Genomic DNA, 110,048 nt, shown 5'->3' with positions numbered 1-110,048 from the left:
GGCCTTGCGCGGCGAGGATATCGCGCCATTGCGCGAACTGCTCCATCAGCCCGCGCAGCGTGGCGCCGAGCTTGCCGCGCAGCCCGTTCTCTTCGATCAGCTTCAGGGTCGCGTCATGCAGCGACAGCCCGTGCGTGCGCGCCGCTTCGTGCAGGTTGCGCAGCGCGCCATCGCCGACGCCGCGCTTCGGGGTATTGACGATGCGTTCGAAGGCCAGATCATCCGAAGGCTGGCCCAGCACCCGCAGATAGGCGATGGCGTCGCGGATTTCGGCGCGCTCATAGAAGCGCAAGCCGCCGACGATGCGGTAGGGGACGCCGAGGGTCAGCAGTCGTTCCTCGAAGGCGCGGGTCTGGAAGCCGGCACGGACCAGGATGGCGATTTCATTGAGGGATTCACCGGACCGCCACAGGCTCTCGATGCGGCTGCCCACGGTGCGGGCTTCCTCCTCGGAATCCCACAAGGAGATCACCTCAACCTTCTCGCCCTCGGCATTTTCCTTGCCAGAATGCAGGGTTTTGCCCAGCCGCCCCTCGTTATGGGCGATCAGATACGAGGCGGCGGCGAGGATGGGGGCGGTGGAGCGGTAATTGGATTCCAGCCGGATGATTTTCGCCCCCGGAAAATCCCGTTCAAATTTCAGGATGTTCTCGATCTCGGCACCGCGCCAGCTATAAATGCTCTGATCGTCGTCGCCGACACAGCAGATATTCTTATGGCCCTGGGCGAGCAGCCGCAGCCAATAATATTGCACCAGATTAGTGTCCTGGTACTCATCCACGAGAATATAGCGGAAGGCGCGATGATAATGCGCCAGCACTTCCGCGTCGGTCTTCAGCAGATGCACCATCAGCAGCAGCAGGTCGCCGAAATCCACGGCATTGAGCTGGCGCATCCGGGACTGGTAGGCGGCATAGAACTCGTCGGCGCGGCCATTGGCGTAGTCGGAGGCATCGGCCACCGGCACCTGGCCTGGCATATAGCCCTTGTCTTTCCAGCTCTGGATCTGCGCCATTAGCGAATTTGGCGGCCAGCGTTTGAAATCCACCTTCGCCGCGTCCAGGATCTGCTTGAGCACGCGCAGCTGGTCGTCCGTGTCGAGAATGGAAAAGCTGCTGGTCAGGCCGACGCGATCCGCGAAGCGGCGCAGCATCCGGGCGCAGAGCGCGTGGAAGGTGCCGAGCCACAGCCCCTCGACCGGGCCGCCCATGATCTTGGCGACGCGCTCGCGCATCTCCCGCGCCGCCTTGTTGGTGAAGGTGACGCTGAGGATCTGGTTGGGGAAGGCGCGGCGGCTGAGCAATATATGCGCGAAGCGGGTGGTGAGCACCCGGGTTTTGCCCGTGCCCGCCCCCGCCAGCACCAGCACCGGGCCCTCGGTGCTCTCCACCGCCTCGCGCTGGGCGGCGTTCAGCCCCTCCAGATAGGCGCTCAAGCCGCCGGGGCCTCCGGCTTCACACCGAGGATGCGCGCGATGGCGTAGGTCAGGTCCGGCCGGTTCAGCGTGTAAAAATGAAACTCGTCGATGCCGTTGGCCTGCAGCAGGCGCACCTGCTCGGCGGCCATGGCGGCGGAGACCATGCGGCGGGTCTCGATGTCATCATCCAGACCGTCGAACATATCGGCCATCCAGGCGGGCACCGAGGTGCCGCAGGCCTCGGCGAAGCTCTTCGCCTGCTTGAAATTGGTCACCGGCAGAATGCCAGGGACGATCGGCGCCTTGATCCCGGCGGCCAGGGCCTTGTCCAGGAAGCGCAGGAAGATGGAATTGTCGAAGAATACCTGGGTGATGGCGCGGGTCGCCCCGGCATCGAGCTTGCGCTTGAGATTATCCAGATCCGCCTCGGGGCTGGCCGCCTGCGGGTGGGTTTCCGGATAGGCGGCGACCGAGATTTCGAAATCCGCGACCTTTCTCAGCCCCTCGACCAGATCCGCCGCGAAAGCATAGCCGCCCGGATGCGGCGCGTAGGCGGCCCCACCCGGCATGTCCCCGCGCAGCGCGACGATATGCTTGACCCCGGCCTCCCAATAACGCTGAGCGACCTCGTTCACCGCCTCTTTGGTGGCGCCCACACAGGTGAGATGGGCGGCGGGGGTGAGGTCGGTCTCCTTGACCAGGCGCAGCACGGTGGCATGGGTGCGCTCCTGGGTGGAGCCGCCGGCGCCGTAGGTCACGGAGACGAAATCCGGCCGCAGCCTGGCCAGGCGTTCGATGCAGGCCCAGAGCTGGGCCTCCAGCGCCTCGGTCTTGGGCGGGAAGAATTCGAAGGAGATGGCGGGCGGGGCGGCGCCGTCGCGCGCCGGCAGCGGGGCGATGCGCTCGCCTTGCGCCCAGCGTTCCAGAGTGTGTCGGACAGGGGAATGGGTCATGGTCATCGTTCCGTAGAGGGGGTTGCTGTTACCATGCAAGTGGCGCGCAAGCCACAGCTGGCGGGGAAGCGATGGCGCGGTGCTTGACCCTGCTGTAATCTGCCTCACATGTGAGGGTGCCGCCGTATTTGCGGCCCGCAGCCAGGAAAGAGGTTAAGGATGAAGACGTCTTTGAAACGCCGGCTTACGCAAGGGCTGGCCATCACCCTCCCGGGCCTGGTTCTGGCCGGGGCGCTCACCGGCTGCGCCACCCCGCCGCCGAAATCCGACACGGCCGATTATCAGGCCTATCAGCAGCTGAACGACCCGCTGGAGCCGACCAACCGCGTCTTCTTCAAGGTCAATAACAAGCTCGATACCTATGTGATGAAGCCGGTGGCCAAGGGCTATGTGGCGATCACCACCCAGGGTATCCGCAACCATGTGGGGGATTTCGCCAGCAATATCGGCGAGCCGGCGCGGATGCTGAATTTCATGGCCGAGGGCCACCCCACCGATGCCGGCAGCGCCATGGTGCGCTTCCTGGTCAACTCCACCATCGGCATTGGCGGTATTTTCGACCCGGCCAGCGCCATGGGCTATCCCGAGACCGATACGGATTTCGGCATCACTCTGGCGACCTGGGGCGTGCCGCCCGGCCCGTATCTCTATCTGCCCGCTTTCGGCCCCTCCGGCGTGCGCGATGCGATGAATTATCCGGTTTCCTGGTTCGCCACCCCGATGGAGGCCGCCCCGGCGAGCGGCGCCCTGACCGATTTCGGCTATTCCGAGACCGGTATCCATCTGATCAATACCCGCGCCGCGTATCTGCAGCCGATCGACCAGATCAACGCCACCGCCCTGGACCCCTATGCCACATTCCGGAGCCTTTATCGCCAATCTCGTGCCTCAGAGCAGAAGCAGGTTGAGCAGCGCGACAAACGTACCTGGCCGAACTGGTACCACCAGTAAGCCTTATCATATCGAGGATTTCATAAACGCATGATGTTCCGTCGTTTCATTCTGGGGGCCGTGGCCTCCGCGCCGATGCTCGCCGCGATGGCGGGTGCCGCCCATGCCCAGGCGATGTCCCCGGACGCCGCCAAGAGCTTCATCACCCAGTCCGGCGACAAGCTGGTCGCCATCGTCAACGGGCCAGGTTCGCAGAGCCAGAAGGCGAGCCAGCTGCGCGACCTGGTCAACCAGATCGTCGATGTCGATCAGGTCGGCGATTATGTGCTGGGGCGCTATATCAATGTCGCCACCCCGGCGCAGAAGCAGCAATTCCAGAGCCTGTTTCACCAGCTGCTGAGCTATAACATCACCTACCAGATCAAGGCCTATCAGGGGGTGAGCTTCACCGTGAACAGCGCCGCCCCGCAGGGCAATAACGTGCTGGTGGACACCACCGTGACCGCGCCGGGCAAGGCGCCGGCGGATGTGGGCTGGGTGGTGCAGGATGAGAGCGGCCAGCCGAAGATCATCGACGTGATCGTCGCCGGGACCAGCCTGCGCATCACCACCCGCAATGATTATGCCGGGGTGATCACGGATAATGGCGGCCAGGTTTCGGCGCTGTTGAAGGCGATGCAGGGGCAGATCAACAAGATCGGCAACCAGTAACGGCGCCCGGTTTACGAAAAAGGGGCCTTTCGGCCCCTTTTTTTATGGCGACGCGGCGCCGGAGCCATCGCCCGGGGCGGTGGCCGGGGGCGGCGCGGGCGGCGGCGGGTTGAGCAGCTTGTCCCAATCCAGCGGCGGCATGTCCCCGGTGCGGGTGCCGTTGATGAACACGCCATCCTTGCCAAAACGCGTCTGCACCGCGAGCATCTGCCCATCCTGGGCGTTGCTGGAGATATAGGGCGAGAAGCGGGCCTGGGCCTGCGCCACCCAGCCTTGCAGGAAGGGGTAGGATTTGGTCAGCGCCGCGCTCAGCGCGTCTAGATGGTCGGCCTTCAGGCTGGAGGCGCCGGAGGGCTGGCCGTTCGCGTCGAAAACCGTATGGCCGGCGGCGTCCAGCTGGCTGGGGCCCAGCGCCAGATGCACCTTGCCGGTGGCGCTGCCGCCCGCCATTGCCCATTGATGCAGCGCCTGCAGGATGAATTTATGCCGCGCCGTCTCATCCGGCAGCGCGGCCTCCTGGCGGGCCAGGCTTTGCCAGTCCAGCGGGCCGGAGAGCTGCACGGAGAGATCCAGCCCGGCTAGCTTGCCGTCGAAGGGCAAATTGATCAGCCGGGCGAGGATCGGCGAGAGCGCGAAGCCGCGCATCTGGAGGGTCGCCGCCAGGGCGGTCTGGCCCTTGCCGGCGGTGGCGTCCAGCGCCTGGTGCAGCACCAGGCTGTCGATGCTGGCCACCTGCAGGCTGCCATTGCTAGCCAGCAGATTAATGCCGGCGAAACGCGCATCCCCGGCGCGCACCGGATTGTCGGTATGGCCGAGCCAGACGCCGGGATTCAGTCGCTCGGTCATCTGCGCCACGGCGAAGGTCAGCGCGCCCGAAGCGCGGGGGGTGGAGATGTCGAGGCTGTGCGGCACGTCGATATGCAGGGTCAGCGGGCGCAGCAGGTCGATATGCGCGCCGAAGCTGGCGGCGTGGAGCGAGAGCGGGCCGGCGCCGGGGGCGGGGGTTTCGCTCCAGCGCGGATTGACCAGGGTGACGCTGGCCACCAGCGGCGAGCGGCTGCTGGTCAGGCGGTCATAGCTGATTTGCACCGTGCCGCTGGCATTGATCTGGTCGATCTGCGCCGTCACCAGCTGTTTCAGCCGCATTTCCGCATAGAGCCACAGCCCCAGCCACAGCAGCGCCAGCACGATGACCAGCCCGATCAGCCCCTTGAGTATCCGGCGCATGTGCGATCCTTCCCGCATTTGTTCGCGTCCATCTTCTGCAATACCCTTGACCCGCGGCCAAGGGTGGGGGCTTTAGCACGGGCATGAAGATTTATTCGGATTGGCGGACAGTGCCGGTGGCAGCGCGCGGGGCCAGCGTGGCGCTGGGCAATTTCGACGGTGTGCATATCGGCCATGCGGCGGTGCTGCGCGCCGCCCATGCCGCCCGGCCGGACGCGCCGCGCGCGGTGCTGACCTTCGAGCCGCACCCGCGCGAGTTCTTCCGCCCGCAGGATGCGCCCTTCCGGCTGACCCTGGCCGCCGAGCGCGCGGCGGCTTTGCAGGCGCTGGGGGTGGACATCCTCTATCAGCTGCCGTTCGACGCGGAATTCTCCCACCTCACCGCCGAGGCCTTCGTGCAGGAGATATTGTTCAAGAGCATCGGCGCGGTGCATCTCTCCTGCGGGGCGGATTTCGCCTTTGGTCACCGGCGCGGCGGGGATGTGGCGTTTCTGGCGGACCGGGCGGAAAATCTCGGCATCGGCCTGTCCATCGTCCCGGCGGTGGCTGACGCGCAGGGGCCGATCTCCTCCAGCCGCATCCGCCGGCTGCTGCAGGATGGCTATCCGGAGCGCGCCGCCGCCTTGCTGGGCCGGCCTTATTCCATTCGCGGCCCGGTGCTGCATGGTGATGCGCGCGGGCGCACCATCGGCTTTCCCACCGCCAATATCGAGCTGGGCCGGCATCTGGAGCCGCAGCGCGGGGTTTATGCCGTCACCACCCGCATCGCGGGCAAGCTGGTGAAGGGGGTGGCCAATCTCGGCCTGCGCCCGACCGTGGGCGGCACCCAGTCCCGGCTGGAGGCGCATTTCTTCGATTTCGACGGCGATCTCTACGGCCAGGAACTGGCCGTGCAGCTGCGCCATTTCATCCGCGATGAGCAGAAATTCCCCTCTTTCGACGCGCTGAAGGCGCAAATCGGCCGCGATGCGAACGCCGCCCGGCACGCGCTTGACGCTCTGCCCGGCGGGGGCACATAAGATGCGCATGACCGGCCAAATCGCCCGAATTATACCGCCTGCCCGGGCCTGAAACGGGTTTTTCCGCGCAAAGCTGCTTCCGCCGAGTCATTCTTACGCCGCCAGGTGATCTTTTCCCATGACCGAACCGACCGATTATAAAGCCACCGTGTTCCTGCCGCGCACGGATTTCCCGATGCGCGGGGAGCTGCCCAAGCGCGAGCCGGAAATGCTCAACCGCTGGGCGGAGATGCAGCTCTGGACCAGGCTGCGCGAGGCAGCCCAGGGCAAGACCCCGTTCGTGCTGCATGACGGCCCGCCTTACGCCAATGGCAATCTGCATATCGGCCACGCGCTGAACAAGATTCACAAGGACGTCATCAACCGCGCCCAATCCATGGCCGGGCGGGATGTGGATTACATCCCCGGCTGGGACTGCCACGGCCTGCCGATCGAATGGAAGGTTGAGGAAAAATACCGCGCCAAGAAGCTGGATAAGGATCAGGTGCCGGTGCTGGAATTCCGCAAGGAATGCCGGGAGTACGCGGCGCATTGGCTGGATGTGCAGTCGGCCGAGTTCCAGCGTTTGGGCGTGATGGGCGATTGGGCGGCGCGCTACGCCACCATGGATTTCGCCTCCGAGGCGGCAATTGCCGGCGAGATCGGCAAGTTCCTGCTCAATGGCGCGCTCTATCGCGGCCTGCGCCCGGTGATGTGGAGCCCGGTGGAAAAGACCGCTTTGGCGGAAGCCGAGGTCGAGTATCACGACAAGAAGGATACCGCGATTTATGTGCGGTTCCATTTTATTCCAGGTTTGGTGGAAGCGCCTCAGAGTGAAGCTCGAAAGACTCTGGCAAACACTTCAATTGTAATTTGGACTACTACCCCCTGGACAATCCCCGGGAATAAAGCGGTTGCCTGCAATCCGGAAGCTAAATACGTCAACATCCTTGTCCAGGAGGTCTCAGCCGGCAGCTTGGCTGTTGTAGGAGAAAAGCTTCTAGTCGCCTCCGATTTGGTGGAAGATTTTTGTAAAACAGTCGGCATAATTAACTACAGTGTTGTAGCTGAATTTGTTGGGGCCGAATTCGAAAATTGTAGTTGCGTGCATCCGCTATTTGAGAGCGGCTTTCCGCTTGAAGGTTTGTTTGACGGCCAACAGAGGACGCTCACGGCTGAAGGTACAGCCAAAGGCGCTGTAAGAGTGCTTTTCGGCGATTTCGTTACCACAGATACCGGCACGGGATTTGTGCACATGGCCCCCGGCCATGGCGAGGATGATTTCCAGCTCTGCAAGGCCAATGGCATTTCCGTGCCGGATACGGTGGCCGATGACGGCACCTATTACCAGAATGTGCCGCTTTTCGCCGGGGTGCATGTGTACAAGGCGGCGGACCCGGTTTGCGCGGCGCTCACCCAGGCGGGCAATCTCGTGCATCGCAACGAGTTCATGCACTCCTACCCGCATAGCTGGCGCTCCAAGGCGCCGCTGATCTATCGCGCCACCGCGCAATGGTTCATCTCGATGGATGGCTATAACCACTCCATCGGAGCGACGATCCGCGAGAAAGCCCTGGACGCCATCGACGAGACCAAATTCGTGCCCGAGATCGGCCGCAACCGCATCCGCGCCATGGTGGAGAGCCGGCCGGATTGGTGCATCTCGCGCCAGCGCGCCTGGGGCGTGCCGATTGCCATTTTCGTCGATAAGCGCAGCCATGAGCCGCTGCGCGACGAGGCGGTGGTGAACCGCGTGGTGGAGATTTTCACCACCGAAGGCGCGGATGCCTGGTATGCCCGCCCGGCGTCCGACTTCCTCGGGCCGGACTATGATCCGGACCATTACGAGCAGATTTTCGACGTGGTCGATGTCTGGTTCGAATCCGGTTCCACCCATGCTTTCGTGCTGGAAGCGCGGGGGATGAAATGGCCGGCGGATGTGTACCTGGAAGGCTCGGACCAGCATCGCGGCTGGTTCCAGTCCTCGCTGCTGGAAGCGGTGGGCACGCGCGGCGTGGCGCCGTTCAAGGCGATCGTCACCGATGGCTTCGTGCTCGATGAGCAGGGCCGGAAAATGTCGAAATCGCTCGGCAATGTCACCGCCCCGCAAGAGGTGAATGACAAATACGGCGCCGATATTCTGCGCCTCTGGGTGCTGAACTCGGATATTTCCGAGGATCTGCGCATCGGGCCGGAGATTCTGAAGCAGCAGGCGGAGCTGTATCGGCGGCTGCGCAACAGCTTGCGCTGGATTCTGGGCTCGCTGGACGGGTTCTCGGAGGATGAGCGCGTGCCGGTGGCGGATTTCCCGGATCTGGAGAAATTCCTGCTGCACCGGCTTTCGGAGCTGTATGCGAAGCTGCAGGCGGCGGTGGAGGGGCATGACTGGACCGGCGTCTATCCCGCCATCCATCATTTCTGCGCGACCGATCTCTCCGCCTTCTATTTCGATATCCGCAAGGACAGCCTGTATTGCGACGCGCCCTCCGCGGCCACGCGCCGGGCCTGCCGCTCCTTCCTGGATATTTTGTTCCGCTGCCTGACCACCTGGCTGGCGCCGGCACTGCCCTTCACCGCCGAGGAGGCCTGGATGGCGCGTTATGGCGCTGAGGCCTCGGTGCATCTTGAGGCGTTCGAGGAAGCGCCGGGCGCCTGGCGCAATGAGGCGCTGGCCGAGGGCTTCGCGCAGATCCGCGCCGTGCGCGGCGAGGTCACCGGGGCGATTGAGAAGATGCGCGCGGCCAAGGAGGTCGGTTCCTCACTGCAGACGGTGGCGTTGCTGCCGACCCCGGCGAGCGCGCTGGGCAGCGAGGCCTTCTGGGCGGAAATCTGCATCACCTCCGGGGCGATGTTCGGCGATGAAGCCGGGGCCGCCGTGGCGCCGGGGCAGAAATGCGAGCGCTGCTGGAAAGTGTTGCCGGAGGTGGGCGCCAGCGCGCCCCATCCCACGCTCTGCAAGCGCTGCTGCGAGGCGGTCGAGGAACTGCGCTGATGCGGTTCCTCAGCGGGCTGATCGTCGCGATCCTGGTTTTTGCCGCCGATCAGGCGAGCAAATATGCGGTGCTGCATGTTTGGCATTTGCAGAACGGCCAGGTGCTCTCGCCGCTGCCGGTGCTGGACCTCGTGCTGGTCTGGAATCACGGCATCACCTTCGGGCTGTTCGCCGGGTTCAGCGCGAAGATTTTGCTGGCGGTGCTGGCCAGCCTGGTCGTCATCGCGCTGCTGGTCTGGATGGCGCGCACCACGGATTGGGTGGTGACCATCGCGGTCGGCGCCATCGCCGGCGGGGCGGTGGGCAATGTGCTGGACCGGCTGCGCTACGGCGCGGTGGTGGATTTCATCCATGTGCATATCGGCGCGCTGGCCTACCCTTGGGTGTTCAATGTCGGGGATTCGGCCATCGTCTGCGGGGTCATCGCGCTGATGATCGAGCAATTGCGCCGCAAGCCGCCTGTTGCGGCGGATCAGCGGGAAGGATAGGAAGACAGCCATGATCACACGCAGCGCCCTTGCCGTTCCGTCGACCATCCTGCTCGCTCTGGCGCTGGCCGGGTGCAGCGACAACATGAAGAAGAGCTTCGGGCTGGAAGCCAATCCGCCCGATGCCTATCAGGTAGGCACGCTGCCGCCGCTCTCGCTGCCGCCGGAGCTGGGCCAGCTGCAGACCCCGAATCCGGGCCAGCCGCCGACGCAGCAGGTGAATGCCGCCGAGCAGGGGGCGAACATCATCTCCGCTTCCAACGCGCTGCCCTCCGGGCCCCAGCAGATCTCGCCGGCCGGTGAAGCTTTCCTGAACCAGGCCGGGCCGACGCCGCAGGGCAATATCCGCGCCGAAGTGAACCAGAACGCCGCCGTCGCCAGCAAGTCGGGCAATTTCGTCGACAAGCTGATGGGCAGCAACCCGAACGCGCCGGCCGTGGTGAATGCCGATGCCGAGCAGCGCCGCCTGCAGGAAAACGCCGCCCTCGGCGAGCCCGCCACGAAAGGCAGCACCCCGCAGGAAAGCACCGCGCATCCGGGGCTGTTCCAGCGCGTCCTGAACATGTTCTGATCGCGCCGTGGGAGGCGACGCCTCCCACGCATTTTTAAGTCGGGTTGGGACGCGAAGCTTCCCACGTGTGAGGCTTTGCTCTAGAGACGAGGTCATCTCGTCTCGGAGGATATCATGCGCCTGTCTCTGTTCGCCGCCGCCGCCAGCCTGATGCTGGCCGCCGCCCCGGCCGCTTTTGCCCATGCCCATCTGAAAGCCTCCACCCCCGCCGCCGGGGCCAAGGTGGCGCCCAGCACCTCCGCCTTGCTGCTGACCTTCACCGAAGCCGTGCAGCCGAAATTCTGCACCGTGACCGTGCTGGACAGCATGGGCATGCATGCCGAGCAAGGCGCGCCGCAAACCGTGCCGGGCCACCCGAACGAGCTGAGCGTGAAGCTGCATTTGCAGATGGCCGGCAAATATACCGTCGATTGGCACGCGCTCTCGGTCGATACCCATAAAACCCACGGCAAATTCAGCTTCACCGTCACCAATTGATGGATGACAGCGCCTGGCTGGTCCTGCGCGGGCTCTGCCGGGGGCTGCATCTGGCCGGGTATTTCGGGGCGTTCGGCACGGCTTTTTTCGCCGCCCTGTTCGGGCCGCTGCCGGGGCTGAAACGCCTGGCCTGGGCCGGATTCGTCCTGGCGCTGGCCGGCGGAGCGGCCTGGTTCTGGCTGCAAACCGCCTATTTCGCCAGCGCCAATGCTCCCGCCAGCGTGTTTGCCGCATTGCCGCTGGTGGCGGGCTATACGCGCTTTGGCTGGCTCACCTTGGCACGGATGGGCGTGCTGCTGCTGGCCATGCTCTGCGCCCAGGCCGGGCGCTGGCGGGTCGCCGCCCTGCTGGCCGGGCTGGGCGTGTTGGCGCAATCCTGGCTCGGCCATGGCGCCGCCATGGGTGGTCCCGAAGGCAATGCCCTGCTCGCCTTCTCGCTGCTGCATATCGGCGCCGCCGCCTGCTGGCTCGGCACCCTGCCGGCATTGGCGCTGGCGGTTGCCCGCTCAGATACCCCGCAAGCCCTGGCGCAAGCCTATTCCCGCCTCGGCCTCATCTGTGTCGCCCTCATCCTGGCCAGCGCCTTCCTGCAATATTGGCTGCTGATCGGTCATCTTAGCGCCTTTCTCACCACCGGCTACGGCGCCACCGCCCTGCTCAAAACCGTCCTCTTCGCTGGCCTGCTGGCCCTGGCCGCCCGCAACCGCTTCCACCTCACCCCAACCCTGCCCACCAGCCGCAAAGCCCTGCGCCGCGCCATCGCCTGGGAAATCGCCCTCGGCCTCATCCTCCTCGCCGCCGCCGGCGTGGTGATGCAACTGCCACCGCCGGCGATGGCGGGTATGGAGATGGGGTAGGGGGCAGACTAGGGGGACGCTGTCCCCCTAGAACCCCCAGCAAAGGGCCGAGAGGCCCTTTGATCCCATCAATTCGGGTCTGGAAAAGGGAGGGCCGGCAAGGTGCTGTGACGAGCGCTGGCGGAGGGATGGCCCTCCCTTTTCCAGACCCGGGTGGGTTCCAAGGGCCTTCCGGCCCTTGGCGGGGGTCCAGGGGGCGGCGCCCCCTGGGTTGCCCCGTCCCCCGTCTTCAGACCAGCCGTTGGATCCGTGCGCCGCAGGCGGCGAGTTTGGCTTCGACGGCTTCGTAGCCGCGGTCGAGGTGATAGACGCGGGAGATGGTGGTTTCGCCTTGTGCGGCCAGGGCGGCGAGGACGAGGGAGAAGGAGGCGCGCAGATCGGTGGCCATGACCGGGGCGCCGGTGAGATGCTTGACGCCGCGGACGATGGCGGAGGAGCCTTGGATGTTGATTTTGGCGCCCATGCGGCTGAGCTCCTGCACGTGCATGAAGCGGTTTTCGAAGATGTTTTCGGTGATCAGCGAGGCGCCGTCGGCGACCGTCATCAGCGCCATGAACTGGGCCTGCATGTCGGTGGGGAAGCCGGGGAAGGGCTCGGTGGTGACATCGACTCCGTGCAGCCCGTTGGCGCGGGTGACGCGGAAGCCGTTTTCGGCTTCGGTGATGATGACACCGGCTTCGTTGAGCGCGGTGAGCACGGCGCCGAGGTCGGAGGCGCGGGCGTTTTCCAGGAACACATCGCCGCCGGTGATGGCGGCGGCACAGGCATAGGTGCCGGTCTCGATGCGGTCGGGCAGGATGTCATGGTGGGCGCCGTGCAGGCTGGTGACACCGTGGATGGTCAGGGTGTCGGTCTCCAGCCCCTCGATTTTGGCGCCCATGGCGATCAGGCATTTCGCGAGATCGGTGATTTCCGGCTCGCGGGCGGCGTTTTTCAGCACCGTGATGCCATCGGCCAGGGAGGCGGCCATCAGCAGGTTCTCGGTGGCGCCGACGGAGACGAAGGGGAAGACGATTTCCGCCCCCTTCAACCCCTTGGGCGCGCGCGCTTCGACGTAACCGCCATCGAGCTCGATGGAAGCGCCCATCGCCTCCAGCCCTTTCAGGTGGAGATCGACCGGGCGGGTGCCGATGCCGCAGCCGCCGGGCAGCGAGACGCGGGCCTGGCCGAGGCGGGCCAGCAGCGGGCCCAGCACCAGGAAGGAGGCGCGCATCTTGCGCACGATCTCGTAGGGCGCCTCGGTATTGGTGATCTTGCCGCCGAGGGTGACATCGCGCCCGGCGTGCGTCACTTCGATGCCGTGCTGGGCCAGCAGCTCGGACATCGTGGCGATGTCGGCCAGTTTGGCGACATTGGAGAGCACCAGCCGCTCATCGGTGAGCAGGCCGCAGGTCATCAGCGGCAGGGCGGCGTTCTTGGCGCCGGAAATGGCGATGGTGCCGGAGAGCGGCACGCCGCCGGTTATACGAATCGAATCCATGGTCTGAACTTACATCCTCGGCAGCGACACGCCGCGCTGGCCCATATATTTGCCCGCCTTGTCGGCGTAGGAGATCTCACAGGGGCTGTCGCCCTTGAGGAAGAGGAACTGGCAGATGCCCTCGCCAGCGTAGATTTTCGCCGGCAGCGGGGTGGTGTTGGAGATCTCGATGGTCACCTGGCCTTCCCATTCCGGCTCCAGCGGGGTGACATTCACGATGATGCCGCAGCGCGCATAGGTGGATTTGCCGAGGCAGATCACCAGCACATCCCGCGGGATGCGGAAATATTCCACCGTGTTGGTCAGCGCGAAGCTGTTGGGCGGGATGATGCAGACCGGGCCGGTGCGGTCGACAAAGCTGGCCGGGCTGAAGGCTTTCGGGTCGACGATGGCCGAATCGACATTGGTGAAGACCTTGAAATTCTCCGAGCAGCGCGCGTCATAGCCATAGGAGGAGAGGCCGTAGGAGACGACGCCGTCGCGCTTCTGGCTTTCCACGAAAGGCTCGATCATGCCCTTCTCCATCGCCTGTTGGCGGATCCAATGGTCGGGCATCACGGGCATGCGGGTTCGTCCTTCTTGTCGTCGGCGGGTTTGGCGCGGGCCTGGGCCTTGCGGCGGGCGAGATTGGCGCGCAGCGCGGCTGCCTTGGCCTCCGCGCGGGCGCGGTGTGCGGCTTCGGTTTTCTCGGTCCGGGCGGGAGGGGTGGGCGCCTTCATGGCACGTAGAAGCCGTTTCGTCCCGTTTTCGTCAAGGGCGTGGCGATGGGTCTTGCGAAAATGTAGGAATAATCGGATCTGGAGCGGGCGAAGGGATTCGAACCCTCGACCCCAACCTTGGCAAGGTTGTGCTCTACCCCTGAGCTACGCCCGCGCGCTACAGACACCGGTTTAATTGGAGCGGGCGAAGGGATTCGAACCCTCGACCCCAACCTTGGCAAGGTTGTGCTCTACCCCTGAGCTACGCCCGCTCGCGGCGTGGGAGGCTCTTTATAGGCAGGCGCGGGGGATTGCAAGCGGGCGAAAACGGGTTTCGCCGGGTGTCGCGCTTTGGGGTGGGAGGCCGCCGACGCATCCTATATATATGAGCCAGGAAACATTGAGACGGAAGCAGATCATGAGCACGCTGTTCAACGACGCGCCCAGCGCGCAGCCGGCCGGGGCCGCGCCTTTCATCATCGATGGCGACCAGGCGAATTTCATGGCCGATGTCATCGAGGCGTCGCGTGAGCTGCCGGTGCTGGTGGATTTCTGGGCGACTTGGTGCGGCCCGTGCAAGACTCTGACCCCGGCGCTGGAGCGGGTGGTCACCGCGCAGGCCGGGCGGGTGCGGCTGGTGAAGATCGATGTCGATCAGAACCAGGCCCTGGTCGGCCAGCTCACCCGCATGGGGCTGCCGCTGCAATCGGTGCCGACGGTGGTGGCGTTCTGGCAGGGGCAGATCGCCGACACGTTCTCGGGTGCTGTGCCGGAGAGCGAGCTGAAGCGCTTCGTCGAGGGGTTGCTGAAGCTGGCAGGCAGCGCGGCGCCGGGTGAGGAACTGATCGCCGAGGGCAAGGCGCTGCTGGAGCAGGGCCAGGCCGAGGCGGCGGCGCAATATTTCGGGGCTGCTCTGCAGGAAACGCAGGACAAGCCAGAGGCCTGGGGCGGGCTGGTGCGCGCGTTGCTGGCGATGGGCGAGGAAGCACAGGCGCAGGAGCTGCTGGGCCAAGTGCCGCCAGCCTTGGCCAATCATGCCGAGATCACCGGCGCGCGCGCCGCTTTGACCCTGGCGCAGGAAGGCCGGCAGGCGCAGTCCGCCATGGCCGGGCTGGAGCAGCGTCTGGCCGCGAACCCGGACGATCATGAGGCGCGTTACGAGCTGGCGACGGCGCTGAACGCCAGTGACGCCCGCGCCGAGGCGGCCTCGGCGCTGCTGGAGATCATCAGGCGCGACCGCGCCTGGCACGAGGACGGGGCGCGGCTGCAGCTGCTGAAATTCTTCGAGGCCTGGGGCATGGACGACCCGGCGACGATGGCGGCCCGGCGCAAGCTCTCTGCGCTGTTGTTCAGCTGAATGGCGATCATCATGCCCCGCCTTGAGGATCTGCCGGAGGAGTTCCCGGTGTTTCCCCTGCCCGGGGCGCTGCTGCTGCCCGGCGGGCAGTTGCCGCTGAATATTTTCGAGCCGCGCTATCTGGCGATGGTCGAGGATGCGCTGGGGCAGGGGCGCTATTTCGGCATGGTGCAGCCGGATCGGCGGCTGGCGCAGGGCGAGACCGGCCCCGGCCTGTACCGCACCGGCTGCCTGGGGCGGATTTCCAGTTTCGAGGAAACCGATGACGGGCGCTATCTGATCGCGTTGACCGGTGTGATCCGCTTCACCATCGTTGAGGAGACCGGCCTGCGCCGGGGCTATCGGCGGGTGCAGGCGGGGCTGGCCGGCTATGCGGCGGATCTCTCGCCCGAGCCGCTCCCGCTGCCATTCCCCCGGCAGATTTTGCTGGATGCGCTGGGCCGTTATTTCGCCGCGGCGCAGGTGGAGGCGAACTGGGAGGCGATCGGCCAGATGAGCGACGCGGCCCTGGTCACCTCGCTCTGCATGGCTTGCCCGTTTTCGCCTGAGGAAAAGCAGGCTTTACTGGAAGCCCGTGACGCGGCGCAGCGCGCGGAGGCCTTGCGCGCCTTGCTGGAGATCGACGCCTTCGATGGCGGGCCGGGACAGGATCAAACGCCGAAAGCGAGTTGAGGTGGGATGAGTGTTGAAGCGGATGAGCCGGGGATCGACCCGCGCCTGTTGGAAATGCTGGTCTGCCCGGTGACGCGCGGGCCGCTGACCTATGACCGGGCCCGCCAGGAGCTGGTGAGCGAAAAAGCCCGGCTGGCCTACCCGATTCGCGATGGCATTCCGGTGATGCTGGCGGAGGAGGCGAGGCCGCTCGATCCATGAGCAGCGAGATCGAGCAGGAGGCCGAGCCGGAGGTTCCCACCAAACGCATGCGGACCACGGCGATCATCATCGCCGTGGCCTTGTTCATGCAAAATCTGGATTCGACCGTGGTCACCACGGCGCTGCCGGCGATGGCGAAAAGCTTTCACATCGATCCGCTTTATATGAGCGTCTCGGTCACCTCCTATCTCATCGCGCTTTCGGTGTTCGTGCCGGCCTCGGGCTGGGTGGCGGACCGGTTCGGGGCGCGGCAGGTGTTTCGCGCGGCGGTGATCATCTTCACCCTCGGCTCGGTATTTTGCGGCATCGCGCCGAGTTTGCTGGTGCTGGTGGCGGCGCGGGTGGTGCAGGGGCTGGGCGGGGCGATGATGCTGCCGGTGGGGCGGCTATTGCTGCTGCGCTCGGTCAGCCGCAGCCAGATGGTGGCGGCGATGGCCTGGTTGACCGTGCCGGCGCTGCTCGGCCCGGTGCTGGGGCCGCCCTTGGGCGGGCTGATCGTCTCCGTCGCCTCCTGGCGCTGGGTGTTCGACATCAATGTGCCGATCGGCATTGCCGGCGCCATCGCGGTGTCGATGTTCATTCCCGATGTGCGCGAGGAGGGGCGAGGCGGGCAGCTCGATCGTCTGGGGCTGCTGTTCTCCGGTGCGGCGATGGCCTTCCTGATGATCGGCATGGAGACGATCGGGCGCGGGCTGATCCCGCTGCCCTGGACGCTGCTTGCCTTCCTGCTCGGTATCCTGGCCTGCCTTGGCTATTGGCGCCACGCCCGCAACGCCGCCAATCCGATCCTGGATTTCTCGCTGTTCCGGGTGCCGACCTTCTCGATTTCGCTGACCGCCGGCACCTTCTTCCGGGTGGCGGTAGGGGCGGTGCCGTTTCTGCTGCCGCTGATGCTGCAGCTGGGCTTCGGCAAAACCCCCTTGCAGAGCGGCATGATCACCTTCGCCTCCGCCGCCGGGGCGATTGCGATGAAGCCGGCCGCGACGCCGCTGCTGACCCGCTTCGGCTTCCGTTCGGTGCTGATCTGGAACGGGGTGGCGGCGACGCTGATGCTGGCGGCAAGCGCCCTGTTCTCGCCGGCCTGGCCGGCCTGGCTGATGGCGCTGGTGCTGCTGGTGGCCGGTATTTTCCGCTCGCTGGAATTCACCGCCTATAACGTGATCGCCTATGGCGATATTCCGCGCCCGCGCATGTCCGCCGCGACCACGCTCTACACCACCGTGCAGCAGCTCTCCTTGACGATGGGGGTGGTGGTGGGGGCGGCGAGCCTGGAGATTTCCAGCTTCCTGACCGGGCACGCCACACCCAGCCTCAGCGATTACGATATCGCTTTCATCGTGGTCAGCCTGGTGGCGCTGCTGGCCTCGCCGCTTTGCGCGCGGCTGCCGCGCGATGCCGGAGATGCGCTGACCGGGCATCGGGCAGGGTGAAATGAAAGTCGGGGGCCGCGGCGCGGATGCCCCCGAAACCTTCGTTATGCCAGGTCCTTGGCCAGCAGGAAGCGTTTGAGGCTGGATGTGCCGGGGCCGAGCTGGCGCCAGCTGCTGGTGACCAGGAATTCCGAGAGGCTGGCGGTGGGGTAGCCGGCATCGATCCGCGCCAGCGTGGCATCCGCCCGGCTCTCCCCTGCCAGGCTCAGCGCCAGCTCGTGCAGGCCGGGATTATGGCCGATGACGATGGCGCTGCGCACCGTCTCTGGCAGGTCGCGCAGCGTGTTCAAAATCTGCGGCGGGGTGGCCATATAGAGCTGCGGCAGTTGGTCGATATTCGGCCATTCATCCCAGACCGTCGCATCCTCCAGCCCTTCCAGCGTCTGCTGGGTGCGGGTGGCGGTGGAGACCAGCACCACCTCTGGCGCCAGCCCGGCGCGGCGCATGGCGGCACCGACACGCCGCGCCGCCTCGCGCCCGGTCTCGGTAAGGGCGCGGTCATGGTCGGACTGGCCCTCGGCCTGCGGTGCGGCCTTGGCGTGGCGAAGGAGAATCAGCTGGTGCATGGGGCGATTGTGCCATGGTAAAAGGGCGCTGTCGCCCCTATCTCAGGCGGCAAATGAACCGGACGGAGTGCAGACGCGCATGATGCAAGGCAGGCTGGAGCGGCGTGGATTTCTGGCGGGGGCAGCGGCGTTGACGGCGGCCCCATGGGCGCCGGCGCAAGCCGCCTCCGCCCTGCCGGTGCCGCCCAGCGGGCAGATGCGGTTTCAGATTCTGCGCAATGGTTCGCCGATCGGTGAACAATTGATGACATTCACCCATGATGGCGATGGGCTGAAGGTGGATATCCAGGCGGATATGGTGGTGACCATCGCCGGGATTCCGGTGTTTCGCTATCGCGGCCATGCCGTGGAGCAATGGCGGGGTAATGCGTTTGTCGGGCTGCAGAGCCAGGTGAACCATAACGGCACGCTGCTTTCGGTGCAGGCGAGCCCGATTCCCGGCGGCTTCGCGGTGCAGGCGACCAAGGCAGGGGATTATCAATATACCGGCACACCGCCGATGCTGCCGCTCACCTACTGGAACCGCGCCATGCTGCAGGCGATGATTCTGAACGTGGAAACCGGGCGGCACTACCCGGCCATCGTGAATTCGCCGGGCTGGAACAAGCTACCGGACGCGAATGGCGGCACCATTCTCGCACAGCGTTTCGACGTTACCGGGAAGCTGCATCTCAGCATCTGGTACGACCAGCGGAACCAATGGTCCGGCCTGGCCTTTCACGTCGATGGCTACGAGATGTTCCGCAAATACGTCGCCTGAGCGGGCGGCCGGTCAGGCGACGGCTTCGTCCGGATGGCGCAGATGCCAGAGGCGCTCATGCGCCGCCACCAGGCTCTCGATGCTCTTGCGGCGGTTGGAATCCGGCGGAACCGTGCGTCGGGTCAGCATCGATTCAAGAATCCGCAGCAGCTGCTCGGCGATTTCGTAATCGCCTTGATCGCAGGCATGACGGAAGGCGAGCAGAATCTTGTCCGACAGGCGGCGGCTATAGCGCGGCGTGCCACCCGAAGCGCGGGCGCCACCAGCTTCAAACTCTTCATCGGGGCCTTGAAAACCTGACATGGTGCGTTTCGATCCGAGTTTACAACGTTTCGTTAACTTAACGGCTTAAAAGATGGCAGGGCGCTGCCGTAATGATGTAGGTCAAGCGTCCTGCGAAGTCTGCCAAGTCCGGGCTCTCAATATTCACCTCCCTTTCATAGGAGGTGTGGGTTGAACTCTCCACGGCGTGATTCTTAAGAGAAATTTAGACTTCGCGCTACAGAAAAAACAAGCCCCTGGAAAAGAACGAAAAAATTCGTTCCATCCAGAGGTTGACGTTAAATGAAATTTAAGTACGATATCGTAAAATTTATCTCAACCTCCCGTAGTGGGCGTGTCGAAATCGGCGAAGGCGTCTTCCCAGCTGCCCGAGGTCGCCGCCTTGCTGTACTCGGTCGAGCGGTTCTCGAAGAAGTTCGTGTGCTCGACGGCGTTGAGCATTTCATCCAGCCAGGGCAGCGGGTTCTTCTCGACGTGGAAGAGCGCGTTGAGCCCCAGACCGGCCAGTCGCCGGTCCGCGATATAGCGGATATAACGCTTGACCTCGGCGGCGGTGAGCCCTTCCACGGCCCCGAACTCGAAGGCGAGATCGATGAAGGAGTCCTCATGGTCGACGATGGTGGCACAGGTCTGGTACAGCTCCTGGCGCAATTGTTCGGACCACACCTCGGGGTTTTCCGAGATGAAGGTGAGGAACAATTTCGTGATCGAATCGCAATGAAGTGATTCATCGCGCACCGACCAGGTGATGATCTGCCCCATGCCCTTCATCTTGTTGAAGCGCGGGAAGTTCAGCAGGATGGCGAAGGTCGCGAAGAGCTGCAGCCCCTCGGTAAAGGCGCCGAAGGCGGCAAGGGTTTTGGCGATTTCATGCTTGCTCTCCATCGAGAAGCTGTGCATGTAATCGTACTTGTCCTTCATCTCCTTGTATTTGAGGAAGGCCTGATATTCGAGTTCGGGCATGCCCACCGTATCCAGCAGATGCGAATAGGCGGCGATATGCACGGTCTCGATATTGGAGAAGGCCGAGAGCATCATCAGCACTTCGGTGGGTTTGAAGACCTGTGAATATTGCTTCATGTAGCAATTATTCACCTCGACATCCGCCTGGGTGAAGAAGCGGAAAATCTGGGTCAGCAAATTGCGCTCGCCTTCGGTGAGCTTCTTGTGCCAGTCGCGCACATCCTCCGCCAGCGGCACTTCCTCGGGCAGCCAGTGCACGCGCTGCTGGGTCAGCCAGGCCTCATAGGCCCAGGGATAGCGGAAGGGCTTATAGACCGGGTTTTCGGTCAGCAGGTCCATCTTCGGGGCGTGGTCGGTCATGTCGCGGCTTTCCGTCAATCGGCGTCGGTTTTTCGCCGCTTTTTGAGAAAAGCGGCACCAAAACTTTTATAACAAGTCTTGCCTTACTGGCAGGCGAGGCATTCTTCGTAATTTGCCGTGGGCTCGGCGGGCTTCAGGGCGGCGGTGGGTTTCTTCTCGGACACCGTATCGGCGCGCTGGATGGAGAGTGAGCGGCAATAATAGAGCGATTTCACCCCCCGTTTCCAGGCCTGATAATGAATCTGGTGCAGATCGCGCTTATTCACATTCGCCGGCAGGAACAGGTTGATCGACTGGCTCTGGCAGATAAAGGGGGTGCGGTCGGCGGCATGCTCGATCACCCAGCGCTGGTCCAGCTCGAAGGCGGTTTTGAACACGTCTTTCTCATGCGGGCTCAGGAAGTCCAGATGCTGGACCGAGCCCTTGTTCACGGTGATCGAGGACCAGGTCTCCTCGTCGTCGAAGCCATGCGCCGCGAGCACCTTCTTCAGCGCCCGGTTGCGCACCGAGAAGCTGCCCGAGAGCGTCTTCTGCAGGAACACATTGGCGCTGATCGGCTCGATCCCCGGCGAGGCATTGCCGGCGATGATCGAGATCGAGGCGGTGGGGGCGATGGCGATCTTGTGGGAGAAACGCTCCTGGATGCCGTAATCCGCCGCATCCGGGCAGGCGCCGCGCTCGGCCGCCAGGGTTTTCGAGGCCGCATCCGCCTGGGCGCGGATATGCTTGAACATGCGGGTGTTCCACACCTTCGCCATCACGCTCTCGAAGGGGATGGAGTTGTCCTGCAGGAAGGAATGGAAACCCATCACCCCCATGCCGACGGAGCGCTCGCGCATCGCCGCATATTTGGCCCGCTCCATCGAATCCGGCGCCTTCTGGATGAAATCCTCCAGCACGTTATCGAGAAAGCGCATCACATCCTCGATGAAGCGCTCATCCTGGTGCCATTCGAACCAGGTTTCCAGGTTGAGCGAGGAGAGGCAGCACACCGCGGTGCGCTGCTTGCCATATTGGTCGATGCCGGTGGGCAAGGTGATCTCGGCGCAGAGATTGGAGGTTTTCACCTCCAGCCCGGCCAGCTTGTGCTGCTGCGGGCGGGCATCGTTCACATGGTCGGAATAGATGATGTAGGGCTCGCCCTGCTCGATGCGGGTGGTGAGGATGCGGATCCAGAGCGCGCGCGCCGAGATCGACCGCACCACGCTATGATCCTTCGGGGAGCGCAGCCCCCACATCTCGTCCTGCTCCACGGCGCGCATGAAATCATCCGAGATCAGGATGCCGTGATGCAGATTGAGCGCCTTGCGGTTCGGATCGCCGCCAGTGGGGCGGCGCATATCGACGAATTCCTCGATTTCGGGATGCCAGACCGGCAGATACACCGCCGCCGAGCCGCGCCGCAGCGAGCCCTGGGAGATGGCCAGGGTGAGAGAATCCATCACCCGGATGAAGGGGATGATGCCGGAGGTTTTGCCGTTCTGCCCGACCTTCTCGCCGATCGAGCGCAAATTGCCCCAATAGGAGCCGATGCCGCCGCCCTTGGAGGCGAGCCAGACATTCTCGTTCCAAAGCCCGACAATGCCATCCAGGCTGTCGGTGGCTTCGTTGAGGAAGCAGGAGATCGGCAGGCCGCGATCCGTGCCGCCATTGGAGAGCACCGGGGTGGCGGGCATGAACCACATTTTGGAGATGTAGTCGTAAAGCCGCTGGGCGTGGGCCTGGTCGTCGCCATAATAGGAGGCGACACGGGCGAAGAGATCCTGATAGCCCTCGCCGGGGAGGAGATAGCGGTCGTCCAGCGTGGCGCGGCCGAAATCGGTCAGCAGCGAATCGCGGCTGCGATCGACATTGACCCGGAAGCGGCCCGGCATCTGCACGCCGTCATCGAGCAGCGGGGCTTCCGGCTTGGTCATCATGTTCATCGCTGCCGATACTCCAGAGGGTCAAAAACGGAAGCGCATAACAACATATAGTGGGCGGGCGTGCAATCCAGACTAGATCAAGTCTGGGAAGATTTTCTGAGCCGGGTTTGGGGCCAGGGCGCGGGCCTGTGCTCAGGCGCGCCGGCGGCGGCGTTGCAAGGGTTGGTCGATGAAAAAGGCGGCGGCGGCGCTGAGCGCGTAAATGGCCAGCATTGCCCCGAGCAGCAGCCCATATTGCCCGCTTGGCCCGAGATGCAGGCGCGATGGCGCGGCCAAGGCGGTGAAGAGCGCCAGAAAACTGCCATGCAGGATATAAAGCGGGTAGGAGATGGCCCCCAGCCGCGTCGCCAGTGCCGTCGGCCGGATCGCCCCAGCCGTCTCCAGCGCCGCCAGCCCCAGCACCACCGCGCCGAAGCCCAGTGACAGCACCGGGGCGAGGGCCGGTGTGTAATAGGCGTTGCCCCAGTGCAGGAAGGGTAGGCAGAGGAGCAGCGCGGCCGCGCCGGTCGCGAGCACGCCCCAGGCCAGGCGCGGGCCCGGGGGGCGGGTTTGATAGAGCCAGCCCGCCAGCATGCCGCCGAAGAATTGCAGGTGAAAGCAGGTGAAATTGGTTCCGAACAGGAACAGCACGGCATGCGCGCGCAGCGCCTGCGGCACGAGGTCCGCCTGCAGATGCGGCCAATAGGTAAGAGCCACCGCGCCCGCCACCCAGAGGACCAGCAGCGCGCGGCCGATTCGCGGCAGCAGGCAGAGCCCGAAAAGCAGATAAAACGCGATCTCCAGCCGCAGCGACCAGGCGGGGGGTACGATATCCGGGGTGAAATACGGGGCGAGCGTGACCAGCCCGAGCACCCGCCCGGCTCCCGGCGGCGCCGGCAGGGTGCAGAGCGCCAGGAGCAGGGAGAGCCAGTACATCGGATAGATCCGCCGCGCCCGGCGCCACCAGAAGCGCGCGCTGGCGCCGTGCTGTCCAAACTCCGGGCCATGCGCGCAGACCATCACAAAGCCGCTCAGCGTGAAAAAGAACTGCACGGCGAAGGGCGCGGGCGGCACGAAGCCGCCCAGCAGTGCCGCCTGCCCCGCCAGCCCATAGGCCCTGGCGAACCAGATGAGATGCGTTGCCATCACCAGGCTGGCGGCGATGAAGCGGCCAATTTCCAGCGTGCGCAGCTTCGCCGGACCGGGGCGGTGGGGAGCGTTCATCCTGCCCGGGGTTTTCGGCAAAGGCCGTGGGAGCGTCAAGCCGCCGCGGCGCCGGCGCGATTGTACGCGCTGGCCGGTTTGCCGTACTGTCCCCGCATGAATGCGATGACCCCGCTTTATCAAGGTTATGTCGATGAACGCAGCATCGCGCATGTGAAAGGCTGGCTGCGCGATGTGAACGATGCCAAGGCGCGTCTCGCCTACGAGGTGGTGCTGCCGGGCGATGAAGGGGAGCGCGTGCTGGCCACCGGCCGCGCCGACGGGTTCAGCGAAATCCTGGTGCAGGTCGGTGTCGGCGATGGCGGCTACGCCTTCGAGGCGCATTTCAACCCGCCGCTGATCGAGGCTGAGCGCGAGCTGGTTTACGTGCGCCCGCAAGGGGCGGCGCACCGGCTGGAGCTGGCGCCGAATCTGCGCACCGACCCGCCGGGGCAGGGGCCGTATCAGGGCTTTGTCGATGCCTGCAGCACGCGGCATGTTGCCGGTTGGGTGCGGGATCTGGCGGATGGGGCGCGCCGGGTGGTCATCGATTTGCTGCTGCCGGGGGCGGGCGGTGAGGTGCTGCTGCAACGCCATGTCGCGGCGCAGACCAACGACATGTTGCGCAAGGCCGGGCTGGGCGATGGGCAGAATGCCTTCTTCGTGCTGTTCGACCGCGAACTGAGCGAGGTGGAGCGCGAGGCGCTGATCGTGCGGGTGCATGGCTCGGCGCATGTGGTGGAGCGCTCGCCCCGGCTGAACCGGAAATTTCACCCGCTGCAATGCGTGCGGCTGGATATCGTCAATAATTGCAATCTGCGCTGCCCGTTCTGCGTTTATGATTACACTGAGACGTTCCGCACCAATGTGATGGAGGAGGCGACCTTCCAGGCGGCGTTGCGGCTGATCCCCTACGTGCCGGACGGGAATTTCTGGCTCTCCTGCCTGCATGAGGCGACCTTGCATCCCAGGTTGATGGAGTTCATCGCCCTGGTGCCGCGTGAGTACCGGCGCAAGCTGTTCTTTACCACTAATCTGGCCAAGCGGCAGAAGCGGGAGTTCTTCGAGGCGCTGGCCGGCTCCGGGCTGGACCATATCAATATCTCGCTGGAGAGCTTCGACAAGGATGTCTATGAGCGCATGCGCAAGGGCGCGCGCCAGGGGATTTTCCTGGAGAATCTGGCGCTGCTGCTGGAGGTGTTCGGGCAGACGTCGGGGGCGCCGCGTATTCGCTATAATCTGATGGCCTATCGCGCCAATCTGCAGGAGTTGCCCGGGCTGGCGCGCATCCTGCTCGAGGAGAAGCAGGCCTGGCAGGTGGAAATTCGCTATACGTTCGACGGGCCGCAGATCCCGCAGGATTTCCGCCAGGCGGAGTTTCTCTCGACCGATGAATGGGCCTGGCTGGCGCGGGAATTGAGCGCCTTCCCGGCTGAGCGGGTGCTGCTGTTTCAGCCGCCGGGCGGACGCGGCTATGACCGCAACGCCCCGCCGCCGCCGCCCGCGCCGTCGAGCCAGCCGCCGGAGCGCCGCGGCTGGGTGCAGGTGCAGGCCCCGGTCTCGCGGCCGCTGAATGTGCGGATTTTGTGGGATGGAACGCTGAGCGTCTCGTCCGATCTGCTGGGCGATGAGGATGAGCATCCGGAGCGGGCGATCCATCTGCTCTCCAACATCAACGCGCTGGAAGACCCGCTGGCAGCCTGTCTGGCGCTGGAATAGCGGGTTAGACCACCCGGCGGGCGAGGCGCTGCAAGGGCTTGTCGATTAGAAAAGCGAGCAGGGCGGCGGCGGTGAGTGAGAGTGCCATTTCCAAAAGGAACAGCTCCGGCACCGGCAGGAGATGCGCCAGCCCGGCCGCTTGCAGCGTTTTGATCACCAGCGCGCCGCAATCGGCATGGATCAGATAGAGCGGATAGGACATCGTGCCCAGCCCGGCACCCCAGCGCGGCGGGGTGAGGCGGTGGCTTTGCTCCAGCCCGGTCAGCGCCAGGATAAGCCCCGCAAAGCCAATGCCGGTGAAGAGTTCCAGCGTGCGGTCGGGATAGTCGAACCCCCAATGCTGGCGGGAGAGTAGGACCAGTACCGCGATCGCCGAAGCCCCGAGCAGCGCCCATAACCCCCAGCCGGGCAAAGGGCGGCGGGCGAGGAGCGTCGCGGCCTCCACCCCGCAGAGAAACAGCAGATCGTGGATGCCGAAGAAATACCAGGCGAAGCCGGCCGGCAAGGCTTGGAAATAGGGCCGCACCACGACATGAAACAGATGCGGGAACCAGTAGAGCAGCAGCAGCGCCAGCCAGATGCCCAGCACCCAGCGGCCCAGGCGCGGCAGTAAGGTGAGGGCGAAGATGATATAAAAGGCCAGCTCGAAGCGCAGCGTCCAGGCCGGGGGATTGGCCTCGGGCATAGAGAAGGAAGAGATTGGCGCCAGGCTGATGGTCTGCGCCAGATAGGCTAGGCTGCTGCTGTGCCAGAGAAACCAGAGCGGCATGATCAGCGACAGCCAGTAGAGCGGATAGATGCGCCAGATCCGGCGCCAGAGATAGCGCGGCAGGGCGTCGATCTGGCCGAGGTCGCGCGCATGGGCGCTCTGGATGACGAAGCCGGAGAGCACGAAGAAGAACAGCACCGCGGCGATCGGCGGCAGGGAAAAGCCGAAGGGCATGGCGCTGGTGCCGTTGCGGGTGGCGAGCCCGGCCAGATGGTCGGTGGCGACGCAGAAGGCGGCGATGAACCGGGCGATTTCCAGGGTGAGAAAACGGTTCGCGGCGCGCTGCATGGATCTGGCGTTAGGGGCGGTGGTCAGGTCGCGTCAAGCGCGGCGCCGTCGCGCAGCACGGCTTGCGCGGCGGCGGTGATGCCGGCTTCATCGTGCAGCGCCAGGCCGGGCAGGATCACATCCGGGCCGCGGCTGGCCTTGCGGGCCCGCAGCAGGATCAGCTTCGCGGCCTCCCCGGCGCGCGGCCAGAGCGGCAGCAAGGTGATGCCGCCGCAGGCCGGGCGCAGCAGGCTGGCGGCCTGGGCGAAGCTGGCGGCGGGCAAGGCCAGGGTCAGGCTGCCCTGGTCGCGCAGCAGCCGCAGCGCCTCGCCGATCCAGCCGGCGAGCAGCTCCGCGGTGGCGTGATGGGCCAGGGCGCGGGTAGAATCGGGGGAGTGTGTGCCATCCGGCGCGAACCAGGGCGGATTGGCCATCACGTGCTGGAATGTCTGGCTTGCGAAGGGCAGGCGGGTGGCATCCGCCTGCAAGCCAGCGAGATCGTGAAAGCCATTGCCGGTGAAATTCGCCTGGGCCAGGCCAGCGAGAGCAGGGTGACGCTCAACCCCGATACCGGTGATACCGCCCAGCCGGGCGCGCAGGCACAGCAGCGCCGCCCCCGCGCCGGTGCCCAGCTCCAGCACGCGCGCACCGGGGCGGGCGGGGCAGAAGGCGGCCATCAGCACCGGCTCGAAGCCGCTGCGATGCCCGGCGCGCAGCTGCCGGTAGGCCAGCCGCCCGCCCAGCAGCGTGCCCGCACTCGTCTCATCCTCGACCACCCGCTTGACCCTTCCGACAACCCGCCTGATATGGTGCTAACGCAATTTGCTTGGATAGGTTAGGGCGCTGATTTTGGACAATGCGACCCCTTTGACGACAGAGCCGACCACCGACGCGCTGGCCCGCCTGACGGCGCTGCTGGAGGCAGAGCTGCAGGCGACGAACGAGGCCATCGTGGCGCGGATGGACAGCCCGGTGGCGCTGATCCCGCAGCTGGCGGCGCATATCGTCGCGGCGGGGGGCAAGCGCATGCGCCCGCTGCTCACCCTCGCGGCGGCCAAGCTCTGCGGCTACACCGGCGGGCGGCAGGTCAATCTCGCCGCCTGTGTGGAGTTCATCCATACCGCGACGCTGCTGCATGACGATGTGGTGGATGAATCGCTGCTGCGCCGGGGCTTTGCCTCCGCCAATGCGGTGTTCGGCAACAAGGCCTCGGTGCTGGTCGGGGATTTCCTGTTCTCCCGCGCCTTCGAGCTGATGGTCGAGGATGGCTCGCTGGAGGTGCTGCGCATCCTCTCCTCCGCCTCCGCCACCATCGCCGAGGGCGAGGTGTTGCAGCTGACCACCCAGAACGATATTTCCACCACGCCGGAGACCTATTTCGAGGTGATTCGCGGCAAGACCGCAGCTTTGTTCGCGGCGGCCTCGGAAGTGGGCGGGGTGATTGCCGGGGCGAGTTCGCAGGATTGCGCGGCCTTGCGCGATTTCGGCATGGATCTCGGCATGGCCTTCCAGCTGGTGGATGACGCGCTGGATTACGCCGCCAACCAGGCGCAGCTCGGCAAGACCGTGGGCGATGATTTCCGCGAGGGCAAGCTGACCTATCCGGTGATCCTGGCGCTGCAGGATGCCGATGCGGACGAGCGCGGCTTCTGGCAGCGCACGCTGGAAGCTAGCGAGCAGACCGAGGAAGATCTGGCCACCGCGCTGAAGCTGATCGAGAAACATGATTGCACGGCGCGCACCATCGCCCGCGCGGATGCGTTCATCGACAGCGCCGTGAACCGCCTTGCCGCCTTCCCCGAGAGCGAGGTTCGCGCCGCCCTGGCCGGGGTCGCGCGTTACACCACCGCCCGCAGCCACTGATTTTAGAGCCCCCCTATTGCCATGCGGGGCTTTCCAGCGCACAAACATAGCAAGTTATATGTCTTGTTATGTTTATGGTGCGGGAATGAGCGGCGATATTCTGAAGGAGCGTCCGGCTTTGTTTCTGGCCAGCCGGTTGAAGCGGCTGGCGGAGCGGATGCAGGGCGATGTGGCGGCACTCGGCGGCGCGGTGGGGCTGGAGATCCAGCCCGCACAATATTCGCTGTTGGCGACGCTGGAGGCGTATGGGCCGCAGACCATCGGGGAATTATCCCAGGCGATGGGGCTGAGCCAGCCGGCGATCACCCGCAACGCGGCGAAGCTGGCACAGATGGGGCTGGTGGCGATTGACCGGCTGCATAAGGACCAGCGGCACAAGACGGTTTCGCTCACCGCGCGGGGCGAGGCGGATATGGCCTGCTCGAAGGCGCTGGTCTGGCCGCAGGTGGAGGCGGCGGTGAGGGATCTGCTGGCCGGGATGGAGACGCAGTTTCTGGCGCAGATCGATGCGATCGAGACGGCGTTGGCGCAAAAGCCGCTGCACCAGCGTTTTGCCCCGGCCGGGCTGCGGCTGCTGCCCTTCAGCGATGAGCGGGCGGCGTTGTTCGGCGCCATCAACCGGGAATGGATCGAGACGATGTACCGGCTGGAGCCCGCGGATCTCGACGTGCTGGATCATCCGCGGGCGCGGATCATCGAAAAGGGCGGGGAGATCTGGTTTGTCGAGGCGCAGGGGCTCGGGGTGGTCGGCACTTGCGCGCTGCTGAAGACTGGCGAGGGCCAGTATGAGCTGGGCAAGATGGGGGTGCTGGAGGCGGCAAGGGGCCGCAAGGCGGGTGAGTTTCTGCTGCGCGAGATGATCGCCAGGGTGCGGGCGCTGGGGGCGAGGCGGCTCTATCTGCTGTCCAACAGCAAATCCGCCGCCGCCGTGCATCTATATGAGAAGCTGGGCTTTCGGCATGACGAGGGCATCATGCGGGAATTCGGGGCGCGCTATGAGCGCTGCAATGTCGCCATGCTGTTCCCCTTGAGCGCGACCGGCGCCAAGGCAGCGGCCTAAAGTCGCAAAAGTTTTTGGGGGCGGAGGCGGCGAAGGTTCCGCCGCCGCGATGCGGCGGTGGAAGGCCGCCGGAGGGTTGGGGGCTTTTTTCAAAAAGCCCCCAAGTTCCGTCTTACTTCTTCACCGAGTCATTGGCCGGCGCGGCCGGCGCCAGCACGGTGGTGATGGTCGAGCGCACGATGCTCACCGTCACGTTCGGGGCGATCTCGACCTCGATCTCGTTGGAGCCCTCGGCGGTCTTCTTCACCAGTCCGACGATGCCGCCGGCGGTGACGACCTTGTCGCCGCGCTTGAGCCCGCCGAGCTTCGCTTTCAGCTCTTTCTGCTGCTTCTGCTGCGGTCGGATGAGCAGGAAATAGAAGACGATGACGATGAGGACGATCGGCGCGTACTGCATCAGCGCGGCGATTCCGGCGGGGCCGGAGGCGGCGGCGCCGGAAGCGGTTTGCGCATAAGCGGCGGACATGAACATGGGCACTCCTGGTTGCCGTGAAGTTGCGCGGACCATAGGGTGCGCGCCGATGCAGTCAACAGGAGGAGACGAGAATGGATGATGACCTGTTGCGCCGGATCGCCGAGGCGCTGGAGCGCCTGGCGCCGCCGCCGCCGCGCACCCCGGATTTGATGCAGGCGGATGCCTTCGTCTGGCATCCGCACTCTGGCGGGCTGAGCCCGGTGAAGCAGGTCTCGCGGGTGGCGATTTCGCTGCTGCAGGGGGTGGAGAGCCAGAAGGCGCTGATTCTGGAGAACACGCTGCGCTTCGCCAAGGGGCTGCCGGCGAATAACGCCATGCTCTGGGGCGCGCGGGGGATGGGCAAATCCTCGCTGGTGAAGGCGGCCCATGCCGAAGCCAACCGGCAGCTGAAGGATTCGCTGGCGCTGATCGAGATCCACCGCGAGGATATCGGCTCGCTGCCGGCACTGCTGAATGTGCTGCGCGACGCCCGGCGGCGCAGCCTGATCCTGTGCGACGATCTCTCCTTCGAGAAGGGCGATGCCGATTACAAGGCGCTGAAATCCGTGCTGGATGGCGGCATCGAGGGGCGGCCGGACAATGTGCTGTTCTATGCCACCTCCAACCGCCGGCATCTGATGCCGCGCGACATGATCGATAATGAGCGCTCGACCGCGATCAATCCCGGTGAGGCGGTGGAGGAGGCGGTGTCGCTCTCCGACCGGTTCGGGCTGTGGATCGGCTTTCACAATGGCGACCAGCAGCAGTTTTTCGCGATGGTCGAGGGCTATGCGGCGGCCTACGGGCTGCCGATCGAGACGGCTGAGCTGCGCGCGGCGGCGGTGGAATGGAGCATGACGCGGGGCAGCCGCTCCGGGCGGGTGGCCTGGCAGTTCATCCAGGATCTGGCCGGGCGGCTCGGGGTGCGCTTGACCTTGGAGGCCTGACGCGGGAAAGGATGGCCGCCGGGTGTATATAAACGCCCGGCGGCGCTGGAAGGGTGGCCGAGTGGTTTAAGGCAGCGGTCTTGAAAACCGCCGTGCGTGCAAGCGTACCGTGGGTTCGAATCCCACCTCTTCCGCCAGCGCATCACCGAAATACCGCAGAAAACCGACGTTTTTCGTTTCTGATTTTTCCCAGGTAGTCACCATGATATACACTTGATACGCCGGTTGCCGGTGTATTGAGATGAATGGAGGCGGACATGTCGGCTGGCGTACTGACTTCCGGGCAGCTATCGCTGCGGCCTGGCTATCCCTCCGAATGGACGCTCAGCCGGTGGCGGAAGGAAAATATCGGGCCAGCATACATGCGCATCGGCGGCCGGGTCTTCTATGCGATCTCAGACGTTGAGGCATGGGAGCGTTCTCACCGTGGCGGTGGTGGCGAAATGCCATTTCACCAGAAGAAGAGGCGCAAGCCGAAGGTTCTGACCGGCACGGCAGACGATATGGCACAGGCTGCGGCCTGAGGCGCGTTGTGATCCGGGGGCAACCCGAAGCCGGCTCAGCAGCCGCCAAGCAGGCGGCCAGCCGGCAAAAAGTTGGCGGGTCCTTCCCCGGGTGGCACCCGTCGCGGGTAACGCGCGACCGCGTTTGTGCGCCAGCGCGGGAGGTTTTTTTAGTTTCAAGGGTTTCAAAAAGCGCCATGCAATTTGCGCATGGCTTGCGGGGCTTTCGCCAATTCCTTTGGTGTGGCCTTGGGGATTTTGATCCTGGGATGACGCTGAAACGGCCCCCGCGGCGGGGATTTTCGGTTTCAAGCGCCTTGGATCGGTTTCAAGGCCGTCCCGCAGCGTTCCGTGGGCTTCGGTAGCAGCCCCCAAATTTGGGGGCTTCTACGTCGCCAGAGCGCGGAATTGCCCAGGCTGGAGATGCGCGGGCGGGTGGCAGCAGCAGCACCGCCAGCCCTTCGGGGCCTCGGCCTCGATCCACCACACCGCGCCGGCGCAGCAGCCGCAGAAGTCGCCCGGCTGCGGTTGGCCTGTCCCCGCCGCGCGGGCGCGAAGGCGGCGCACCGGCATGGCCTCGGCCTCTATGGCGGCGCGCTCGATAGGGTCAGGGTCGAAGCGTTGATTTTCGATTTTTCCCCTCATGTCGATAGTGTCGATAGTGCCGATAGCTCCCCCGCCTTGGGGAAGCTCTTGCGGGGCAATGTCGATAAACCCCCCGTTGTCGATAGTGCCGATAGTGCCGATAGGTCTGTTTTTGGGGCTATCGACGCTATCGACGCTATCGACATTCGACAGATTCACCCTTGGCATGGCGGCCAATCGCGCCGCCCAGATCACGGCAAGGCATCCCGGATGCCTGGATTTACCGCCCAGTCTTTTCGCTGCCTGCCTTTCCCGCCCGCCCGGCTGGGGGCTTCCCTTACCCATTGCGCCGCCTCCAGTTCGCGCAATGCTGCTTCCATGCGCTCGGCATCCGGGATGGCTGGGCCTTGTGCCATCCGACGCAACTCTTTGGCGTTGACGATCTCCGGCATCGTGGGCTGCCGCACGAGCCAGCGGGCAAGCCGGCGCGCGTCCCGCTCAGCTTCGGGCAGAGCAGCCGCGCCAAAGGTGCGCCGCGCCATCGGCAGAGCGAAGCCCTCCAGGAAGGTGACAGCCGCCACAAGGCTGCGCTCTGATATGGCCTCCGGCTCCGCCGTGCCGCCCTCGGCCTCGCTCCAAGCCAGCAACTCCAGGATCAGCGCCAGGCGCAACGCCATGCCCGGCAACTTCCCCAGCCAAGAGAGCATCAGCCCGGCTATGCTATCTTCCATCTCGGCCACCTGAAGCCGCCACTCTTGCAGCGCATCAACCGCACGCTCAGTCAGGGGCATCACCTTGGGTTCCGGCGCGTCATCCCAGGCCAAGGCGCGGAGGCGGGCAAGGCGGTGAAACGCGGCTTCGTTGTCGGCGTGACGCGCAGGGCGGCGGGGCGGCAAAGGCTCGGGCCAGCAATAGAGGAAGCGGGCGGTTAAACCGTCATCGTCGCCGGCCATCATCAGGGTTGAAACGCGGTCGGGCTGAATTGTGCCCAGGACGGACCAAAGCAGATGCGACACGAAGATCGGATTTTCGTCCTTGATGCGGTCCGGCGCCCAAGGTCTGCCGCCATAGGCTTGCAGCCAGAATGGACGGTCGCCACCTGCGCCGCCTGAATAGCGGTCCATTGATGCAATCCAGCCCGCCATCTCATCACGCTGGAGCAGCAGCCCACGAGGATTCGCCTCGGCCAGCCGCGCCGCTTTTTCGGTAGTGGACTCGGTGGAATAGATGCGGCGACGTTGCGGGGGCTTTGCGGCGTCGTCACCGAGGGGCGGAAAGGGCGGCGGAGTGCCGCGGCTAACCGCCTCTTTCACCTCTTGGTCATAAAGGCGCATTTTCTCGGCGTATTCCTTACCGGTGCGCACGGCTTCCTGGCGCCGGTCCTGAAAGTCCTCGTTCAGATCAGCCTCCAGACGGGTCAGCAGAGCCACCACCTGGTCAAGCGCGGGGGATTTTCCCGATGAAGGCTTGCCGATAAGCGCGACGTTCAGCGCCGGGGGTTCACGCCATGACGGCCAAGGCGATGCCCACCGGCTGTTGCCGATGACCGCACCGGCAGCGGAGAGCATGGCGCACGCAATGAAAGCGGGCGGCGCTCCAGCGCCTTCGGCTGCATCTTTCACCCACTCGGCCCAGCGCACAGGCAGCACGCCGGCAGGGAGTGGCGGGGCGGAAACGGCTTCCTGCCGGATCAGGGAAAGGTCAGGCGCGGCCCAAACCTCGCCGGCCGGCTGGTGCTCGGTGAAGCCCAGCGCTTCGGGCTTGCTCATCATCTCGTTCATTAGGCCATCGCCTTTCCGGCCTCGCGGGCCATCAGAATGTCATTGAAGTCCTGGCCGCTGGTGTTCGGCTTGATGATCCGCACCGCCCGGCCCTCGGCCTGCCACCGCCGCGCGGCAGCTTCGGCGGCATCAAGGCCGGGGTTCTTGCCTTGCGCGTTCCGCCCATCATCATCGGCGGCGATGGTCACGCGCTCCACCTCGGGCGGCAGGATCAGGCCGGACGCGAGATTGCCGGCGCTGATAGCGGCCCAGGCGGGCAGATTCAGCAACAGCCCCGCGCTGGCGCTGGTCTCGATACCCTCGCCTAGGACGATATGCGCGGCAGCAGGGGCCAGGCGGATCGCGCCGCCCCATATCGGCCCCAAGCTGGCCTTCACCGGCTCCAGGCGCGCTTTGGTGCCGTCCTGGGCCAAATAGCTGCGATGCACCGCCGCAGGTGCGCCGGCCGCGTCCTGCACCAGCGCCAGCATGGCCGGATGGCGGCTTGCGCCCGGCTGCGCGGCGGGGTGCGGCACGTCTGCCCGATACCGAAGCGCGGCGCAGCCAATCAGATTCGCCAGCGCACGGCGGGCGAGATACCGGCCGGCCGGGTCATCGGCAGTCACCGGCCCGGCCCCGCTCCAGATGATGCGGGCGCGTTCCTGGGCTTTGCGGCGCGCTTCCTCAGCCTTTATCGTGTCGCTGGGGGCGATAGCCGCCGCATAAGCGCCAGGCCCATCAGCGCGCAGCAGGTCGGCGATGGCATCCCGGTTCTGGCAGGACGCGCACCACCCCACCGCTTGGCCATTCCGGCCAGCCGAGAGGGTGAAGGCATCCGCGCCATACCCGCACGCGGGGCAGGTGCCGCGCCAGTCGCGACCGGCCCGGCGCAGGCCAAGCCGCCGCGCGAGTTCAGCCGCGCCCTGCATTGCGCAACCCCGCATCCACGATTTCTTCAAGGCTAGCGGTCGCGGCGCATATGGGGTGGCTGGCCATCGCCAGCGAGTCCGCAAGCTGCGCCGCCGCCTCCAGCACCTCAGGCGGAAAATATGCGCCATCAATCTCAATCGCAGCGCGATGCGCCGCACCCATGGCGGCCAGAAGGTCATCGCTGCGGCGCATCAGTTCCGCGAGTTTTGCCGCCGCGCGGCGGGCGCATTGTTGCTTGCGGATTTCGACCGGAAAGGGTATGACAGGCATGCCTGTTTTCTCCAAAATTGCAGGTTAATGCAGAGAGTTTAAGGCGGCGGGTTGCTCAGGCCCGCCGCCTTTATTTTGCCGTGCGGGGGATTGGCGGCAGGCCGTCGACGAACCGGCGCAAGCTCTCGGCCGGCACCACGGTAGCGCCGCCCATCTTCTTGGCCTCCAGATGCCCGGCCTTGACCAGAGCCCAAAATTTCGTGCCCTTGATTCCAAGGGTTTCTTGCACCTCGCGCGGGCGATAGACCAGTTTTGTTTCAGACAAGGATGTTCTCCAGTGCGATTACCAACGCGTGAATATGAAGCTATGCGAAGCACTCAGGGAAGCCTGTAAAAACCCGAAAACCAATGAAAAGACGCGACGGCTCAGCGCCGCGTTTTCCTAGGTCGGCCGCGATTTTTCTTCGGCTCTGGCGCTGGGTTGTTTTGGAATGCTTCGGACTTCTTTAGAAGTTTCCTTCGGCCTTTCTCGTCAAAGTCCCAAACCCCCGCGCACCACTGGTCAAAGTCTCGCGTCGGACCGTCCCCCGCGTTCATGAGCCACGCCGCTGGCGCTGGCCGGCTTGCCAGCGTTTTGGCTAGAGCGGCGGATGTGACTTTTTTGCCGGCCACCTCCAGCAGCGCTTTAACTGCCTTGGTTGCTTTGCCGCCCTCGCCGATTCCAAACTGAGGAACACCCCCGCGAAAGAAACCGGCACCGCCCTCGATCCAGCACTGGATCGCGAGTTCATAGAAAATTTCCGCGTAGACCTTCCACGCGCGCGGCTCTGGCGGCGGCAAGTTTTCCCGCTCATGAGCGGCAAGTTGCGCCAACGCCCGCACCGGCTTGCGCGCCTCAAGAATGGCAGTCCCCAGCCCTGGCGAGTCTCCTGCGCCATCCTCATCAAGGGCCGCGAGTAAAGCCGTAGCGGCTCTTTCAAGCCTTTCCCGCCGCGCGCGTGCGGCGGGAAAGCCAGCTTCAACATTCTCCCAGCCAGGCCACGGGGCATCCTTGAGCCACTTGGCGAGTTCATTCAGCGGCCCTTCGCCAAGCGCGAAATGCGGCGCGGATTTTTTGAGGATGCGCGCCACTTTCTCCCGCGCTGCCGACAGGCGCTCGGCCTCGGTGGGATTGGCTGAATTTTCAGCCGCTGCGCCCCCGTTCATCGGCCTGCCGCTTCGATCCGTGAGAGTGCCGCCAGCAGCCGCGCCGATGCCTGCCGCAGCCGCTTGGCGTTCGCCTCAAGGTCTGCCGCCAGCCCGTCAAACCAATCGACCAAATCGAGATGCACAGCCGGTTCAGCGGCCGCCGTCGTAGCAAGCCGCTTGTCATCCCGCGCCAGCACCGCGCGCAGCAGCCGCAGAGCCTGATACTGGTGCGCAGCCTCGGCCATAAAGTCGGCTTCGCTCGGGATCGTGAATTTCACGGCCTCGAAAGCCTGCCCGGCCCAGTCGGCGTCCCCGCTCATGCCCCGGGGCTCCAGGTCACGGGGTCCAGCAGGGACAATGCGGCCTCGGCCTGCTCGGAAAGGCGCTTCACGGCCCACTTGATGCTCCCGGCTTCAAGCTCAGCCTCATCATCCAACGCCGCCAGCAGGTTCAGCCCGCGTTGCATTTCACAGATTATGCTTTCCACAGCCTCCCGCCGTTCATCTGGAAGCCTTGAAATCGGCAAAGGCTTTGCTTGTGCCGCCGCGCGCGTGGTAGGTGTTGGCTCGATCTCGGGCATTTGGTCTCTTTCCTGCTTGAGGATCATCCGGGCCGGGCAGCGGTGCACGCTGTTCGGCCCAACTTGTTTGCGCGGTGCCGCCGCGCGCGGGTCTCAGCCCCTACCTATCGGCACTATCGGCACTATCGACATGGGGTAGATTTGGCGGATTGGTGGGGAGCCGGGAGCTATCGACACTATCGACGCTATCGGCAGAGGGGTGTTTTCTCGAAAAGCGCCAATCTTCATGCTCTCGCCCGGCCTATCTTCACCACCTCGCCCCGCGCGGCGGCTGGCGTGGTGGCGTAGGCGGCCCATTCATCCATGAGCCTGCGGCGCTTCTCAAAAAGGTCGGACCGCTGATAGGCGGCCTCAACCTTGTCGGCATTGGTATGGGCAAGGGCGGCTTCGCCCACTTCGCCAGGGTACGCGGTTTGTTCTGCAACCCACTGCCGGAAGCTGGAGCGCATCCCGTGAACCGTGAAGCCATCACCACCCGCCGCGCGCAAAGCCTTACTCACCGCAACATCGGAGAGCGGACGGCCCCGCCTGCCACCCTCGAACACAAGCCGGTCCATACCGCTGCCAAGCGCGGCCATCTCCCGCAAGATTGCCAACGCTGGGGCGGAAAGCGGCACGCGATGTTCACGCCCTGCTTTCATCCGCTCACCAGGCACGGTCCAGATGCCCGCATCCATGTCGATCTCGCGCCACGTGGCACCCCTGGCCTCACCGGATCGGGCAGCGGTCAGGATGGCGAAGCGCAGGCATAGGGCGGCAGTGCCGTTGCTCTCCGCCAGCTTCACCATGAGCCCGGCAATGCCGGTGTAGGGGGCGGCGGCGTGATGCTTCACCCGCGCCACCTTGCTCCGCCTGGGCAACAGGTGATCCAGATTGCCGCGCCAGCGGGCGGGGTTCTCCCCGGATCGCAGCTTGCGGGCGGTGGCGTAATCAAGCACCGCCTCGATGCGGCCACGGACGCGGGAGGCGGTTTCCGGCTTCTCAATCCAGATCGGCTCAAGCGCTGCCAGGACATGGCTCACGGCCACGCTCTGCACCGGCCTGGAGCCGAAATGCGGGTATGTGTAGAGGGTCAGCGTGCTTTCCCATTGTGCGGCGTGCTTGGCATTGCGCCATTCCGCCTTGTGGGCGGCAATGTAGCGCTCCGCCACGCTCTGGAATGTCTGCCCGCTGGCCTCCTTGGCGGCTTCCTGGGCCTCGCGGCGCTGGTCGATGGGATTCAGGCCCTCGGCCACCATGCGCCGGCAGGTGCGGGCCTTCTCGCGGGCTTCGGCAAGGGTGTAATCCGCCACGCTGCCAAGCCCCATCCAAGTGGCCTTGCCGTGCAGCTTGAAGCGGAACAGCCAGGACTTCCCGCCCTCGCTAACCTTCAGATACAGCCCGCCGCCGTCGCCATAGGTGCCCGGCTTGGTCTGCTTGTTCACGGCTATCGCGGTGAGTTTTCCTGCCGCCATCGGTGCGCGCCTTTTGTGTTGGACGCTGGTTTATACACTTGTGACGCGCATTTATACAATCTAAAACGAACGAGAATGAACGGTTTTGGATGAAAACGTAATGTAAATGCTAGGTTTTTTGTATCTAATCGGACTGTTTTGAAGTCTGGTTAGGCGGACACCTCTTCCGCCATCTCACGGCCTCCTAAAACTGCCTCTGTGCTGAGCCATGCGCAAGCGTGAACGCAAGGTGGGGCGATCCGTCCCACCCTGGACGCCCATTGCTCGCTAAAACAAAACCTGGAGCCTCAAGCTAAAAGCTTGAGGCTCCAGGCGGCCTCGGCCGTCAGCTGCTGCCGCAGGGAAGCGGGCAATTGACGGGCAGACTTCACCCGCGGCATGTCCATCTCGGCGATCGGCGCCATGGGCGCGGTGCGCTCATCCCAGTTGTGGAAACTCCGACGCGCGGCATTATCGACAAAACTTTCCGCTTCCAGGCCCTCAGCCAGAAGCAGCTCATGGCTGCTCAGCTCCACATGATAATAGGTGAAGCATTCCGGCACGTTCGCGTCCCGCAGGATGGTTGTGCCGTTCACCAGGGCGCTCGCTTGCACCAATATATTATCCAGGCAAATCGCGTGGTCCGGCGAGAGCAGCAAGTCGCGCTTCGGCAGGCCGGCCCCCAGCGCTCCGGCGGTGATGCGAATCGGCAGCGTGCGAAGCGGATCAGCGAAGCGGGTGGAGACGTGGCTCTGGCCAAGCCAGCGCACCTTCATCGGCCCATTGCGTGTCAGCACGAGGTCGCCCGGCTGGAGTGACTCTACCGGCACGTCGCCGGTCGGGGTGGCCAGGCGGACGCCGGCATAGAAGCAGAGGGTGGTCACGGTGCTGACCTCGGTGCCGCTCGAGGTCAGGGTCAGCGCGTTGTAGCCTTGCATCAAGGCCGAATATTGCGCGTTCCCGCTGGTCGTGTTGGTTTCCTGGCCCAGGAAGAAGACCGGGTTGGTGGCCGAATTCCAGTCCAGATGCAGATCCGTAAAGGTCGGTCCGGTTCCGGAGGACGAGGCCTCGGGAATGAAAATCTCGTACCCCGAGTTCGTGCCGTTCGAGGTGTTGTAATTAATCCCGCTGCCGCTGGATTGATTGCCGACAAGTGTCCCCGCGTTGTTCAGGGTGAAGGTCTCGGTGGTGACGCCGCCGGCGGTCAGCGTTTCCGTCAGGGAGATGGTGCCTGTCTCGCTGATCAAGGTCCCGGCGCTGTTATAGGTCGCGAAAAGATGGCCCGAAATCGTCTCGCCACCGGAAACGCCGGAAGCAGGGCTGAACACCGCGTTGGAGAAGGTGGTTGAAACAAGTGTATTGGCCATAAAACGCTCCGGATCAAAAATTTTTCACTGCGGCGAAAAGCAGGAAACATTGCGAAAGCGCGGCTTTTATTCACGGTGTCTGTATAAAAGTAAATAAATTAGAAACAAATTTTCTCGTTATTAGAGACAATTATCTGTGATAAATATAAAATTGTCTCATTTTTGATTAAAAATCAGTGTGGGGCCAGTGCTGGGTCGCCATATCAGGCGCAGCGGATGGCGCGGCTCGCGCAATACCCGAAAACCAGATCCCCGCCGCGCCAGCGGGCGCCGCGGGCTGAACTCAAGCGACACGAGCGCGAGCGCTGGCGCCGGGCGAAGACGCGGGCCGATTTCACGGATTGATGGCCATTCCCGCCGCGCGGCGGCGGAAAAAAGATATTCTTTTTTCGGCTGGTCCGCATAAGGTCCGTGATTTCGAAGCGTCTCCCGCGTCATGCGCAGGTTCGACTGAAATCTTTGTTTTCCTGGAAAACCTGGTGCCGTCCGCCGGAATCGAACCGGCGACCTACTGATTACGAATCAGTTGCTCTACCAACTGAGCTAGGACGGCATGAGCCTGTGCGGCCGGTTGGGCGTATGGCACAGGGAAATCCAAAAATCCAGCCTCAAGCGGGCATGGCGGGGCGGGAATTTCCGTCCCGCTTTGCACCTTTGGCGGGCGCCGCTAGTCCATCCGGCGTTTGTATTTTGGCTTCACCCGCTCAGTGGCCAGGCCGCCATGCAGGGCGGAGCCGCGGCCGGAGAGAGAGGGGTTGGTCATGAAGTAGTCATGCGCGGAGGCCGGCGGGTCGCCGGCGGTGACGCGGACCCAGCTGCCATCGGCGCGCAACTCGGAGCTCTGCGCGTCGTCTCGCAGATTGACGACCATGATCTGGTCCAGGATCTGCGCATGCACGGTGGGGTTATGGATCGGCACCAGCGTTTCCACGCGGAAATCCATGTTGCGCTCCATCCAGTCGGCGCTGGAGATGAACAGCTTGTTCTCGCGCGAGGGCATGGCCTGGCCATTGGCGAAAATATAGATCCGTGAATGCTCCAGGAAGCGCCCGACGATGGATTTCACCTTGATCGTCTCGGAGAGGCCCGGCACGCCGGGGCGCAGGCAGCAAATGCCGCGCACCACCGCCTGGATGGGCACACCCGCCCGGCTGGCCTCGTAGAGATGGTCGATCAGCTTGGCATCCACCAGCGAGTTCATCTTCAGCCAGATGCCTGACGGCTTGCCGGCCTTGGCGTTGGCGATTTCGTGGTCGATCTGCTGTTCCAGCGTCTTGCGGGTGGTCAGGGGCGAGAAGGCGAGCTGCTCCATGGCCTCCGGCTTGGCGTAGCCGGTCATGTAGTTGAACAGCCGCGCCGCGTCGCGGGTCATCGCCGGATCGCAGGTGAAGAAGCTGAGATCAGTATAAATACGCGCGGTGATCGGGTGGTAATTGCCGGTGCCGAAATGCGCATAGGCGCGCAAGCTGCCGGCCTCGCGCCGCACCACGTAGGACAGCTTGGCGTGGGTCTTCAGCCCCACGAAGCCGAACACCACCTGCACCCCGGCAGCTTCCAGCGCGCGGGAGAGGCGGATATTCGCCTCCTCATCGAAGCGGGCCTTCAGCTCCACCATGGCGGTGACGGATTTGCCGGCCTCGGCGGCTTCGATCAGCGCCTTGACGATGGGGCTGTCGCGGCTGGTGCGATAGAGCGTCTGTTTGATCGCGACGACATTCGGATCGATGGCCGCCTGGCGGAGGAACTGCACCACCACATCGAAACTCTCGAACGGGTGATGGACCAGAATATCCTTGGCCCGGATGGCGGCAAAACAATCCCCCGCGAAATCGCGGATACGCTCGGGAAATCGAGGCGTGTAGGGGGCGAAGAGCAGGTCGGGCCGGTCATCGACGATCAGCTGCTTCACATCGACCAGCCCGATGATGCCGGATTCGGTGTAGACCTCCTCGGGCGGGGCCTCGACCGCGTCGATCACCAGCTCGCGCAGATCATCGGGCATGTCGGCCTGGATGGTGAGCTGGATGGCGACACCGCGGCGGCGGCGCTTCAGCGCGCTTTCGTAAGAGCGGACCAGATCCTCGGCCTCCTCCTCGAACTCCACGTCCGTATCGCGGATCAGCCGGAACAGGCCGGAGCCCTGGACCGAGAAGCCGGGAAACAGGCACTGCATGTTCATCGCCACCAGCTCTTCGAGCATGATGAAGCGGATCGGGCCGGTGCCGGAGGGCAGGCGGATGAAGCGCTCGATCTGGCTGGGCAGCGGGATCAGCGCCGACATCTGGCCGCGATCATCGTCGCGCGCCAGGGAGAGCGCCATCACCAGCCCCATATTCGGGATGAAGGGGAAGGGGTGCGCCGGGTCCACCGCCAGCGGGGTGAGCACCGGGAAGACGCGTTCCATGAAATAGGAATCGAGGAAGCTGGCATCGTCCGTGGTCAGCTCGGCGGCCGCCAGAACCACCAGCCCGGCCTTGGCCAGCAGGCCCCGCACCTCATCAAACGCCGATTGCTGGGCGTTGATCAGCTCGCGCGAGCGGATTTTGATCGCCTGCAGCTGCTGGGCGGGGGTGAGGCCGTCGGCGGAATGTTCCAGCACCCCGGCGCGAGCCTGGCCGATCAGCCCGGCGACGCGGACGGAGCAGAACTCATCCAGGTTGGAGGCGCTGATGGAGACGAAGCGCAGCCGCTCAAGCAGCGGGTGCCGGGCGTTGCGCGCCTCCGAGACCACCCGGAAATTGAAATCCAGCCAGGAGAGTTCCCGGTTGATGAAGCGGGCGGGGTCATGCAGCCCGATCGCATGGTCGGGCGCGGTTTCAACGACAGGCGGGGGATTCTGCTGGTCCATGACCGATTTATACCAAGGTCATCAAAGATGACATGTTATGATTGAGTAAAAACTTTACGCGTCGGAGGCGATCTCCGCCAGGATTTCCATGGCCATCGGGCGGGTGATGCGCGCCCCGCGATCCATCGCCAGCCGATCCAGCCGGGCGATGGCTTCGCGGTAAAAGGCGGGCGCGCGGGGGAGGTGCAGGAGCAGCAGGTTGCGTACTGGTAGGGGCAGGCTGAGCTGGCGAGCGGCGGCCAGGCGGGTGAGCAGCGCTTCCAGCAACTCATCCTCCGGGGCGCGGATTTCGACACTGGCGGAGGCGCGCAAGCGGCTGGTCAGGTCCGCCAGCTTGTAGCCCATGCGGATCGGCGGCGGGCGGGAGGCGAGCAGGACCGGCAACCCGTCCTCGGCGGCAGCGTTGAGCAGGTGCAGCAGGGCGGTGGGTTCGGGCGTGAGATCGGCATCGTCCACCGCCACCGGGCGGGTGGGGCGGATGAGGCCGCGCAGCGAGGCGCCATCGACAATGCGCGCGTCTTGGCTCTGCGCCCAGAGATGCAGCAGATGGGTTTTGCCGCAGCCGGCCTCGCCCCACAGCACCAGCCTTCCATTACTCCAGGCTTCCGGCCGGGCCAGCCATTCGCGCGCGGCCGCGTTGGAGGGGGCGGGGCAGAAATCCTCCTCCGTATAAGGCAGCGACAATTCCGCGAAGGGCAGGACGAGTTGCCTCATTCGGGCGGAGCGTCGAGATAAAGTGGCGAGAGCAGATAGCGGCGCAGCCAGAAGCGGGTGAGGACCCCCAGCGTGGCGGTGACCGGCACCGCCAGCATGATGCCGAGGAAGCCGAACGCGGCGCCCCCGGCGAACAAGGCGAAGATCACCCAGACGGCGGAGAGGCCGACCCGGTCGCCCAGGAAGCGGGGCTGGATGATATAATCATTCAGCCCCTGGCCGACGGCGAAGACGATCAGCACCGCGATCACCCCATGCCAGCCCTGATTCTGGCTGAGTGCCAGCAGCATCGCGGTGATGCCGCCCAGCAGCGTGCCGACATAGGGGATGAAGGAGAGAATGCCGGCAGTGAGCCCGACGATGAGCCCGAGATCCAGCCCGATCACGGTGAGGCCGATGGCGTAGATGGCGGCCAGGGCGAGGCAGCAGATCGCCTGGCCGCGGATCCAGGCGGAGAGGATCTTGTTGATCTCCACCGCCTGGGCGCGGATCAGACCTTCATAAGGCCGCGGCAGCCAGCTATCGACATGGCGGATGATGCTCGGCCAGTCACGCAGGAAATAGAAGGTGACGACCGGGGTGACGATGAGCAGGGTGAGCACATTCACCACCGCGAAACCGCTGCCGATGATGTTGGAGGCGGCCTTGCCGGCATAGGTCACCAGCGTATCGGCCTGGTTGGAGGCCAGATCCTGCAGCTTGGTGCGCAGCTGATAGGGCAGGCGGTGCTGCAGATTGCGCATCAGGCTGGCGAAATCCGCCTGGACGGTCTGGATATAGGTGGGGATGTTGGAGATGAAGGATGAAGCCTGCGCCGCGATCACCGGATAGAGCAGCAGAATGAACAGAAGTACGGCCACGCCGAAGGCCAGCAGCACCAGCAGCGTGCCATAGGGCCGGCTGATGCCGAGATCGTCGAGGCGTTCCACCAGGGGATCAAGGAAATAGGCCAGTCCGGCGGCGACGACGAAGGGCAGCAGGATCGAGGAGAAAAGCCGGAAGCAGAGCCAGCATGCGGCCATCACCACGACCAAGAGCGCCAGACGCTGCCACTGCACGCGCTTATAGCGCTGCATATCGGCCTTGTTTTCGTACATCATGCCCCCTGGTAAGATTGCGCGGCCCCGCCGGCTGTGTTGAAAGGCGGCGGGATTTCGCCGGAATTTTGAAGCAGCGCCATGGCGCTGGCTTAGCGCATCGGAGGCTGACATGACTAGCGTGACGTACCGGGATGCCGGGGTGGATATCGAGGCGGGCGACGCGCTGGTGGAAGCCATCAAGCCGCTAGCCAAGGCGACGACCCGTGCCGGCGTGATGGGCGGGCTGGGTGGCTTCGGCGCGCTGTTCGATTTGAAGGCGGCGGGCTTTACCGACCCGGTGCTGGTCTCCACCACCGATGGCGTCGGCACCAAGCTGAAAATCGCCATCGAGACCGGGATTCACGACTATGTCGGCATCGATCTGGTGGCGATGTGCGTGAATGATCTGGTGGTGCAGGGCGCGGCACCTTTGTTCTTCCTGGATTATTTCGCCACCGGGGCGCTGGATGTGGACGCCGCCAAGCGGATCATCGCCGGCATCGCCGAGGGCTGCAAGCAGGCCGATTGCGCCCTGGTGGGCGGTGAGACGGCGGAAATGCCGGGCATGTACGCCAAGGGCGATTATGATCTGGCCGGGTTCTCCGTGGGGGCGGCTGAGCGCGGGGCGCTGCTGCCGGCCGGCGTGGCGCCGGGCGATGCGATTCTGGCGCTGCCCTCCTCGGGCGTGCATTCAAACGGCTTCTCGCTGGTCCGCCGGATCATGCAGGATGCCGGGCTGGGGTGGGATTCGCAGATCCTCGGCCAGCGCGCGGCGGAGCTGCTGACCACCCCGACCCGGATTTACGTGAAGCCGATGCTGGCGCTGCATAAGGCCGGGCTGATGAAAGGTGCTGCGCATATCACCGGTGGCGGCCTGCCGGGCAATCTGCCGCGTGCGCTGCCGAAGGGCTGCGGCGCCAGGCTGAACGGCCCCTGGGCGATGCCGGAAATCTTCTCCTTCCTGGCGCAGACCGCGAAGGTGGCGCCGGAAGAGATGCTGCGCGTGTTCAATTGCGGCGTGGGCATGACGCTGATCGTCAGCGATGCCGAGGCCGCGATGGCGCTGCTGCGTGAGGCTGGCGAGCAGCCTTTCCTGCTCGGCCATGTCACCGCCGAAGAGGGCATCGTCGTCGCAGGCCAGGATAAGCTCTTCGCCTGATGAAGCCGCGCGTTGCGATTCTGATCTCCGGGCGCGGCTCCAACATGGTGTCGCTGGTGAAGGCCGCGCAGGCGCCAGAGTTTCCGGCTGAGATCGTGCTGGTCCTCTCCAACAAGCCGGAGGCGGCCGGGCTGGAGATTGCGCGCGGGCTTGGCGTTGAGGCGATGGCCGTACCGGCCAAGCCGTTTGGCAAGGACCGTGAGGCGCACGAGCGGGCGATCGACGCGCAACTGCGGGCGCGGGATGTGCAGATTATCTGCCTGGCTGGCTATATGCGGCTGCTCACCCCCTGGCTGGTGCAGCGTTGGGCGGGGCGGATGCTGAATATCCACCCCTCGCTGCTGCCGAAATTTCCCGGGCTGGATACGCATCAGCGCGCCATCGAGGCGGGCGAGGCCGAGCATGGCTGCACCGTGCATCTGGTGACAGAAGGCATGGATGAAGGCCCGGTTCTGGGCCAGGCGCGGGTGAAGCTGCTGCCGGGCGATGACGAGGCGGCGCTGGCGGCACGGGTGCTGGAGCAGGAGCACAAGCTCTACCCGGCGATGCTGGCGGAACTGGCGCGCAAAATCAGCTTGCCTACGAAACAGGGCTGAGGATAGGTTTTCCGCAACGAAACAGACGACGCGGGAAACCTCACATGACCAGCACCCACCCGGAGGGCCATGCCCATGCCCCGGCCAGCGAGTATGACATCGATTTCGATACCCCCGCCCGGCAGGGATGGCAGCGTTTCGGTAAATTTCTGGCGCTGAATGTCGCGGCGGTGGTGTTCGGGCTGCTGTTTATCGGCGCGCTGACAGTCTGGCGCTAATCTTCCGCGATCACCTGACGCAACAGGCGGCGCTTGGTGTCGGCGAAGCCCATTTTGCGGTAAAGGCTGTAGGCGCGTTCATTATGCGCCTCCACCTCCAGCAGCAGGACGCGGATGCCGACCTCGCGCGCCGCCGCGATGGCGAGTTCCACCGCTTGTCGGCCCAGCCCCTGGCCGCGCAAAGCCGGGATCAGATAGATATCGTCAATGAACCCGTCAGTGCCGCCATTCTCGACGCTGTAGCCCAGCGTGAGCACGAAAAAGCCGGCTGGCGCGCCCTCATGTTCGAGCAAAAAGGCGGGGGCCAGGGCTTCACCCGCGCAGATATGGGCGATGGTGGCTTCTCCGGCCGCATCCAGCGGGGAGCCGTCTTCCAGGTGGAAATCCCGGCACATTTGCAGGAACAAGTCGGTGTCGGCCGGGGTGGCGCGGCGGGTGGTCAGGCTGGACATGGTCATTTGACTCGGATGCTTGCGGCGCGTTCCTCGGCGACATCCAGCATCGCTTCCGCCGCGTTGCGGAAAATCAGGCGCCAGAGGCCGCGCGGCGGCTTGGGTTTCAGCCAAAGCGGGCGGGCTTTCTCGCCGCCGAGGGTTTTTACGATTTGCTCGACATCGCCGAAGCCATCGATCAGCCCGAGGGCTTTGGCCTGCTCGCCCAGCATGTAGCCGCCATCGAAAATGCGGGTTTCATCGCTGGTCAGGCGGCTGCCACGGCGGCTGCGGACCCAGTCCTTGAACATCACATGGATATCGTCGAGCAGGCTTTGGGTGAAGGCTTCGTCCTCGGCGCGGCGCGGCGCGAACATGTCGTTGCGGCGCTTGTTCTCGCCGGCGGTGAGGGTGCGGCGCTCGATGCCATAGCGGGCGATGAAATCGCTGAGGCCAAAGCCCTCCGTCACCACCCCGATGGAGCCGACGATGGAGAGGCGCGAGGCGTAGATCTCATCCGCCGCGCAGGCCAGCCAATAGCCGCCCGAGGCGCCGAGATCGCCGATCACGGCGGTGACCTTGATGTCAGTTTTTTCAGCCCGGCGGCGGATCAGCTGGCCAATCAGGTCAGACTGGGTGGCCGAGCCGCCAGGGCTCTCGATCGCCAGCACCAGATGGCCGGATTTCTTGGCCAGCGCAAAGCCGCGCTCCAGCAACGGGGCGCAGCCTTCGAGGTTCAACATGCCCGGCCGCGCGGCGATGATGCCGCGCAGCTGGACCACGGGAATTTTAGGCTTTGAAAAAGGGAGCCACATGGCTCCCTTATCCGTCATTCCGCGGCGGAGGCAAGCTGTGCGGCGCGGCGTTCGGTGTCGTACATATAGTCGCGGGTGAGCTTCAGGGCTTCCTGCTGGCGCACCAGCTGGATCTGGAAGTTCATATGGTCGGAGAGGCGGAAGGTCAGCTCGGAGCCGGAGAGATAGAATTCAAACATCCGGCAGAAGCGTTCGTCATAAAGCGAGGCGATCGTATCCCGGTTGGCGGCGAAGCGCCGGCGCCAATGCGCCAGGGTCTTGGCGTAATGCAGGCGCAGGATTTCGATATCCGTGGTGCGCAGCCCCGCTTTCTCCACCGGCCCCAGAACCTCGGAGAGGGCAGGGGAGTAACCGCCGGGGAAGATATATTTGGCGATCCAGGGGTTTGTGGCACCGGGCCCGTCAAAGCGGCCGATGGAGTGGATCAGCGCCACGCCATCCGGCTTCAGGCAGGATTTCACGGTCCTGAAGAAGGTTTCGTAATTCGGCGCGCCGACATGCTCGAACATGCCGACCGAGACGACGCGGTCGAATTGCCGGTCCATGGCGCGGTAATCGATCAGTTCGAAATTGACGCGATCTTCCAGCCCTTCCTGCTTGGCGCGGGCACGGGCGGCGGCCAGCTGCTCCTCGGAGAGCGTGATGCCGGTGACCTTGGCGCCGAACTCCTTGGCCAAGGTGAGGGCCATTCCGCCCCAGCCACAGCCGATATCAAGCACTTCGAGGTCAGGCCGGTCCAGCTTCAGCTTGGCGGCGATGTGACGCTTCTTGGCCAGCTGGGCTTCTTCCAGGGTCACCTCGTCCGAGGTGAAATAGGCGCAGCTATATTGCCGGTCGCGGTCGAGAAAGAGGGAGTAAAGGCGTCCGTTCAAATCATAATGATGGGCGACATTGGTCTTGGCGCGAATCGCGTTGTTGGCCTGCAGGACGGGGCGCAGCAGCCGGCCGAGCGTTTGGGCGATTCTCATGTTGGGGAGAGTGATGTCCCGGAGATTATCCATCATCACGCACAGCACGTCGTGGATGGAACAGTTCAGCGGGATCAAGGTTTCGTTCATATAGGCTTCGCCGACGGCGAGGCCTGGATTTAGGGCCAATCCCTTAACGGCTTCGTTATCTTTAAGTCGTATGCCGGCCTTGAACCCCTCGCTCCCCCCATATTCGGTCCGTGACCCATCAGGCCACAATACGAGGAGGGAACCGCGCCGCACCAGTTTGACTAGGCAGCGATCCAAAAGCTTTCGATACAGCCAGATCACGTCAGTCTCCTTGTCTCAAGACTGAACGTAGCTAGTTATTAACCACCGCTAAAAGAAGATGTTCAAGAAAAAAGGCCCTTACATTTTTTGCAAGGGCCTCTTTTAATCGACGGGACGCGGGAATGAGTGCGGGGCCTGATTAGGCCGCCGGTTCCTCTTCTTCCTGGCCGAAGAGCGGGCCAAGATCCGGCTGCTCGTCTTCCTCGCGGGCAATGGTCTCGCCACGCGCCTGCTTCTCCGCCTCTTCGACGGAGCGGGCGGCGTTCACCTTGATCTCGATATGGACTTCCGGGTGCAGCTCGACACGCACGGCGGAAATGCCCAGATTCTTGATCGGGTGCACCAGCAGGACCTGGTTACGCTCGATGCCAAGGCCGGCCGCGGTGGCGGCTTCGGCGATGTCGCGGCTGGAGACGGAACCGTAGAGCGCGCCGGCCTCGGAGGCTTGGCGGATCAGGGTCACGGTCAGGCCATCGACGCGCTCGGCCACACGCTCGGCTTCCTCGCGGCGCTTCAGGTTCTGCGCTTCGAGATGAGCGCGCTCCTTTTCGAAGCGCTCCTTGTTCGCCTTGGTGGCGCGCACGGCCTTCGCCTGCGGCAGCAGGAAGTTGCGGGCATAGCCCGGCTTCACCTTCACCAGCTCGCCCATCTGGCCCAGCTTCTCGACGCGCTGGAGCAGGATCAGTTCAATGTTTGCCATTGGTCTCTATCCTTCCTCAGCTCAGCACATACGGCAGCAGCGCCAGGAAGCGGGCGCGCTTGATGGCTTTCGCCAGCTCACGCTGCTTCTTGCCGGAGACGGCGGTGATGCGGGACGGGACGATCTTGCCGCGCTCCGAGAGGAAGCGGGACAGCAGACGCACATCCTTGTAATCGATCGCCGGCGCGTTGGGGCCGGAGAATGGGCAGGATTTCTTCCGGCGGAAGAACGGGCGGCGGGCGCCAACGGCGGGGCGGCGCAGGCCGGTGGTCGGTTCGTTGGTCTCGGACATTAGACGTCCTCCTCAGCGGAATACTCGTCACGGTCGGCGCGGAATTCGTCGCGGGCGCGGAATTCCTCACGCTCGTCGAAGCCGCGCTTGCGGCCGGATTCAAAGCGGCCAGCCGGCTTCGGACCACGGAAATTGCGGTCACGCTCATCAGCCTTGCGGGAGAGAATCGCGGAGGGCTCCTCGTTGATCTCTTCGACGCGCACCGTCATGAAGCGCAGCACGTCTTCATTCAGGGTCAGCTGGCGCTCCATTTCCTGCACGGCGGCGGAGGGGGCATCGAGACCGAGCAGGATGTAGTGGCCCTTGCGGTTCTTCTTGATGCGGTACGCGAGCGGGCGCAGGCCCCAATATTCGCGCTTCTGGATGGCACCGCCATCGGTTTCAATGGTCTGGATCGCGGCGTCGGCGACGGCGTCAGCCTGCGCCTGGGTGATCTCGCTGCGCGCGATCACCACGGTTTCATATAACGGCATATGTCCCCCCTCTGGCTTGATCAGCTCAGGCCCTGGTCAGGGCCGCCCGGAATTGGGGTGAGCATAGCCGGGCACGATGCCACGCACCCGGCAGGGAAGGCGCGGCTTAAGCATGACGGGGCGGGGAGTTCAAGAGGAATTGTTGGAAATCTGTACGAAAAGCCAGGATTGGTCAGGCATGGCAGGCCATCGCCGCTGGCGGGGTCAACGGGCGGCGGTCAGAGGGCGAGGGTGGCTTCCATGATGTCCGGTTCCTCGGGCATGCGGGCGAGGCTGAAGCCGAGCCGTTTGATGAAGGCCAGCATCGGCGCGTTATCCGCCAGAATCTGGCCGGAAATCTCTTTCACCCCCTGGGCGCGGCCCCATTCGATGACGCTGTTCATCAGCGCCGTGCCGAGGCCGAAGGTCTTGGCGCCGGGATCGATGGCGACGGCGAATTCGGCCGAGGTGCCGTCGGTGTCGTTGCAGACCAGCCGGGCGACGCCGACCGTGTCGCCCGTCGCCTCATGCACGGCGATCATCGCCATCTCGCGGGAATAATCGACATCGGCGAGGCGCACGATCTGCTCGATCGGCAATTGCTTCATCGGCGAGAAAAACCGGTAGCGCATATCTTCCGAGGAGAAGCGCGCGATCATCTCGGCATGGGCGTCGGCATCCTCGGGGCGGATCGGGCGCAGCAGGAAATTCTGGCCGCGGGCGGTGTAATGGCGGATCAGCTCACTCGGGTAAGGCGGGATGACCAGAGCCGGGCGCGTGGCGCCGGCAGGGCGCAGCCAGATGCGGGCGCTGGCCGCCACCGCGCCGAGCGGTGAGGCGAAGAGAGGGTCGATATCGAGCGCCTGGATTTCAGGGGTATCGATGATCAGCTGCGAGACCCGGACCAAGGTCGCGGCGATGGCCTCTTCATCCGCCGCCGCCTGGCCGCGATGCGCCACCAACTGGCGCGCGATCGGGGCGCGGTGGATCATCGCATGCGCCAAAGTGAGGTTGAGCGGCGGCAGGCCGGTGCTGAGATGGGAGATGGTCTCAGGGTCGCCGCCACCTTCGCCAAAGCTGATCACGGGGCCCAGCATCGGGTCGTCACTGACTCGGATCCGCAGCATGGTGCCGTGGGGCGCCTGCGCCTGTACGACGAAACCTGCCTTGCTGATATCTGCCTTCAGGCTCTGCAGCTGGTTCAAAATCGCGCGGGCGGCGGCGAGGACGGCGTCGGGGTCGGGCAGGTTAAGCACCACGGAGCCGGCCAGCAGGTGGGTCGGCATGTCCGGATGGGCGAGTTTCAGGACCGCCGGAAAGCCCAGCGTCGCGGCGGCAGCGGCGGCTTCGCCCGGGGTGTTGACGTGGCGGCTCTCCAGTGTCGGGATATGATAGGCGCCGATGATCGCCAGCGCCTCGTCCTGCACCAGCTGGTCGCGCCGCTCGGCCCGGGCGGCTTCGATGCGTCCCATCACGCTGGCGCTGTTAGGCTGTACCTGCAGCACCGCGGCGGCGGGAAGCTCGCGCGCCTGGGCGCGGTTGCGGCGGTTTTCCAGCAGATGCCGGAAGCCGGCGATGGCGGCCTCCGGACTATCGAAACAGGCCAGCCGTGCCTGGCTCAGCGTATGCCGGTGGCCAAGCCCGGTGGCCTCGCCCATGGCGGCGATCAGCAACGGGATCTTCACGGTCTTCGCGCAGGCGGTCAGCGCCGCGATCGCGGCGCCGTCATCCTCGCCAGAAGGCGCGTGGATGACCAGAATGCCGCCAATCTCCGGCGCCGAGGAGAGCAGGGCGGCGATGTCGGCCATCGCGGTCGGGCTTTTCTTGCCGGCGAAAATCGGCCCGGTGGCGGGCGGCACCCGGTCGGCGGCGAGGCTGAGGATTTGCGCCGATTCTGGGGAGAGGGTGGCGAGTTTCAGCCCGGCGCGCAGCGCCTCATCGGCGGCCAGGCGCCCGAGAGAGACTGAATTGGTGACGATGGCGAGGGTTTCGCCGCGGGCGGGCTTCACCCGGGTCAGCGTCTCGGCCGCGGCCAGGAATTCGCTGACCGAAGCGGTGAGCAGCACGCCGGCCCGTGCCAGAGCGGCTTCCATCCCGGCATAGGCGCCACCGCTCGGGTCCTTCAGCCGCAAACCAGGGGCAATGGCGACCACCGGGCGCAGCCGTGCCGCCATGCGCGCGGCGGAGAAAAAGGCGCGCGGGTCGCGTAGCCGGTCGATCTCGACCATGATTGCCGCCGTGCCGGGGTCACGGCCGAGATGGTCGAGCACCAGCCCGAAGCCGATTGTCGCATCATTGCCGCCAATGCCGATCAGATGGCTGAACCCAACCTTGTTCGGCACCGCCCAGTCGATGACCGTGCGGGCGATGGCGGAGGACTGGCCGACCAGCGCCACGCGGCCTTTCCCCGGCACAAACGGCAGGGGGCTGGCATTTAGCCCCAGCCCGGGCAGCACCATGCCGAAACTATGCGGCCCGAGGGTGCGGATGCCGGCCGCCAGCGCCATCTCGCGCAGGCCGGGGCCTTGCATATAAGACAGGACAATGGCGCCCCGCGCCCCGCGCGCCGCATGCGCGGCCAGGGCGGCCGGAATGTCCGGCGCGTCGTCCGCGACCAGCGCCAGATCGGCATTCACTACCGGATCATGCTCGGCCGTGCCGATGGGGCCGGCAAAGCCGCCGGCGCGCAGATGCGCCAGCACTTTTGCGCCAAGCCTGGTCAGGCTGCCGCTGAGGCAGATGGAGGCCGGGTGGAACAGGCGTGCCGGATCGAAATGCCGCTTCGCCGCGGTGGTCATGATGCGCCTCCTGCTTGTCCCCGCTATACACCGGGGGCGAGGCTGTATCCATGTCGCCTGCCCTGGCGGGGGGGAAGCGACCTGGGGTATGAGACAGGCGCATGGACTCCTACGACCCTCCCTCCACCGGCCTGCCCTCGCGTCTCCCGCCCAGTAATATCGAGGCTGAACAGGCGCTGCTGGGCGCGCTTCTGGCGAATAACAAGGCGTTCGAGCGCGTTTCGGACTTCCTGGCGCCCGAGCATTTCGCCGACCCGATTCATGGCCGGATCTTTCAGGCCATCGCGCGGCGGTGCGAGCAAAATCAGGTGGCCGACCCGATCACTTTGCGTGCCGAATTGGAGCACTCCGGCGTGCTGGAGGAGGTGGGCGGCACAGCCTATCTGGCGCAGCTGCTCTCCGCCATGGTCGGCATCATCAATGCCGGCGATTACGGGCGGCTGATCCATGATGCCTGGCTGCGCCGGCAACTGATCGATATCGGCGAGGTGATGGTGAATGACGCCTTCGCCTCGGAAGCCGAGCTGGACGGCAAGGCGCAGATCGAGCGCTCCGAGCAGGCCTTGTTCAATCTCGCCACCAAGGGCGGCGCCGAAGGCAAGGGGATCTCCTTTCACGACGCGCTGGTCGCGGCGATCGAGCTGGCGGAAAAGGCGTTCCGCAACCAGGGCTCGGTCTCCGGCCTGGATACCGGCCTGCGGGATTTGAACAAGCGCACCGGTGGTCTGCATAAGTCGGACCTGGTGATTCTCGCCGGGCGCCCCGGCATGGGCAAGACCGCTCTGGTGACCAAGATTGCCTTCGGGGCCGCCAAGGCGATGCTGAATAATGCCCGGGCCGAGAACCCGAACGCCATGGCCAATCAATGTGTGGCGATCTTTTCGCTGGAAATGAGCGCGGACCAGCTGGCCACCCGTCTGCTGGCCGAGCAGGCGCGGGTTTCGGGCGACAAGATCCGGCGTGGCGAGATCTCGACCAAGGATTTTGACACCTTCGTGCGGGTCAGCCGGGAGATCGCGGACGTGCCGTTGGTGATCGACGATACCCCGGCGATCACCCTCTCCGCCTTGCGCACCCGTTGCCGGCGCTTGCAGCGTACCCAGGGGCTGGGGCTGGTGATCGTGGATTATTTGCAGCTGATGCGCCCGGCCTTGGGCACCAAGCCGGAAAGCCGCGTGCTGGAAATCAGCCAGATCACCCAGGGGTTGAAAGCCATCGCCAAGGAGTTGGCGGTGCCGGTGATTGCCCTCTCTCAGCTCTCGCGTTCGGTGGAAAGCCGCGACGACAAGCGCCCGCAGCTCTCGGATCTGCGTGAATCCGGCTCCATCGAGCAGGATGCCGACATGGTGATGTTCATCTACCGCGATGAATATTACCTGGCGCAGCGCGAGCCGAAGATCACCACCTTCGAGAACGAGGCGAAATATCAGGAGGCGCATGAGAAATGGAAGGCGGATATGCAGTCCGTTTACCAGAAGGCCGAGCTGATCGTCGCCAAGCAGCGTCACGGCCCTACCGGCAAAATCGATTTGCTGTTCGAAGGCGAGTTCACCAGGTTCGAAAATCTCGATACCCACCATAATGATGAGATGATGTGACGGCCTTTCTCGACATCGATCTCGGCGCTGTCGTTGCCAATTGGCGGCTGCTGGCGGGGATGACCAAGGGTGAGGCCGCTTCGGTGGTGAAGGCCGACGCCTATGGGCTGGGTGCGGCGCGGGTGGCGCCGGCCCTGGCGGCGGCGGGCTGCACGACCTTTTTTACCGCGCATCTGGCGGAAGCGGTGGCGCTACGGGAAATTCTGCCCGATGCGCGGATTTTGGCGTTGAACGGGGTGGCGCCGCATAGCGCGGCGGCTTTCATCGCACACAGGCTGATCCCGGTTCTGGGTTCGCTGCATGATGTCGAGCAATGGCGCGCGGCGGCCGGCCGGCTGGAGCGCAAATTGCCGGCCTTTCTGCACCTGGAAACGGGCATGAACCGGCTGGGCCTCTCCGTGCAGGAATTGACGGTTTTGCGGGAGGAGCCGGCGCGGCTGGAGGGGATCGTGGTTGACACGGTGATGACCCATCTCATTGCCGCCGAGATGCCGGATGATCCACGCAACCGCGACCAGTTGGCCCGGTTTCTGGCGCTGGCGGGGCAATTTCCGGGGGCGAAACGCAGCATCGCGAATTCGCCCGGCAGTTTCCTGGGCGAGGCGTTTCATCTGGATCTGATCCGTCCAGGGGCTGCGCTGTACGGGCTCAATACCAGCCCCGCGCAGGCCCAGCCGATGCGGCCGGCGGTCAGGTTGCGGGCGCCGATCCTGCAGATCCATGACATTCAGCCCGGCACCTCGGTTGGCTATGGCGGTGCCTGGACCGCGCAGCGTCTCAGCCGGATTGCCACCATCGGCGTAGGCTATGCGGATGGACTGCATCGCAGCCTTTCAAATCGCGGCAGCGCGGTTTTTGACGATACCCCGGTTCCCCTGGTAGGCCGGGTGTCGATGGATCTATCCACCTTCGACGTGACCGACGTGCCGGCCAAGCCGGGCGATCTGCTCACCCTCCTCGATCCGGCCCATGGTCCGGATGCGCTTGGACGTGAAGCGCAGACCATCGGCTATGAAATACTGACCTCTTTGGGGCGCCGCTATGAGCGGCGATATATCGACGCATGACGATCCTGTTGGATGCGGTGGCCTGGCTCGGCGCGCTCGTGCTTGGGGTCGTGGAGTATATCGGCGAGCTGGGGATCTTCGCGCTGCGCGGTGTGTCGCATATGGTCCGGCCGCCCTTTTATCCGCGCCAGCTGGCCCGCGCCTTTATGGAAATCGGTTTTTTCTCGCTGCCGGTGGTGGCGCTCACCGCCTTGTTCACCGGCATGGTGCTGGCGCTGCAATCCTATACCGGCTTTTCCCGCTTCGGCGCGGAAAGCGCCATTGCCTCGGTGGTGGTGCTCTCGGTGACGCGCGAGTTGGGGCCGGTTTTGGCCGGGCTGATGGTCTCCGGGCGCGCCGGTGCGGCGATCGCCGCCGAGCTGGGCACGATGCGGGTGACGGACCAGATTGACGCGCTTTCCACCTTATCCACCGATCCGATGAAATATCTCGTGGCGCCGCGCTTGCTGGCCGCGGCCATCGCCTTGCCGCTGTTGGTGATGATGGCCGATATTCTGGGGGTGATGGGCGGGTTTCTGGTGGCGACGCAGAAATTGGGCTTCTCCTCCGGCGGGTACCTCACCAGCACATTTTCCAATCTGCAGAGCCAGGATGTCGTCTCCGGCCTGATCAAGGCGGCGGTGTTCGGGTTCGTGATCGCGCTGATGGGCTGCTTTAATGGCTATCGCTCGCGCGGCGGCGCCCAGGGCGTCGGCGCGGCGACGACCTCGGCGGTGGTCTCGGCCTCCATTCTGATTCTGGCGCTCGATTACGTGCTGACACAGGTGTTGTTCGTCAAATGAGCGAGATTAAAATCCGTATCCGGGGGCTAAAGAAGCATTTCGGGACGAAGAAGGTGCTGGATGGGGTGGATCTCGATATCGCCGCCGGCACCGGGCTGGTGGTGATCGGCGGGTCCGGCACCGGCAAGTCGGTGTTGCTGAAATCCATACTCGGGCTGGTCACCCCTGACGCCGGGGTGATCGAGATTGACGAGGTGGATGTGCTGAAGGCCCCCGCCGCGCAGGCGCGGGCTTTGCGTCAGCAGATCGGCATGCTGTTCCAGAACGGCGCCTTGTTCGATTCTTTGTCGGTCTGGGAAAATGTCGCCTTCGGCCCGCTGGCGCAGCGCAAGGTGAGCCGGGCGAAGGCCAGGGATCAGGCCATCGAGGTTTTGGCCCAGGTCGGGCTGGGGGCGGATGTGGCGGGCTTGTCGCCCTCCGAACTCTCCGGCGGCATGCAAAAACGCGTCGGCCTGGCGCGGGCGATCGCTGCGCGGCCGGCGATCATGTTCTTCGACGAGCCGACGACGGGGCTGGACCCGATCATGGGGGCAGTCATCGACGAATTGATCGTCGATTGCGTTAAAAAGCTGGGCAGCACCTCGATCGCCATCACCCATGACATGGCCTCCGCCCAGCGCATCGGCGACAAGGCGGCGATGCTTTATGATGGGCGGATCAGCTGGACCGGCCCAGCGCCGGAGCTGCTGACCACGACCGATCCGGTGGTGGAGCAATTCACCCACGGGCGCGCGCACGGGCCGATCAAGATGGCGCTCAGGAAATAGCCAGCCTCAGAGGCTGAGAGCGAGGGGTGCGAAATCCCCCGTTTGCGCATTCCGGGGAATGGTGACGATGTCGCAGGGCAGGTAGCGGGAGATCGCGGCTGCGGTTTCGGCGGTGGGCACCGGGGCCACCGGGCTTTCATTCAAAAGAATCGCCCGGATGGGAATATCCCGGCGCAACAGGAACTCCGCCGTGGTGATGCAATGGCTGATGCTGCCCAGATAGCTGCCGGTGACCAGCAGCACCGGGAGGTTCAGATCCTTGATCCAATCCGCTGTCATCCGGGTCTCGGTCAAAGGAACCGCCGCGCCGCCGGCCCCCTCGATCAGCGTTGTCCCCCGCGCCAACTCGGCACGGCAGAAGGCGAGCAAGGCCTCATAAGAGATGCTCTGGCCTTCGCGCGCCGCGGCCATGTCAGGCGAAAGCGGCGCCTTGAAGCGCCAGGGGGTGATGGCGGCGATTTGCGCGGCATCAACGGTCCGGCCCATCGCGGCAAGCAGATGGCCGGAATCGGATTCGGCGGCGTTGCCATCCTCGAACCCGGATAAAAGCGGTTTGATGGCCCGCAAGGCCGGGTTGGCGCGCAAAAGCCCGGCCGTGCAGAAGGTTTTACCGGTATCGGTGCCAGTGGCGGTGACAAAATAGCCTTTCATGCCGCCTGCACTACCCCGAATAGCCGGCATGGGCCACCGGGTCTTTCCTCAGAGTTTGCTTGAGGTTAGTCTGGAGGATATTGCCGCGTCTGGAGTGTTCTGCGCCGTGCCTGAAAGCCATATCGAAATCCGTGCCCGTTGGACCCGCGCCGAGGTGCAGGCCTTGTTGGATCTGCCCTTTCCGGAGCTGCTGTTCCGGGCGATGAGCGTTCACCGCGCGCATTTCGACCCGACGCGCGTGCAGATTTCGACCCTGCTCTCGATCAAGACCGGCGGCTGCCCGGAGGATTGCGGCTATTGCCCGCAGGCCGCCGAGTACGAGACCGGGACCAAGGCCTCCAAGCTGATGGCGGTGGAAAAGGTGCTGGAAGAGGCGCGTGCCGCGAAGGAAAAAGGCGCTGGCCGCTTCTGCATGGGGGCTGCCTGGCGCAGCCCGAAGGATCATGATCTCGACACGGTATGCCAGATGATCGAAGGCGTGAAGGCGCTGGGTATGGAAACCTGCGTGACGCTGGGCATGTTGGACCCGTTCCAGAGCCGGAAGCTGAAGGCGGCGGGGCTGGATTATTACAATCACAACCTGGATACCTCGCCCGAATATTACGGTAAGGTGATCACCACCCGGACCTACCAGGACCGGCTGAATACGCTGGATGCGGTGCGTGACGCGGGCATCAATGTCTGCTGTGGCGGCATCGTCGGCATGGGCGAGGATGAGAGCGACCGCGCCGGGCTGATCGCCACCTTGGCCAGCCTGCCGACTCCGCCGGAATCCGTGCCTATCAACGCGCTGGTCGCGGTCGAGGGTACCCCGCTGGCGAAGGCGGAGCGGATCGACCCGATCGATTTCGTGCGGGTTGTCGCGGTGGCGCGCATCACCATGCCGAAGAGCTATGTGCGTCTCTCCGCCGGCCGTGAGGCGATGAGCGACGAGGCGCAGGCGCTGTGCTTCATGGCGGGGGCGAACTCGATCTTCCATGGCGAAAAGCTGCTGACCACAAAGAACGCCACAGTGCCGCGCGATGAGGCGCTGTTCGCCAAGCTGGGTCTGCAGCCGGCGCAGTAAGATGTCCTGGTTGGAGACCGGCTGGCGGCATGTCTGGCTGCCTTATGCGCAGATGCAGACAGCGCCGTTGCCGATGCCTGTGGCGCGCACCGAGGGGGCACGGATCATCCTTGAGGATGGGCGCGCGCTTATTGATGGCATCGCGAGCTGGTGGACGGCCTGCCATGGCTATAACCACCCGCATCTGCGCCAGGAAGTGGCCCGGCAGCTGGAGGCGATGCCGCATGTGATGTTCGGCGGGCTGGCGCATGAAGCGGCGTATAAGCTTTCCACACGTCTCGCCGCACTGATGCCGGGTGACCTGAACCGCGTTTTTTTCACCGATTCCGGCTCGGTCGCGGTCGAAGTCGCGATCAAGATCGCGGTGCAGTCCCGGTTGAATCGCGGGTTGCGGGGGCGGACCAAGGTGCTGGCATTCGCCGGCGGGTATCATGGCGATACGATCGGCACGATGGCGGTCTGCGATCCTGAGGAAGGGATGCACAGCCTCTTTGCCGGGCTATTGCCGGACAATCCGGTGGTGCCGCTGCCACGGGATGCCGCGAGCATCGCGGCCTTTGAGGCGCTGCTGGCGCGCGAGCATCAGAGCCTTGCCGCGATCATCGTCGAGCCGCTGGTGCAGGGCGCCGGGGGGATGGTGTTTCACGAGCCTGCTGTGCTGCAGAGGCTCCGCGCGGCGGCGGACCATTATGACCTGACTTTGATTTTCGATGAGATTTTCACCGGTTTCGGGCGCACCGGGAGCATGTTTGCCTTCGAGCAGGCGGGGGTGGCGCCGGATATCGTCACCTTGTCCAAGGCGCTGACCGGGGGGACCAGCCCGTTGGCCGCGACCATCGCGACCGACCGGCTGTTTGAGACCTTCCTCTCGGACAGCCCGATGACCGCCTTGATGCATGGCCCGACCTATATGGCGCATGCGCTTGGCTGTGCCGCGGCCAATGCCTCGCTGGATCTGTTTGAAACCGAGCCGCGCTTGCAGCAGGTGGCGGCGATTTCCGTACAGCTGGCGCGCGAGCTGGAGCCCTGCCGGGAGCTGCCTGGGGTGAAGGATGTCAGGGTGATTGGGGCCATCGGCGTCGTGCAGCTGGACGCGATCAAGAACCCCGCTGGGCTGCGCCAGAAGCTGATGGCGCAAGGTGTGTGGATCAGGCCGTTCCGGGATATTGTGTACCTCACACCGGCGTTCACAATCTCGCCGGACGAGCTCTCATGCCTGACCAGAGCCATGTTCAAGGTGCTCTCCGGCGGCTGACCTGTTTGTTGCGGCTTGCCAACAAGGCGGCGTGGTGCAACCTATGGGCGTAAATGCCGCAAGCCGCTCACCTTCTTCTGCGCAGCGATGCCAAGCTCAGGCCGGCCTGGGCGATGTTCGATCGTGGCTGGTATCTGCATCATTATCCCGATGCGCGGGCATTATGTGTGGATGCCCCTGAAGCGGCGGCGTTGGACTATTATCTTCAGGTCGGGGCCAGGCTGGGGCACAGCCCTTCACCATTATTCGACGAAGCCTATTATCTCGCCAGCAACCCGGACGTGGCGGCGCTGGTGCGATCCGGCCAATACGCGTCCGGGTTCGATCATTACTGCCAGCATGGCTGGCGCGGCGTCTCCCCGCATTGGCTGTTCGACGACGCGCTCTATGCCGAACTTTACGACGATATGAGCCTGGAGAATCTCGAACTTCACGGCTGTTTCGGGCGCTATGATCATTATCTGCGCTCTGGGCAGCGCGAAGCGCGGGTGGGGCATTATCTGTTCGATGCGCCCTATTACCGCGACCAGGCTCTGGCAGCTTCTTGCACGATGGAGGAAATCGACGGGCCGGGCCCCTATGTTCATTTTCTGGCCTGTCTAGGCTCTGGCCGTGACGAGCTGGCGCCGTCGATCTATTTTGACCCGGCATGGTATGTTGAACAGCATCCCGTGGCGAAGCAGGCGATTTTGCGCGGCGATTATCTCGCCGCCCTGCATCACTATCTCACCAACGACACGCCGGAGCTGTTCGATCCCGTCCCGCAATTCTCCGAGCGTTTCTATCGCCAGCGTTATCCGGATATTGATGCGGCCATCGCGGCGGGGTTGTACCGCAACGCCTATCAGCAATTCGTCCAGCACGGATGCTTCGAGTTACGGCAGCCATCGGCCGAGATCGACCTCGCCTATTATCGCGATATGCGCAGATCCGTGCGCGATGCGTTGAACGCCGGATTGTTTCGCGATGCCTTCGCGCATTTCAGGCGCGCCGGATTGGCGGAGGGGCTGGCGTACAGCCCGCCGGTCAAACGCCCCGGGCTGGAAGAATATCCCGCCCGCGAGGGCTTCATCCGCAAGGCCCGGGCCGATCTCGCTTTGTTTGCGCGGCAAGGGCTGGATTTCGGCTTTGCCGGCGCGCCGGAGGTCGCGGTGATCATGGTCGCGTATGGGCGCTTTGAGCTGACCATGCGAAGCTTGGCGTCGCTGCGGCAGAATTTTGGGGGGAAGATCCAACTCATCCTGGTCGATAATGCCTCAGAGGATGATACGCGCCGGATCGAGCACTATGTGCGGGGGATGGCGCTGCTCAGAAACCCGCAGAATGTTGGGTTCCTGAAGGCGTGTAACCAGGCCTTGGCGCATGTTGCGGCACCTTGCCTGCTTTATCTGAATAACGACGTTGCGCTGGGATTTGGCGCCGTCGCGTCTGCCATGGCGCGGCTCAGCGCCGCTGCGGATATCGGCGCGGTGTGTGGCAAGATCGTCCGAACCCATGGCTGCCTGCAGGAAGCGGGCTCGATCATCTGGGATGACGGAACCACAAGCGGCTATTTGCGCGGCGAATCCCCGCTCGCGCCGGGAGCCAATTTCGTGCGGGATGTCGATTATGGCTCCGCCGTCTTTCTGCTTTGCCGCACGGCGCTGGTGAAGGCGCTGGCCGGTTTCGACGAAGCCTTCGTGCCGGCCTATTATGAAGATGCGGATTTATGCGTGCGCATGTTGCAGGCCGGATACAGGATTGTTTACGATCCCGCGGTCAGCGTCGAGCATCTGGAATTCGGTAGCGCGGTGACACCGGAAGCATCCATGGCGCTGATGCGGCGCGGACGGCGCATTTTTCGCGAGCGACATAAGGCGTTTCTGCAAGCGCAGCCATCGCCTGGCAGGCAGACCCCGACGCGGGCGCGCGCGAGGAGCGGCCGGCCCAAGCTGCTCTTCATCGAAGATACGGTCCCCTTGCGGCGTCTTGGCTCAGGGTTTGTGCGCTCGAATGACATTGTCCACGCGATAGACCGAGCCGGTTACGATGTTCACGTCTTTCCGATGAACGGCGCGCCATATGACGTGATGAGCCTGCTGGGCGACATGCCAGCGCGGGCGGAAGTGCTTTATGACCGGGCGTTCGGCGACATCAAGGCGTTTTTAAGCGAGCGGCGAGAGGATTATCAGCGCATCTGGGTCGCGCGAACGCATAATCTGCGCCGGCTGCGCACGCTGCTCATCGAATCCGGCAATGAGGTGCCGGTGATTCTGGACACAGAGGCGCTCGCCAGTTGCCGCGCTGCGACGAAAGCCGCGATGATGCGAACAGGCTTTGATCTCGACACAGTGCTCCAGGCGGAGTTCGCTGACCTTCCTGATTTGGCGCGTATCATTGCGGTCAATCAGGCTGAGGCGCAGCTCTTACAGCGCGTGCGTGGCCAGACCGTTGAGATATTAGGAACCTGCCGCGAGGCGACGCCGACAAAACCAGGATTCGCGGCGCGTAGCGGGTTGCTTTTCATCGGTGCGGTTCATGAAGCGGACGCGCCCAACGCCGATTCGTTAAATTATTATACCCAAGAGATTTTTCCGGTTTTGGCGCAAGCCTCCGTGTCTGCGCCGCTGCTCACTGTCGCGGGATATTGCGCGACAGGCATTGAACTTGCCGGGTTGAAGTTGAGCGAGGGGGTGAGGGCGCTTGGCGAGGTGGCGCAGACCAGGCCGCTATATGAAGCCGCACGGATTTTCGTGGCGCCGACGCGCTTTGCCGCTGGTACGCCCTACAAAATTTACGAGGCTGCGGCGCACGGTGTGCCTTGCATTGTGACGACGCTTCTGGCCGAGCAGCTTGGCTGGCGGGATGGCGAGGAGGTATTGGCTGTGCCAACGCTCGACGCCGAAGCCTTTGCCAGGGCAATTCTGCGTCTCGACTCCGATGAAGCTTTGTGGACCAGGCTGCGTGCGAACGCCTTGAAGCGGTTGCGCCGGGAGAATGGCATTGCCGCGTTCCAGGCGCGGGTTCAGCAGATTTTAACGCCGTAAGGCGGCAAGGGATTTTTTGCGTGCTCGTCAGGGGTAAATCGTCGCGCGTTAAGCTAATGGCCGGTGGCTCGAAGGCGCTCAAGGGTGGCTTGCTGTGGCAGCCTATGGCGGTAGGTCAGCGCTTCGGCGATATGAAAACGCTGGGTTTCCTGCGCACCGGCAAGATCGGCGATGGTGCGCCCGACGCGCAGCGCCCTGATCTGGCCGCGCACGGAGAGCTGCAATTTTTCCGCCGCCCGTTCCAGAAATTCGCGCGCCTCGATGGTGGTCGGCATCAGATCCGGACCGGCTTCGGCGTTTGAGCCAGGGCCGTCCTCGCCATAGCGCTGGATCGCCCGGGCCCGGGCCTCGGCGATGCGCTGGGCCACGACCGCGCTGCTCTCCCCTGCCGGGATCCAGCTCATCTCGCGCGGGCTGAGCGGCATTACGCCAATGGTGATGTCGATCCGGTCCAGCAGCGGACCGGAAAGTTTGCTCTGGTAATCTTCCCCGCAGCGCGGGGCGCGGCCGCATTCACGCCCGCCATCGCCCAGATAGCCGCAGCGGCAGGGGTTCATCGCGCCGACAAGCTGGAACCGCGCCGGGTAGGTGATATGCGCCGCGGCACGGCTGACGGTGGTCTGGCCGGTTTCCATGGGCGCGCGCAGGGCCTCCAGTGTCGCCCGCGGAAATTCCGGCATTTCATCGAGGAAAAGCACGCCGCGATGGGCGAGCGAGATCTCGCCCGGGCGCGCCCGCAGGCCGCCGCCGGCAATCGCCGCCGGACTGGCTGAAAAATGCGGATCGCGAAATGGTGGCCGGGTGACGAGCTGGCCATTGGTGAGCATGCCCGAGACGGAATGGATCATGCTGACCTCGAGCGCCTGGCGCGGGGTGAGGTCCGGGAGCAGCCCGGGCAGCCTTGCGGCCAGCATGGATTTGCCCGAACCGGGCGGGCCGATCATCAGCAGATTATGCCCGCCTGCCGCGGCGACTTCCAGCGTGCGCCGGGCGACATCCATGCCTTTGACATCGGCCAGATCCAAGCTCGGTGCGCCGGCGCCCAGTGTGCCTGGCGGCGGCGGGGCGAGCAGCTGGGTGCCGCGAAAATGATTGATCAAACTCAGCAGGTCCGGGGCGGCGAGAATGGTCATGTCGCCAGCCCAACCGGCTTCCGCACCTTGGGAGGCCGGACAGATCAGCCCCCAACCCTGCCCTTGTGCGGCGATGGCCGCGGGCAGAATGCCGGCGGCGGGATTGAGGCGGCCATCGAGCGACAATTCGCCCAGCGCGGCGAAAGCAAAGAGGTCTTCGGCGGGAAGGATATCCATCGCCGCGAGAACCGCCAGCGCGACCGGAAGGTCGAAATGGCTCCCTTCCTTCAGCATATCGGCCGGGGCAAGATTGACGAGAATGCGCTTGGGCGGGAGCGCCAAACCCATCGACGTCAAGGCCGCGCGGACGCGCTCACGCGCCTCGCCCACGGCTTTGTCTGGCAAACCCACCATGAGAAACGCCGGCAAGCCGCTGGCGATTTGAACCTGAACCTCGACGCGCTGGGCGTCGATGCCGGAAAAGGCGAAGCTGTTGACCCGCGCGATGCTCATGACCTGTCCGCCCTGGAGTTGGGGACAGGTTATGAATGCAATCTATGATTGTCTATAGTTGTTTCGGGTTCGTTGTATTTTAGGCGGGCTGGCGCTTCACCGTCAAAGGTCCGGAAGCCTGGCAAGTCGGCATCATTTCGATCCGGTTGATATTCATGTGCGCGGGCAGGCTGACCAGCCAGCTTGCGGTTTCGGCGATATCGTCCGGGGTCAGGGATTCAGTGTCCTCATACACCTTGGCGGCGCGTTGCTGATCCCCGCCGAAGCGGACCTGGGAGAACTCGGAGCCGCCGACCTGCCCGGGTTCGATGTCGGTAACGCGGACATTCCGCCCCACCAGATCCGCGCGCAGATTGAGGGAGAATTGCTTCACGAAGGCCTTGGAGGCGCCATACACATTTCCGCCCGGATAGGGGTAGGAGCCCGCAATCGAGCCGATATTGAGGATCAGCCCGTCATTGCGCTCGACCATCTGCGGCAGGATGGCGCGTGTCATATGCAGGACGCCGGTGATGTTGGTCGCGACCATCGTGTCCCAATCATCCAGCTTGGCCTCCCAGGCGGAAGCCAGCCCCAGGGCAAGACCGGCATTGTTCACCAGCACGTCAATCTTGCGCCACGCCTCCGGCAGCGCGGCGACGAAGCCGGCGACCGCTTTCGTATCGGTTACATCCAGAGCCGCGATGTGAACATGCTCGCCCAGTTCCGCCTTCAGCGCCTCCAGCCGTTCGACGCGCCGTCCGGTGGCGATCACCCGATGCCCGTCCTTGACGAAACGCCGTGCGAAGGTGGCGCCGAATCCGGCTGTCGCGCCAGTGATCAGGATCGTCTTCATGTGTCTGTCCTTTCGGAGGCTTACCAGGAAAACCCTGGCAGGATGGCGGTGGGAGAGAGGTTCGAGGCTGCCGCTTCCGCAGGCGCCTGCTCGGGATGTAGGGCGTGGATGCCGGAGAGAACCCAGCAGCTATCGATGCCGGCGGCTTTCGCGCCGGAAATATCGGTGCGCAGCGAATCGCCGATGGCCAGGGTGCGCTGCTGTGTCGTACCGAGCAAGGCGAGTGTCGGCTTGTAAATTGCCGCATCCGGCTTGCCGCGCTGAATGACGCGGCCGCCCTCCGCCTCGTAAAGCTGGGCCAGATAACCGGCGCAGATGATGCGGTCCTTGCCCTTCATCACTTCGAGATCCGGATTGGCGCAGATCATCGGCAGACCAGCCTTCAGGCAGGCCTGAAGTGCTGGCTGGTAGAGATCAGGGTTGTGCGGACCCAGCTCGTCATCCGGTCCGGTATTCAAGACAAAATCAGCGACCTCCGGAGAGGCGGCCTCTTCATAATCGAGCCTGTCGAACACGTCCCGGTCGCGGGGCGGGCCGAGATGGTAGAGGCGTTTGCCAAGGGTGGCAAACTCGTCGGTGCGGGTCTTCAAACCCAGATAGACGGCTTCGCCGCTGGACATGACGCCGTCATGCAAGGCCGGGGTAACGCCCATGCTGGCGAGGAATTTGGCAATCCCCGCCGCCCGGCGGGGGGCGTTGGAGAGGAAGACCACGCGTTTACCCGCCGCCTTGAGGCGAGTCAGGCAATCGAGTACGCCGGGATAAGGGGCGAAACCGTCATGCACAACGCCCCAGAGATCGACGATAAACCCGTCATACGCAGCGCAAAGCTCGCCAATCCCGCTCATAATCCTGCTCCCACGGCGTCGGATACGGTGCTGAAGCCGCGGTCCTTCAGCAAGGCCGCGAGCCGGTGTTTGAGTTTTGGCAGCATGGCGGGCCCTTGATAGGCGAAGCCGGTATAGAGCTGCACCAGGGAGGCGCCGGCCAGGAGTTTTGCCAGCGCGTCCTCCGCGGTGAACACCCCGCCCGCGCCGATGAAAGTGAGCTGCTGCCCGGCAAGGCGATAGGCGCGGGCGAGCATCGCGGTGGAGGCGTTGAACAGCGGCGCGCCTGACAGCCCCCCAGCCTCACGCCGCAGCGGGCTTTTCAGCGTATCCGGGCGCGCGATGGTCGTGTTGGAAATGATCAGGCCGCTCACTTTATGCTGGATGGCGACTTCAATGACGGCTTCCTGCCCCTCCTCCGACAAATCCGGCGCGATTTTGACATAAACCGGCTTCGGGCTGTCGATGCCGGCCAGGATGCCGGCCAGCCGTTCCTCGGATTGCAGGTCGCGCAGGCCGGGCGTGTTGGGCGAGGAGATGTTGATCGTGATATAGTCGGCATGCGGCGCAACCGCCTTGACCAGCGCCGGGTAGTCGCGCTCCGGATCCGCGCCGTCCTTGTTGATCCCGACATTCGCGCCGAGGACGAGGCGGGTTTTGTCCGCCTGTTTCAGGTTTTCAAGATAGGCCTGCAGCCCCTGATTGTTGAAGCCCATCCGATTGATGACGGCGTTGTCCTCGGCCAGGCGAAACAGCCGGGGCTGCGGGTTCCCGGGCTGGGGGCGCGGGGTGACGGTGCCGGCCTCCACAAACCCGAAGCCCAACCGCCCCAATGCGGTGACCGCATAGGCGTTCTTATCGAACCCGGCGGCAAGTCCGATCGGGTTCGAGAGTGTCCGGCCGAAGGCCTGCGTGGAAAGGCAGGGATCGTCCGGCGTGTTGTCGGTACCGACCAGCCCCCAGCGCAACGCCTTGAGAGACAGGTTATGCGCGCGTTCCGGATCCAGCTGCCGCAGGAGCGGCATCAATAGAGCAGGGGCGAAGATCATTTGACGTAGACGAGAACGACCTGATCCAGCCCCGCGGTCTTGGCGCCGGTTGAAACGCGCGATGCTGCGACACCGTCTGCGACAATGGCTTTGGCGATGGCCTGCGCCTCGGGGGTAAGCCCGGCGAGGGTTTTCGCATCGGTATCCGGGTTGCCTGTGGCCGGTGCCTCGGCGACGACCTGGAATGCGGCATCCGGCTTGATCGCCAGGGCCTGGTTGACGGCATTGCGCAGAGGCGCCTGGAAGTCCTGCGTATCCGGCAGAACCGAGACCAGCGGGATGCGGTTGTGAAACGCATCCGCGGCTGAGACGGTTTGTGTATCCGGCCCCGCAGGTGTCGGAGAGAAGGTTTGGCGGCCCGGAGGGGCGCATGAAGCCAGAACCAGAGCGGATAACAGGACAGGAATGCGGCGCATGGGTCTTATCTAGTCGTGGCATGCTTGCGCGGCAACAAGCGTTAAGGCGATGTTTGCTCTAGGCATACCGGCATAGTGAGGCGTGGCTGATGTTCGATCTGATTGTGCGAAACGCGAATCTGCCCGGGGGGCGGAAAAATCTGGATATCGCGATTGCCGATGGGCGGGTCGTGGCGGTCGAAGCAGGGGTGCAGGGCGAAGCTGCGCAAGACATCGATGCGACAGGGCGGCTGGTGACGTCGCCCTTCGTTGATGCGCATATTCATCTCGATTCCACCCTCTCTCTGGGGCTGCCACGAATGAACGAGTCCGGCACGTTGCTCGAAGGGATCGCGCTTTGGGGCGAGCTGAAGCCGCATCTGACGCAGGAGGCGATTTACGAGCGCGCCAGAAAACTCTGCCTCTGGTCGGCGGCGCGGGGCACGCTGGCCATCCGCTCACATGTCGATGTGTGCGACGAAAGGCTTTTGGCGGTCGAGGCGCTGCTTCAGCTGAAAAAGGATCTGGCCGCGTGGATCGACATCCAGCTGGTGGCGTTTCCCCAGGATGGTTTCTTCCGGTCGCGTGGTGCCGAGGCCAATCTGCGTAAAGCCTTGAAGATGGGCGTCGAGGTGGTCGGCGGGATCCCGCATTTCGAGCGCACGCAGGAGGATGGGCGTCTTTCGGTCCAGGCCTTGATGAGGATCGCCGCAGAGGCGGGTCTCATGGTGGACATGCATTGCGACGAAAGCGATGACCCGCTGTCACGGCATGTCGAGACGCTGGCCGCTGAGACGCTGCGCCACGGTATGGGCGGCAGGGTCGCGGGCTCGCATCTGACCTCCATGCATTCGATGGATAATTATTATGTGTCGAAGTTGATCCCGCTGATTGCCGAATCCGGCCTGTCGGCGATTGCCAATCCGCTGATAAACATAACTTTACAAGGCCGTCAGGACAGCTACCCGAAACGGCGCGGGATGACGCGAGTGAAAGAATTGCTGGCGGCGGGCGTGCCGGTAGCGTTCGGCCATGATTGCGTGATGGACCCCTGGTACGCGCTTGGCAGTCACGACATGCTTGAGGTGGCCGCGATGGGTCTGCACGTCGGCCAGTTAACCTCAATGCAAGAGATTGATGCCTGTTTCGACGCTGTCACCAGTACGCCAGCGAAGATCCTGAATCTGGACGGGTACGGGGTGAGCCCTGGCAGCTGGGGTGATTTGGTGGTTTTGCAGGCGGAAGACGAAATGGAAGCGATTCGGTTGCGGGCCGAGCGGCTTTACGTCATCCGGCGCGGGAAGCTCCTGGCGCAATCAGCGCCTCGGGAAAGTCTGGTTTGGTTTGGATCTGACAGGCAGAATGTGGCGTTCACCCGTCAAAATCTCAATCAGCTCCGATAAGCCTAGAGTTGTAGAAAGCCGAGTTAAGCTTCGGTTCTAGGATCGAGTATTTTCCTTACAGGAATATTGGATCGATTATCATCGAATCGCGTTGACTCATTTTTATTCATAATCCGACATTTGCGAGCGTAGGGCGTTCTGGCTGGCAGATGCCGTGTCGGCGGGTTGTCTGCTATAAGATGAAGGCCAATTCCAGCTTTCGGGCGGAAATTGGCCTTCTGTACGATTAAACCAGCCGTGATTGCTTGACCGCTGCCTCGATAAAGCCCTGGAACAGCGGGTGTGGGTCGAACGGCTTTGATTTCAGCTCAGGATGGTACTGCACGCCGATAAACCAGGGATGATCCGGGTATTCGACGATTTCCGGCAGAATGCCGTCTGGTGAGAGGCCGGAGAAGCGCAGCCCCTTGGCTTCGAGCTGCTCGCGGTAATGAATATTGACCTCGTAGCGATGGCGGTGCCGCTCCTCAATATGAGCCGCTCCCCCGTAAACTTGGCGCACGAGCGAGCCTTGGGTGAGGGTGGCGGGGAAGGCACCAAGCCGCATGGTGCCGCCCAGATCGCCATCGGCGCGGCGGCGTTCGATCTCGTTTTCCCGCGCCCACTCAGTCATCAGCCCGACAATGGGAATGTCGCACGGGCCGAATTCGGTCGAGGACGCGGACGCCATGCCAGCCAGATTGCGCGCGCATTCGATCACCGCCATCTGCATGCCAAAGCAGATTCCAAGGAAGGGAACCTTGTGCTCACGCGCGAAGCGAACGGCTTCGATCTTGCCCTGGGACCCGCGCTCACCGAAGCCGCCGGGCACGAGAATGCCATGCACGCCTTCCAGCTGCTCAACCGCATCGGGCTGCTCGAAGATCTCGGCATCCATCCAGTCCAGCTTGACCTTGACCTTGTTGGCGATGCCGCCATGGGCCAGGGCTTCGGCCAGGGATTTATAGCTGTCGAGCAGGTTGGTGTATTTGCCGACCACCGCGATGCGCACCTCCCCTTCGGGGAAGCGGACGGTATCGACGATCGATTTCCAGCGTGCCAGATCCGGCTCGCTTTCGAAGGGCAGGCCGAAATGGCGCAGCACTTCCCGATCCATCCCGGCCTCATGGTAGGAAATGGGGACGGTGTAGATCGTATCGACATCCAGCGCCGGCACCACCGCCTCAGCCCGGACATTGCAGAAGCTGGCGATCTTGCGCCGCTCATTCTCAGGGATTGGCCGGTCGCAACGGCAAATCAGCATGTTCGGCTGAATGCCGACATTCTGCAGCTCCTTGACCGAATGCTGGGTCGGCTTGGTTTTCAGCTCGCCGGCGGACGGGATGTAGGGCACCAGCGTCAGATGCACGAACATCGCCCGTTCGCTGGTCAGCTCATTGCCAAGCTGGCGGATGGCTTCAAGAAAGGGCAGCGACTCGATGTCGCCGACTGTTCCGCCAATCTCGACCAGCACGAAATCGAGGCCGTCCGTTTGATTTTGAACGGTTTCCTTGATCGCGTCGGTAATGTGAGGAATCACCTGGACGGTGGCGCCGAGATAATCGCCCCGGCGCTCCTTGGCGATCACCCCGGAATAGATCTTGCCGGTGGTGGCATTGTCGGCCTTGTTGGCATGAACGCCGGTGAAGCGCTCATAATGGCCGAGATCCAGATCGGTCTCGGCGCCGTCATCGGTCACGAACACCTCACCATGCTGGTAAGGGCTCATCGTCCCGGGATCGACATTGAGATAGGGGTCCAGCTTGCGCAGCCGGACAGAATAACCCCTGGCTTGCAGCAGGGAACCGAGGGCCGCCGAGGCAATGCCCTTACCGAGGGACGAAACCACGCCGCCGGTGATGAAAACAAACCGCGTCATGGAATCCAATCTTACATGAGTCGCAATGGGAGGGTGAAGAGGGAGGCGCCGTATTACTGGGTTTTGTTCGGCGCAGGGGTCGCGGGCGCGGCCGGCGCCGCCGGCGCGGCGGGGGCAGGCAGCGCGTCAGCCGGGGTTTGCGGCAGCGACGAGGGCAGAGACGGCGCGCTCGGTGCGGGGGCGGACGGTGCCGCCGGCGCCGGGCTGTTCAAAATCGCCGCGTTATTGGCTGTGCCGCTACCCTTATATAGCAGGGCCAGTGCCAACGAGAGCACGAAGAAGGCCGTGCCGAGGATGGCCGTGGTGCGGGTGAGAAGATTTGCCGTGCCTCGGCCGGTCATGAAGCTGCCCATGCCCTGGCCGCCGCCAAGACCAAGACCGCCACCTTCGCTGCGCTGGATCAGCACAACGCCGATCAACGCCACGGTGACGAACACATGCAGCACGAGAAGAACCTTGATCATCACAAACCCGCAAAAACAGACAGGCGCGCTTCTAGTGCGGGCGGGCGCAGGATTCAACCTTGCAGCCGCCCACGCGGGTCGAAAAGCGCAAAGCCGGACCTAGAGCGGCGCGGCTGTCGCGATGGCGAGGAAGTCAGCGGCTTTCAGGCTGGCGCCGCCAACCAGGGCGCCGCCTACCTCGGGCAATGCCAGCAGAGCGGCGGCATTGGCCGGCTTCACGGAGCCGCCATACAGGATCGCAATGGCAGCGCCTGCGGTGCCGAGTTGCTCGACCAGCGCCTTGCGAATGGCGGCATGCATGGAGGCGACATCGTCTTCCGTCGGGGTGCGGCCGGTGCCGATGGCCCAGACCGGCTCATAGGCGACGACGCCGCTGAATTGCGCCGGCAGGCTATGCGCCAGTTGGCTGCGAACGACCGCTTCAGCCTCGCCGGCTTCGCGCTCGGCCTCGGTTTCGCCGACGCAGATGACCGGAGTAAGCCCCGCCGCGATCGCCGCCTCGGCCTTCCCGCGCACCACGGCGTTGGTCTCGCCGTGATTGGTGCGCCGTTCCGAATGGCCGAGAATGACATGAGAAGCGCCAACATCGCGGATCATCGCGGCCGAGATATCCCCGGTATGCGCACCTTCCGCCGCGGGGTGGCAGTCCTGGCCGCCCAGGGCGATCTTGCTGCCAGCCAAGGTGCTGGCAAAACGGTCCAGCAGGGTGAAGGGCGGGCAGACCAGCATGTCCACATGCGCCGGGGCGTCGGCGCGAAGGGCCGCCGTGAATGCCTCGATATCGGCGCGTTTGCCGAACATCTTCCAATTGCCCGCAATAAGTTGCCTCATCCTGCTCTCCCTTCTGATAAATACTGCATAATGCTGAATGGTTCGGGCGCGCTGCCATGCAGCAAATGCGCTTTTGATTCGATGGTGCGACGCAGCATAATATGCCCGTTTCCAATCGAGGAGGGTTTCCCGATGCTGTTCTTTCTTGCCATTCTGGCGCTTGCCGCCATCTCGATGCTGCTGATCCGGGCGATGGCCTTGGAGGGCCGCAAGCCAGCATTTCTGCCGCGTGAGTGTCCTGCCAAGGTGCATCGCCTGCCGGCCAGCGCGCTGTTGGATGCCGCGTCTCTGCGGGGATTGTACTGAGGCCCTGTTTGACGTTGCCAAACACCATCATGCCAATATCTGGCATGAGGCGTGGTCAGGGCTTGGAGGCTGTTCACGCCCCCTCCCACCGATTTGTCCGGCACCGTTGAATTGCCCAGTCCATGACGCCTAGCTATAGAGGCGGCGGTTTGGGGTAAAGAGAGACGATGCTGGTCTGGGTCCGGAATTTAATGGGTAGCTGGGTGGCGCGTGTGTTCTTCGCGCTGCTGGTTGTGGTGTTCATTTTTTGGGGCGTCTCCAACGTCTTCACGATGGCGGGCAGCCCGAATGCGGTCGCGACCGTCGCCGGCCAGCCTGTCGATGTCAGTGTCGTCCAGGCCGCTTACCAGCGCGCGCTGAACCAGTACCAGCAACAGGGCCAGACGCCGGATCAGGCGACGCGGCAGCAATTGGCAGAGCAGGCCTTGTCGGCCGCCATTCGCGAAAAGATCATGCGCCAGGCGGCGGCTTATGATAGGATCGGCGTGCCGGACGCGGCCGTGCGGGCAGTGCTGGACGGGATTCCGGCCTTCCAGACCAATGGCAGCTTCGACAAAGCCAAGTTCGCGCAGGTTCTGCGGCAGAATGGCCTGTCCGAAAACGAGTTCATCAATGAGATCAAGGATGAGGTGATCTCGCGCCAGTTGATCACGCCGATCATCAATGGCGCGCAGGTGCCGGATGAAATGCTGGGCCAGATTTTTGGATTGCTGGGCGAGCAGCGGACAGCGTCTCTGGTAAATGTTCCGGTCAACACGCAGCCGGTGCCGGCCACGCCGTCCGACGCTGTGCTGCAGCGTTTTTGGCAGAATCACCAGAGCCAGTTCACTTCGCCGGAATATCGTAAAATCCAGCTTGTCATTTTGTCCCCCGCCTTGATGGCGCCCCACGAAAAGGTATCCGAGGCTGAGGTGCAGGCAGCTGTCGCGCGGGCGCAGGCAAACAGCCCGAGCACGCCGGTGCGCAGTGCGGATGTGCTCTCCGTCGAGGATCTGGCGGATGCCTCGCAACTACTTGCGGCCTGGAAGAAAGGCGCAAGCTGGGCAAAAATGCAGGCCTTGGCGAAATCCTATCACGCCGTCTCGGTGCCGTTGGCCAAGATGCAGCAGAACCAGATCCCGTCCGGGGCGCTGGCGAACGCGATCTTTGCAGCCCCTGCCGGCCAGGTGATGGGGCCCATTGCGGGCGGCCAGGGCATGTATCTTTTCAAAGTGACGGATATCGGTCAGTCCGGGCCTGATCAGGCACAGCTGGTCGCGCAGGCGACGCAGCAATTGCAGTTGCAGCAGGCCCAGGCGGATGTGGCGAAGAATGTCGATGCGCTGCAGGATGCGCTCGCCGGGCAGACGCCGTTGGACCAGCTTCCGGGCAATCTGGGTCTGGTCGCGGTTGAGGGGACGCTGGATGCGGGCGGCCAGACGCCGGATGGCTCGGCCGCGCCGATCCCCGGTGGCGACGATCTGCGCAATGCCATCGTCAAGGCTGCTTTTGCAACGCAACCGGGGCAGGCCGCAAAGCTTCAGTCCGGCCCGGATGGCAGCTATTACGCTTTGACGGTGCAGAAGCTGCTGCCGCCTGCCGTGCAGGCCTTTGCGCAAGCCAAAGCCAAGGTTCTGGCGGCCTGGCAACAGGATCAGCAGATCCGCGAGGCGGAGGTGATCGCCGCTGATCTCATGCATAATGTGAATACCGGAACGCCGATCGCGAAAGCGGCCAGCGCGCAAGGGCTTACGGCGACGGCCAGCCCGGTTTACACGCGGCAGACCCAGCCCCAGGATCAACCCTCGACACTCGTCCCGAGCCTGTTCGCGATGAAGTCGGGTCAGGCTACGATGATCCAGACGAAGGACGGCTTCCTGGTCGCGGCGCTGACCAAGGTGGTGCAGCCGACACCGCAGAGCGACCCGGCCATGTATGCGCAATTGCAGCAGAGCCTGAATAAAGGCTTGCAGGATGATCTGGGCGGGAGTTTTCTGGCCGGACTGCAGGCGCGCGATAAGGTCACTGTGAACCAGAAGCTGTTCGCGCAAATCTATCAGTGAGGAAAGAAAGAAGTCTTGTCATGAATGCCGTTTCGCCAGACCGTTTTGAGACCTTCCGTGCCGCCTATGATCAGGGTCGCGGCGCGCTGGTCTGGCGTCACGGCATCGCCGACCTGCTGACACCGGTTGCGGCCTATCTGAAGGTCGCGCATGGCCAGCCTTATTCTTTTTTGCTGGAGAGCGTGGAAGGCGGGGCGACGCGTGGGCGGTATTCCTTTATCGGCTTGTCGCCCGATCTGGTCTGGAAATGTGAACGCGGGGTGGCTTCGGTCAATCGCGAAGCCCAGAGTCAACCGGAGAGCTTTGCCCAGATTTTCGAGGCGCCGCTCAAAAATCTGCGCGGCCTGATCGCCGAGACGCGGATGGAAGTGCCCGCAGGTCTTCCGCCCGGAATTGGCGGCCTGCACGGATATCTTGGCTATGATCTGGTCAGGCTGATGGAAGATCTGCCGGCGCTGAAGCCGGACGTAATGGGCATTCCCGAGGCGATTCTGACCCGTCCGGGGCTGTTGATCGTGTTCGACAATGTTACCGATGAAATGACCCTGGCGGCGCCGGTCTATCCGAAGCAAGGGGTGGAGGCGGTCCAAGCCTATGCTGCCGCCGAGGCCAAGTTGAATGACCTGGCGAAAGCCCTGGAGGCACCTGTTCCGGAGCTGCAGGGGCGTTTGCTGGCGCCGATCGAGCAGAGCTCGAACATGGAAAAGGAAGAGTTCCTGGGCGCGGTGGAAACCGCCAAGAACTATATCCGCGCGGGCGATGCCTTCCAGATTGTGCCCTCGCAGCGTTTTGAAGCACCGTTCTCCTTGCCCGCCTTCGCGCTTTACCGGAGTCTGCGGCGGATCAACCCCGCGCCCTTCCTGTTTTTCCTGGATTTCGGCAATTTTCAGGCTGTCGGCTCTTCACCGGAGATCCTGGTGCGGCTGCGCGATGGCACCGTGACCATCCGCCCGCTGGCGGGCACACGCCGCCGCGGCGCCACCACCGAGGAAGATGTCGCGCTGGAAGAAGAGTTGCTGGCCGACCCCAAGGAGCGGGCCGAGCATCTCATGCTGCTGGATCTCGGGCGCAATGATGTCGGGCGGGTGTCGGAAATCGGTTCTGTGCGCGTGGCGCAAAGCTTCGCCATCGAACGTTTTTCGCATGTGATGCATATTTCCTCGACGGTTGAGGGCAAGCTGCGGCCGGGGCTCGAGGCGCTGGATGCGCTGATCGCCGGATTTCCCGCCGGCACCTTGTCGGGCGCGCCAAAGGTCCGGGCGATGCAGATCATTGAGGAGCTCGAACCGTCGCGCCGGGGGCTATATGCCGGATGCATCGGCTATTTCGCCGCGAATGGCGAGATGGACACATGTATCGGCTTGCGCACCGCTTTGGTGAAGGATGGCCGCATGTATGTGCAGGCGGGCGTCGGCGTGGTCGCCGATTCCGACGCCGAGGCCGAATATATGGAAAGCGTGCAGAAAGCGCGCGCGTTGTTCCGCGCCGCAGAGGACGCCGTGCGCTATGTCAGCGCGCCGGGGGCTTGAGCGATGATTCTTCTCATTGATAATTACGACAGCTTCACCTTCAATCTTGTGCAGTTTTTCGGGGATCTCGGCGCGGAATGCGTAGTCAAGCGCAATGATGCGTTGAGCCCCGAGGATGTTCTGGCCCTGCGGCCCCAGGCGGTGGTGCTCTCGCCGGGGCCCTGCACGCCGAATGAGGCCGGGATCTGTCTGCCGATGGTGCAGGCGGCGGCTGCGGCGAATCTGCCTTTGTTCGGTGTGTGTCTGGGACACCAGGCGATCGGCCAGGCCTTTGGTGGGCAGGTGGTGCGCGCACCACAGCCCGTGCATGGGAAAACCAGCCCGGTCTTCCATGATAATACCGACATTTTCGCAGGCTTGCCGAATCCCTTCACCGCGACGCGCTATCACTCGCTGATCGTCCAGCAGGCGACCCTGCCCAGCACGCTGGTGCCCACGGCGCGTACCGAAGACGGCATTATCATGGGATTGCGCCATGCGGAGCTGCCGATTTACGGCGTGCAGTTTCATCCGGAGAGCATCGCGACCTCGAACGGGCATGATATTCTGCGCAACTTCCTGCGTCTCGCAGGGGTAAAGGTTCCGGTTGCTGCGTGAATAATTCGCTGAAACCGGTGCTTGCGCGCCTCGGTAAGGGGGAAAGCCTGACCGTGTCTGAGGCCGAGGAAGCATTCGGCGTGGTCATGGATGGGCAGGCCACCCCCGCGCAGATCGGCGGGATGCTGATGGCCATGCGCGCACGCGGCGAAACAGTGGCGGAGCTGACCGGCGCGGTCACGGCGATGCGCAAGCGTATGGCCAGGATCGAAGCGCCGGCGGATGCCATGGATGTTTGCGGCACGGGCGGGGATGGCGCCGCCAGCCTCAATATTTCCACCGCGACGGCGTTCGTTCTGGCGGCGTGTGGCGTGCCTGTCGCCAAGCACGGCAACAAGGCGTTGTCCTCGCGCTCAGGCGCCGCGGATGTGTTGATGGCGCTTGGCGTCGCGATCGAGCCGCCCATTGACAGGCTGTCGGCGGTACTGCGCGAGGTTGGGTGCGTCTTTCTATTCGCGCCGCGCCATCACCCCGCACTGCGGCACGCTGCACCGGTTCGGGTGGAGCTTGGCACCCGCACCTTGTTCAACCTGACCGGCCCGATGGCCAATCCGGCCGGGGTGCGCCGCCAGTTGATGGGGGTCTATGACCCGTTCTGGCTGCGCCCGGTGGCGGAGACGTTGCGTGACCTTGGCACGCAAGCCGCCTGGATCGTGCATGGCGCCGGCATGGATGAGCTTGTGCTCGACGACGTGAACCAAGTGGTCGCGTTGAAGAACAACGAGATCAGAGAATTCGGGGTAACAGCCGCGGATGCGGGCCTTGAAGCCGCGCCTGCCTCTGCCTTGAAAGGCGGAGATGCCGCCTATAACGCGGCGGCTTTACTGGCTTTGTTGCGAGGCCAGGCGGGTGCTTATCGTGATACAGTGTTGTTGAATAGCGCTGCCGCGCTGATTGTGGCGGGCCGGGTGGAAACACTGCCCCAAGGGGTCGAGCTAGCGGCGCAAGCGATAGATCGAGGTGACGCTTTGGCTGTTCTGGAACGGTTGAAGCGGGTCTCCGGAGAGCAGGCATGAATATTGTAATCGACGATGTGCTGGCAAAAATCTGCGTGGATAAACGCGCTGAAGTCGCCGAGCGCCAGGGCCGCAGGCCGCTGGATGAGCTGAAGGCCGAGGTCAGGGACGCCGACAAGACGCGTGGCTTCGGCCGGGCTTTGATGGATAAGGCCGCGCAGGACCAGGCCGGACTGATCGCGGAGATCAAGAAGGCCTCGCCCTCGGGCGGTTTGATCCGCCCGGATTTCGAGCCTGCCTCGCTGGCGCGGGCCTACGCGGCCGCCGGCGCGACCTGCCTTTCCGTTCTGACCGACGAGAAATACTTCCAAGGCCAGACTGCGCATCTTGAGGCGGCCCGCGCAGCGGTTTCCCTGCCCGTCATTCGCAAGGATTTCATGCTGGATGAATGGCAGGTCTATGAGAGCCGGGTCATGGGGGCGGACTGCATTCTGCTGATCATGGCGGCGCTTGAGGACGATCAGGCCCGTGATCTCGAAGGGCTCGCTCGGGCTCTGGATATGGATGTTCTGGCGGAAGTCCATAATGAAGAAGAGATGGAGCGCGCGCTTCTGCTGCAGACGCCCTTGATCGGCATCAATAACCGCAATCTGAAGACCATGGTGACGGATATTGCGACGACCGAGCAGCTCTCCAGCCTGTGCCCGCCGAATAAATTCATGATCTCCGAGTCGGGCATCAAGACCAATCAGGATGTCGAAAGGCTGCGGAAGGTCTGTGTGCAGGGGTTCCTCGTCGGCGAATCGCTGATGCGCCAGGACGATCTGGAAGCCGCTGTGCACGCGCTTTTGGGCCATTGAGCCAGCTTACCCATATCGGCGCCGACGGCGCGGCGCGTATGGTCGATGTTTCGGCCAAGACGGTGACGCTTCGCGAGGCGCAGGCCAAGGGGCGGGTGGTGATGCGGCCCGAGACCGTCAGCCTGATCCGCGATAATCAGGCTGAAAAAGGCGACGTGCTCGCCGCGGCGCGAATCGCCGGGATCATGGCGGCAAAGAGAACCGGAGAGCTGATCCCGCTCTGCCATCCGCTGCCGCTGGATGCGATCACCATCGACCTCATCCTGGAGCAGGATTCGGTCGAGATCGTTGCCACAGCCCGGACAACGGCACGCACCGGCATTGAAATGGAAGCCCTGACCGCTGTGAGCCTCGCGGCTTTGACCATTTATGACATGGTCAAGGCCGCCGATAAGACGATGCGGATCGAAGCGATACGCCTGACCCGAAAGACAGGCGGCAAGAGCGGAGATTTTTCGGCGCCATGATCAGCGTCGAAGAGGCGCGCGCCCGGATTGTCGCGGATTTGAAGCCTGTTGCCGTTGAAATGGTCGGGCTGGCCCAGGCCTATCACCGCGTGCTGGCGCGCCCGGTCATCTCCCGGCTGACTGTCCCACCTGGCGATGTTTCGGCCATGGACGGGTATGCGGTGCGTGCCGTTGACACTGACTCCGGCAAGCTGCTTCGGCTGATCGGCGAAGCGCCGGCCGGGCATCCGTTCGCGGGTGAGGTCGGCCCGGGGGAGGCGGTTCGGATCTTTACCGGGAGTACGATCCCGAACGGTGCCGATACCGTTTTGATCCAGGAGAACGCCTCGGCCGCCGGAGATTTGGTTGAACCGACGGGCAGCGTGCGCGTTGGACTCCACATCCGCCGGAAGGGCCAGGATATACAAGCCGGTGACGAGATCTTGCCGGCGGCGGCGCGACTGTCTGTGCGGGATATCGGACTGGCCGCCGCGGCGGGGCATCCCTGGCTGGCTGTTTACCGGCGCCCGCGCATCGCGATCCTCTGCACCGGGGACGAGATTGCCTTGCCGGGTGAGCCGCTTCCCGCCGGGGGGATCGCCAACTCCAACGCCCTGATGCTGAGCGCTTTCGTTACAGCCCATGGTGGCGAGCCGTTGGTGTTGCCGATTGCGCGTGATGCTGCCGATGAAGTCGCGCAGGCGGCGTTAGCTGCCAAAGGGGCTGATCTGTTGCTAACCACAGGCGGGGCGAGTGTTGGCGCCTATGATCTGGTCAGGCAAGGGCTGTCCCAGCACGGCTTCGCACTGGATTTCTGGAAAATCGCGATGCGTCCCGGCAAGCCGCTGATATTTGGCAGACTCGGTGATCTGCCTGTGTTGGGGCTGCCCGGCAATCCCGTGTCCGCTTATGTCTGCGCGGTTTTGTTTTTGCGGTCCGCCATTGAGGTGCTGTCTGGTTTGCCCCCTGAATCGCCAGGCTTTGAAACCGTACGATTGGCAGCGCCGATGCGGGCCAATGATGTGCGGGAAGACTATGTGCGGGCGATCATCGCGAAGACTGCTGACGGCGAAATGCAGGTTACCCCGCTGCAGGTACAGGATTCAGGAATGCTGCGTGCTCTGGCCGGGTCCAACGCGCTGATCCGCCGTGTGCCGTTTTCACCTGCCATCGAGGCGGGTAGTTACGTGGAGATCCTGCGGTTGGATCACTCGTAACGCTTGACGCGAAAACAAGAACTAAACTAGAACATTATCGTGTTGTTGCTTTGTTCCTGAAGCTTTAGAATTCGGAGATGTTCAATGCTGACGCCGAAACAGCATGAATTGCTGTTATTCATCGACCGGCATCTGCGCGAGACCGGATGTAGCCCCAGCTTCGAGGAAATGAAGGAGGCCCTGGACCTCCGTTCAAAATCCGGAATCCATCGGTTGATTTCCGCCCTGGAAGAACGAGGCTTCCTGCGTCGCCACAAGCACAGGGCGAGGGCTCTGGAAGTGGTGCGGCTGCCGCAGGATATCACGCCGAGCAAGGCGCAGGCGCATGGTTTTGCGCCCAACGTCATTCAAGGACATTTTGGGACGCGAGGGCTGTCGCAGCAAGATGAGCTGGAGAGTTTTGAACCATCCGCGATTTCTCTGCCGCTTTACGGTAAAATCGCCGCTGGCCTGCCGATCGAGGCCTTGCGCGACAATGAAGAGACGATTGAAATCCCGCTCTCCATGCTTGGCACCGGGGAACATTTCGCATTGACCGTCGAAGGCGATTCGATGATCGAAGCGGGAATTCTGGACGGCGATACAGTGATCATCAGGCGCGGCGATACGGCGGAAAACGGGCAAATTATCGTCGCGTTGGTCGATGACCACGAGGTGACGCTGAAGCGGCTGCGTCGGAAAGGGCAGTCCATTGCGTTGGAGCCGGCCAATATCCGGTATGAAACCAGAATTTTCCCGGCTGAACGTGTCCGTGTTCAAGGCCGCCTGATCGCGCTGTTGCGGCAATATTAACCGCGTGCCGCAGAGCTTAGAGCATCAAGCATTTAGCTTGATGCTCTAACTTTTGTTTTTGCGAGCAATTTCATGTGTTTATCTTGACGCTGGCGCGTCAACCTAAACACATATTGCTCTAGTTGGTTGATCCGGTCCCCTCCGAGGCCCGATCAATAGCGATCAGTGGCGAGAGGCTTTATTCTGCCGCCGGCGCTGTTGCTCGCTGAGCTTGCCGCCAGGTTTTGGCGCGTAAGGCTTCGGCGCCGCTTTCGTTTTGAAATCGCCGCGTTCGGAAATGTGCGCGCGGGAGCGTGAGGGGCTGCTCGGCGGCGCGGCGGGTTCGATCCGCGCTTCGGTCTGGGCGTTCGCCGCATTGGCAAAGGCGCTCGCGGCATGGGCCGCGATTTCGAACTTGGTTTCGCGCTCAAAAATGCGAATAGCGCCGATCTCTTGTTTGCTGACGCCGCCCGCCTTGCAGATCAGCGGCACAAGCCAGCGCGGATCGGCATTTTGTTTGCGGCCAAGGGCCACGCGAAACCAGGTTCCCTCGCTGACGGGGCCATGGGATGCCTTGCCGGTATGCGGCGCGCGGGCGGGGCGCTGGGCTTCGGGCGGCAGGATCGTGACGTGAGCCGCGCTTGGCAGATGGGCCTGGGCCAGTTTCACAAAAGCCGCGGCGATGATTTCCGGTGAACTCCGGGCCAGAAGCTTCTGGCAGAGTTCCAGTTCGAATTCGCCGGGTGTTTCTTGCAGCTGCGGATTGTTCAGCAGGCGTATCTCATCCTTTGCACGGATATCCTCCGGCGTCGGCGGGTCAACCCAGACAGCCTGGGCATTCGCCTCCCGCAAGAGCAACTCCGCCCGGCGGCGACGCGCCGGCGGGACGAGCAGGACGGAAACCCCCTTACGCCCCGCGCGCCCGGTACGGCCGGACCGATGCAGGAAGGTTGCCTTGTTGGTGGGAAGGTCCGCGTGAATGACCAGGTCGAGATCCGGCAGATCCAAACCCCGCGCGGCGACGTCTGTTGCGATGCAGACCTGGGCCCGGCCGTCGCGCAGCGCGGACAGGGCGGCGTTACGCTCAGCCTGGGATAGTTCTCCCGACAAGGCTGCCGCGGTGAAACCCCGGGCGACGAGGTTGGCGTGAAGCGTGCGCACCGTATCCCGGGTGGCGCAAAAAACGAGCGCCCTGCTATCCTGCGCTCTCAATATATTGACGAGGGCGGCTTCGAGTTCATGGCCGGCAGCGCGGACGGCGCGGTACTCGATATCGGCATGCGGCTGATTGGCGGCGACGGTGTCGATACGCAGGGCATTTTGCTGATAGGTTCGGGCCAGTGCCGCGATGTCGCGCGCGATGGTGGCTGAAAACAGCAAGGTGCGGCGGGAGGCCGGCGCCGCGCTGAGAATGAATTCGAGTTCTTCCCGGAAGCCGAGATCGAGCATTTCGTCGGCTTCGTCGAGCACCACGGCTTCGAGCTCGTCGAGGCGCAGATTGCCACGCTCGATATGGTCTTTCAGACGGCCCGGCGTGCCAACCACGAAATGGCACCCGCCGGCCAGGAGGCGCGCCTCGCGTCGTGCGTCCATCCCGCCGACGCAGGACAGGATCCGGGCGCCGGTGAATTCGTAAAGCCAGGTCAATTCGGCATGCACTTGAAGCGCAAGCTCACGGGTAGGGGCGATCACCAGCACCAGAGGCGCGTGCGTGGCTGGCATCGACGCGGACTCGCCGAGGATGCTACCCGCTAAAGCAAGGCCGAATGCGACGGTCTTCCCGGAGCCGGTTTGGGCAGATACGAGCAGGTCACGCCCGTCAGCTTCCGGCGTGAGGACTGCGCTTTGTACGGAGGTGGGGTCGGCATAGCCGCGCTGAGCGAGAGCTTTGGCGAGGCTGGGATTGGTATCGGGGAAGGGCATGAGCGGCTCTTAGGGGCTGGGGCGCCAGGCAACAAGCGGTGGATTAGCCGTGCAGCCGTGCAGCGGCGCATATTCATGCGTATTTGGGTCGAGAATCGTAAAAATGGCGGCTATTTTAGCTGAAATGCTTGCGTTGGAGCAGCATTTCGGGATTGAAGGCCGCCACAGCGTGGCCTATGCTGTTTTCGCTTGGCTAGAGCCCGGTGCCCCGAAAGTCTTTTAGAGGACAGTTTTTATAGTGCGACCCCCGAAGAATGACCGCCAGCGGCAGAGCCGCCGCCGTGGTTTCGACGACGATAATTTTTATGGTAACGCTCCTTCATTCCCGCCGTCTTTCTCGGGGTTTGGGGCACAATCAACTGCCCCCGAAGCAAAGGCCACTGTGAAGTGGTATAATGCTGAAAAGGGGTTTGGTTTCGTCGAGATGGCAGATGGCTCCGGCGACGTGTTTCTTCACGCCAACTCGCTTCAGAGTGCTGGTTTCCAGTCCGTCACTCCCGGTTCTGTTCTGCAGATCCGTGTCGGGCAGGGGCAGAAGGGCCGCCAGGTCAATCAGGTTATTTCCGTGACCGAGGGTGATGCCCCGCCGCCGCGTGCGCCGGGCGGTTTCGGTGGCGGCGGTTTCGACCGTCCACGCGCGCCGCGCGCCCCCCGCCAGCAGGCATCCGGCCCGGCTGTTGAGATGGCTGGTATCGTGAAATGGTACAATGCCACCAAGGGGTTTGGCTTCATCAGCCCGGAAGCTGGCGGCAAGGACGTGTTTGTCCATGCCACTGCGCTTGAGGCGGCCGGCTTGTCGCCGCTGCAAGAGGGCCAGGCGGTGAAGATGAGTGTGGTGCAAGGCTCCAAGGGGCCGGAAGTTTCAGCAATCATCGTCGATTAATCGATGAATTTCCGTGAAAAACCCCGCTCCTGCGGGGTTTTTTGCGTTTTGAGGGGCGATTAGTGTGACTGCAAGAGATCTTGGCTCTTGGTCAGCTTGACCCCAGCGTTTTGCATGGCCGCGCGGGCCTTCGCGCTGGAGCCTTGTAAATCTATCGCCCGGCACGCATCCTCAACAACCCAAACCTCGAAGCCTGCTTGGGCGGCGTCCTCGGCTGTCCAGCGCACGCAGAAATCAAAGGCTAGGCCGCATATATATAGGTGTGTGATGCTCCGTTCCCGCAGATAGCCGGCAAGGCCGGTGGGTGTGGCGCGGTCCGCTTCCAGGAAGCCCGAATAGCTGTCGATTGAGGAGTGGCTGCCCTTTCGCAGGATGAGGCCTGCGTGTGGAATATCGAGCCCGGGGACGAGCGCGGCGCCCAGTGTTCCCATGACGCAATGGGTGGGCCATAGGACTTGGGGGCCGTAAGGCAGCTGGATTGTGTCAAATACGGCTTTTCCCGGATGGTTGGCGGCGAAGGAGGTGTGGTCAGCCGGATGCCAGTCCTGGGTGAGCACAACGTCGTCGAAATACCGCGCCAGGCTGTTGATCAAAGGCGCTATTTCATGGCCGCCGGGTACGGCAAGCGCGCCGCCGGGGCAGAAATCATTTTGCAGGTCGATAACCAGAAGGGCCACTTTTTTTTGCATGGCTTATATTATCGGGAAAACGCGAGCGGGTGCTAGACAGTAGGGTACGGTTGAGTTAAGGCTCCGCCCTTCGGAACGTGGGAGGCTTGGACAGGTGTGTCCGGCTGCTTGAACCGCGGTCCAATGGCGCAAGCCATAGGATGAAAGGAGCCAGAAATGGCTAAGAAAGTTGTCGGCTATATCAAGCTGCAGATCCCTGCGGGCAAGGCGAACCCGTCGCCGCCGGTGGGTCCCGCGCTCGGCCAGCGTGGTCTGAATATCATGCAGTTCGTCAAGGAATTCAATGCGGCGACGCAGCAGATGGAGCCGGGCATGCCGGTTCCGGTGGTAATCACCGCCTTTGCTGACCGCACCTTCTCCTTCATCATGAAGACCCCGCCCAATACCTACTTCCTGAAGAAGGCGGCGGGCATCGACAAGGGCACCACGACCCCCGGCAAGGGCGCGGCTGTGGGCAAGGTGACGACCGCGCAGCTGCGCGAGATCGCCGCGACCAAGATGAAGGACATGAACGCGAACGATGTTGACGGCGCTGTGCGCATGCTGGCGGGCTCAGCTCGCTCCATGGGCCTGACCGTGGTGGAGGGCTAAACGATGGCCAAAGATAAGCGTCTGAACGCTGCCCGCGAGACGGTTGAGCGCAACAAGCTGTACGCCCTGACCGATGCCGTGTCGCTGGCGAAGAAGAATGCCACCGCGAAGTTCGACGAGACCATCGAGATCTCGCTGAACCTGGGCATTGATCCGCGTCACGCCGACCAGATGGTCCGTGGCCTGATCTCGCTGCCGAACGGCACCGGCAAGACCCTGCGCGTGGGCGTGTTCGCCCGCGGCCCGAAGGCCGAAGAGGCGCTGGCCGCCGGCGCCGACGTGGTCGGTGCTGACGATCTGGCTGAGAAGGTCCAGGCCGGTGACATCCAGTTCGACCGCTGCATCGCGACCCCGGACATGATGGGCGTTGTGGGTAAGCTCGGTAAGATCCTCGGCCCGCGCGGCCTGATGCCGAACCCGAAGCTGGGCACCGTGACCATGGACGTGAAGGGCGCGATCACCGCTGCCAAGTCCGGCCAGGTCGAGTTCCGTGCTGAGAAGGCTGGTATCATCCATGCCGGCATCGGCAAGGCGAGCTTCGAGGCGGACAAGTTGGTTGAGAACGCCAAGGCGTTGATCGACGCCGTGCAGAAGGCGAAGCCGACCGGCGCCAAGGGTACCTACCTGCAGAAGGTGGCGCTGTCCTCCACGATGGGCCCTGGCGTGCGCGTGGACGTGTCCACCGTCGCCTAAGGTTTTTTGAGAATACGCTTTGGCCGGAAGGCCGAAGCGGGCAGGGGGCCGCAAGGCTCCCGACCTGTCCAAGACCGTATGTATCCTCGGATTTAATGGGGGTTCCCCGCAAACGGTAGAGAGGTGCCAGATGTTTCGCTTCGGCGGGGCTTTGGTGGTTCTGACATAGGACAGGCGAAAGTGGCCGGGATGGTCCCGGTTGCTTGGGTAACCTGGGTGGTGAGGCGGCAACGCCAAGCTGCCCGTCAAGTTGGAGACGGATGTGGATCGCATAGAGAAGCGTGAATTCGTCGCTGAACTGTCTGCGGTGTTCGCGGATACGTCCATGGTTGTCGTCACCCGGAATGACGGGATGACGGTGGCTGATGTGACCAATCTGCGCCGCAAGATGCGTGAGGCGGGGGTGAGCTTCAAGGTTGCGAAAAATCGTCTGGCCCTTCTTGCTCTTGAAGGAACCCGGTTCGACGGTATCGCGCCCCTGCTGAAGGGGCCGACCGCGCTGGCATGGTCTGCTGACCCTGTTGCCGCGGCCAAGGTTGCCGTCGACTTCGCCAAGACCAATGACAAGTTTGTTCTGTTGGGCGGCGCCCTCGGCAATCAGGTTCTGAATGTCGACGGTGTCAAGGCGCTCTCCGAGCTGCCGTCCCTGGACAGCCTGCGTGCCAAGCTCCTGGGGCTTATCCAAGCCCCGGCGACCAAGGTGGCCGGCGTCCTGCAGGCTCCGGCCGGACAACTTGCGCGGGTCTTCGCGGCGTATGCCGATTCCCAGAAGAGCGAGGCGGCCTAAGGTTTTCGCCCGCTTGTCGCTTTTTCGCGGGGCCGCGCGGTGCGGCCTTGCATTGAACCAAACAAAGCCTATCTTATCGAAGGATTATTCTAATGGCTGACCTGAACGCGCTCGTTGAAGAGCTGTCGAAGCTGACCGTCCTGGAGGCCGCTGAGCTCTCCAAGCTGCTCGAAGAGAAGTGGGGCGTTTCCGCTGCCGCGCCGGTGGCTGTTGCCGCTGCTGCCCCGGCTGGCGGTGCGCCGGCTGCTGCTGCTGAGGAGCAGACCGAGTTCACGGTGATCCTCGCCAATGGCGGCGACAAGAAGATCAACGTGATCAAGGAAATTCGCACCATCACCGGCCTGGGCCTCAAGGAAGCCAAGGACCTGGTCGAGGGTGCGCCGAAGACAGTCAAGGAGAATGTCTCCAAGGACGAGGCTGCGGCCATCAAGAAGACGCTGGAAGAGCAGGGCGCGACTGTCGAAGTCAAGTAATTCCTCTTCCCGCGACGGTGTGATTATGCCGTTGCGTGCATAGGGTAAAAGGGCAGGCGGTGACCTTTGGGGCGCCGCCTGCCACCTGTTTCTTAAGACTACGCTTTTTTAGACGATCAATCTGACCGAGGGTGATGCGATGAACGCGATCAATGGTTTTGGCAAAGGGTCTTTCACCAGCCGCAAGCGCATTCGCAAGAGCTTCAGCCGTATCCCTGAAGTCGCGCCGATGCCAAACCTCATCGACGTGCAGCGTGCGAGCTATGATTCGTTCCTGCAGATGAATGTGAAGGCCGACGCACGGACCAACTCTGGCCTGCAGGAAGTCTTCAAGTCGGTCTTCCCGATCGACGATTTCGCCGGCCGCGGCCGCCTGGAGTTCGTGCATTACGAGCTCGAAGAGCCGAAATATGATGTCGAGGAGTGCATCCAGCGCGGCATGACCTACGCCGCCCCGCTGAAGGTGATCCTGCGTCTGATCGTGTGGGATCTGGACGAGGATACCGGCGCGCGCTCCATTCGCGACATCAAAGAGCAGCCTGTTTACATGGGCGACATGCCGCTGATGACGGACAACGGCACCTTCGTGGTGAACGGTACCGAGCGCGTGATCGTCTCCCAGATGCACCGCTCGCCGGGCGTGTTCTTCGACCATGACCGCGGCAAGACCCATTCCTCGGGCAAGTATCTCTTCACCGCCCGCGTGATCCCCTATCGCGGCTCCTGGCTCGATTTCGAGTTCGACGCCAAGGATCTGATTTATGTGCGCATCGATCGTAAGCGTAAGCTGCCGGCCACCACGCTGCTCTACGCGCTGCCCTCCGCCGCCACCGAGCAGCTGATCGAGGCCCGCGCCGCCAAGGGCGAGAGCGTCGAGATCGGCGAAATCAAGGGCATGGATTCTGAGGAGATCCTGAATTTCTTCTATGGCAAGGTCGTGTTCTCGAAGCAGAAGGGCCAGTGGTCCCGTCCGTTCGAGGCGGATTCCTTCCGGAACCTGAAGCTGATCGAAGATCTGGTGGACGCGCAGACCGGCGAGGTTGTCGCCAAGGTCGAGGACAAGCTGACCGCGCGTACCGTACGCAAGATCGCCGAGAAGACCAAGAACGTGCTGGTGGCGCGCGCCGATCTGGTTGGCCGCTACCTGGGCGAGGACATCTATGACCCGAATACGGGCGAGATCTTTGGTGAGGCCGGCGAAGAACTGACCGATCAGAAGCTGACCGCGCTTGAGGATAAGGGCATTGACGAGCTGCCGACCCTGGCGATCGACCAGCAGAACGGCCCGTGGATTCGCAACACGCTGGCGGCGGACAAGAACGCCAACCGTGAAGACGCGCTGATCGACATCTACCGCGTGATGCGCCCGGGCGAGCCGCCGACCTCCGAGACCGCTGAGGCGCTGTTCAAGGGCCTGTTCTTCGATTCCGACCGCTATGATCTCTCGGCCGTGGGCCGCGTGAAGATGAATATGCGTCTGGGCATCGATGTGCCGGATACCGTGCGCACCCTGCGCAAGGACGATATTCTGCGCACCATCAAGATCATGAACGAGCTCAAGGATGGGCGCGGCGCGATCGACGATATCGATAATCTCGGCAACCGCCGTGTGCGCTCCGTCGGTGAGCTGATGGAGAACCAGTATCGCGTCGGCCTGCTGCGTATGGAGCGCGCCATCCGCGAGCGTATGGGCTCCGTCGATATTGACAGCGTGATGCCGCACGACCTCATCAACGCCAAGCCGGCTGCGGCTGCGGTGCGCGAGTTCTTCGGCTCCAGCCAGCTCAGCCAGTTCATGGACCAGACCAATCCGCTCTCCGAAGTGACGCATAAGCGTCGCCTCTCCGCGCTTGGGCCGGGCGGTCTGACCCGCGAGCGTGCTGGCTTCGAAGTCCGCGACGTTCACCCGACCCATTATGGCCGTATTTGCCCGATTGAGACGCCGGAAGGCCCGAATATCGGTCTGATCAACTCGCTGGCCACCTACGCCAAGGTGAACAAATACGGCTTCATCGAGACCCCTTACCAGCTGGTGACGGACGGCAAGGTGCAGCCGGAGTTCAAATATCTCTCCGCCATGGAAGAGGAGCGGCTGGTGGTCGCCCAGGCCGACGCGAACAAGGCCGAGGACGGGCAGCTCAAGGACGATCTGGTATCCGTGCGCCGCAATGGCGACTTCTTGATGGTCAAGCCGGAAGACGTGACCGCCATCGACGTCTCGCCGAAGCAGCTGGTTTCCGTCGCGGCAGCTCTGATTCCGTTCCTTGAGAATGATGACGCCAACCGCGCGCTGATGGGCTCGAACATGCAGCGTCAGGCTGTGCCGCTGATCCGCTCCGACGCACCGATCGTCGGCACCGGCATGGAAGCGGCTGTGGCACGCGATTCCGGCGCCACCATCGTGGCCAAGCGGGCGGGTATCATCGACCAGATCGATGGCGCACGTATCGTCGTGCGCGCCACTGGCGAGGACGGGGCGACCCAGGGCGTCGATATCTATCGTCTGCGCAAATATATGCGCTCCAACCAGAGCACCTGCATCAATCAGCGTCCGCTGGTGAAGGTCGGTGACCGCGTGTCTGCCGGCGACATCATTGCCGACGGCCCGTCCACGGAGCTGGGCGAGCTGGCGCTGGGCCGCAACGCGCTGTGCGCCTTCATGCCCTGGAACGGCTATAACTTCGAAGACTCCATCCTGATCTCCGAGCGGATCGCCAAGGATGACGTGTTCACCTCCATCCACATCGAGGAATTCGAGGTGATGGCGCGTGACACCAAGCTGGGGCAGGAAGAAATCACCCGCGACATTCCCAATGTCGGCGAGGAAGCTTTGCGCAACCTCGACGAGGCCGGTATCGTCTATATCGGCGCGGAAGTTCACCCGGGCGACATTCTGGTCGGCAAGGTGACGCCGAAGGGCGAGAGCCCGATGACCCCGGAAGAGAAGCTGCTGCGCGCCATCTTCGGCGAAAAGGCCTCCGATGTGCGTGACACCTCGCTGCGTCTGCCGCCCGGCACCTCCGGCACTATCGTCGATGTGCGTGTGTTCAACCGCCGCGGCGTGGATAAGGATGAGCGCGCGCTGGCGATCGAGCGCGCCGAGATCGAGCGTCTGGCCAAGGACCGTGACGACGAAAAGGGCATCCAGGAGCGCTCCTTCCTGAACCGTCTGCGCGAGGCGCTGATCGGCCAGGTTGCTGGCTCCGGCTTCAAGGGTATCAAGGCGGGGACGGAAATCACCGCCGAGCTGCTGTCCGAGCAGCCGCGCGGCGCCTGGCGCAACGTGGTCGTGCAGGACGACGCGGTGATGGCGAATATCGAGCTGATGAAGCGCGAGTTCGACGCCGCGGTGAAGAAGCTGCAGGACCGCTTCGAGAGCAAGGTCGAGAAGCTGCAGCGCGGCGACGAGCTCCTCCCCGGCGTGATGAAGATGGTCAAGGTGTTCGTGGCGGTGAAGCGCAAGCTGCAGCCGGGCGACAAAATGGCCGGCCGTCACGGCAACAAGGGTGTGGTCTCGCGCGTGGTGCCGGTCGAGGACATGCCGTTCCTGGAGGATGGCACGCCGGTCGATCTGGTGCTGAACCCGCTGGGCGTGCCCTCGCGCATGAATGTCGGGCAGATCCTGGAAGTGCATCTGGGTTGGGCCTGTGCCAATCTCGGCAAGCAGATCGGCAAGGCGGTGGAAGAGTATCGCCGCACCGGTGAGGCGCGCCTTGAGCTGCTGGACCGGCTGAAGCTGGCCTATGGCGAGGAAATCTTCGAGAGCCAGATCAAGGATCTCGATGATGATGCGCTGGTCGAGCTGGCCCGCAACGTCACCAAGGGCGTGCCGATCGCGACCCCGGTGTTCGACGGTGCCCGTATTCCGGACATCGAGGAGATGCTGGCCAAGGCCGGTGTCGATATTTCCGGTCAGAGCACGCTGATCGATGGCCGCACGGGTGAGCCGTTCGAGCGGAAGGTGACGGTTGGGTATATGTATATGCTCAAGCTCCACCATCTCGTCGACGACAAGATCCATGCCCGCTCCATCGGCCCATACTCGCTGGTCACCCAGCAGCCGCTGGGCGGTAAGGCGCAGTTCGGTGGCCAGCGCTTCGGTGAGATGGAGGTCTGGGCGCTGGAAGCTTACGGCGCGGCCTACACGCTGCAGGAAATGCTGACGGTGAAGTCCGACGACGTGTCCGGCCGTACCAAGGTCTATGAGGCGATCGTGCGCGAGCAGGACAATTTCGAAGCTGGTATCCCCGAGAGCTTCAACGTGCTGCTGAAGGAACTGAAATCCTTGGGCCTGAACGTCGATCTGGAGCAGTCGGCCTCTTAAGGCCGGCATTCCCAGAGCGACTACAGGATACCAGGCCAAGATAAGGATGATGCGTGATGAATGATTTGATGAAGATTCTTGGTAACGCTGGTCAGACGACCTCGTTCGACCAGATCAAGATCCAGATTGCCTCTCCGGAGCAGATCCGCAGTTGGTCTTACGGCGAGATCAAGAAGCCGGAGACGATCAACTACCGGACCTTCAAGCCCGAGCGCGACGGCCTGTTCTGCGCGCGCATCTTCGGGCCGATCAAGGATTATGAATGCTTGTGCGGCAAGTACAAGCGCATGAAGTTCCGCGGCATCATCTGCGAGAAGTGCGGCGTTGAAGTGACGCTGGCCAAGGTGCGCCGCGAGCGCATGGGCCATATCGAGCTGGCCTCGCCCGTCGCGCATATTTGGTTCCTGAAGTCGCTGCCGTCCCGCATCGCCACCATGCTCGACATGACGCTGAAAGATGTCGAGAAGGTTCTGTATTTCGAGAGCTATATCGTGCTCGAGCCGGGCACGACTGACCTCAAGCTGCACCAGCTCATCTCCGAGGACGAGATGTTCAACAAGCAGGATGAGTTCGGCGAGGACGGGTTCCGCGCCGGCATCGGCGCCGAGGCGATCAAGTCCATTCTGCTTGGCATCGATTTGGCTGAGACACGGGCGCAAATGCGCTCCGAGTTGAAGGAGACAACCTCCGAGACCAAGCGTAAGAAGCTGGTCAAGCGCCTGAAGCTGATCGAGAATTTCCTCGAATCCGGCACCCATCCGGAATGGATGGTGCTGGACGTGATCCCGGTGATCCCGCCTGAGCTGCGCCCGCTGGTGCCGCTGGATGGTGGCCGCTTCGCGACCTCCGATTTGAACGATCTTTATCGTCGCGTCATCAACCGCAACAACCGTCTGAAGCGGCTGATGGAGCTGCGCGCCCCGGACATCATCGTGCGCAACGAAAAGCGCATGCTGCAGGAATCGGTGGATGCATTGTTTGATAACGGCCGCCGTGGCCGCGCCATCACCGGCACCAATAAGCGCCCGCTGAAGTCGCTCTCTGACATGCTGAAAGGCAAGCAGGGCCGCTTCCGTCAGAACCTGCTCGGCAAGCGCGTCGATTATTCCGGCCGTTCGGTCATCGTCGTGGGGCCGGAGCTCAAGCTGCATCAGTGCGGCTTGCCGAAGAAGATGGCGCTGGAGCTGTTCAAGCCTTTCATCTACGCCAAGCTGGAGAAATACGGCTTGGCCACCACCATCAAGGCTGCGAAGCGGATGGTGGAGAAGGAGCGTCCCGAGGTTTGGGATATCCTTGAAGAGGTGATCCGCGAGCATCCGGTGATGCTGAACCGCGCGCCGACCCTGCACCGCCTGGGCATCCAGGCCTTCGAGCCGATTCTGATCGAGGGCAAGGCGATCCAGCTGCACCCGCTGGTCTGCACCGCCTTCAACGCGGATTTCGACGGCGACCAGATGGCCGTGCACGTGCCGCTTTCCATCGAGGCGCAGCTGGAAGGCCGCGTGCTGATGATGTCCACCAACAACATCCTCAGCCCCGCCAACGGCAAGCCGATCATCGTGCCGAGCCAGGATATCGTGCTGGGTCTCTATTATCTCTCTCTGGAGACGCCGGAATTCGTTCAGGCGAAGGATGAGGAGGCGTCGGCCTTCGGGACTGTCGGCGAGATCGAATTCGCGCTCACCGCCGGCGCCATCAAGCTGCACGACAAGATTCGCGCCCGCGTGAAGAACATGAACGCGGACGGCGAGGTGAAGACCTCTATCGTGGTGACGACTCCGGGCCGTATGCTCATCGGCCAGTTGCTGCCGCTGAACGCCAACCTGAACTTCTCCGTGGTCAACCGCATGTTGACCAAGAAGAACGTGCAGGACGTGATCGACCTCGTGTACCGCCATTGCGGCCAGAAGGAGGCCGTCATTTTCTGCGATCGTCTGATGGGGCTTGGCTTCCGTCACGCGGCGAAGGCGGGCATTTCGTTCGGCAAGGACGATATGCGCATCCCCGACTCCAAGCAGGAGTTGGTGGCCACGACCATCGCCGAGGTGCGCGAATATGAGCAGCAGTACCAGGATGGTCTGATCACCGCTGGCGAGCGCTACAACAAGGTGGTTGACGCCTGGTCGAAATGTAAGGACCTGGTTGCCGGCGCGATGATGAAGGAGATTTCCAAGCAGGAGATTGGCCGTCCGACCAACTCTGTCTGGATGATGAGCCATTCCGGTGCGCGTGGCTCCGCGGCACAGATGTCTCAGCTGGCGGGTATGCGCGGTTTGATGGCCAAGCCCTCCGGTGAGATCATCGAGCAGCCGATCATCGCGAACTTCAAGGAAGGGCTGTCGGTTCTCGATTACTTCAACTCCACCCACGGCGCCCGTAAGGGCCTGGCGGATACGGCGTTGAAGACCGCGAACTCCGGTTACCTGACCCGCCGCCTGGTCGACGTGGCGCAGGATTGCATCATCGTCGAGGATGATTGCGGTACCGAGCGTGGCCTCAGCGTTAGCGCGGTACGCGATGGCGGTGAAATCGTCGCGTCACTCTCCGAGCGCGTTCTCGGCCGTACCGCGGCCGAGGATATTGTGGACCTGAACACCAATGAGGTGATCGTGGCCCGCAATGAGCTGATCGAAGAATCGCATGCCGAGCTGATCGAGAAGTCCGGTATTGAGATCGTGAAGATCCGCTCCGTGCTGACTTGCGACACCAAGGTCGCGGTTTGCGCCAAGTGCTATGGCCGTGACCTAGCTCGCGGTACGCCGGTGAATGTCGGCGAGGCGGTGGGTGTCATCGCGGCGCAGTCCATCGGTGAGCCGGGCACGCAGCTGACCATGCGTACCTTCCATATCGGTGGTGCGGCACAGCGTGGTGCTGAGCAGTCCAACGTCGAAGCCAGCCATGACGGCTCGGTGGTCATCCGCAACCGTGCGGTTGTCACCAACTCCGCCGGCGTGCCGGTGGTGATGAGCCGTAACTGCGAAATCATCCTCACCGATGCCGGCAAGCGCGAGCGTGCCCGCTTCCGTGTGCCCTATGGTGCGCGACTCCTCGTGGATGAAGGCGCGGATGTGGCCCGTGGGCAGAAGCTGGCCGAATGGGATCCCTACACCCTGCCGATCATTACCGAGCGTGCCGGTATCGTCGAATATGCCGATCTCATCGAGGGCGTGACGTTGGTGGAGCGGACCGACGAAGTCACCGGCCTGACCTCCAAGGTGGTGGTGGACTATAAGCAGTCGGCTCGTGGCGCGGATCTGCGCCCCCGCTTGCTGCTGAAGGACTCCAACGGTGAGATCCTGCGCCTCGCGAACGGGACCGAAGCGCGCTACTTCCTGTCGCCTGACTCGATCCTCTCGATCGAATCCGGTGCCATGGTTGCGGCGGGTGACGTGCTGGCGCGTATTCCGCGTGAGGGTTCGAAGACTCGCGACATTACCGGTGGTCTGCCGCGCGTGGCTGAGTTGTTCGAGGCGCGGCGGCCGAAGGATCATGCGATCATCGCGGAAATCGATGGCCGGGTGGAATTCGGTAAGGATTACAAGGCGAAGCGCCGCGTCATTGTGAAGAATGACGAGACCGGTGAAGAGACCGAGTATCTGATTCCGAAGGGCAAGCACGTTTCCGTTCAGGAGGGCGATTATGTCCGCCTCGGTGACCCGCTGGTCGATGGTCCGCGCGTGCCGCACGACATTCTGCGCGTGCTGGGCGTCGAGGCGCTGTCCGACTACCTGGTCAACGAAATCCAGGACGTCTACCGGCTGCAGGGCGTGAAGATCAACGACAAGCATATCGAGGTGATCGTTCGCCAGATGCTGCAGAAGGTCGAGATCTCCGAGCCTGGCGATACCACCTTCCTGGTGGGCGAGCTGGTGGATCGCGTGGAGTTCGAGCAGGAGAACGCCAAGCTGGCGGCGGACGAACGCCCTGCCGTGGGGCTGCCGGTGCTCCAGGGCATCACCAAGGCCAGCCTGCAGACCCAGAGCTTCATCTCGGCCGCCTCCTTCCAGGAGACGACTCGCGTCCTCACCGAGGCTGCGACCGCCGGCAAGATGGATCTGCTGTCCGGCCTGAAGGAGAACGTCATCGTCGGGCGACTGATCCCGGCCGGTACCGGCTCCGTGATGAACCGCTTGCGGGCGATCGCGGCTGGGCGCGACCGCCAGTCCGTCGGGGGGCGTTCCGGGTCGACCAAACCGGAGCTGGCGGCCGAGTAACGACTCGCCTTATAATATAGGCATATTGAACGGCACCCTTCGGGGTGCCGTTTTGATTCTGGCCTGCAGAGCCTCACCGCATGGTGATGAGCTATGAGGATTCCGGAATACAGCGTTTTTCTTGATAAAGGGCGCTATGGAATCGCTTGACTTGGGGGGGAGCGGCTTCTAAGGAGAGCGCTCTCGCGGTTCCGGTTTCCGGTCCGGGTTGTCTGTAAAAGTCTAGCGCGTGCGGCGCCGTGCAAATAAGCACCTAGGCCGCGTGCTGGATAAGCAGTCCCGTAAGGGTGGGTTCCATACCCCCTTGCGGTGATTTTTTGTGGACAATTCGTTCCTTGCCAAGGAATTCGGGTTTTGAACACGTAGCAGGATGAGATATGCCGACCATTAACCAGTTGATCGCCAAGGGCCGCGAGCCGGCAGCCAAGCGCAACAAGGTGCCGGCCCTTGAGGGCTGCCCCCAGAAGCGTGGCGTTTGCACGCGCGTCTACACGACGACCCCGAAGAAGCCGAACTCCGCGCTTCGTAAGGTTGCCAAGGTGCGCCTGACCAACGGGTTCGAGGTGGTGAGCTACATCCCTGGCGAAGGCCATAACCTGCAGGAGCACTCTGTGGTGCTGATCCGCGGTGGCCGCGTGAAAGATCTTCCGGGCGTTCGCTACCACATTCTGCGTGGCGTTCTTGATACGCAGGGTCTGCCGAAGCGTCGCAAGCGTCGCTCGCTCTATGGCGCCAAGCGTCCGAAGTAAGGAGAGGTTGAGATGAGCCGCCGCCGCCGCGCAACCAAGCGTGAAGTTCTGCCGGACGCCAAGTTCGGTGATATCGTGATCAGCCGTTTCATGAATGTGCTGATGTATGACGGCAAGAAGTCCGTCGCCGAAGGGATCGTGTATGGGGCCCTCGACGTGCTGAAGAAGCGCGGCGGGCCGAACGCTGACCCGGTGCGCCTGTTCCACGAGGCGCTGGACAATGTGAAGCCGGCGATCGAGGTTCGCTCCCGCCGCGTTGGTGGTGCGACCTACCAGGTCCCCGTCGAGGTTCGCACCGAGCGCCGTCAGGCGCTGGCGATCCGCTGGATCATCGACTCTGCCCGCAAGCGCGGCGAGCACACGATGGAAGAGCGGTTGTCGAACGAGCTGCAGGATGCGGTGAATAATCGCGGCTCTGCGGTCAAGAAGCGTGAAGACACCCATCGTATGGCCGAAGCCAACAAGGCTTTCAGCCATTATCGCTGGTAATCTTCTGACCATTCCAAGTTTTTAGCCTGCACACACGGAGCAGTTTAATGGCCAAAGCTAAATTTGAGCGCAACAAGCCGCACGTTAACATTGGCACCATCGGCCACGTTGACCATGGCAAGACCTCCCTCACCGCCGCTATCACTAAGGTGCTGGCCGAGAAGGGTGGCGCGACCTTCACCGCCTACGATCAAATCGACAAGGCCCCGGAAGAGCGCGCCCGCGGCATCACCATCTCCACCGCTCACGTGGAGTATGAGACCGAGAACCGCCACTACGCGCATGTCGATTGCCCCGGCCACGCCGACTATGTGAAGAACATGATCACCGGTGCCGCCCAGATGGACGGCGCGATCCTGGTTTGCTCCGCTGCTGACGGCCCGATGCCACAGACCCGCGAGCACATCCTGCTAGCCCGTCAGGTCGGCGTGCCGGCTCTGGTTGTGTTCCTGAACAAGATGGATCTGGCTGACCCCGATCTGGTCGAGCTGGTCGAGATGGAAGTGCGCGAGCTGCTTTCGAACTACGGCTTCCCCGGCGACGATATCCCCATCGTGAAGGGTTCGGCTGTTTGCGCCCTGAACGACACCAACCCGGAAATCGGCAAGAACGCCGTTCTGGAGCTGATGGCGCAGGTTGACGCCTACATTCCGCAGCCGGAGCGCGCTGTCGACAAGCCCTTCCTGATGCCGGTGGAAGACGTGTTCTCCATCTCCGGCCGTGGCACCGTGGCAACCGGGCGCGTTGAGCGCGGTGTGGTCAAGGTGGGTGAAGAAGTCGAGATCGTCGGCCTCCGCGCGACCACCAAGACGACCGTGACCGGCGTGGAAATGTTCCGCAAGCTGCTCGATCAGGGCGAGGCTGGCGATAACATCGGCGCGCTGCTGCGTGGCACCAAGCGTGAGGACATCGAGCGCGGCCAGGTTCTGGCGGCTCCGGGCTCCATCACGCCGCACACCAAGTTCTCTGGCCAGGCCTATATCCTGACCAAGGAAGAAGGTGGCCGTCATACTCCGTTCTTCACCAATTATCGCCCGCAGTTCTACTTCCGTACCACGGACGTGACCGGTGTGGTGACGCTGCCGGAAGGCACCGAAATGGTGATGCCGGGCGACAACGTGACCATCGCCGTTGAGCTGATCGCCCCGATCGCCATGGACGAAGGTCTGCGTTTCGCGATCCGCGAAGGCGGTCGCACCGTTGGTTCGGGCGTCGTCGCCCAGATCAGCAAGTAATCAATCGGCCCCAGTATCTGAAGAGTTCGAGTTAAGATGGACAACCAAAACATCCGTATTCGCCTGAAGGCGTATGACCATCGCGTGCTGGATAACAGCACCAAGGACATCGTGAACACGGCGAAGCGCACGGGCGCGCAGGTGCGGGGGCCGATTCCTTTGCCGACCCATATCGAACGGTTCACTGTGAACCGTTCCCCCCACGTCGATAAGAAGAGCCGCGAGCAGTTCGAGATTCGGACGCACCGGCGCTTGCTGGATATCGTTGACCCGACCCCGCAGACCGTGGACGCGCTGATGAAGCTCGACCTGGCCGCCGGCGTCGAAGTCGAAATTAAGATCTAAGCTTAGGTGGTATTATGCGTACCGGTGTGATCGCAAAAAAGCTGGGGATGACCCGGCTGTTCAAGGAAGACGGCACGCATGTGCCGGTCACGGTTCTGCATCTCGATGAGGTGCGGGTTGTGGCGGCGCGTAACGTTGAGAATGATGGCTACAGCGCGGTTCAGCTCGGCATTGGCAAGGCCAAGGCGAAGAATGTGAGCAAGGCGCAGAAGGGCCACTTCGCCAAGGCGAAGGTTGAGCCGGCACAGCGGCTGGTTGAATTCCGGGTGGCTGACGATGCCGCGTTGGAGCCTGGCGCTGTGTTGTCCGCTGCTCACTTCACCGTTGGTCAGTTCGTCGACGTTGCCGGTATCACCAAAGGTAAGGGCTTTGCCGGTGGTATGAAGCGCTGGAACTTCCGCGGTCTTGAAGCGTCTCACGGCGTTTCGATCAGCCATCGTTCCTTGGGCTCGACCGGTAACCGTCAGGATCCCGGCAAGACCTTCAAGAACAAGAAGATGGCTGGCCATCTCGGCCAGGAGCGCGTCACTACCCTTAACCTGAAGGTCGAAGGTGTGGATGTCGAGCGTAATCTCGTTTTGCTGCATGGCGCGGTGCCCGGTTCCAAGGGCGGCTACGTGATGGTGCGCGATGCGGTGAAGAAGGCGCGTCCCGAAGATGCAGCCTATCCCGCCGGTCTGAAGGGCTGAGTCAATGAAGCTTGATGTTGTTGATTTTGATGCGAAGGCCGCTGGCAGCGTTGAACTGCCGGATGAGCTGTTCGCTGCTGAGCCCCGCGTGGACATCATTGCCCGCGTGATCCACTGGCAGTTGGCGAAGCGCCGCGCCGGCACCCACAAGGTGAAGGGTATGGGCGAGGTTTCCGGCACGACCCGCAAGCCGTATAAGCAGAAGGGCACGGGTAACGCCCGTCAGGGCTCTCTGCGTGCGCCCCAGTTCCGTACCGGTGGCGCTGTCCATGGTCCGGTTGTGCGCGATCATGGCTATTCGCTGAACAAGAAAGTTCGTCGTCTGGGTCTGATCTCTGCGCTCTCCGCCAAGGCGGCCGAGGGCAAGCTGGTGGTGCTTGATGGCGTCGCTGCTCTGGACAAGACCAAGGACGTTGCCGCCAAGGTTGCGAATTTTGGCTGGAAGTCCGCCTTGATCGTGGATGCCGCTGTTGAAGAGAAGTTCGGCCGCGCCTCCCGCAACGTGAAGGGGCTGGATGTGCTTCCGGTCGTCGGCGCGAATGTCTATGACATTATGCAGCATGACGTTCTGGTGGTCACCAAGGCCGCTGTCGAGGGTTTGAAGGAGCGCCTGGCATGACCGGCACTGTGAAAATTTCCGACGAACGCATGTACGAAATCGTGCGTGCGCCGCACATCACCGAGAAGGCGACGCTGCTTTCCGAGAAGAACCAGTTCGTCTTCAAGGTTGCGGCAGATGCGACCAAGCCTGAGATCAAGGCTGCGGTCGAGGCGCTGTTCAAGGTGAAGGTGACCAACGTCAATACGCTGATCACCAAGGGCAAGACCAAGCGGTTCAAGGGCCGTCCCGGTCAGCGCTCTGATGTGAAGAAGGCGTTCGTGACTCTTGCCGAGGGTGAGAGCATCGATTTCACCACCGGTCTCGCCTGAGGTTTTTGAACAATGGCATTGAAGCATTTTAATCCGGTCACGGCGAGCCTTCGCGGCACGGTGCTGATCGACCGCAGCGAGCTGTGGAAGGGCAAGCCCGTGAAGGGGCTGACCGAAGGTCAGCACTCGACCGGTGGCCGTAACAACCATGGCCGCATCACCAGCCGTTTCCGCGGCGGCGGACATAAGCAGTCTTATCGTATTGTGGACTTCAAGCGCCGCAAGTTCGATGTGGCCGCGACCGTCGAGCGTCTGGAATATGACCCGAACCGCACCGCCTTCATCGCGCTGATCAAGTACGAAGATGGCGAGCTGGCTTACATTCTGGCGCCGCAGCGTCTCAAGGTCGGTGACAATGTCATCGCCGGCGCGCGCGCTGATATCAAGCCGGGCAATGCGATGCCGCTCTCCGCGATGCCGGTGGGTACCATCATCCACAATATTGAGCTCAAGGTTGGCGCCGGCGGCAAGCTGGTTCGTTCGGCCGGCACCTTCGCGCAGCTGGTCGGTAAGGATCAGGGCTACGCGCAGATCAAGCTGGGTTCCGGCGAGCTGCGTATCGTGCGCGCCGAGTGCATGGCGACCGTGGGGGCGGTGTCCAACGCTGACCATTCCAACCAGCAGATCGGCAAGGCCGGTCGCTCGCGTTGGCTGGGCCGCAAGCCGCATAACCGTGGTGTGGTCATGAACCCGGTCGATCACCCGCACGGTGGTGGTGAAGGCCGTACCTCCGGTGGCCGTCATCCGGTTACCCCGTGGGGCAAGCCGACCAAGGGTTACAAGACGCGCTCCAACAAGCGCACCGACAATCTCATCATCCGCCGGGCGAAGGGCGGGAAGGGCTAAGCGATGTCACGTTCTGTTTGGAAAGGTCCGTTCGTCGACGGATACCTCCTTGGCAAGGCCGAGGCGTCCCGCGCCTCCGGCCGCAACGAGATCATCAAGATCTGGTCGCGCCGTTCCACCATTCTGCCGCAGTTTGTCGGCCTGACCTTCGGTGTCTATAACGGGCGGAAATTCCTGCCCGTGCAGGTCACCGAGAACATGGTCGGCCACAAGTTCGGTGAGTTCTCCCCCACGCGCACCTTCCCGGGGCACGCGGCGGATAAGAAAGCGAAGCGGGGCTAATCATGAGCAAACCCAAAGCAGTGCGCTCGCTGGCCGATAATCAGGCTGAGGCGATTGCCCGCAACATCCGCGTTAGCCCGCGTAAGCTGAACCTGGTTGCGGCCTCCATCCGCAATCTGCCTGCTCAGCGCGCTCTGGCCGACCTGACCTTCTCCAAGCGTCGCATCGCCAAGGCGGTGAAGAAGCTGCTGGAAAGCGCCATCGCCAACGCCGAGAACAACCATCAGCTGGACGTGGACAAACTGTTCGTGTCCACCGCCGAGGTTGGCCGCGGCATCGTGATGCGCCGCTTCCATGCGCGTGGCCGTGGCCGTTCCGCGATGGTCGAGAAATGGTTCAGCCATCTGAAGATCGTTGTTGAGGAGCGTGAGGCGGCCGAGAAGGCCAGCCGCGACGCCCGCCCGGGCTTCGGCAAGAAGGCCGCCAAGTCCGCCGAGAAATCCGCTGGGGAGGCCGCGTAATATGGGTCACAAGATTAATCCGATCGGCCTGCGCCTCGGCATCACCCGCACCTGGGACAGCCGCTGGTACGCCGACAAGGACTACGCCAAGCTGCTGCACGACGATCTGAAGCTGCGCAGCCATCTGCGTGGCAAGCTGCAGCAGGCGGGCGTGTCCCGCGTGGTGATCGAGCGTCCGGCCAAGAAGCCGCGCGTGACCATCTACGCTGCCCGCCCCGGTGTCGTCATCGGCAAGAAGGGCCAGGACATTGACAGCCTCCGCAAGGAACTGTCCAGCATGGCGAAAACCGATGTCGCGCTGAACATCATGGAGATCCGCAAGCCGGAGATCGATGCGACGCTGGTGGCTGAGAATATCGCTCAGCAGCTGGAGCGCCGCGTGGCCTTCCGCCGCGCCATGAAGCGCGCTGTGCAGTCCGCGATGCGTCTGGGCGCCCAGGGCATCAAGATCACCTGCTCCGGCCGTCTCGGCGGCGCTGAGATCGCCCGCGTCGAGTGGTACCGTGAAGGCCGCGTGCCGCTGCACACGCTGCGTGCCGACCTTGATTACGGCACCGCCACGGCGATGACCACCTACGGCACCTGCGGCGTTAAGGTTTGGATCTTCAAGGGTGAGATCCTGGTTCAGGATCCGCTCGCGCAGGACAAGCGCGCGGCCGAACAGGCCCCGCAGCGCTAAGAGGAATTTGAAGCCATGATGTCTCCTAAGCGTACCAAGTTCCGCAAGGCGCACAAAGGCCGCATCCACGGCAACGCCAAGGGCAACACGCAGCTGAATTTCGGCGCGTTTGGCCTGAAGGCGCTGGAGCCCGAGCGTATTACGGCCCGTCAGATCGAAGCCGCCCGTCGTGCCATTACCCGCTCCATGAAGCGTGCTGGTCGCGTGTGGATCCGCATCTTCCCGGACCTGCCGGTCTCCACCAAGCCGGCCGAAGTGCGTATGGGCTCCGGTAAGGGTAGCCCGGAATACTGGGTCGCGCGCGTTCAGCCCGGCCGTATTGTGTTTGAGATTGACGGTGTGCCCGAGCAGCTGGCTCGTGAGGCCCTGTCGCTGGGTGCCGCGAAGCTGCCGATCCGCACCAAGTTCGTCACCCGTATCGGCGAGGCGTAAGAGTTATGACCACTGCATCTGACATTCGGGCTAAGTCCCCGGACGAGCTGAAGGCGCTGTTGGTGGATCTGCGCAAGGAGCAGTTCAATCTGCGTTTCCAGCGCGCCACCGGGCAGCAGGAAAACACCAGCCGCGTGCGCACCGTGCGCCGCGACATCGCGCGCGTTAAGACGATTCTCGCGGAACGCGCCCGCACCGCCGAGAAGGGTTAAGAGGGTACCATGCCGAAACGTGTTCTGACCGGGCGGGTCGTGAGCGACAAGATGGACAAGACGATTACCGTGCTTGTCGAGCGCCGCATCATGCATCCGCTGTATAAGAAATTCATCCGTCGCTCCAAGAAGTACGCGGCGCATGACGAGAACAATGTCTGCGTGGAAGGTGACCTGGTTCGCATTGAAGAGTGCGCGCCGATCAGCCGTCGCAAGACCTGGGTGGTGACCGAGCGTAATGGCGCGGCGCTGTCCGAAACGCCGGCTGGCTGAGAGGATTTGAGACATGATTATCGTTGAATCCAATCTCGATGTTGCCGACAACTCTGGCGCCAAGCGCGTGCAGTGCATCAAGGTGCTCGGCGGCTCCAAGCGCAAGACCGCGTCCGTTGGTGATGTGATCGTGGTGTCCGTCAAGGATGCCATCCCCCGGGGCAAGGTGAAGAAGGGTGACGTCCATCAGGCCGTCGTCGTTCGGACCGCCTTCCCGGTGCGCCGCGCCGATGGCAGCGTCATCCGCTTCGACCGCAACGCCGCCGTGCTGCTGAACAAGCAGCAGGAGCCGATCGGTACCCGTATTTTTGGGCCGGTGGTTCGTGAGCTGCGCGCCAAGAAGTTCATGAAGATTATCAGCCTGGCGCCGGAGGTGCTGTAATTATGGCCGCGCGTATCAAGAAGGGTGACAAGGTTCTCGTCATCTCTGGTTCCTCCAAGGGCCAGACCGGTGAGGTGCTGAGCGTCAACCCGACCGCGAACAAAGCGGTTGTGCAGGGCGTGGCGATTGCCAAGCACCACACCAAGCCGAACCGCATGGGCCAGGAGGGCGGCATTGTCGCTCGCGAGGCCGCCGTGCATGTCTCGAACCTGGCGCTGATCGACCCCGCCACCGACAAGCCGACCAAGGTCGGCTTCCGCGTGCTGGACGATGGCCGCAAAGTCCGTGTCGCTCGCAAGAGCGGCAACGCGATTGACGGCTGAAGGAGGCCGCAATGAGCGAAACCAATACTCTCCCGCGTCTGAAGGCTCACTATCGTGAGGTTGTTCGCGCCGAGCTCAAGAAAGAGTTCAACTACGCGAACGAGATGCAGATCCCGACGCTGGAAAAGATCGTGATCAACATGGGCGTCGGCGAAGCCGCCGGCGACCAGAAGAAGCTGGATGCGGCCGTTGCCGAGCTGACCCTCATCGCTGGCCAGAAGCCGGTGAAGACGGTGGCGAAGAAGGCGATCGCCGGCTTCAAGATCCGTGCTGGCCTGCCGATCGGCGCCAAGGTGACCCTGCGTGCTGACCGCATGTATGAGTTCCTTGACCGTCTGGTCACCATCGCCCTGCCGCGCGTCCGCGACTTCCGCGGTCTTCCGGCAAACAAGGGTTTCGATGGCCGCGGCAACTTTACGCTGGGTCTGAAAGAGCAAATTATCTTCCCTGAAATCGTGTACGATAAGGTCGATGCGATCCGGGGTATGGACATTTGCTTCGTGACCAGTGCAAAGACCGACGCGGAAGCGAAGGCACTGCTCAAGGGCTTCAACCTCCCGTTCGCTAAGTAAGCGGGCGGGTTTGGCAAGTTATTTGGAAAACGGCTGGGCGTTCCAGCAGGTTCCGGAGGGGTTTTAGAGAATGGCGAAGACATCGCAGGTCAACCGGAATGCCAAGCGCGAGCGCATGGCTGCCCGTGATGCGGGCAAGCGCGACGCGCTGAAGGCGACGATCATGGATCGCACGCTGCCCGTGGAAGACCGTTTTGAGGCGAGCCTCAAGCTCGCGCAGCTGCCGCGCAACGGCGCCAAAGTGCGGGTTCGCCTGCGCTGCGAGCTGACCGGCCGCGCGCGTGGTAACTACCGCAAGTTCAAGCTCTGCCGTGTCGCCTTCCGCGACCTGGCGAGCACCGGGCAGATCCCCGGCGTCGTCAAGGCCAGCTGGTAAGGAAGGGCAATCCAGTATGTCTATGTCCGATCCTTTGGGTGATATGCTCACCCGCATCCGCAATGCGCAGCATGCGCGGATGACCTCTTGCATTGCGCCGGCGTCCAACCTGCGCGCCAATGTGCTTGAAGTTCTGAAGCGCGAAGGCTTCATCCGGGGCTATTCCCGTGAGGAAGTGCGCACCGGTGTGGCGCAGCTGCGCATCGAGCTGAAGTATAATGAAGGCCAACCGGTGATCAAGGAGATCTCCCGCGTGTCCCGTCCGGGCCGCCGCGTGTACTCCAAGATCAAGGAGCTGCCGCGCGTCTATAATGGCCTCGGTGTCTCCATCCTGTCCACGCCGCGTGGCGTGATGAGCGATGTGGAAGCCCGCGCTGCCAATGTTGGCGGCGAAGTGCTCTGCCGCGTGTTCTAAGGGAGCGCCAAGATGTCTCGTGTTGGTAAATATCCCGTTGAGATCCCGGCCGGCGTGACCGTTGCCCTCTCCGGCAATGTCGTCACCGCCAAAGGCAAGCTCGGTGAGCAGACCTTGGCCCTGACCGATCTGGTCAATGTCTCGGTTGACGGCAACAAGGTTTCGGTTGAGCCGAAAACCAAGGAAGCCCAGGCGCGTATGATGTGGGGCACCACCCGTGCCAACATCGCGAACATGGTGAAGGGCGTTTCCCAGGGCTACTCCAAGACCCTGGAAATCACCGGCACCGGTTACCGCGCTGCGGTGCAGGGCAAGAACCTGGTGGTGAATCTTGGGTTCTCGCACGATGTCACCTACCCGATCCCCGAGGGGATCAAGGTGACCTGCGAGAAGCCGACCTCGATCAAGGTCGAGGGCGTCGATAAGCGCCAGGTTGGCCAGGTTTGCGCTGAGCTGCGCGCATGGCGTCCGCCAGAGCCGTATAAAGGCAAGGGCGTCAAGTTTGAGGGCGAGGCCATCCGCCGCAAAGAGGGTAAGAAGAAATAATGTCGAGCAATCTGGACCTGCAGGCCCGCCGCCGGGCGCGCCTTCGCTATCAGCTCCGGCAGAAGTCCGGCGGGCGCCCGCGCCTGTCGGTGTTCCGCTCCGGCAAGCATATCTATGCCCAGATCATCGACGACGCGCAGGGTCGCACCCTTGCTGCCGCTTCGAGCCTGGACAAGGATCTCAAGACCAGCCTGAAGACCGGCGCGGACAAAGATGCCGCCGCCGCCGTTGGCAAGCTGATCGCCGAGCGCTCCAAGGAAGCCGGTGTGACCCAGGTCGTCTTCGACCGCGGTTCTTATCTGTATCATGGCCGGGTCAAAGCCCTGGCAGAGGCGGCCCGCGAGGGCGGCCTCGACTTCTAAGAGGGTTTGCACATGGCACGTGAAGCACGTGAAGGTGGCCAGCGCCGGGACCGCGATCGCAACAATGATCGTGACCGCGAGGCCGGTGATGAGTTCGTCGACAAGCTGGTAACGATCAACCGCGTTGCCAAGGTGGTGAAGGGCGGCCGTCGTTTTGCTTTTGCTGCTCTGGTTGTGGTTGGTGACCAGAAGGGGCGCGTCGGCTACGGCGCCGGTAAGGCCCGCGAGGTGCCCGAGGCGATCCGCAAGGCGACCGAGCGCGCCAAGAAGACCATGATCCGCGTTCCGATGAAGGAAGGCCGCACCCTGCATCACGATGTTCAGGGCGTGTTCGGGGCTGGTGAAGTTGTGCTGCGTACGGCTCCGGCCGGTACAGGCATCATCGCCGGTGGCCCGCTGCGCGCTGTCTTCGAGACGCTGGGCATCGCCGACGTGGTCGCCAAGTCGCTGGGTTCGCGTAACCCGCACAACATGGTGAAGGCGACCTTCGCGGCGCTGCAGAACACCACCAGCCCGCGCCAGGTTGCCAATCGTCGTGGCAAGAAGGTGGCTGAGCTGTTCGGCACGACCGAGAAGCAGGTGGAGAGCGCCGATGTCTGAGAAGAAGATCCGCATCACCCAGCTGGGTTCTGGCTTCGGGCGCAAGCCCGGCCAGCAGGCCACCCTGGTCGGTCTCGGTCTGAACAAGATCGGCCGTACCGTTGAGCTGAACGCCACCCCGGAAGTTCTGGGTATGGTGAACAAGGTGAAGCATCTGCTCAAAGTCGAAGAGCAGGGCTGAGCCGTAAGGAATCGCAACGATGAAACTGAACGAAATCCGGGACAATCCCGGCGCCCGTCTCAAGTCCAAGCGCCTCGGCCGTGGTATCGGCTCCGGCAAAGGCAAGACCTCCGGTAAGGGTGTCAAGGGTCAGAAGGCGCGTGAGGGCGTGTCCCTCAATGGCTTTGAGGGTGGTCAGCTCCCGATCTATCGCCGTCTGCCGAAGCGCGGCTTCCATAACGTGAACCGCAAGGTGTTCGCGCCGCTGAACCTGGATGCGCTGGAAGCAGCACTCGAGGCCGGCAAGCTGAACGCTGGTGAGACCATCACCGAGGCCAAGCTGGCGGAAGCCGGTGTGGTCCGCCTGAACAAGGCTGATGGCGTGCGCCTGTTGGCGCGCGGCTCCCTGTCGAAGGCCGTGACCCTCGAGGTCTCCGGCGCCTCCGCTGCGGCCGTTGCGGCCGTTGAGCAGGCTGGCGGCAAGGTGACGACGCTGGGTGGCAAGGTGGAAGAGCCCGCCGCTTAAGGGCTTGCCTCTGCCGGGAAAACCGGCGAATTTGCGCTGAATGAACGGCGCTTGCTGTTGTGCAAAGCACCCGGCAAGCGCCGTTTTTATTGGATAAGGGATTGATATGGCATCCGCCGCAGAACAGATGGCCGCGAGCATGAACCTGAGTGCGTTCGGCAAGGCGACAGATCTTAAGAAACGTATCTGGTTTACACTAGGTGCGCTGATCATTTTCCGCCTGGGGACCTATGTTCCTCTGCCAGGTGTCGACGGCGCGGTGATGGCGCAGCTGATGAGCCAGAACGGCAACGGCCTCCTGGGCATGTTCAACATGTTCACCGGCGGTGCGCTGGGGCGTATGACCATCTTCGCCCTGAATATCCTTCCCTATATCAGCGCCTCGATCATCATTCAGCTGCTGAGCTCGACGGTCCCGGCACTTGAAGCGATGAAGAAAGAGGGCGATTCCGGGCGCCAGCGGATCACGCAATATACGCGCTATCTGACGGTGCTGATCGCGGCGGCCCAGGCATACGGCATCGCCGTCAGCCTTGAGCGCGTCCATGGCGCCAGCGGCGCCGCTGTGATCGATCCGGGTCCGTTCTTTGTGTTCACCGCGGTGGTCACCCTGGTCGGTGGCACTGTCTTTGTCATGTGGCTCGGGGAGCAGATCACCTCGCGCGGCATCGGCAATGGCTCCAGCCTGATCATCTTTTCCGGCATTGTCGCGAATATGCCCATTGCCGTGGCGAATATTCTTGAACTCGGCTCCACCGGCGCGCTGTCCACCTTTTTCATCATCTTTATTTTTATCGCGGCGCTGATCATCATCGGCTTTGTCGTGTTCATGGAGCGCGCGCAGCGTCGCATTTTGGTACAGCATCCCAAGCGCCAGATGGGGCAGAAAGTGTTTGGCGGCGAAGCCAATTATATGCCGTTGAAGGTGAATGCGTCCGGCGTTATGCCGCCGATCTTCGCATCGTCCCTGCTGGTGATTCCGGCGACGCTGGTCGGGTTTTCGGCTGGTGGTCCGGTCTGGCTGCAGACGATTGCGCACCTGCTCTCGCGCGGACAACCGCTCTATTTGCTGCTTTTTGCGGGGCTTATCATCGCGTTTTCCTTTGTCTGGGCGGCGATTGCGTTCAATCCGGAGGAGACGGCGGATAATCTCAAGAAGAACGGCGCCTTTATTCCTGGCATCCGGCCGGGCACGAATACGGCCAAATATTTCGATACGGTGCTGACCCGTCTGACCGCGATCGGCGCGGCCTATTTGGTCATCGTCTGTCTGTTGCCTGATTTTGCGATGAGCCATTACGCTCTACCGTTCTATTTTGGTGGTACCTCCCTTCTGATCATTGTCTCGGTTACAATGGACACGATGACGCAAATCCAGTCTCATCTGCTTGCTCATCAATATCAGGGGCTGCTTCGCAAGGGGCGCGGTAAGGCCCGCAAGTAAGGAGAGAAACAGGTGAAGTTGATTTTGCTGGGGCCGCCAGGGGCAGGCAAGGGGACACAGTCAAAGCTTCTGGAAACGCGTTATGGCGTCGCGCAGATCTCAACCGGTGATATGCTCCGGGCTGAAGTGAAGGCGGGCAGCCCGATCGGTCTGGAAGCGAAGAGCGTCATGGATGCCGGCAAGCTGGTGTCCGACGATATTCTGGTTCGGATGATCGGTGAGCGGATCAGCAAGCCCGACTGCGCCAAGGGCTTCATCCTGGACGGGTTCCCACGCACGGTTCCACAAGCCGAGGCTTTGGACAAAATGCTCGGCGAACGCGGGATCGAGCTTGATGCCGTTGTGGAGTTGAAGGTCGACGAGGCGATTCTCGTTGACCGGATCTCGGGCCGCTTCACCTGCGCCAAGTGCGGTGAGGGTTATCACGATAGCTTCAAGCAGCCGAAGACCGCCGGAGTCTGTGATGTCTGTGGCGGCACGGAGTTTACCCGGCGCCCCGACGACAAGGCGGAGACCGTAAAGGCGCGGCTGGAAGCCTATAACGCGCAGACCGCGCCTATTCTTCCTTATTATAAGGAGAAGGGCCGGCTTCATTCGGTGGACGGCATGGCTGAGATGGCTGATGTCGAAGCTGAGATTGAAGCAGTCCTGCGTGGTGTCGGCGTCGTAGCCGCCTGATTCCTCTCCAACTGCGCCGTTCTGGGTCAGGCCGGCGTGGATTTAGACGCTCGATCACGAAAATTTGATCGAATGTCGTTGACTCTGAATTGGCGGACGCTATAACCCGCTTTCGCGGCGCTTCCGGGTGGGGCGCCGCTACTTGTTATGACCTCAGGAGAAACCCCGTGGCGCGTATTGCCGGCGTAAACATTCCCACGAATAAGCGTGTCGTGATCAGCCTTCGTTACATTTATGGCATCGGCCCGGCCAAGGCGCAGGAGATCTGCTCTGCCCTGGAAATCCCGGCTGAGCGCCGCGTCAACCAGCTTTCCGACGATGAGATCATGCGCCTGCGTGAAGTGATCGACCGCGATTACCGCGTTGAGGGCGATCTGCGCCGTGAGACGGCGATGAATATCAAGCGTCTGATGGATCTGGGCTGCTATCGTGGTCTGCGTCACCGTAAGGGCCTGCCGGTCCGCGGTCAGCGCACCCATACCAACGCCCGTACCCGCAAGGGTAAAGCCGTGGCGATCGCCGGCAAGAAGAAAGCCACTCGCTAAACACCTCCGTAGACATAGGATTCGACAGATATGGCGAAGACCGCCTCCACCCGTCCCCGCAAGAAAGAGCGCAAGAACATCATCTCTGGTGTTGCTCATGTGCTCGCAAGCTTCAACAACACCTTCGTGAACATCACTGACGCGCAGGGCAACACCATCGCCTGGTCGTCCGCCGGCGCGCAGGGCTTCAAGGGCAGCCGCAAATCCACCCCGTACGCGGCGCAGGTTGCCGCCGAGGATGCCGGGCGCAAGGCGCGCGAGCATGGCATGGAGATGCTCGAG

Annotated in this window: 119 protein-coding genes and 4 tRNA genes (2 of these 123 cut by a window edge); 74 read left to right on the top strand and 49 right to left on the bottom strand. The window is 63.4% G+C overall.

The window, feature by feature from the left end; genetic code table 11:
* Positions 1 to 1,435 carry the 5' portion of an ATP-dependent helicase gene (locus T331_RS0108490; RefSeq protein ID WP_026439694.1) on the bottom strand. It extends 737 nt beyond the left edge of the window, so 1,435 of the gene's 2,172 nt are visible here — the first part of the coding sequence; the start codon lies at positions 1,433 to 1,435; the stop codon falls past the left edge of the window.
* The gene (metF, locus tag T331_RS0108485) at positions 1,432 to 2,370 is read right to left on the bottom strand and encodes a methylenetetrahydrofolate reductase [NAD(P)H] (protein WP_026439693.1); all 939 of its coding nucleotides are present in this window, start codon (positions 2,368 to 2,370) and stop codon (positions 1,432 to 1,434) included. Before metF ends, T331_RS0108490 begins: the two co-directional genes overlap by 4 nt.
* A 159-nt stretch (positions 2,371 to 2,529) precedes the next feature.
* Here metF and T331_RS0108480 point away from each other — a divergent pair, with 159 nt between their 5' ends.
* Together T331_RS0108480 and T331_RS0108475 are read left to right on the top strand one after the other, a co-directional pair.
* Complete coding sequence (locus T331_RS0108480) at positions 2,530 to 3,321, top strand: MlaA family lipoprotein (protein ID WP_026439692.1); 792 nt, start codon at positions 2,530 to 2,532, stop codon at positions 3,319 to 3,321.
* Between the two features lie 33 nt (positions 3,322 to 3,354).
* Positions 3,355 to 3,972 (top strand): MlaC/ttg2D family ABC transporter substrate-binding protein, encoded by a 618-nt coding sequence (locus T331_RS0108475; protein ID WP_244876925.1) that lies wholly within the window; start codon positions 3,355 to 3,357, stop codon positions 3,970 to 3,972.
* A gap of 42 nt (positions 3,973 to 4,014) precedes the next feature.
* On the opposite strand, the gene T331_RS0108470 is transcribed toward T331_RS0108475, so the two are convergent.
* Entirely contained in the window at positions 4,015 to 5,199 is a 1,185-nt protein-coding gene (locus T331_RS0108470; protein ID WP_026439690.1) for a DUF2125 domain-containing protein, read from the bottom strand.
* Positions 5,200 to 5,282: 83 nt separating this feature from the next.
* Here T331_RS0108470 and T331_RS0108465 point away from each other — a divergent pair, with 83 nt between their 5' ends.
* The 6 genes from T331_RS0108465 to T331_RS0108440 all read left to right on the top strand — a co-directional run bounded on the left by T331_RS0108465 (position 5,283) and on the right by T331_RS0108440 (position 11,582).
* Positions 5,283 to 6,218 carry a bifunctional riboflavin kinase/FAD synthetase gene (locus T331_RS0108465; RefSeq protein WP_026439689.1) on the top strand — a complete coding sequence of 312 codons (936 nt, stop codon included), beginning with the start codon at positions 5,283 to 5,285 and terminating at the stop codon, positions 6,216 to 6,218.
* A gap of 118 nt (positions 6,219 to 6,336) precedes the next feature.
* Positions 6,337 to 9,189 (top strand): isoleucine--tRNA ligase, encoded by a 2,853-nt coding sequence (ileS, locus tag T331_RS0108460; protein WP_026439688.1) that lies wholly within the window; start codon positions 6,337 to 6,339, stop codon positions 9,187 to 9,189.
* A complete protein-coding gene (lspA, locus tag T331_RS0108455; RefSeq protein ID WP_008494455.1) occupies positions 9,189 to 9,677 on the top strand; it encodes a signal peptidase II in 489 nt (162 codons plus the stop codon). Before ileS ends, lspA begins: the two co-directional genes overlap by 1 nt.
* A 10-nt stretch (positions 9,678 to 9,687) precedes the next feature.
* Entirely contained in the window at positions 9,688 to 10,248 is a 561-nt protein-coding gene (locus T331_RS0108450; RefSeq protein WP_026439686.1) for a DUF3035 domain-containing protein, read from the top strand.
* A gap of 114 nt (positions 10,249 to 10,362) precedes the next feature.
* The gene (gene copC, locus T331_RS0108445) at positions 10,363 to 10,725 is read left to right on the top strand and encodes a copper homeostasis periplasmic binding protein CopC (protein ID WP_008494457.1); all 363 of its coding nucleotides are present in this window, start codon (positions 10,363 to 10,365) and stop codon (positions 10,723 to 10,725) included.
* A complete protein-coding gene (locus T331_RS0108440) occupies positions 10,725 to 11,582 on the top strand; it encodes a CopD family protein (RefSeq protein WP_026439684.1) in 858 nt (285 codons plus the stop codon). The genes copC and T331_RS0108440 overlap by 1 nt, the downstream gene beginning before the upstream one ends.
* Positions 11,583 to 11,811: 229 nt before the next feature.
* Here the strand turns inward: T331_RS0108440 and murA are convergent, their stop codons facing one another.
* From murA to T331_RS0108415, 5 genes are all read right to left on the bottom strand, one after another.
* Positions 11,812 to 13,062 carry a UDP-N-acetylglucosamine 1-carboxyvinyltransferase gene (gene murA, locus T331_RS0108435; protein ID WP_026439683.1) on the bottom strand — a complete coding sequence of 417 codons (1,251 nt, stop codon included), beginning with the start codon at positions 13,060 to 13,062 and terminating at the stop codon, positions 11,812 to 11,814.
* Between the two features lie 9 nt (positions 13,063 to 13,071).
* The gene (gene dcd / locus T331_RS0108430; RefSeq protein ID WP_008494460.1) at positions 13,072 to 13,626 is read right to left on the bottom strand and encodes a dCTP deaminase; all 555 of its coding nucleotides are present in this window, start codon (positions 13,624 to 13,626) and stop codon (positions 13,072 to 13,074) included.
* Positions 13,617 to 13,781, bottom strand: a complete 165-nt coding sequence (locus tag T331_RS20210) for a hypothetical protein (protein WP_168118425.1) — start codon at positions 13,779 to 13,781, stop codon at positions 13,617 to 13,619. Before T331_RS20210 ends, dcd begins: the two co-directional genes overlap by 10 nt.
* Positions 13,782 to 13,860: 79 nt before the next feature.
* Positions 13,861 to 13,935: transfer RNA gene (locus tag T331_RS0108420), tRNA-Gly, on the bottom strand.
* A 22-nt stretch (positions 13,936 to 13,957) separates the two neighbouring features.
* A tRNA-Gly gene (locus tag T331_RS0108415) sits at positions 13,958 to 14,032 on the bottom strand.
* Between the two features lie 146 nt (positions 14,033 to 14,178).
* On the opposite strand from T331_RS0108415, the gene T331_RS0108410 reads away from it, so the two are divergent.
* The 4 genes from T331_RS0108410 to T331_RS0108395 are packed head-to-tail and all read left to right on the top strand — an operon-like array spanning position 14,179 to position 17,420.
* Positions 14,179 to 15,117: a thioredoxin family protein gene (locus tag T331_RS0108410; protein ID WP_026439682.1), complete on the top strand. Its 939-nt coding sequence runs from the start codon at positions 14,179 to 14,181 to the stop codon at positions 15,115 to 15,117.
* Positions 15,118 to 15,789: an LON peptidase substrate-binding domain-containing protein gene (locus tag T331_RS0108405; RefSeq protein WP_026439681.1), complete on the top strand. Its 672-nt coding sequence runs from the start codon at positions 15,118 to 15,120 to the stop codon at positions 15,787 to 15,789.
* A 6-nt stretch (positions 15,790 to 15,795) separates the two neighbouring features.
* Positions 15,796 to 15,990, top strand: a complete 195-nt coding sequence (locus T331_RS17845) for a Trm112 family protein (protein ID WP_008494464.1) — start codon at positions 15,796 to 15,798, stop codon at positions 15,988 to 15,990.
* Positions 15,987 to 17,420, top strand: coding sequence for an MFS transporter (locus tag T331_RS0108395; protein ID WP_026439680.1), 1,434 nt, complete (start codon positions 15,987 to 15,989; stop codon positions 17,418 to 17,420). The genes T331_RS17845 and T331_RS0108395 overlap by 4 nt, the downstream gene beginning before the upstream one ends.
* Positions 17,421 to 17,464: 44 nt before the next feature.
* Here the strand turns inward: T331_RS0108395 and T331_RS0108390 are convergent, their stop codons facing one another.
* Positions 17,465 to 17,986: a SixA phosphatase family protein gene (locus T331_RS0108390; protein ID WP_026439679.1), complete on the bottom strand. Its 522-nt coding sequence runs from the start codon at positions 17,984 to 17,986 to the stop codon at positions 17,465 to 17,467.
* A gap of 79 nt (positions 17,987 to 18,065) precedes the next feature.
* Between T331_RS0108390 and T331_RS0108385 the strand changes: the two genes are divergently transcribed.
* Complete coding sequence (locus tag T331_RS0108385) at positions 18,066 to 18,746, top strand: DUF6134 family protein (protein ID WP_162173891.1); 681 nt, start codon at positions 18,066 to 18,068, stop codon at positions 18,744 to 18,746.
* A 12-nt stretch (positions 18,747 to 18,758) separates the two neighbouring features.
* On the opposite strand, the gene T331_RS0108380 is transcribed toward T331_RS0108385, so the two are convergent.
* The 4 genes from T331_RS0108380 to T331_RS19460 form a co-directional block, all read right to left on the bottom strand.
* Entirely contained in the window at positions 18,759 to 19,049 is a 291-nt protein-coding gene (locus T331_RS0108380) for a hypothetical protein (RefSeq protein WP_026439677.1), read from the bottom strand.
* A gap of 294 nt (positions 19,050 to 19,343) precedes the next feature.
* Positions 19,344 to 20,351 carry a ribonucleotide-diphosphate reductase subunit beta gene (locus T331_RS0108375; RefSeq protein WP_035179734.1) on the bottom strand — a complete coding sequence of 336 codons (1,008 nt, stop codon included), beginning with the start codon at positions 20,349 to 20,351 and terminating at the stop codon, positions 19,344 to 19,346.
* Between the two features lie 83 nt (positions 20,352 to 20,434).
* Positions 20,435 to 22,276, bottom strand: coding sequence for a ribonucleoside-diphosphate reductase subunit alpha (locus tag T331_RS0108370; protein WP_026439675.1), 1,842 nt, complete (start codon positions 22,274 to 22,276; stop codon positions 20,435 to 20,437).
* 132 nt (positions 22,277 to 22,408) lie between these two features.
* Complete coding sequence (locus T331_RS19460) at positions 22,409 to 23,479, bottom strand: acyltransferase family protein (protein WP_026439674.1); 1,071 nt, start codon at positions 23,477 to 23,479, stop codon at positions 22,409 to 22,411.
* Positions 23,480 to 23,575: 96 nt separating this feature from the next.
* Between T331_RS19460 and T331_RS0108360 the strand changes: the two genes are divergently transcribed.
* Complete coding sequence (locus T331_RS0108360) at positions 23,576 to 25,177, top strand: radical SAM protein (protein WP_026439673.1); 1,602 nt, start codon at positions 23,576 to 23,578, stop codon at positions 25,175 to 25,177.
* Between the two features lie 4 nt (positions 25,178 to 25,181).
* Here T331_RS0108360 and T331_RS0108355 read toward each other — a convergent pair whose 3' ends face one another.
* On the bottom strand, positions 25,182 to 26,234 hold the full coding sequence (locus T331_RS0108355; RefSeq protein ID WP_026439672.1) for an acyltransferase family protein: 1,053 nt from the start codon (positions 26,232 to 26,234) through the stop codon (positions 25,182 to 25,184).
* A gap of 23 nt (positions 26,235 to 26,257) precedes the next feature.
* Entirely contained in the window at positions 26,258 to 26,989 is a 732-nt protein-coding gene (locus T331_RS0108350; protein WP_026439671.1) for a tRNA1(Val) (adenine(37)-N6)-methyltransferase, read from the bottom strand.
* Positions 26,990 to 27,080: 91 nt separating this feature from the next.
* Between T331_RS0108350 and T331_RS0108345 the strand changes: the two genes are divergently transcribed.
* Both T331_RS0108345 and T331_RS0108340 read left to right on the top strand, forming a co-directional pair.
* On the top strand, positions 27,081 to 28,076 hold the full coding sequence (locus T331_RS0108345; protein ID WP_244876923.1) for a polyprenyl synthetase family protein: 996 nt from the start codon (positions 27,081 to 27,083) through the stop codon (positions 28,074 to 28,076).
* Positions 28,077 to 28,161: 85 nt separating this feature from the next.
* A complete protein-coding gene (locus T331_RS0108340; RefSeq protein WP_026439669.1) occupies positions 28,162 to 29,136 on the top strand; it encodes a bifunctional helix-turn-helix transcriptional regulator/GNAT family N-acetyltransferase in 975 nt (324 codons plus the stop codon).
* Positions 29,137 to 29,248: 112 nt separating this feature from the next.
* Here the strand turns inward: T331_RS0108340 and yajC are convergent, their stop codons facing one another.
* Positions 29,249 to 29,608: a preprotein translocase subunit YajC gene (gene yajC, locus T331_RS0108335; RefSeq protein ID WP_008494480.1), complete on the bottom strand. Its 360-nt coding sequence runs from the start codon at positions 29,606 to 29,608 to the stop codon at positions 29,249 to 29,251.
* A 74-nt stretch (positions 29,609 to 29,682) separates the two neighbouring features.
* Here yajC and T331_RS0108330 point away from each other — a divergent pair, with 74 nt between their 5' ends.
* The 3 genes from T331_RS0108330 (at position 29,683) to T331_RS20275 (ending at position 31,061) form a co-directional block, all read left to right on the top strand.
* Positions 29,683 to 30,537 (top strand): ATP-binding protein, encoded by an 855-nt coding sequence (locus tag T331_RS0108330; RefSeq protein WP_026439668.1) that lies wholly within the window; start codon positions 29,683 to 29,685, stop codon positions 30,535 to 30,537.
* A 47-nt stretch (positions 30,538 to 30,584) separates the two neighbouring features.
* Positions 30,585 to 30,674, top strand: a tRNA-Ser gene (locus tag T331_RS0108325).
* A 120-nt stretch (positions 30,675 to 30,794) separates the two neighbouring features.
* Positions 30,795 to 31,061 carry a helix-turn-helix transcriptional regulator gene (locus T331_RS20275; protein ID WP_211248694.1) on the top strand — a complete coding sequence of 89 codons (267 nt, stop codon included), beginning with the start codon at positions 30,795 to 30,797 and terminating at the stop codon, positions 31,059 to 31,061.
* A 366-nt stretch (positions 31,062 to 31,427) separates the two neighbouring features.
* Here the strand turns inward: T331_RS20275 and T331_RS19860 are convergent, their stop codons facing one another.
* From T331_RS19860 to T331_RS0108245, 15 genes are all read right to left on the bottom strand, one after another.
* Positions 31,428 to 31,685: a hypothetical protein gene (locus tag T331_RS19860; RefSeq protein WP_155992653.1), complete on the bottom strand. Its 258-nt coding sequence runs from the start codon at positions 31,683 to 31,685 to the stop codon at positions 31,428 to 31,430.
* A gap of 191 nt (positions 31,686 to 31,876) precedes the next feature.
* A complete protein-coding gene (locus T331_RS0108310) occupies positions 31,877 to 33,406 on the bottom strand; it encodes a DUF3987 domain-containing protein (protein WP_051622261.1) in 1,530 nt (509 codons plus the stop codon).
* Complete coding sequence (locus T331_RS0108305; RefSeq protein ID WP_026439665.1) at positions 33,406 to 34,329, bottom strand: DUF7146 domain-containing protein; 924 nt, start codon at positions 34,327 to 34,329, stop codon at positions 33,406 to 33,408. The genes T331_RS0108310 and T331_RS0108305 overlap by 1 nt, the downstream gene beginning before the upstream one ends.
* Positions 34,298 to 34,600 carry a hypothetical protein gene (locus T331_RS20140; RefSeq protein WP_162173890.1) on the bottom strand — a complete coding sequence of 101 codons (303 nt, stop codon included), beginning with the start codon at positions 34,598 to 34,600 and terminating at the stop codon, positions 34,298 to 34,300. Before T331_RS20140 ends, T331_RS0108305 begins: the two co-directional genes overlap by 32 nt.
* Positions 34,601 to 34,655: 55 nt before the next feature.
* Positions 34,656 to 34,850, bottom strand: a complete 195-nt coding sequence (locus tag T331_RS17835) for a hypothetical protein (protein WP_035179646.1) — start codon at positions 34,848 to 34,850, stop codon at positions 34,656 to 34,658.
* Positions 34,851 to 34,951: 101 nt separating this feature from the next.
* Entirely contained in the window at positions 34,952 to 35,731 is a 780-nt protein-coding gene (locus T331_RS0108290; RefSeq protein ID WP_026439663.1) for a hypothetical protein, read from the bottom strand.
* Positions 35,728 to 36,033: a hypothetical protein gene (locus T331_RS0108285; protein WP_026439662.1), complete on the bottom strand. Its 306-nt coding sequence runs from the start codon at positions 36,031 to 36,033 to the stop codon at positions 35,728 to 35,730. Before T331_RS0108285 ends, T331_RS0108290 begins: the two co-directional genes overlap by 4 nt.
* Entirely contained in the window at positions 36,030 to 36,293 is a 264-nt protein-coding gene (locus T331_RS0108280; protein WP_155992651.1) for a hypothetical protein, read from the bottom strand. Before T331_RS0108280 ends, T331_RS0108285 begins: the two co-directional genes overlap by 4 nt.
* Before the next feature lie 224 nt (positions 36,294 to 36,517).
* Positions 36,518 to 37,747, bottom strand: a complete 1,230-nt coding sequence (locus T331_RS17830; protein ID WP_051622260.1) for a tyrosine-type recombinase/integrase — start codon at positions 37,745 to 37,747, stop codon at positions 36,518 to 36,520.
* A 287-nt stretch (positions 37,748 to 38,034) separates the two neighbouring features.
* Positions 38,035 to 39,093: a Hint domain-containing protein gene (locus tag T331_RS19165; protein ID WP_051622259.1), complete on the bottom strand. Its 1,059-nt coding sequence runs from the start codon at positions 39,091 to 39,093 to the stop codon at positions 38,035 to 38,037.
* A 156-nt stretch (positions 39,094 to 39,249) separates the two neighbouring features.
* The gene (locus T331_RS0108265) at positions 39,250 to 39,531 is read right to left on the bottom strand and encodes a hypothetical protein (protein WP_155992650.1); all 282 of its coding nucleotides are present in this window, start codon (positions 39,529 to 39,531) and stop codon (positions 39,250 to 39,252) included.
* A 39-nt stretch (positions 39,532 to 39,570) separates the two neighbouring features.
* Positions 39,571 to 39,646 (bottom strand) — tRNA-Thr (locus T331_RS0108260).
* Between the two features lie 114 nt (positions 39,647 to 39,760).
* Positions 39,761 to 41,941: an RNA degradosome polyphosphate kinase gene (locus T331_RS0108255; RefSeq protein WP_026439659.1), complete on the bottom strand. Its 2,181-nt coding sequence runs from the start codon at positions 41,939 to 41,941 to the stop codon at positions 39,761 to 39,763.
* 54 nt (positions 41,942 to 41,995) lie between these two features.
* A complete protein-coding gene (locus tag T331_RS0108250; RefSeq protein ID WP_008494485.1) occupies positions 41,996 to 42,655 on the bottom strand; it encodes a chromosome replication initiator DnaA in 660 nt (219 codons plus the stop codon).
* Positions 42,652 to 43,752 (bottom strand): AI-2E family transporter, encoded by a 1,101-nt coding sequence (locus T331_RS0108245; protein ID WP_051622258.1) that lies wholly within the window; start codon positions 43,750 to 43,752, stop codon positions 42,652 to 42,654. The genes T331_RS0108250 and T331_RS0108245 overlap by 4 nt, the downstream gene beginning before the upstream one ends.
* Before the next feature lie 112 nt (positions 43,753 to 43,864).
* Between T331_RS0108245 and purM the strand changes: the two genes are divergently transcribed.
* The 3 genes from purM to T331_RS19855 are packed head-to-tail and all read left to right on the top strand — an operon-like array spanning position 43,865 to position 45,707.
* The gene (purM, locus tag T331_RS17820) at positions 43,865 to 44,893 is read left to right on the top strand and encodes a phosphoribosylformylglycinamidine cyclo-ligase (RefSeq protein WP_035179643.1); all 1,029 of its coding nucleotides are present in this window, start codon (positions 43,865 to 43,867) and stop codon (positions 44,891 to 44,893) included.
* A complete protein-coding gene (gene purN, locus T331_RS0108230) occupies positions 44,893 to 45,489 on the top strand; it encodes a phosphoribosylglycinamide formyltransferase (protein ID WP_008494488.1) in 597 nt (198 codons plus the stop codon). Before purM ends, purN begins: the two co-directional genes overlap by 1 nt.
* A gap of 44 nt (positions 45,490 to 45,533) precedes the next feature.
* The gene (locus T331_RS19855) at positions 45,534 to 45,707 is read left to right on the top strand and encodes a hypothetical protein (RefSeq protein WP_155992649.1); all 174 of its coding nucleotides are present in this window, start codon (positions 45,534 to 45,536) and stop codon (positions 45,705 to 45,707) included.
* Here the strand turns inward: T331_RS19855 and T331_RS19160 are convergent.
* From T331_RS19160 to T331_RS0108190, 7 genes are all read right to left on the bottom strand, one after another.
* Positions 45,704 to 46,165: a GNAT family N-acetyltransferase gene (locus T331_RS19160; protein WP_051622257.1), complete on the bottom strand. Its 462-nt coding sequence runs from the start codon at positions 46,163 to 46,165 to the stop codon at positions 45,704 to 45,706. The two genes, T331_RS19855 and T331_RS19160, sit on opposite strands and share 4 nt — an antisense overlap.
* Positions 46,162 to 46,920 carry a S49 family peptidase gene (locus T331_RS0108215; protein WP_155992648.1) on the bottom strand — a complete coding sequence of 253 codons (759 nt, stop codon included), beginning with the start codon at positions 46,918 to 46,920 and terminating at the stop codon, positions 46,162 to 46,164. The genes T331_RS19160 and T331_RS0108215 overlap by 4 nt, the downstream gene beginning before the upstream one ends.
* Positions 46,921 to 46,967: 47 nt before the next feature.
* Positions 46,968 to 48,203 carry an SAM-dependent methyltransferase gene (locus tag T331_RS0108210; protein ID WP_035179721.1) on the bottom strand — a complete coding sequence of 412 codons (1,236 nt, stop codon included), beginning with the start codon at positions 48,201 to 48,203 and terminating at the stop codon, positions 46,968 to 46,970.
* 148 nt (positions 48,204 to 48,351) lie between these two features.
* Entirely contained in the window at positions 48,352 to 48,912 is a 561-nt protein-coding gene (gene rplI / locus T331_RS0108205) for a 50S ribosomal protein L9 (RefSeq protein ID WP_026439653.1), read from the bottom strand.
* Positions 48,913 to 48,928: 16 nt separating this feature from the next.
* Entirely contained in the window at positions 48,929 to 49,204 is a 276-nt protein-coding gene (rpsR, locus tag T331_RS0108200; protein ID WP_008494494.1) for a 30S ribosomal protein S18, read from the bottom strand.
* Entirely contained in the window at positions 49,204 to 49,677 is a 474-nt protein-coding gene (gene rpsF / locus T331_RS0108195) for a 30S ribosomal protein S6 (protein WP_026439652.1), read from the bottom strand. The genes rpsR and rpsF overlap by 1 nt, the downstream gene beginning before the upstream one ends.
* 218 nt (positions 49,678 to 49,895) lie before the next feature.
* Positions 49,896 to 52,454 (bottom strand): bifunctional acetate--CoA ligase family protein/GNAT family N-acetyltransferase, encoded by a 2,559-nt coding sequence (locus tag T331_RS0108190; RefSeq protein ID WP_035179640.1) that lies wholly within the window; start codon positions 52,452 to 52,454, stop codon positions 49,896 to 49,898.
* Positions 52,455 to 52,555: 101 nt separating this feature from the next.
* On the opposite strand from T331_RS0108190, the gene T331_RS0108185 reads away from it, so the two are divergent.
* The 4 genes from T331_RS0108185 to T331_RS0108170 are packed head-to-tail and all read left to right on the top strand — an operon-like array spanning position 52,556 to position 56,668.
* Positions 52,556 to 54,052: a replicative DNA helicase gene (locus T331_RS0108185; RefSeq protein WP_008494497.1), complete on the top strand. Its 1,497-nt coding sequence runs from the start codon at positions 52,556 to 52,558 to the stop codon at positions 54,050 to 54,052.
* A complete protein-coding gene (gene alr, locus T331_RS0108180) occupies positions 54,049 to 55,119 on the top strand; it encodes an alanine racemase (protein ID WP_026439650.1) in 1,071 nt (356 codons plus the stop codon). Before T331_RS0108185 ends, alr begins: the two co-directional genes overlap by 4 nt.
* On the top strand, positions 55,116 to 55,901 hold the full coding sequence (locus T331_RS0108175) for an MlaE family ABC transporter permease (RefSeq protein ID WP_026439649.1): 786 nt from the start codon (positions 55,116 to 55,118) through the stop codon (positions 55,899 to 55,901). Before alr ends, T331_RS0108175 begins: the two co-directional genes overlap by 4 nt.
* Positions 55,898 to 56,668 (top strand): ABC transporter ATP-binding protein, encoded by a 771-nt coding sequence (locus T331_RS0108170; protein WP_026439648.1) that lies wholly within the window; start codon positions 55,898 to 55,900, stop codon positions 56,666 to 56,668. The genes T331_RS0108175 and T331_RS0108170 overlap by 4 nt, the downstream gene beginning before the upstream one ends.
* A gap of 6 nt (positions 56,669 to 56,674) precedes the next feature.
* On the opposite strand, the gene bioD is transcribed toward T331_RS0108170, so the two are convergent.
* On the bottom strand, positions 56,675 to 57,319 hold the full coding sequence (gene bioD, locus T331_RS17810; protein WP_035179637.1) for a dethiobiotin synthase: 645 nt from the start codon (positions 57,317 to 57,319) through the stop codon (positions 56,675 to 56,677).
* A 94-nt stretch (positions 57,320 to 57,413) separates the two neighbouring features.
* On the opposite strand from bioD, the gene bioB reads away from it, so the two are divergent.
* From bioB to T331_RS0108150, 3 genes are read left to right on the top strand one after another with little or no spacing between them, the layout of a single operon-like run.
* Positions 57,414 to 58,385 (top strand): biotin synthase BioB, encoded by a 972-nt coding sequence (bioB, locus tag T331_RS0108160; RefSeq protein ID WP_026439647.1) that lies wholly within the window; start codon positions 57,414 to 57,416, stop codon positions 58,383 to 58,385.
* Position 58,386: 1 nt separating this feature from the next.
* A complete protein-coding gene (locus T331_RS0108155) occupies positions 58,387 to 59,640 on the top strand; it encodes an adenosylmethionine--8-amino-7-oxononanoate transaminase (RefSeq protein ID WP_026439646.1) in 1,254 nt (417 codons plus the stop codon).
* A gap of 53 nt (positions 59,641 to 59,693) precedes the next feature.
* Positions 59,694 to 62,666: a glycosyltransferase gene (locus T331_RS0108150; RefSeq protein WP_026439645.1), complete on the top strand. Its 2,973-nt coding sequence runs from the start codon at positions 59,694 to 59,696 to the stop codon at positions 62,664 to 62,666.
* A 53-nt stretch (positions 62,667 to 62,719) separates the two neighbouring features.
* Here T331_RS0108150 and T331_RS0108145 read toward each other — a convergent pair whose 3' ends face one another.
* The 5 genes from T331_RS0108145 to T331_RS0108125 all read right to left on the bottom strand — a co-directional run bounded on the left by T331_RS0108145 (position 62,720) and on the right by T331_RS0108125 (position 67,379).
* A complete protein-coding gene (locus T331_RS0108145) occupies positions 62,720 to 64,252 on the bottom strand; it encodes a YifB family Mg chelatase-like AAA ATPase (protein WP_026439644.1) in 1,533 nt (510 codons plus the stop codon).
* Between the two features lie 79 nt (positions 64,253 to 64,331).
* A complete protein-coding gene (locus tag T331_RS0108140; protein ID WP_008494508.1) occupies positions 64,332 to 65,087 on the bottom strand; it encodes an SDR family oxidoreductase in 756 nt (251 codons plus the stop codon).
* Between the two features lie 20 nt (positions 65,088 to 65,107).
* Complete coding sequence (locus T331_RS0108135) at positions 65,108 to 65,935, bottom strand: TIGR01459 family HAD-type hydrolase (protein ID WP_026439643.1); 828 nt, start codon at positions 65,933 to 65,935, stop codon at positions 65,108 to 65,110.
* Positions 65,932 to 66,939 carry a quinone-dependent dihydroorotate dehydrogenase gene (locus T331_RS0108130; RefSeq protein ID WP_081822182.1) on the bottom strand — a complete coding sequence of 336 codons (1,008 nt, stop codon included), beginning with the start codon at positions 66,937 to 66,939 and terminating at the stop codon, positions 65,932 to 65,934. The genes T331_RS0108135 and T331_RS0108130 overlap by 4 nt, the downstream gene beginning before the upstream one ends.
* 20 nt (positions 66,940 to 66,959) lie before the next feature.
* On the bottom strand, positions 66,960 to 67,379 hold the full coding sequence (locus T331_RS0108125; RefSeq protein WP_026439641.1) for a hypothetical protein: 420 nt from the start codon (positions 67,377 to 67,379) through the stop codon (positions 66,960 to 66,962).
* Between the two features lie 89 nt (positions 67,380 to 67,468).
* On the opposite strand from T331_RS0108125, the gene T331_RS0108120 reads away from it, so the two are divergent.
* Positions 67,469 to 68,761: an amidohydrolase family protein gene (locus T331_RS0108120; RefSeq protein WP_026439640.1), complete on the top strand. Its 1,293-nt coding sequence runs from the start codon at positions 67,469 to 67,471 to the stop codon at positions 68,759 to 68,761.
* A 226-nt stretch (positions 68,762 to 68,987) separates the two neighbouring features.
* On the opposite strand, the gene T331_RS0108115 is transcribed toward T331_RS0108120, so the two are convergent.
* The 3 genes from T331_RS0108115 to tpiA all read right to left on the bottom strand — a co-directional run bounded on the left by T331_RS0108115 (position 68,988) and on the right by tpiA (position 71,914).
* Positions 68,988 to 70,619 (bottom strand): CTP synthase, encoded by a 1,632-nt coding sequence (locus tag T331_RS0108115; protein WP_026439639.1) that lies wholly within the window; start codon positions 70,617 to 70,619, stop codon positions 68,988 to 68,990.
* A gap of 53 nt (positions 70,620 to 70,672) precedes the next feature.
* Positions 70,673 to 71,083 (bottom strand): preprotein translocase subunit SecG, encoded by a 411-nt coding sequence (secG, locus tag T331_RS17805; protein ID WP_035179634.1) that lies wholly within the window; start codon positions 71,081 to 71,083, stop codon positions 70,673 to 70,675.
* Between the two features lie 99 nt (positions 71,084 to 71,182).
* Positions 71,183 to 71,914, bottom strand: coding sequence for a triose-phosphate isomerase (gene tpiA / locus T331_RS0108105; protein ID WP_026439638.1), 732 nt, complete (start codon positions 71,912 to 71,914; stop codon positions 71,183 to 71,185).
* 132 nt (positions 71,915 to 72,046) lie between these two features.
* Between tpiA and T331_RS19850 the strand changes: the two genes are divergently transcribed.
* From T331_RS19850 to lexA, 9 genes are all read left to right on the top strand, one after another.
* Positions 72,047 to 72,220, top strand: a complete 174-nt coding sequence (locus T331_RS19850; protein ID WP_155992646.1) for a hypothetical protein — start codon at positions 72,047 to 72,049, stop codon at positions 72,218 to 72,220.
* Between the two features lie 167 nt (positions 72,221 to 72,387).
* Positions 72,388 to 74,262, top strand: coding sequence for a SurA N-terminal domain-containing protein (locus T331_RS0108095; protein ID WP_081822171.1), 1,875 nt, complete (start codon positions 72,388 to 72,390; stop codon positions 74,260 to 74,262).
* A gap of 20 nt (positions 74,263 to 74,282) precedes the next feature.
* Entirely contained in the window at positions 74,283 to 75,791 is a 1,509-nt protein-coding gene (gene trpE, locus T331_RS0108090; protein ID WP_026439636.1) for an anthranilate synthase component I, read from the top strand.
* 3 nt (positions 75,792 to 75,794) lie between these two features.
* Positions 75,795 to 76,388 carry an anthranilate synthase component II gene (locus T331_RS0108085; protein WP_026439635.1) on the top strand — a complete coding sequence of 198 codons (594 nt, stop codon included), beginning with the start codon at positions 75,795 to 75,797 and terminating at the stop codon, positions 76,386 to 76,388.
* The gene (gene trpD, locus T331_RS0108080) at positions 76,385 to 77,404 is read left to right on the top strand and encodes an anthranilate phosphoribosyltransferase (RefSeq protein ID WP_026439634.1); all 1,020 of its coding nucleotides are present in this window, start codon (positions 76,385 to 76,387) and stop codon (positions 77,402 to 77,404) included. Before T331_RS0108085 ends, trpD begins: the two co-directional genes overlap by 4 nt.
* Complete coding sequence (gene trpC, locus T331_RS0108075) at positions 77,401 to 78,204, top strand: indole-3-glycerol phosphate synthase TrpC (protein ID WP_035179631.1); 804 nt, start codon at positions 77,401 to 77,403, stop codon at positions 78,202 to 78,204. The genes trpD and trpC overlap by 4 nt, the downstream gene beginning before the upstream one ends.
* Positions 78,201 to 78,671: a cyclic pyranopterin monophosphate synthase MoaC gene (gene moaC / locus T331_RS0108070; protein ID WP_026439632.1), complete on the top strand. Its 471-nt coding sequence runs from the start codon at positions 78,201 to 78,203 to the stop codon at positions 78,669 to 78,671. Before trpC ends, moaC begins: the two co-directional genes overlap by 4 nt.
* Positions 78,668 to 79,867, top strand: a complete 1,200-nt coding sequence (locus T331_RS0108065) for a molybdopterin molybdotransferase MoeA (protein WP_026439631.1) — start codon at positions 78,668 to 78,670, stop codon at positions 79,865 to 79,867. The genes moaC and T331_RS0108065 overlap by 4 nt, the downstream gene beginning before the upstream one ends.
* An 84-nt stretch (positions 79,868 to 79,951) precedes the next feature.
* Positions 79,952 to 80,659, top strand: a complete 708-nt coding sequence (gene lexA, locus T331_RS0108060; protein WP_026439630.1) for a transcriptional repressor LexA — start codon at positions 79,952 to 79,954, stop codon at positions 80,657 to 80,659.
* 162 nt (positions 80,660 to 80,821) lie between these two features.
* On the opposite strand, the gene T331_RS17800 is transcribed toward lexA, so the two are convergent.
* Complete coding sequence (locus tag T331_RS17800) at positions 80,822 to 82,561, bottom strand: DEAD/DEAH box helicase (RefSeq protein WP_051622256.1); 1,740 nt, start codon at positions 82,559 to 82,561, stop codon at positions 80,822 to 80,824.
* A 238-nt stretch (positions 82,562 to 82,799) separates the two neighbouring features.
* Between T331_RS17800 and T331_RS20540 the strand changes: the two genes are divergently transcribed.
* Positions 82,800 to 83,444: a cold-shock protein gene (locus T331_RS20540; RefSeq protein WP_081822170.1), complete on the top strand. Its 645-nt coding sequence runs from the start codon at positions 82,800 to 82,802 to the stop codon at positions 83,442 to 83,444.
* A 59-nt stretch (positions 83,445 to 83,503) separates the two neighbouring features.
* Here T331_RS20540 and pncA read toward each other — a convergent pair whose 3' ends face one another.
* Positions 83,504 to 84,133: a bifunctional nicotinamidase/pyrazinamidase gene (gene pncA / locus T331_RS0108040; protein ID WP_026439629.1), complete on the bottom strand. Its 630-nt coding sequence runs from the start codon at positions 84,131 to 84,133 to the stop codon at positions 83,504 to 83,506.
* A gap of 156 nt (positions 84,134 to 84,289) precedes the next feature.
* Between pncA and rplK the strand changes: the two genes are divergently transcribed.
* The 34 genes from rplK to rpsK form a co-directional block, all read left to right on the top strand.
* Positions 84,290 to 84,724: a 50S ribosomal protein L11 gene (gene rplK / locus T331_RS0108035; protein ID WP_008494531.1), complete on the top strand. Its 435-nt coding sequence runs from the start codon at positions 84,290 to 84,292 to the stop codon at positions 84,722 to 84,724.
* A 3-nt stretch (positions 84,725 to 84,727) separates the two neighbouring features.
* The gene (rplA, locus tag T331_RS0108030; RefSeq protein WP_008494532.1) at positions 84,728 to 85,417 is read left to right on the top strand and encodes a 50S ribosomal protein L1; all 690 of its coding nucleotides are present in this window, start codon (positions 84,728 to 84,730) and stop codon (positions 85,415 to 85,417) included.
* A 262-nt stretch (positions 85,418 to 85,679) separates the two neighbouring features.
* Positions 85,680 to 86,204: a 50S ribosomal protein L10 gene (rplJ, locus tag T331_RS0108025; protein WP_008494533.1), complete on the top strand. Its 525-nt coding sequence runs from the start codon at positions 85,680 to 85,682 to the stop codon at positions 86,202 to 86,204.
* A gap of 92 nt (positions 86,205 to 86,296) precedes the next feature.
* Positions 86,297 to 86,677 (top strand): 50S ribosomal protein L7/L12, encoded by a 381-nt coding sequence (gene rplL / locus T331_RS0108020; protein WP_008494534.1) that lies wholly within the window; start codon positions 86,297 to 86,299, stop codon positions 86,675 to 86,677.
* 139 nt (positions 86,678 to 86,816) lie between these two features.
* Positions 86,817 to 91,001 carry a DNA-directed RNA polymerase subunit beta gene (rpoB, locus tag T331_RS0108015; RefSeq protein WP_008494535.1) on the top strand — a complete coding sequence of 1,395 codons (4,185 nt, stop codon included), beginning with the start codon at positions 86,817 to 86,819 and terminating at the stop codon, positions 90,999 to 91,001.
* 56 nt (positions 91,002 to 91,057) lie between these two features.
* Positions 91,058 to 95,215 (top strand): DNA-directed RNA polymerase subunit beta', encoded by a 4,158-nt coding sequence (gene rpoC, locus T331_RS0108010; protein ID WP_008494536.1) that lies wholly within the window; start codon positions 91,058 to 91,060, stop codon positions 95,213 to 95,215.
* 377 nt (positions 95,216 to 95,592) lie between these two features.
* Entirely contained in the window at positions 95,593 to 95,964 is a 372-nt protein-coding gene (gene rpsL / locus T331_RS0108005; RefSeq protein ID WP_008494538.1) for a 30S ribosomal protein S12, read from the top strand.
* A gap of 12 nt (positions 95,965 to 95,976) precedes the next feature.
* Positions 95,977 to 96,453: a 30S ribosomal protein S7 gene (gene rpsG / locus T331_RS0108000; RefSeq protein ID WP_026439628.1), complete on the top strand. Its 477-nt coding sequence runs from the start codon at positions 95,977 to 95,979 to the stop codon at positions 96,451 to 96,453.
* Positions 96,454 to 96,500: 47 nt separating this feature from the next.
* Positions 96,501 to 97,688, top strand: a complete 1,188-nt coding sequence (gene tuf / locus T331_RS0107995; protein WP_008494540.1) for an elongation factor Tu — start codon at positions 96,501 to 96,503, stop codon at positions 97,686 to 97,688.
* A 36-nt stretch (positions 97,689 to 97,724) separates the two neighbouring features.
* Complete coding sequence (rpsJ, locus tag T331_RS0107990; protein WP_008494541.1) at positions 97,725 to 98,033, top strand: 30S ribosomal protein S10; 309 nt, start codon at positions 97,725 to 97,727, stop codon at positions 98,031 to 98,033.
* A gap of 14 nt (positions 98,034 to 98,047) precedes the next feature.
* Complete coding sequence (gene rplC / locus T331_RS0107985) at positions 98,048 to 98,722, top strand: 50S ribosomal protein L3 (protein ID WP_026439627.1); 675 nt, start codon at positions 98,048 to 98,050, stop codon at positions 98,720 to 98,722.
* 4 nt (positions 98,723 to 98,726) lie between these two features.
* Positions 98,727 to 99,341, top strand: a complete 615-nt coding sequence (gene rplD, locus T331_RS0107980; protein WP_008494543.1) for a 50S ribosomal protein L4 — start codon at positions 98,727 to 98,729, stop codon at positions 99,339 to 99,341.
* Between the two features lie 14 nt (positions 99,342 to 99,355).
* Positions 99,356 to 99,652, top strand: coding sequence for a 50S ribosomal protein L23 (locus T331_RS0107975; RefSeq protein WP_442865539.1), 297 nt, complete (start codon positions 99,356 to 99,358; stop codon positions 99,650 to 99,652).
* 12 nt (positions 99,653 to 99,664) lie between these two features.
* Positions 99,665 to 100,498, top strand: a complete 834-nt coding sequence (gene rplB / locus T331_RS0107970; protein ID WP_008494545.1) for a 50S ribosomal protein L2 — start codon at positions 99,665 to 99,667, stop codon at positions 100,496 to 100,498.
* A gap of 3 nt (positions 100,499 to 100,501) precedes the next feature.
* A complete protein-coding gene (gene rpsS, locus T331_RS0107965) occupies positions 100,502 to 100,780 on the top strand; it encodes a 30S ribosomal protein S19 (RefSeq protein WP_008494546.1) in 279 nt (92 codons plus the stop codon).
* 2 nt (positions 100,781 to 100,782) lie between these two features.
* Positions 100,783 to 101,241 carry a 50S ribosomal protein L22 gene (gene rplV / locus T331_RS0107960; RefSeq protein ID WP_026439626.1) on the top strand — a complete coding sequence of 153 codons (459 nt, stop codon included), beginning with the start codon at positions 100,783 to 100,785 and terminating at the stop codon, positions 101,239 to 101,241.
* Between the two features lies 1 nt (position 101,242).
* Positions 101,243 to 101,920, top strand: a complete 678-nt coding sequence (rpsC, locus tag T331_RS0107955; RefSeq protein ID WP_008494548.1) for a 30S ribosomal protein S3 — start codon at positions 101,243 to 101,245, stop codon at positions 101,918 to 101,920.
* 15 nt (positions 101,921 to 101,935) lie between these two features.
* Positions 101,936 to 102,352, top strand: coding sequence for a 50S ribosomal protein L16 (gene rplP / locus T331_RS0107950; protein ID WP_008494549.1), 417 nt, complete (start codon positions 101,936 to 101,938; stop codon positions 102,350 to 102,352).
* Between the two features lie 5 nt (positions 102,353 to 102,357).
* Complete coding sequence (gene rpmC / locus T331_RS0107945; RefSeq protein WP_008494550.1) at positions 102,358 to 102,564, top strand: 50S ribosomal protein L29; 207 nt, start codon at positions 102,358 to 102,360, stop codon at positions 102,562 to 102,564.
* A gap of 9 nt (positions 102,565 to 102,573) precedes the next feature.
* Positions 102,574 to 102,837 (top strand): 30S ribosomal protein S17, encoded by a 264-nt coding sequence (rpsQ, locus tag T331_RS0107940; RefSeq protein ID WP_008494551.1) that lies wholly within the window; start codon positions 102,574 to 102,576, stop codon positions 102,835 to 102,837.
* Positions 102,838 to 102,850: 13 nt separating this feature from the next.
* Positions 102,851 to 103,219 (top strand): 50S ribosomal protein L14, encoded by a 369-nt coding sequence (rplN, locus tag T331_RS0107935; protein WP_008494552.1) that lies wholly within the window; start codon positions 102,851 to 102,853, stop codon positions 103,217 to 103,219.
* A gap of 2 nt (positions 103,220 to 103,221) precedes the next feature.
* Entirely contained in the window at positions 103,222 to 103,542 is a 321-nt protein-coding gene (rplX, locus tag T331_RS0107930; protein ID WP_008494553.1) for a 50S ribosomal protein L24, read from the top strand.
* A gap of 11 nt (positions 103,543 to 103,553) precedes the next feature.
* Positions 103,554 to 104,114 carry a 50S ribosomal protein L5 gene (gene rplE, locus T331_RS0107925; RefSeq protein ID WP_008494554.1) on the top strand — a complete coding sequence of 187 codons (561 nt, stop codon included), beginning with the start codon at positions 103,554 to 103,556 and terminating at the stop codon, positions 104,112 to 104,114.
* Positions 104,115 to 104,184: 70 nt separating this feature from the next.
* Positions 104,185 to 104,490 (top strand): 30S ribosomal protein S14, encoded by a 306-nt coding sequence (gene rpsN / locus T331_RS0107920; RefSeq protein WP_008494555.1) that lies wholly within the window; start codon positions 104,185 to 104,187, stop codon positions 104,488 to 104,490.
* 16 nt (positions 104,491 to 104,506) lie between these two features.
* A complete protein-coding gene (rpsH, locus tag T331_RS0107915) occupies positions 104,507 to 104,905 on the top strand; it encodes a 30S ribosomal protein S8 (protein ID WP_008494556.1) in 399 nt (132 codons plus the stop codon).
* A 12-nt stretch (positions 104,906 to 104,917) separates the two neighbouring features.
* The gene (gene rplF, locus T331_RS0107910) at positions 104,918 to 105,451 is read left to right on the top strand and encodes a 50S ribosomal protein L6 (RefSeq protein WP_008494557.1); all 534 of its coding nucleotides are present in this window, start codon (positions 104,918 to 104,920) and stop codon (positions 105,449 to 105,451) included.
* Complete coding sequence (gene rplR, locus T331_RS0107905) at positions 105,451 to 105,813, top strand: 50S ribosomal protein L18 (protein WP_008494558.1); 363 nt, start codon at positions 105,451 to 105,453, stop codon at positions 105,811 to 105,813. The genes rplF and rplR overlap by 1 nt, the downstream gene beginning before the upstream one ends.
* Before the next feature lie 12 nt (positions 105,814 to 105,825).
* Positions 105,826 to 106,413 (top strand): 30S ribosomal protein S5, encoded by a 588-nt coding sequence (rpsE, locus tag T331_RS0107900; protein ID WP_026439624.1) that lies wholly within the window; start codon positions 105,826 to 105,828, stop codon positions 106,411 to 106,413.
* Positions 106,406 to 106,594: a 50S ribosomal protein L30 gene (gene rpmD, locus T331_RS0107895; protein WP_008494560.1), complete on the top strand. Its 189-nt coding sequence runs from the start codon at positions 106,406 to 106,408 to the stop codon at positions 106,592 to 106,594. The genes rpsE and rpmD overlap by 8 nt, the downstream gene beginning before the upstream one ends.
* A gap of 19 nt (positions 106,595 to 106,613) precedes the next feature.
* A complete protein-coding gene (gene rplO, locus T331_RS0107890) occupies positions 106,614 to 107,099 on the top strand; it encodes a 50S ribosomal protein L15 (RefSeq protein WP_008494561.1) in 486 nt (161 codons plus the stop codon).
* 106 nt (positions 107,100 to 107,205) lie between these two features.
* Positions 107,206 to 108,543 carry a preprotein translocase subunit SecY gene (gene secY, locus T331_RS0107885; protein WP_026439623.1) on the top strand — a complete coding sequence of 446 codons (1,338 nt, stop codon included), beginning with the start codon at positions 107,206 to 107,208 and terminating at the stop codon, positions 108,541 to 108,543.
* 12 nt (positions 108,544 to 108,555) lie between these two features.
* Complete coding sequence (locus T331_RS0107880) at positions 108,556 to 109,221, top strand: adenylate kinase (protein WP_026439622.1); 666 nt, start codon at positions 108,556 to 108,558, stop codon at positions 109,219 to 109,221.
* A gap of 167 nt (positions 109,222 to 109,388) precedes the next feature.
* Complete coding sequence (gene rpsM / locus T331_RS0107875; RefSeq protein ID WP_008494565.1) at positions 109,389 to 109,766, top strand: 30S ribosomal protein S13; 378 nt, start codon at positions 109,389 to 109,391, stop codon at positions 109,764 to 109,766.
* Positions 109,767 to 109,796: 30 nt separating this feature from the next.
* A protein-coding gene (gene rpsK / locus T331_RS0107870; protein WP_008494566.1) for a 30S ribosomal protein S11 crosses the window boundary here: on the top strand, positions 109,797 to 110,048 show its 5' portion. Its footprint extends 141 nt past the window's final position; the window shows 252 of its 393 coding nt (coding positions 1–252); the start codon lies at positions 109,797 to 109,799; its stop codon lies off the right edge, out of view.

It is taken from the genome of Acidocella facilis ATCC 35904, from assembly GCF_000687875.1.
Lineage (GTDB): Bacteria > Pseudomonadota > Alphaproteobacteria > Acetobacterales > Acetobacteraceae > Acidocella > Acidocella facilis.
This window is presented reverse-complemented; position numbering and strand designations above follow the sequence as displayed.

Bases quoted from the DNA above. Each gene is read 5' to 3' on its own strand.
- metF (WP_026439693.1), bottom strand. From the start codon at position 2,370: ATGACCCATTCCCCTGTCCGACACACTCTGGAACGCTGGGCGCAAGGC.
- T331_RS0108480 (WP_026439692.1), top strand. From the start codon at position 2,530: ATGAAGACGTCTTTGAAACGCCGGCTTACGCAAGGGCTGGCCATCACC.
- T331_RS0108475 (WP_244876925.1), top strand. From the start codon at position 3,355: ATGTTCCGTCGTTTCATTCTGGGGGCCGTGGCCTCCGCGCCGATGCTC.
- T331_RS0108470 (WP_026439690.1), bottom strand. From the start codon at position 5,199: ATGCGCCGGATACTCAAGGGGCTGATCGGGCTGGTCATCGTGCTGGCG.
- T331_RS0108465 (WP_026439689.1), top strand. From the start codon at position 5,283: ATGAAGATTTATTCGGATTGGCGGACAGTGCCGGTGGCAGCGCGCGGG.
- ileS (WP_026439688.1), top strand. From the start codon at position 6,337: ATGACCGAACCGACCGATTATAAAGCCACCGTGTTCCTGCCGCGCACG.
- lspA (WP_008494455.1), top strand. From the start codon at position 9,189: ATGCGGTTCCTCAGCGGGCTGATCGTCGCGATCCTGGTTTTTGCCGCC.
- T331_RS0108450 (WP_026439686.1), top strand. From the start codon at position 9,688: ATGATCACACGCAGCGCCCTTGCCGTTCCGTCGACCATCCTGCTCGCT.
- copC (WP_008494457.1), top strand. From the start codon at position 10,363: ATGCGCCTGTCTCTGTTCGCCGCCGCCGCCAGCCTGATGCTGGCCGCC.
- T331_RS0108440 (WP_026439684.1), top strand. From the start codon at position 10,725: ATGGATGACAGCGCCTGGCTGGTCCTGCGCGGGCTCTGCCGGGGGCTG.
- murA (WP_026439683.1), bottom strand. From the start codon at position 13,062: ATGGATTCGATTCGTATAACCGGCGGCGTGCCGCTCTCCGGCACCATC.
- dcd (WP_008494460.1), bottom strand. From the start codon at position 13,626: ATGCCCGTGATGCCCGACCATTGGATCCGCCAACAGGCGATGGAGAAG.
- T331_RS20210 (WP_168118425.1), bottom strand. From the start codon at position 13,781: ATGAAGGCGCCCACCCCTCCCGCCCGGACCGAGAAAACCGAAGCCGCA.
- T331_RS0108410 (WP_026439682.1), top strand. From the start codon at position 14,179: ATGAGCACGCTGTTCAACGACGCGCCCAGCGCGCAGCCGGCCGGGGCC.
- T331_RS0108405 (WP_026439681.1), top strand. From the start codon at position 15,118: ATGGCGATCATCATGCCCCGCCTTGAGGATCTGCCGGAGGAGTTCCCG.
- T331_RS17845 (WP_008494464.1), top strand. From the start codon at position 15,796: ATGAGTGTTGAAGCGGATGAGCCGGGGATCGACCCGCGCCTGTTGGAA.
- T331_RS0108395 (WP_026439680.1), top strand. From the start codon at position 15,987: ATGAGCAGCGAGATCGAGCAGGAGGCCGAGCCGGAGGTTCCCACCAAA.
- T331_RS0108390 (WP_026439679.1), bottom strand. From the start codon at position 17,986: ATGCACCAGCTGATTCTCCTTCGCCACGCCAAGGCCGCACCGCAGGCC.
- T331_RS0108385 (WP_162173891.1), top strand. From the start codon at position 18,066: ATGATGCAAGGCAGGCTGGAGCGGCGTGGATTTCTGGCGGGGGCAGCG.
- T331_RS0108380 (WP_026439677.1), bottom strand. From the start codon at position 19,049: ATGTCAGGTTTTCAAGGCCCCGATGAAGAGTTTGAAGCTGGTGGCGCC.
- T331_RS0108375 (WP_035179734.1), bottom strand. From the start codon at position 20,351: ATGACCGACCACGCCCCGAAGATGGACCTGCTGACCGAAAACCCGGTC.
- T331_RS0108370 (WP_026439675.1), bottom strand. From the start codon at position 22,276: ATGAACATGATGACCAAGCCGGAAGCCCCGCTGCTCGATGACGGCGTG.
- T331_RS19460 (WP_026439674.1), bottom strand. From the start codon at position 23,479: ATGAACGCTCCCCACCGCCCCGGTCCGGCGAAGCTGCGCACGCTGGAA.
- T331_RS0108360 (WP_026439673.1), top strand. From the start codon at position 23,576: ATGAATGCGATGACCCCGCTTTATCAAGGTTATGTCGATGAACGCAGC.
- T331_RS0108355 (WP_026439672.1), bottom strand. From the start codon at position 26,234: ATGCAGCGCGCCGCGAACCGTTTTCTCACCCTGGAAATCGCCCGGTTC.
- T331_RS0108340 (WP_026439669.1), top strand. From the start codon at position 28,162: ATGAGCGGCGATATTCTGAAGGAGCGTCCGGCTTTGTTTCTGGCCAGC.
- yajC (WP_008494480.1), bottom strand. From the start codon at position 29,608: ATGTTCATGTCCGCCGCTTATGCGCAAACCGCTTCCGGCGCCGCCGCC.
- T331_RS0108330 (WP_026439668.1), top strand. From the start codon at position 29,683: ATGGATGATGACCTGTTGCGCCGGATCGCCGAGGCGCTGGAGCGCCTG.
- T331_RS20275 (WP_211248694.1), top strand. From the start codon at position 30,795: ATGTCGGCTGGCGTACTGACTTCCGGGCAGCTATCGCTGCGGCCTGGC.
- T331_RS19860 (WP_155992653.1), bottom strand. From the start codon at position 31,685: ATGAGGGGAAAAATCGAAAATCAACGCTTCGACCCTGACCCTATCGAG.
- T331_RS0108310 (WP_051622261.1), bottom strand. From the start codon at position 33,406: ATGAACGAGATGATGAGCAAGCCCGAAGCGCTGGGCTTCACCGAGCAC.
- T331_RS0108305 (WP_026439665.1), bottom strand. From the start codon at position 34,329: ATGCGGGGTTGCGCAATGCAGGGCGCGGCTGAACTCGCGCGGCGGCTT.
- T331_RS0108290 (WP_026439663.1), bottom strand. From the start codon at position 35,731: ATGAACGGGGGCGCAGCGGCTGAAAATTCAGCCAATCCCACCGAGGCC.
- T331_RS0108285 (WP_026439662.1), bottom strand. From the start codon at position 36,033: ATGAGCGGGGACGCCGACTGGGCCGGGCAGGCTTTCGAGGCCGTGAAA.
- T331_RS0108280 (WP_155992651.1), bottom strand. From the start codon at position 36,293: ATGCCCGAGATCGAGCCAACACCTACCACGCGCGCGGCGGCACAAGCA.
- T331_RS17830 (WP_051622260.1), bottom strand. From the start codon at position 37,747: ATGGCGGCAGGAAAACTCACCGCGATAGCCGTGAACAAGCAGACCAAG.
- T331_RS19165 (WP_051622259.1), bottom strand. From the start codon at position 39,093: ATGGCCAATACACTTGTTTCAACCACCTTCTCCAACGCGGTGTTCAGC.
- T331_RS0108265 (WP_155992650.1), bottom strand. From the start codon at position 39,531: ATGACGCGGGAGACGCTTCGAAATCACGGACCTTATGCGGACCAGCCG.
- T331_RS0108255 (WP_026439659.1), bottom strand. From the start codon at position 41,941: ATGGACCAGCAGAATCCCCCGCCTGTCGTTGAAACCGCGCCCGACCAT.
- T331_RS0108250 (WP_008494485.1), bottom strand. From the start codon at position 42,655: ATGAGGCAACTCGTCCTGCCCTTCGCGGAATTGTCGCTGCCTTATACG.
- T331_RS0108245 (WP_051622258.1), bottom strand. From the start codon at position 43,752: ATGTACGAAAACAAGGCCGATATGCAGCGCTATAAGCGCGTGCAGTGG.
- purM (WP_035179643.1), top strand. From the start codon at position 43,865: ATGACTAGCGTGACGTACCGGGATGCCGGGGTGGATATCGAGGCGGGC.
- purN (WP_008494488.1), top strand. From the start codon at position 44,893: ATGAAGCCGCGCGTTGCGATTCTGATCTCCGGGCGCGGCTCCAACATG.
- T331_RS19855 (WP_155992649.1), top strand. From the start codon at position 45,534: ATGACCAGCACCCACCCGGAGGGCCATGCCCATGCCCCGGCCAGCGAG.
- T331_RS19160 (WP_051622257.1), bottom strand. From the start codon at position 46,165: ATGACCATGTCCAGCCTGACCACCCGCCGCGCCACCCCGGCCGACACC.
- rplI (WP_026439653.1), bottom strand. From the start codon at position 48,912: ATGGCAAACATTGAACTGATCCTGCTCCAGCGCGTCGAGAAGCTGGGC.
- rpsR (WP_008494494.1), bottom strand. From the start codon at position 49,204: ATGTCCGAGACCAACGAACCGACCACCGGCCTGCGCCGCCCCGCCGTT.
- rpsF (WP_026439652.1), bottom strand. From the start codon at position 49,677: ATGCCGTTATATGAAACCGTGGTGATCGCGCGCAGCGAGATCACCCAG.
- T331_RS0108190 (WP_035179640.1), bottom strand. From the start codon at position 52,454: ATGACCACCGCGGCGAAGCGGCATTTCGATCCGGCACGCCTGTTCCAC.
- T331_RS0108185 (WP_008494497.1), top strand. From the start codon at position 52,556: ATGGACTCCTACGACCCTCCCTCCACCGGCCTGCCCTCGCGTCTCCCG.
- T331_RS0108175 (WP_026439649.1), top strand. From the start codon at position 55,116: ATGACGATCCTGTTGGATGCGGTGGCCTGGCTCGGCGCGCTCGTGCTT.
- T331_RS0108170 (WP_026439648.1), top strand. From the start codon at position 55,898: ATGAGCGAGATTAAAATCCGTATCCGGGGGCTAAAGAAGCATTTCGGG.
- bioD (WP_035179637.1), bottom strand. From the start codon at position 57,319: ATGAAAGGCTATTTTGTCACCGCCACTGGCACCGATACCGGTAAAACC.
- T331_RS0108155 (WP_026439646.1), top strand. From the start codon at position 58,387: ATGTCCTGGTTGGAGACCGGCTGGCGGCATGTCTGGCTGCCTTATGCG.
- T331_RS0108150 (WP_026439645.1), top strand. From the start codon at position 59,694: ATGCCGCAAGCCGCTCACCTTCTTCTGCGCAGCGATGCCAAGCTCAGG.
- T331_RS0108145 (WP_026439644.1), bottom strand. From the start codon at position 64,252: ATGAGCATCGCGCGGGTCAACAGCTTCGCCTTTTCCGGCATCGACGCC.
- T331_RS0108140 (WP_008494508.1), bottom strand. From the start codon at position 65,087: ATGAAGACGATCCTGATCACTGGCGCGACAGCCGGATTCGGCGCCACC.
- T331_RS0108135 (WP_026439643.1), bottom strand. From the start codon at position 65,935: ATGAGCGGGATTGGCGAGCTTTGCGCTGCGTATGACGGGTTTATCGTC.
- T331_RS0108130 (WP_081822182.1), bottom strand. From the start codon at position 66,939: ATGCCGCTCCTGCGGCAGCTGGATCCGGAACGCGCGCATAACCTGTCT.
- T331_RS0108125 (WP_026439641.1), bottom strand. From the start codon at position 67,379: ATGCGCCGCATTCCTGTCCTGTTATCCGCTCTGGTTCTGGCTTCATGC.
- T331_RS0108120 (WP_026439640.1), top strand. From the start codon at position 67,469: ATGTTCGATCTGATTGTGCGAAACGCGAATCTGCCCGGGGGGCGGAAA.
- T331_RS0108115 (WP_026439639.1), bottom strand. From the start codon at position 70,619: ATGACGCGGTTTGTTTTCATCACCGGCGGCGTGGTTTCGTCCCTCGGT.
- secG (WP_035179634.1), bottom strand. From the start codon at position 71,083: ATGATCAAGGTTCTTCTCGTGCTGCATGTGTTCGTCACCGTGGCGTTG.
- tpiA (WP_026439638.1), bottom strand. From the start codon at position 71,914: ATGAGGCAACTTATTGCGGGCAATTGGAAGATGTTCGGCAAACGCGCC.
- T331_RS19850 (WP_155992646.1), top strand. From the start codon at position 72,047: ATGCTGTTCTTTCTTGCCATTCTGGCGCTTGCCGCCATCTCGATGCTG.
- T331_RS0108095 (WP_081822171.1), top strand. From the start codon at position 72,388: ATGCTGGTCTGGGTCCGGAATTTAATGGGTAGCTGGGTGGCGCGTGTG.
- trpE (WP_026439636.1), top strand. From the start codon at position 74,283: ATGAATGCCGTTTCGCCAGACCGTTTTGAGACCTTCCGTGCCGCCTAT.
- T331_RS0108085 (WP_026439635.1), top strand. From the start codon at position 75,795: ATGATTCTTCTCATTGATAATTACGACAGCTTCACCTTCAATCTTGTG.
- trpC (WP_035179631.1), top strand. From the start codon at position 77,401: ATGAATATTGTAATCGACGATGTGCTGGCAAAAATCTGCGTGGATAAA.
- T331_RS0108065 (WP_026439631.1), top strand. From the start codon at position 78,668: ATGATCAGCGTCGAAGAGGCGCGCGCCCGGATTGTCGCGGATTTGAAG.
- lexA (WP_026439630.1), top strand. From the start codon at position 79,952: ATGCTGACGCCGAAACAGCATGAATTGCTGTTATTCATCGACCGGCAT.
- T331_RS17800 (WP_051622256.1), bottom strand. From the start codon at position 82,561: ATGCCCTTCCCCGATACCAATCCCAGCCTCGCCAAAGCTCTCGCTCAG.
- pncA (WP_026439629.1), bottom strand. From the start codon at position 84,133: ATGCAAAAAAAAGTGGCCCTTCTGGTTATCGACCTGCAAAATGATTTC.
- rplK (WP_008494531.1), top strand. From the start codon at position 84,290: ATGGCTAAGAAAGTTGTCGGCTATATCAAGCTGCAGATCCCTGCGGGC.
- rplA (WP_008494532.1), top strand. From the start codon at position 84,728: ATGGCCAAAGATAAGCGTCTGAACGCTGCCCGCGAGACGGTTGAGCGC.
- rplL (WP_008494534.1), top strand. From the start codon at position 86,297: ATGGCTGACCTGAACGCGCTCGTTGAAGAGCTGTCGAAGCTGACCGTC.
- rpoB (WP_008494535.1), top strand. From the start codon at position 86,817: ATGAACGCGATCAATGGTTTTGGCAAAGGGTCTTTCACCAGCCGCAAG.
- rpoC (WP_008494536.1), top strand. From the start codon at position 91,058: ATGAATGATTTGATGAAGATTCTTGGTAACGCTGGTCAGACGACCTCG.
- rpsL (WP_008494538.1), top strand. From the start codon at position 95,593: ATGCCGACCATTAACCAGTTGATCGCCAAGGGCCGCGAGCCGGCAGCC.
- rpsG (WP_026439628.1), top strand. From the start codon at position 95,977: ATGAGCCGCCGCCGCCGCGCAACCAAGCGTGAAGTTCTGCCGGACGCC.
- tuf (WP_008494540.1), top strand. From the start codon at position 96,501: ATGGCCAAAGCTAAATTTGAGCGCAACAAGCCGCACGTTAACATTGGC.
- rpsJ (WP_008494541.1), top strand. From the start codon at position 97,725: ATGGACAACCAAAACATCCGTATTCGCCTGAAGGCGTATGACCATCGC.
- rplC (WP_026439627.1), top strand. From the start codon at position 98,048: ATGCGTACCGGTGTGATCGCAAAAAAGCTGGGGATGACCCGGCTGTTC.
- rplD (WP_008494543.1), top strand. From the start codon at position 98,727: ATGAAGCTTGATGTTGTTGATTTTGATGCGAAGGCCGCTGGCAGCGTT.
- rplB (WP_008494545.1), top strand. From the start codon at position 99,665: ATGGCATTGAAGCATTTTAATCCGGTCACGGCGAGCCTTCGCGGCACG.
- rpsS (WP_008494546.1), top strand. From the start codon at position 100,502: ATGTCACGTTCTGTTTGGAAAGGTCCGTTCGTCGACGGATACCTCCTT.
- rplV (WP_026439626.1), top strand. From the start codon at position 100,783: ATGAGCAAACCCAAAGCAGTGCGCTCGCTGGCCGATAATCAGGCTGAG.
- rpsC (WP_008494548.1), top strand. From the start codon at position 101,243: ATGGGTCACAAGATTAATCCGATCGGCCTGCGCCTCGGCATCACCCGC.
- rplP (WP_008494549.1), top strand. From the start codon at position 101,936: ATGATGTCTCCTAAGCGTACCAAGTTCCGCAAGGCGCACAAAGGCCGC.
- rpmC (WP_008494550.1), top strand. From the start codon at position 102,358: ATGACCACTGCATCTGACATTCGGGCTAAGTCCCCGGACGAGCTGAAG.
- rpsQ (WP_008494551.1), top strand. From the start codon at position 102,574: ATGCCGAAACGTGTTCTGACCGGGCGGGTCGTGAGCGACAAGATGGAC.
- rplN (WP_008494552.1), top strand. From the start codon at position 102,851: ATGATTATCGTTGAATCCAATCTCGATGTTGCCGACAACTCTGGCGCC.
- rplX (WP_008494553.1), top strand. From the start codon at position 103,222: ATGGCCGCGCGTATCAAGAAGGGTGACAAGGTTCTCGTCATCTCTGGT.
- rplE (WP_008494554.1), top strand. From the start codon at position 103,554: ATGAGCGAAACCAATACTCTCCCGCGTCTGAAGGCTCACTATCGTGAG.
- rpsN (WP_008494555.1), top strand. From the start codon at position 104,185: ATGGCGAAGACATCGCAGGTCAACCGGAATGCCAAGCGCGAGCGCATG.
- rpsH (WP_008494556.1), top strand. From the start codon at position 104,507: ATGTCTATGTCCGATCCTTTGGGTGATATGCTCACCCGCATCCGCAAT.
- rplF (WP_008494557.1), top strand. From the start codon at position 104,918: ATGTCTCGTGTTGGTAAATATCCCGTTGAGATCCCGGCCGGCGTGACC.
- rplR (WP_008494558.1), top strand. From the start codon at position 105,451: ATGTCGAGCAATCTGGACCTGCAGGCCCGCCGCCGGGCGCGCCTTCGC.
- rpsE (WP_026439624.1), top strand. From the start codon at position 105,826: ATGGCACGTGAAGCACGTGAAGGTGGCCAGCGCCGGGACCGCGATCGC.
- rpmD (WP_008494560.1), top strand. From the start codon at position 106,406: ATGTCTGAGAAGAAGATCCGCATCACCCAGCTGGGTTCTGGCTTCGGG.
- rplO (WP_008494561.1), top strand. From the start codon at position 106,614: ATGAAACTGAACGAAATCCGGGACAATCCCGGCGCCCGTCTCAAGTCC.
- secY (WP_026439623.1), top strand. From the start codon at position 107,206: ATGGCATCCGCCGCAGAACAGATGGCCGCGAGCATGAACCTGAGTGCG.